Below are 115343 nucleotides of genomic sequence, written 5' to 3' on the forward strand. Positions count from 1 at the left end.
CCCGCGCCAACCTGTTGCGAACCTTCTCGGTGGCTACCGACAGTTCCTACACGGTACTGCCCGGCGGGCTCACCCGGATAGCGACCTCCACCGAGGGCCAGTTTATCAGCATGCAGGAGGGCAGCCCGTCCAAGGATACCTGGATCACCGCCTCGGAACCGGAGCGCGTGTTGCAGGCAGACCTCGATGAGGATCAACCGCGCAGCCTGCCGGAGACTCAGGCAGACAGCCTGCCCAGCCGGGTGGTGGAGAATCTCTACTGGATGGGCCGCTATGCCGAGCGCGCCGAGGCCTCCATGCGCCTGCTGCGTACCGTATTTGTCCTCCTCAATGGCGAGGAGCCCATCAGCCCGGAAGCCCAGCGCATTCTGCTGCAGACGGTTTCCCAGGCCACCTACACCCTGCCCGGTTTCACCGCCGCCACGCCGGAACAGCTGGCCAACCCGGAACCAGAGTTGCTGCAGATTGTCCGCGATGGCAAGCGCAGCGGCAGTGTCCGCTCCACCATCGAATCGATGCTGCGAGCAGCGGAGGAGTCCAAGGAATCCCTCTCAACCGACACCATCCGGGTCATCAACGACCTGCGTGACGCCCTGGATAACCTGGACGCGGACCTGGTCGGCGGGCTGGCTTCAGCACCGGAGGAAGCGCTGGACCCGCTGGTCACAGCCCTCGCGGGCCTCTCCGGTCTGACCCAGGAGTCCATGATCCGCAGCGTGGGCTGGCGGTTTATGGACATGGGCAAACGCATTGAGCGCTCGCTGCAGACCATTGCCACGGTTAAGGGCCTGCTCAGCTCTGTGGGCGGGGAAATGGACCAGAGTGTGCTGCTCACTGCCATGCTGACCTCCATGGAGGCGCTGATGACCTATCGTCGCCGTGGCCGGGAACGGCACGGCATGGAACTGGGCCTGGAGCTGGTACTGCTGGATCGCAGCAATCCCCGCTCACTGATTTTCCAGCTGGAGCGGCTCGAGGAACACCTGCAGGAGCTGCCCACATCGGATCCCGCTGCCGGCGAACTGGACGAAGAGGCACGCGCCCTGCTGGAAGCAACGTCCACACTCAAGCTGACCCGCCTGCCCCACCTGCTGCAGACCAGCGGCAGTACGCGACCGGAGGTGAATGCCCTGATGACCCAGCTGGCCGGACTGCTGCGCGAGTTCAGCCGGTTTATCAGCGACAAGCACTTCGACCACCGCTCCGGGCCGCAACAGCTGTTTACCACCATCCGGGGGGTCCGCTGATGCGCTACCGTGTCCGCCACTCCACCCACTACCGGTACTCGGCCAGGGTAACCTCCTGTTATAACCTGGCCTATGTGCTGCCACGAGATACCCGGCGCCAGAAGTGCCTGAGCAGCCGGGTGAGCGTGTCGCCACAACCGGCCATTACCCGCACGCGCAGCGACTATTTCGGCAACCAGGCCTACCACTTTGAGATCCAGCGCCCGCACAGGGAGCTGGTGATCTCGGTGGAGAGCGAAATCCGGGTTTCCCACCCGGACCAGGGCCTCAACCTCGACCTGGGCATATCCTACGAGCAGGCCGTGCAGCAGATCCGCAAGGACCGCTCCCAGCAGGCGCTGAACGCGCGGGAGTACCTGCTTGACTCCCCGATGATCGCAGCCAGCGAAGAACTGGCCCAGTATGCCCATCAGTCGTTTGCCCCGGACAAGTCGCTCAGGTCCTGTGTGGCCGACCTGACCAGCCGGATCTTCAGCGACTTTACCTACGACCCGGACTTCACCACCATCGCCACGCCGCTGGCGGAGGTGCTGGAACATCGCCGCGGCGTCTGCCAGGACTTCGCCCACCTGCAGATAGGCTGCCTGCGTGCGGTGGGCATTCCCGCCAAGTACGTGTCCGGTTATATCGAAACCCTGCCGGCGCCCGGCGAAGAAAAGCTGGTAGGCGCCGACGCCACCCACGCCTGGATCGCCTACTATTGCCCGGACGAGGGCTGGGTGGAATTCGACCCCACCAACGACACCCCGGCCCACACCCAACATATCGTTACCGCTTTTGGCCGGGATTATTTCGATGTTACCCCGGTCAAAGGGGTGATTTTCGGTGGTGGGGATCATCCGCAGTTAAGTGTTTCGGTCGATGTGGCGCGGTTAGAGGAAGCTGCGCCTTAAGCGCGTCATTTCCGCACCGACGGATGCCCAGCACCGTCATTCCAGCAGGGGCTCCATACACCGTCATTCCAGCAGGGCTCCATAACACCGTCATTCCAGCAGGGCTCCACACACCGTCATTCCAGCAGGGCTCCATACACCGTCATTCCAGCAGGGCTCCATACACCGTCATTCCAGCAGGGCTCCACACACCGTCATTCCAGCAGGGCTCCACACACCGTCATTCCAGCAGGGTTCCACACACCGTCATTCCCGCGGAAGCGGGAATCCAGCGACTGGATTGCCCGAGACCATCTCTACACGAAGTCGATCTGACGCGGGAGGAGCGCCCACAAATGAACCGCGGGTAACTGCGGCGGGTAGCTGGATTCCCGCTTCCGCGGGAATGACGCCGGAGGAGCGGGAATGACGCGGGAGGCGCGGGAATGACGCCGGAGGAGCGGGAATGACGCGGGAGGTGCGGGAATGACGGCCGGGGGTGCAGGCTGCTAAACTCCGCCCCTGCTAACTCACAGCCTGGAAGCTCCTGAACAATGGCCCAATACGTCTACACCATGAACCGGGTCGGCAAGATCGTGCCGCCAAAAAAAGAAATCCTCAAGGACATCTCCCTGTCCTTTTTCCCCGGCGCCAAGATCGGCGTGCTGGGCCTGAACGGCGCCGGCAAGTCCACCCTGCTGCGCATCATGGCGGGGGTGGATACGGATATTGTGGGCGAGGCCCGCCCCCAGCCCGGCATCAAGATCGGCTACCTGCCCCAGGAGCCCCAGCTGGACCCTGCCAAGGACGTGCGCGGCAACGTCGAAGAGGGCGTACAGGAGGCCATCGACGCACTCGCGGGACTGGAGAAAGTCTACGCTGACTACGCTGAGCCCGATGCCGATTTCGACGCCCTGGCCAAGGAGCAGGCCCGGCTGGAAGACATTATCCAGGCCACCGATGCCCACAACCTGGAACACAAGCTGGAGGTGGCCGCCGATGCCCTGCGCCTGCCCCCCTGGGATGCAGACGTGACGACCCTGTCCGGCGGTGAACGCCGCCGGGTAGCGCTGTGCCGGCTGTTGCTTTCCAACCCGGACATGATCCTGCTGGACGAACCCACCAACCACCTCGACGCGGAAAGTGTCGCCTGGCTTGAGCGCTTCCTGGAGGACTTTCCCGGCACGGTGGTGGCCATCACCCACGATCGCTACTTCCTCGACAACGCCGCCGGCTGGATCCTGGAACTGGACCGGGGCTACGGCATTCCCTACGAAGGCAACTACTCCGACTGGCTGGACGCCAAGGAAAAACGCCTGGAGCAGGAAAAACGCCAGGAAGCCTCCCACCAGAAAGCGATCAAGGCGGAGCTGGAGTGGGTGCGCTCCAACCCCAAGGGACGCCAGGCCAAGAGCAAGGCGCGCCTGGCCCGCTTCGATGAACTGCAGTCACAGGAATTCCAGAGCCGTAACGAGACCAACGAGATCTACATTCCCCCGGGACCGCGCCTGGGTGACAACGTCATCGAGGTCAGCAACCTGAAGAAAACCTTCGGCGATCGCCTGCTGTTCGACGATGTCAGTTTCGTGGTACCCCCGGGTTCGATCGTGGGCATCATCGGCGCCAACGGCATGGGTAAATCCACCCTGTTCAAGATCATGGTCGGCCAGGAACAGCCGGATGGTGGTGAGGTAAAAGTCGGTGAAACGGTGAAGCTGGGCTACGTCGACCAGTCCCGCGATGACCTGGACGGCAGCAAGACCGTGTGGGAAGAGATTTCCGACGGCCACGACATCATTCGTATCGGCAACTACGAAGTGCCTTCCCGCTCCTACTGCGGGCGCTTCAACTTCAAGGGCTCGGACCAGCAAAAATACGTCAAGGACCTGTCCGGCGGTGAGCGCAACCGCCTGCACCTGGCCAAGTTGCTCAAACAGGGCGCCAATGTGCTGTTGCTGGACGAACCCACCAACGACCTGGACGTGGAAACCCTGCGCGCCCTGGAAGAAGCCCTGCTGGCGTTTCCCGGCTCGGCCCTGGTCATCTCCCACGACCGCTGGTTCCTGGACCGTATCGCCACCCACATCCTCGCCTACGAGGACGATGGCGGCGTGGTGTTCCACGAGGGTAACTTCAGTGACTACGAGGAAGCCCGCAAGAAGCGACTGGGCGCGGCGGCGGACCAGCCCCACCGGGTAAAGTACCGCAAACTGAAATAGGCACACCCGGGGCCCCGTTGACGCGGACGTGGGGCCCCTGCTGTGGTCAGCGAGTCCTGCCGGCGACCCGGCTGGTCAGTTCTTGTTGACGAAGTTCGGGTCCAGCGTATAGGTGGTACCAGCACTGGTCACGTACAGGTTGTAAGGGTGGGTGACACCTTCGGAGGTGCCGTCGGAGTCATCGTCCTCCAGTTCCAGTTCCGTGTTGTTATTGGTCGGCTGGTTAGAGCCGATGGTGAAGGTGAGAAAACTGTCCCCGGGGACAAGATCCTGCCAGTTGCCGGCATCGTCCTGCAGGCGGATGACCGCTGTGCCGTCGGCGGGAAAGGTATACCCCTCCACCTCCAGTTCGAAGGTCACGTTGGTGTCTTCATAGACCGTCACGTTGCCCTGGCCGTCTACACTCGGCGGGGTCTTGCCACTGCCGGAGTTCGAGGCATTGGTCTGGCTGTAGCTCCCGGTGGCTTTGCCATCGACAACCGTGATTTCATCAATCTTTACGTTCAGAACTGCTTTATTGTTGTCCATTTTTCCTGCCTTCCCTGTTAGCGTCTGTTGTTGGGGCGGCGCTGGCCCTGCGCGGAAAGACTGCCATCAGCCCCGGACTCAAAGCCCGGGTGCCGGTAACCCCTGTCGCGCAGGTAGGCGGCCAGCGCGTCGGCCCGCTCCTGCTTGCCAAGACGGTGCAACACCGTAACCAGCGCCGCAATGCGCGTCGGCTCGAGTTCATCGGGTTCCCCCTCAAGCGCGGCCTGGGCGCGATGCCAGAGTCGCCTGGCCTCGTCCTCGCGCCCCTGAGTATAGACAATATCCCCCAACAGCAGGCTGGACTCAGCCAGCAGCAGCGGCGCTTCCTTCTGCCCGGCAATGCTGTCGTAGTCGCTCACCAGTTGCCCATAATAGGTATCGAGCCATTGCTCGGCCTGATCCGTTCGCTGCTGCTCAAAGGCCACCTGCGCCGCCAGGTAGCGGCACCGCCAGTCGAGTTCTACCTGCCAGAACAACACCGAGTCATCGCGTTGGCGCAGCGCCTCGGCGAGATTGACACAGGCCCGGGACTGCTCCGCTGCCGCCGCCAGTTCCCCCTGCAAAACCCTGATCTCGACGAGGTCCTGCAGTAACAGGATGTCCTGTTCCAGGGTCAGGGTGTGATCCGGCTCGAAAGTCTTCATTTCCCTCAACGCGGTGTACTCGGGCAGCAGCAGGTCCAGGGCAGCGTCGCTGTCACCCCCGATCAGCGCCAACTGGGCTGCCCCGCGCCTGGCTATGACCAGCTGGCGCCGGGCAGCCTGGTCAGCGGGATCCTGTTCCAGGACCTGCATCCAGGTGTTGACCTCTTCCCGGCTATGCACGCCGGCCTGTCGGAATTTCTTCTGGTGGCGGTATGCGCTGGAAAGCCAGGAGTGTATGTTGGCCCACTCATCCGTACGGGGATCCCCCTTTTCCCGCAGCCGTTCCAGCGCATCCACAGCACTGAGCAAATGCGTCTCCGCCTGCGACCAGTCCTGTATCTCTACCGCCAGGCCGCCCATCGCCTGATGCCCGTAAAACAGCTCCAGCAGCCACCGGGGTTCAGCGGGCTCCAGCTCGACCAGTTGTTGCGCATACTGGAGGTATCGTTCAAAGGACACCGAAGCCTGGGCGTAGTGACCCTGCTGGAACGCCACCAGCCCCATCCAGAACACACTCTGGGCGTGATCGAACACCCGCCGGGGATTATCCGGCTGCGCCACCATCAGCAGTTCGGTGGATTCGGCGGCCAGCGTAAAGCGGTCCAGCGCTGCCTCAACGTCGCCCTTGAGACCACTGATCTCGCCCAACAGGTGCAAAGCCCGCGCCCGCCGCCCCAGGGACTCCGGTTCCAGGGACTGCTGGTCCTGGCGGGCGTAATAGTCCAGTGCCCGGGAGCCGACCACGTCCAGCACGTCCAACCTGCCCACCGGCTCCAGCTTCTCGCGCAGGTCGCTGAGCATGAACTCGATCAGCCCTTCCGCCTCCTCCCGGCGCTGTTCTGCCAACCGTCGCGACTCGTCGGCCACCGCGCGGGCGGCATCCGCCGCACGCCGCTCGTTGACCGCGGTGTAGGTGAGCCAGCCCATGACGACCATGCCCACCATCGCTGCCGTGGCAACCAATGCCAGGAACCGGTGCCGACGCTGGGCTTCACGCTGCACCAGCTGGTCCAGCCCGACCCCCAACAGGGTGGCGGCCACCTTGTGCAGGGCCAGGCGCCGGTTGGCCCGTCCTCCCTGTAAATCTGCAGCCAGCGGCTCCAGCACGGCGGCGCCAATCTCACCGGTGGGCAGTACCTCCTGTCGCAGGGGCGTCGGAAAGCTGCGCTCTGGATCACCCTCCGCGACGACCGCGATGATATTGTCCGAGCCGTGAATTTTCTTGAACTCGATGATCTCCCGGTTGGTCCAGTGGGACCGGGCCGAATTCGGCGAACAGATGACGATGAGGAATTCGGACTGCTGCAGCGCTTCCACCAGACTGCGGCTGAGATTGGCGGCGGCCACCAACTCTTCCTGGTCACGGAAGATGGGGCGCAATGGAAAGGCGGTGCTGTGCGCATCGACCTGGGAGGACGGCAGCACGCCACGCGGAGGGCGGTAGGTTTCCAGCGCGCTGTGCAGCCAGCGCGCGGTCGCCTCGTCCTCATGGCTGTAACTGATAAACGCCTTGTACTTGAACCTCGACAACGCCCGTCCCCCGGGGTGCGAAACCGCTATTAGACAACTTAGCGTCCGGGGCTGTCTATATAGCCCCCGGCTATCGCCAAACCTCCGTGCCGGCGCTATAGTAATCCCACGCACGATAAAAAGGCTTGAGCATGACGGAAATTCGCAATGAGCAGCGCCGCTTTACCCGCGTCGCTCTGGACCTGCCGGTGGAAGTCCACCAGGGCGGCAGCATGTGGCCCCAGCGGCTGATTGATATTTCCCTGACAGGGGTCGCCACCGACCAGCCCGACCTGTGGGACGCGCAGTACAACGAACCCTTTACCCTGGTCATAAAACTGGAAGACGGCAGCGACCTGGAGCTGTATGCCTACCTGCAGCACGTGGAATCGGGTCGCCTGGGTTTCTCGGTGCAGCACGTGGACCGGGAGAACATCGAGCCGCTGATGACCCTGCTCGGCAAGCACATGGATATCGCGACACTGGATGAAGAACTGACGCGGCTGGAAGAGCATCCGGAATAGCGCCCTACACCGGTCACTCCGCCGGCCAGGCGCCGGGTATTTGCAGGCTACTCCACCGCCCCCAGCGCCTCACTCAATTTACTCACCGCGATCACCTTCATGCCCGGAATGTCCGACTTGGGGGCATTGCCCCTCGGCACAATGGCCCGCTTGAAGCCGTGTTTGGCAGCCTCTGACAAACGTTCCTGGCCCGAGGGCACCGGGCGGATTTCGCCGGACAGGCCCACTTCACCAAAAATCACCATATCCCGGGGTAGCTGCCGGTCGCGGAAGCTGGAGACTATGGCCAGCAGCAGGGCGAGGTCGGCGCTGGTTTCCAGCACTTTCACCCCGCCAACCACATTGGCGAACACGTCCTGGTCGCCCACCTGCAATCCGCCGTGGCGGTGCAGCACCGCCAGCAGCATGGCCAGGCGATTCTGTTCCAGGCCCACCGCCACCCGCCGCGGGTTGCCCAGTTGGCTGTCATCCACCAGCGCCTGGATTTCCACCAGCAATGGCCGGGTCCCTTCCCATACCACCATCACCGCGGAGCCGGAAGCCGGTTCGTTACTGCGGTCGAGAAATATGGCGGACGGGTTCCTGACCTCGCGCAGACCCTGCTCGGTCATGGCGAAAACGCCCAGCTCATTCACCGCACCGAAGCGGTTTTTCTGCCCCCGCAGGGTGCGAAAGCGGGAGTCGTGACCGCCTTCCAGCAGTATTGAGCAATCGATCATGTGTTCCAGCACCTTGGGGCCGGCGAGGGAACCGTCCTTGGTGACGTGGCCCACCAGGAACAGCACGGTGCCGCTCTGTTTGGCAAAGCGGGTCAGGTAGGCGGCGCACTCGCGCACCTGGGACACGCTGCCCGGGGCCGAGGCGATTTCGTCCGTGTGCACCACCTGGATAGAATCCACCACCAGTACCCTGGGCCTGAACTCCTCGGCGGCGGCCACGATGGTCTCCACGTTGGTTTCCGACATCAGTCGCAGCCTGTCAGTGGGCAATTGCAGGCGCTGCGCCCGCATGGCCACCTGCTGCAGGGATTCCTCGCCGGTGATGTACAAACCTTCCATGGACTGGGCCAGGTGGCACATGGTCTGCAGCAGCAGGGTGCTCTTGCCGGCACCGGGATTGCCCCCCACCAACACAGCGGAGCCGGGCACCAGGCCTCCGCCAAGGACCCGGTCGAACTCCTCGGCACCGGAGGAAAAGCGCGGCAGATCGTCGAGATCGATGTCCTTGAGCACCTGGGCGGTGGCCAGCGCCCCGGCAAAACCGGCCCGGCTGGCGGTAACGCCACTGCCGGCGCGACCGGAACCCTTGGCGGGTCCCAGCCTGATCTCGGTAATGCAGTTCCACTGCCCGCAATCGGCGCACTGACCCTGCCACTTGGCGTAGTCAGAGCCACATTCGTTACAGACGAAGGCTGTTTTTTGTTTGGCCAATGTTGAGTTTCCCGCTCCCTAGACCGTCATTCCCGCGCACCCCGGGGTGCCGTCTCTCGCGCTTGCAGCGCAATTCACCTTGCAGGCGGGGATGCAGGGACTTCGATAGTTGCCCTGATGCCGCTGGATTCCCGCCTGCGCGGGAATGACGACAGGTGTGTTAACCATCACCTGATAAGCAAACGCGTTTTTGCTGTAAGTCCCGAATTAACCCCGGTATCCTATCAGACCGTTTCACCAAACCGTAAGTCGCATGTCTGATTCCTCCCTGGTCCCCGAACGTCAGCTGGTATTTTCCCCCGGCCTCGCGGCGACCATCGGCCTGGAGGAGGCCATATTGCTGCAGCACCTGCAGCAGTTGTTCGAGCATCGGGAACCGCAGCTGCGTGACAACTTCGCCTGGCTCAGCATCGAGCGCGAGTACCTGCTGACCTCCCTGCCCTTCTGGAATGCGGTGGACCTGCACCGGATAACCCGCAGCCTGGTGGACAAGGGCGTGATGCTGATGGAATCGCCACCCCTGCACAGCAGCGAGAAGCTGGTGTTTGCCCTCAACGAACCGGTGCGCGCCAACCAGCCCGCCCCGGTGCAGGAATCCCCGCCGCCCCCAACCCGGCGCAGCGCCGGCCTGCTCCCGGTGCACTGGTCGCCCAGCGAGGACCTGCTGCAGTTGCTGGCCCTTAACCACAACATACCCCGGCAGTTCGCCCTGGACCAACTGGAAGATTTCATCTTTTACTGGCGCGAGCGCGGTGAAACCTCCCACGCCTGGGAGAATAAATTCCGCCAGCATGTCACCAACAACTGGCGGCGGCAGCAGCAAACCCGGACCTCCGATTTCGAGGTCAGGCAACCCACGCCACTGGATAACAACTGGCGCCCGAGCATGGATGCCATGGAAATCATGCAACGCGGCGGGGTTGCCACCGACTTTATCGAGCAGGCCATCCCCGAGTTCATACTCTACTGGCGGGAGCGCGGGGCGGCGCCGAAGGAACTCAACTCGAAGTTCATCCAGCACATTCGCATTCAATGGGCGCGCTATACCTCCAGCCTGGAGCACAGTACCGAGCCCCGGCGCATCGTCGATCACTGGCAGCCCAGCGCCGATGTTTACGACATCCTGCGCATGTCACATATCGACCTGGATTTCGCCCGGGAACTGCTGCCGGAATTCATCGTCTACTGGAAGGACTCCAACCAGGCCCACACCTCCTGGAACAGCAAGTTCCTGCAGCATGTAAAATACCACTGGGCCAAGCGCCACCAACTGCAACAAACGGATACCAGCCATGGCGGACAGCAGGGAACTCATTCAACGGGTCGCACAAGGGATCGAAGCCTCGAAGACGACCTCACCGACACCAGCTGGGCAAGCTGAACCAAAACGTCCAGCTGGCGAGGGACACGTCGAGGCCATCAACCAGGTCTTCGCCCTGTTTCGCCTCAATTATCACAACCAGTACTACGCCGCCTATCCGGACGCCAGCCAGCTCAGCCAGATCAAGAAGCTGTGGCTGGAATCCCTGGCGGACTTCCCCGTAGAGCAAATCCTCAAGGGCGCCAAACACGCCATCGAACACAGTGAGTACCTGCCCACCCTCAACCGGATGATCGAGTGCTGCCAGGCGGGGCTGGTGGAATACGGCCTGCCCGCCCCCCACGATGCCTATGTCGAGGCCTGCCAGGCGGCGTCTCCCAGGTCGGCCCAGCCCTGGAGCCACCCGGCGGTGTATCTGGCCGGGCGCGACAGCGACTGGTTCTTCCTGGCCAATAACGAGGAAAGAATGACCTGGCCGGTGTACCGCGGGCACTACCAGAAGTATTGTGCGGCGGTGTTACGGGGCGAGGAGCTGAGTGTGCCGGCACCGGAAGCGCTGGAGAAGGAGACGGCCGAGCCCTTGTCCCGGGAGGAGCAGCTGGAACAGCTGCGGAAGCTGCGGGAGAGTTCGGGGTTATAAGAGCGATTCCGGCTCCATTGACCGCCTGCAATCATTACCACCCACCGTCATTCCCATGGACCAGGGATTCCAGGCCGGTCAATGAGCGCCGAGAGGGCTCGGGTTGTATAGCCAACGGCTACATCAGCAACCGCCTGCAATCATTACCACCCACCGTCATTCCCATGGACCAGGGAATCCAGGCCGGTCAATGAGCGCCAAGAGGCCTCGGGTTGTAAAGCCAACGGCTACACAAGCGACCGTTTGCAATCATTACCACCCACCGTCATTCCCGCGAAAGCGGGAATCCAGTAGGCTGTTGTGCAAATACACTGATAGACACCGGATATGGATATCCAGCCCGCAGTCTACATCCTTGCCAGCCGCCGCAACGGCACTCTCTATACTGGCGTCACGGGTAATCTTCCACGCCGGGTCTGGCTGCATGCCAACAACGTAGTAGAAGGGTTTTCCAGCAGGCATAAAACCCACCGATTGGTCTGGTATGAATGCCACGAGACCATGGAATCCGCAATTTTGAGGGAAAAGCGGATCAAGAAATGGGAACGACGCTGGAAGTTGGCGCTTATAGAAGAAGTTAATCCCTACTGGCGGGACCTGTGGCCGGAGGTTTGTTGCTAAAGGGAGGGACAGGACGCTGGATTCCCGCTTTCGCGGGAATGACGGTGAGGCGGGAATGACGGTGAAGCGGGAAGACGGTGAGGCGGGAAGACGGTGAGGCGGGAAGACGGTGAGGCGGGAAGACGGTGAGGCGGGAAGACGGTGAAGCGGGAATGACGGTGAAGCGGGAATGACGGTGGTACGGGAATGACGGGTATTCAGTACTCATCCCCCCGATAACCCCGGGCCAGGTTCTCGAAGCGCGTATACTGACCGATAAAGGCCAGCCTGCAGGTTCCTATCGGGCCGTTACGCTGTTTGCCGATAATGATCTCGGCCACCCCCTTGTCCGGGGATTCCTCGTTGTAGACCTCATCCCGATAGATAAACATGATCACATCCGCATCCTGCTCGATGGCGCCGGACTCGCGCAGGTCGGAGTTGACCGGGCGCTTGTTGGGGCGCTGCTCCAGGGAGCGGTTGAGCTGTGACAGGGCCACCATCGGCACTTCGAATTCCTTGGCGATGGCTTTCAGGGAGCGGGAGATCTCGGAGATCTCCGCGGTGCGGCCTTCCGAGGAGCCGGCGACCTGCATCAGCTGCAGGTAGTCGATCATCACCATGCCCAGCTCGCCGTTGTTTTCCCGCACCACCTTGCGCACCCGGCTGCGCACCTCGGTGGGGGTCAGGGCCGGTGTATCGTCGATATACAGCTTCACGTCACGCAGTTTGTTGACCGCGGTGGTGAGCTTGGGCCAGTCCTCCTGCTCCAGCTTGCCGTTACGGATGCGGGTCTGGTCGATGCGGCCGATGGAGGACAGCATGCGGATAATCAGCTGGTCCGCGGGCATCTCCATGGAGAACACCAGAATGGGCTTGTCCTGGGCCAACACCGCGTTCTCGACCAGGTTCATGGCAAAACTGGTTTTACCCATGGAGGGACGACCGGCCACAATCACCAGGTCCGAGGGTTGCAGGCCGGAGGTCATGCCGTCCAGGTCCTGGAAGCCGGTGGTGAGGCCGGTGATGTCGCCCCCGGAATTGAACAGTTCGTCGATGCGATCCAGTGCTCTTTTCAACAGCGGGTTCACATCCTGGGGGCCTCCTGACTTGGGCCCCTGCTCGCCGATCTGCATGATCAGGCGTTCGGCCTCGTCGATCAGGTCCGTGGAGGTGCGCCCTTCCGGATTGAAACCGGAATCGGCAATCTCCTGTGCCGCCTCGATCAGCTTGCGCAGGCTGGCGCGCTCGCGCACCACCTGGGCGTAGGCGCGGATATTGGAGGCACTGGGGGTGTTCTGGGCAAGCTCGGCCAGGTAGGGAAGCCCGCCGGCGCCCTCCAGCGCACCCCTGGCTTCCAGCTTGTCGGCCACGGTAATGACGTCGATGGGTTCGGCCGCCTCCGCCAACTGGGCGATTTCACGGAAAATAGCCCGGTGCGAGGGTCGGTAAAAGTCGCCAGCGGCCACTTCCTCAGCCACCGAGTCCCAGCCATCGGCCGACAACAGCAGGCCACCGAGTACGGATTGCTCCGCCTCCAGGGAATGGGGATGCATCTTGATCCGCGCTATCTCGCCGTCGGGGGCGCCGGGCAGCTCGGAGATGTTGCTGGGGTAGTCGCGGTCTTCCATCGGCGGTCGGTTCTTGTCGGATTGGACAGATTAACGAATTAGCAGGCCTTCGTCATTCCCGCGGAGGCGGGAATCCAGATTCTTTTTATCGACCCGGCAGAGAGTTAGGGTCTCCGGATCACCGCATTCGCCGGGATGACGGCAAGTTTGGCCCAATCTCCAGACACAAAAAATGCACCGGTCACTCAGTGACCGATGCATTCTGAAACTCTCCACGCGCCCGCCTGTTACTGGGCGGGGGCGACGAGGTTTTTACTCGGGGACAACCGCCAGGGCGATAGTGGCGGTCACGTCGCCGTGCACCTGGATGTCGATCTCGTACTCACCCACTTCGCGCAGCGCGCCCTCGGGCAGACGAACTTCAGCCTTGTCGATCTCGACACCAACGGCGGTGACGGCATCGGCGATGTCGCGAGTACCGATAGAACCGAACAGCTTGCCCTCTTCACCGGCATTGGCGGTGATAGTGATCAGCTGCAGTGCGTTAAGCTCGGCACCACGAGCCTCAGCGGCGGCCAGCGCCTCTGCTGCGGCGGCTTCCAGCTCGGCGCGGCGAGCTTCAAACTCGGCGACAGCTGCGGCAGTGGCGGGGACGGCCTTGCCCTGGGGGATCAGGTAGTTACGGCCAAAACCGGCCTTTACATCGACCTTGTCACCCAGGTTACCCAGGTTGCCGATGTTCTCCAGCAAAATGACTTCCATCTTACTTTCCTCGTTATGGGGAGCATGCTCCCGCTACTTCAAAATTCGTTAACTGTCTTCGCCGGGGCCGATGTCGGTACCGGGCTTGCCGGTCCAGCGCTGGCGAAAATCAAACCAGCTGTCGGCGATGGCGGCGAACACGACCATCAATTTCACCGGGTCCAACAACAGCCAGGCCAGGTAGAAGCCGATCAGCCATCCTGTGCCCTGGCCCTTGTGCTGGACCCTCGCATGAACCAGTGCCAGTCCGGCAAAGTTCAGCGGCAATAAAGCAATTACTGCCCAGGTGCGGTATTCCAGACCCAGGGCAGACAGCGCAACGGCTGCCAGGGCCAGGACTGAAGCCACCGCCGGTGTGTAACGCAGGAGCCGGAACTCGCTGGCAAAACCACCCGGGTTGTACAACGCTGCCTGCCAGTAACGGCCCAGCATCAGGCACAGCACCGACATCATTCCAGTGCCTGCCCCCAACATGCCGGCGATTTGCGCCGTGGTTGGCCGGGCCAGCTGCACGGTGTCACCGCCCTGAGATAACTGCTGCTCCAAGCTGGCGAGGAAATCGCCGATCAGGGAGACCATCTGCTCCAGGTACGGGCTACCGAAGGCCAGCAGCGCCAGGCCGCTGGCGGCGCCGACGACGGTGCTGGCCAGCACTGCCAGCGGCAGGCTTACCGTGATTCGCAGCACCATCGCCAGTAGCGCCGTTCCCACCAGCAGTGAGAGCGGGCCGCTGTCACCGACGGTGTACAGCAGAACCCCGGAGGGCAGCAGGGCCCATAACAGCAACTGGGCCCCATCCCCCACGCCTTTGCGCAGGGTGACCAGCGCCAGTACCGCTGCGCTGATCCAGCAAAACAGTATGCTTCCGGCACCGGCAACAGTAAGCACCAGGGCCTGGAAGCGCCCGCGCATGGCAAATTCAGCTATCGCCTTCATCCAGGCCTCGCCGCTGTAGTACGCGGGTACAGGATTCTTACTGGTGGGAATCCGTGTAGGGCAGCAGGGCCAGGAAGCGCGCACGCTTCACGGCAGTCGCCAGCTGGCGCTGGTACTTGGCCTTGGTACCGGTGATACGGCTGGGTACGATCTTGCCGGTTTCAGAGACGTAGGCCTTCAGGGTCTCGAGATCCTTGTAATCGATCTCTTTGACGCCTTCGGCGGTGAACTTGCAGAACTTACGGCGACGGAAAAAACGGGCCATGACAATACTCCTCTCTATTACGCTTCTGAGTCGGCTTCAGAAGCCGGCTCTGCTGCTTTCTCGGCGGGCGCTTCCTCGGCGGCGGGCGCCTCGGCGGCCTTGCGCTCTTCGTAACGGCTCTTGCGCTCGCGAGACTCTTTCTCGGCCTTCATGATGAAAGATTCATCAGTGACGGGCTCGTCGCGGCGGATCACCAGGTTACGGATCACAGCATCGTTGTAACGGAAGGTCGTGGTCAGCTCTTCCATGGCGTCGTTGGACGCTTCCACGTTCATCAGCACGTAGTGTGCCTTGTGGATCTTGTTGATGGGGTATGCCAGCTGGCGACGGCCCCAGTCTTCCAGGCGGTGGACACTGCCGCCGTCCTTCTGGATGGTGTTGGAGTAGCGCTCGATCATGCCGGGCACTTGCTCAGACTGGTCCGGATGGACCATAAATACGATTTCGTAATGACGCATTGAATAGCTCCTTACGGGTTAATGCTGCCCACCGAAGCAGTGCAGCAAGGAGAATCGGCAGCGCAGGGCCACCGGGCAAATTTTGAGGCGCGGATTGTATAGAGTTTGGGCAGGGGGCGCAAGGGGGCCTATCCCCGCTGCCGCACCACCTCGAACAGGCAGATTCCGGTCGCCACCGACACATTCAGGCTGCTGACCGAGCCGGCCATGGGCAATTTTACCAGGAAATCGCAGTGTTCCCGGGTCAGGCGGCGCAGGCCCTGGCCCTCGGCGCCCATCACCAGCGCCATGGATCCGGTCAAGTCATTGTCATATATGGATTTTTCTGCTTCTCCGGCGGCGCCAAACACCCACACATTGCGCGCTTTCAGGGCGTCCAGGGTGCGGGCGATGTTGGTGACCCGGGCAAAGGGGACCACCTCGGCGGCGCCGCAGGCCACCTTGCGCGCTGCCGGGGTGAGATCCGCCGATTTATCCCTGGGCACCACCACTGCGTCCACCCCGGCGGCATCGGCACTGCGGATACAGGCACCCAGATTATGGGGGTCGGTCACCCCGTCCAGCACCAGGATCAGTAGCGGGCCCGCTTTTTCGTCCACCATGCGCAGCAGGTCGGCCTCCTGCCACAAATTGGCTTGCTGGACCTCGCCGTGCTGAGGTTCGTCCAGGGTTTCGGCCACTACCCCCTGGTGCCGTCCCTTGACCATCTCGTCAAGATCCCTGCGCGGCTCCCGGGCCACCGGCACGCCCTGGTTCCGGGCCAGCTCCAGCAGCGAGTCAATGCGCTTGTCCTCCCGGCCCTGCTGCACCCGGAGGCGCTGCACGGACCTGGGGTTCTTGCGCAGCAGGCTGTCTACCGCGTGGATTCCATAGATGTATTGCATGTTCTAAAAGCGACCTTAGCGCTGCAGAGGGCCGTCATCCCCGCGCGGGCGGGGATTCAATGCCGCCGCCGTAACCCGGTTTTACCCTTGGGCTTCTTTTTCCCATTATTGGCCGGCTTCCTGCCTTTCCTGCCCGGCTTGCCGTCTTCCTTCCGCTTGCCTGCGCCACCCCCTTTGGCCTTCTTCGGCGACTTGGCGTCCAGCAATTCCAGGTCAATCTTGCGATCATCCAGGTCGACCCGGGCTACCTGGACCCGTACCTTGCCACCCAGCTGGAAACTGCGCCCGCTGCGCTCACCGGTCAGTCGCTGCTTGGCTGCATCGAAATTATAGTAGTCGCCGGGCAATGCCGTGATATGCACCAGACCCTCGATATAGATGTCGATCAGTTCCACAAACAGGCCGAAGCTGGTCACTGCCGCGATAACGCCGTCGAATTCGTCGCCCACATGCTCCTGCAGGTACTCGCACTTGAGCCAGGCATTGACCTCGCGGGTGGCGTCGTCCGCCCGGCGTTCGGCCATGGAGCTGTGCTCCCCAAACACCACCATCGCAGCGTGGTCATAGGGAAAAATTTTCCGGGCCGGAATGGGTTCCGCTCCCTTTATTCTCAGCACATGACCGGCTTTGTCGGTGGAGCGAATGCGGTGGCGAATGCCGCGATGCACCAACAGGTCCGGATAGCGGCGGATCGGCGAGGTAAAGTGGGCGTAGGCATCGTAGTGCAGCCCGAAGTGACCGTTGTTGTCTGGCTGGTAAACCGCCTGACTCAATGAGCGCAGTAACATGGTCTGAATGACGTGGGCGTCGTCCCGGTCCTTCACCTGTTCCAGCAGCTGCTGGTAGTGCACCGGCGTGGGCTTGGCTCCGCCGCGGAGGTCCAGCCCCAGTTCGCCGAGAAACTTACGCAGGTTTTCCAGTTTCTCCTCGCTGGGGCCCTCGTGCACCCGGTACAGCATCGGCACATTGTTGTCCTCGAAGAAGCCCGCCGCCGCAACGTTGGCGCACAGCATGCACTCTTCGATCAACTTGTGGGCATCATTGCGCACGACCGGCACAATCGATTCGATCTTTTTCTGCGCATCGAAAATGATGCGGGTCTCCACCGTGTCAAAATCGATTGCCCCGCGGACATCGCGAGCGCCCCGCAGGACCTTGTAGAGGTCGTGTAAACGGAAAAGATCGGGCTCGCGACTCTTGTCCACGTCCGGGTGGTCACCGTTTTCCAGCACCTCGCCCACCTGGGTGTAGGTCAGCCGGGCGTGGGAGTGGATGACCGCTTCATAAAAGCGGTACTTGCCCAGTTTTCCGGTTTTGCCGATGTCCATTTCACAGACCATGGCCAGGCGGTCAACGGCGGGCTTGAGCGAGCAGAGGCCATTCGACAGGGCCTCTGGCAGCATGGGCACGACGCGTTCGGGAAAATACACCGATGTCGCCCGTGTACTGGCTTCCTCATCGAGGGCAGAACCGGGACGCACATAATGGGAAACGTCGGCAATGGCCACCCACAGGCGCCAGCCGCCGAAACGGCGTTTTTCACAGTAAACCGCGTCATCGAAGTCGCGGGCATCTTCACCGTCAATGGTAACGAAGGGCAGATGGCGCAGGTCAACCCGGTTGAGCTTGTCTTTCTCGTCCGGCTCCTCCTCCAGGGCGGCCGCCTCCGCCAGCACCGCCTCGGGCCACTCCCAGGGGATGTCGTGGGAGCGGATGGCGACATCGATTTCCAGCCCCGGGTCCAGATGGTCACCGAGAATCTCTGAAATCGTCGCCTTGGCACCCAGCTGGCGGGTCGGGTAATCGGTAATCCGGGCGGTCACTATCTGGCCGTTTTTGGCGCCGTTCTTGTCTTTGGGGGGAATCAGGAACTGGTGCGTCAGGCGACCGTTATCGGGAATCACGTAGCCGATACCGCTCTCTTCCTGGTAGCGTCCCACGACCGAGGTCACACCGCGTTCCAGCACCTCCACGACCTTGCCTTCCAGCCGGCCGCGGCGGTCCTCACCGGTGACCAGCACCAGCACCTCGTCGCCATCGAACACAAAGTGCATCTGGCGGGAGCTCAGGTAGATATCCTCGCCCTCTCCCAGGGGCATGGCAAAGCCATAGCCGTCCCGGTGACCCTGCACCCGGCAATGAATCAGGTTCATCTTGTCCACCAGGCCATAGGCGCCCTTGCGGTTGGACATGATCTGGCCGTCGCGCTCCATGGCACGCAGGCGTTTGCGCAGGGCATCTACCTGCTCGTGGTCGTCAAGGTCCAGTTTCTTGCACAGCTTGCTGTGATTAAGGGGCTTGTTCGCGTCCCGCAGGACCTCGAGAATAACCTCCCGGCTGGGAATGGGGTTGTCGTAGTTGGCGGCCTCACGCTTGGCGTGAGGGTCGGCAATCTTGCCTTTTTGGGCCATATAAATGGGGCCTTTATGTTTGGATAAGGGAGCCTCTGCCGCGCGCTGATTCGAGTACAGCTGGGCGCGCCAGGGCGCTGGATTCCCGCCTGCGCGGGAATGACAAAAAACATTATACGCGAGGATTGACAAAGCCGCGCACGAAATATAAAGTGCGCGCCCTCAGGTATTGCTCCGGCGATATCGTGATGCCCAGGTGGTGAAATTGGTAGACACGCTAGCTTCAGGTGCTAGTGCTCGCAAGGGCGTGGAGGTTCAAGTCCTCTCCTGGGCACCAATTTAAAGAAGGCCGAGCTTACTGCTCGGCTTTTTTGTTTCCAGGGTCGGACTCCCGGCCGGCTGATACCGCGCCGGCGCGAACCCTCACTCGAAGCAGTGCTTCGACAGCGTGAGGAACCGCCCTCTCCTGGGCACCAATTTAAAGAAGGCCGAGCTTACTGCTCGGCTTTTTTGTTTCCAGGGTCGGACTCCCGGCCGGCTGATACCGCGCCGGCGGAGGCTAGCGGCAGCCTCCAAGGCAGAAGCGCGGATCGGTCAAGTAGAAGACGCCGAACTCTACGCCGGCACCGTAAGAGCCATCAAAGGCATCCGAGTAGGTGAGAGCGGCCACCCACCTGGGACTCTCCCAGCGCACACCCAGCCGGTAAGACGGCTCGGCGAAAGCCTCGCCCGCCGTGCCGAACACCTCCCCGACGATGGCAGACTGCGGGATGATGTCATACACCGCCACCCGCGACATGTAGGTGAAACCCCAGGCGGAGTCGCTGTGCTGCTCCCGGTCGACGTTGTAGGTGAAGCCGGGCAGCACATCCAGCAATATCGAGTTGTCGGCGAAGGCGTAGGTTGCGGTGCCCAGGGCCCACCAGGACTCGAAGGCGTCATTGACCTCGCCCTCTTCCTTGTGCTCCGGGGTCAAACCGGTGCCAAACACCACACTGTAGCCGGTCTTCTCATCCTCGCTCTCGCTGATTCGGTACTTGGCAAACAGGCTGGTCGCGGTGTAATCGTCGGTATCATCACGCGGATCGTCGTAGTAGTGGGTCAACTGCAGGTTGAATTCCCACTCGGGTATCAGCGCCGCTACCGCATAGAACTGGGAGTACTCCTCCCCCACGGTGCCGACGATCGTGGCCACGCCATGGGGAGCGACCCACTGGTTATCGCCCGCAAACTGCTGGGCATTGGCAACACCCGCAAGGGAAAGCGGCAACACCGCCGCAAGCCCCAGACGCCATAACAGCAATAAACGCTTACTCATATTAAAGACACTCCAACTCCAAACAGGCCAGCAATAAAAACAACAGCCCTAGTGTACTAGAGCATGCCCAAGGAGCAATGCTGCATAAGTCACTATACCGGCCCCGACCGCTATTTCCGGCCAAATCAGACACCGCCTGGCCAAGGCTCCCGGTTGCACCGGCCCGTACGCTGACTTAATGTGGTCGATATCCCCATGTCAATCGGGTGAGCGCACTGATGGAGAACCCATGGCAGGCAGGAACAGTTACTCGCAGTGGCTATGGTGGTTACTGCCGGTCGCCGGGCTGGCCATAATACTGGCGACCTGTTCGCCAGAACAACTGGACATTACAAGCGTGGAAAGCATGAGCCTGGAACCGCCCCCCACAGCCCCGCTCGCCGCTGCCAGTCACCGCTGGCGGGAGCACAATAACGCTGATTCCGGCTTCCACAGCATCCCGGAGGGCCGGGTCGCGCTCGGCACCCGGCTGCAACTGATCGATGCGGCGCAAAGCTCCATCGACGCCCAGTACTTCCTGATGAAAGAAGATAAAGCAGGTTACCTGTTCGCCAGCAGCCTGCTGGCCGCGGCCGACCGGGGGGTGCGGGTGCGCTTTCTGCTCGACGATATTTACACCACGGTCAAGGATGCCAGCCTGGTGCTGCTGGATACGCATCCCAATATCGAGGTCAGGTTATTCAATCCGATTGAGCGCGGCGGGTTTTACTGGGCCAAGTACCTGCTCCAGTTCGAGCGCACTAACCGCCGAATGCACAACAAGACGCTGATCGTGGACCAGTATGCGGGCATCATTGGCGGGCGCAATATTGCCGATGAGTACTTCGACCTCAGGGCCGGTAGCGGCTTCATTGATTTTGACCTGTTCCTGCTCGGCGATGCCGCATCGGCAACCACAGCGGGCTTCGACCAGTTCTGGAATCACCCCCTGTCCATGCCCATCTCGGCCTACCTGCAGCGAGTGCCCGAGGCCCTGCTGCGAAAGGTGAGAGACCGGGCAAGTGCCGCCATGGCCACCGCAACCGGGGAGCACTACGACGCGATCAGGAGCGCCGGCCTGCTGGATGAGGTGCTCAATGACCAGCTGCCCCTGGTCCCCGGAGAAGCGGCAGCGGTGACCGACTCTCCGGAGAAACTCCTCGCGCCACCAGACAAGGAACAGCAGATCCTGGTCAACAGGCTCAAGGAAGTGATCGTCGGGGCCAGGGAAGAGGTCCTGATCTCAACCCCCTATCTCATCCCCGGCCCCAGCGGGGTTGAATTTTTCCGCGATCTGGTGGCGCGGGGAATGCGTGTCGTCATTCTGACCAACTCCCTGGCCTCGAACAATCACGTTGCCGCCCACGGTGCCTACCAGCGCTATCGCGAGTCGCTTCTCGATGCCGGGGTTGAACTGTTCGAGGTGCGCGCCACCGCCGCCGATGTCTATTACGAATTCGGCGCACTGCGGTCCGGTGGCGAGGGACGGGTCAATCTGCACACCAAAGCCATTGTCATCGATCGCCGCTGGGTACTGGCCGGGTCTCTCAATCTCGACCCCCGGGCGGTGAATCTGAACACCGAGTTCGGCCTGCTCATCGACTCACCGCCACTGGCCGATGAACTGGCGGCAAGGTTTGAGCAACGACTTCAGGGCACTGCCTACCAACTGCAACACCAGCATGGCCAGTTACAGTGGACGGCAGTGATCGGTGATGAAACCGTCACCCTGACCAAGGAACCCGACGCGAGTCTGTGGCGCCGGGTAGTGGCAACACTTTCAACGCTGTTGCCCGAGTCGCAACTCTGAGCGAACGACTCGGTGCCTCAAACCAGGCCGTGCGAATACGACCCCAACCCGCCAGCAGCGCAATTTACCGCCTGAGCGACCCGAGCTGGTCATTCAGTGGGTCTGCCAAAATTTGACAGATTTTCAACCGACTTCTAGCCTTAAAGAGAGAAAGAGGCGACGTCCACATCGCCATACACGCCTACATACTGTGATCTTCAACTGCTGTAAGCTGGTCCAGTCCCGAGTTGGCCTGCCAAACGGCCGAATCACTCAATTTCGTTTTTCCAAAGAGGCCCCACGAATGATCCACCGATCAACCATGAGAATTCTGACAACCGTTATTCTTGGCCTGGCCCTGTGCGCGGGCGGAGGAGCGAGTTTTGCCAGCGACAGGAATACCAGCTACGACATTGTCATCCTGAATGGCCGGGTAATGGACCCGGAAACCAAACTCGATGCTATTCGTAACGTTGGAGTCAAGAATGGCAAGATCGCCGTTATCACGGAAAAAGCGCTGTCTGGAAAGGAAACCATCGATGCGACGGGACATATCGTCGCTCCCGGTTTCATTGATATCCACTCTCATACGTCAAACATTCCATTGGGCCAGAAACTTCACTTGCGAGATGGCGTCACTACGCCTCTGGATATGGAGAGCGGCGCCTATCCGGTTGATCTCTGGTATGAATTACTCGAGGGTAAGTCACAGACCAATTATGGGGCGACCGTCTCTGCTGCAGGCATAAGAGAGCAACTATCAAACCCGGATTACAAGACATCAACAGGTTCGATCCTGCTGGACGCCTTTGACCCGCACACGGACAGCATGTTTGACATGAGTGTCAGCAGTTTCCTGCCGTCAAAAGAACAGATAGACGCCATGGAGGACATGATCGAGGAAGGCATTAGTCAGGGCGGGCTGGGGATCGGCATACCCGTCGGCTACATGACCCGAGGCACCACCAGTGAAGAGACGATCATGTGGCAGCGAGTTGTCGCCAAGCACAATCTCACGACGGTTCTCCACGGTAGATTTTCCAGTCAGCAGCCGCCCGCGACGGGAATCCTGGGCACTCAGGAGATGCTGGCCAACCTGGCTGTCTATGGTGGTGGACTCTACGTGAGCCATATTCATCAACAGGCGCTTGGCCTCACCTCTTCGGCGATCGATTTCCTGGCCGATGCAAAAGAGCGGGGCCTGAACACCGTTGCCGCTATTTACCCCTATTACCAGGGGGCCACGATCGCAGGGGCAGATTACCTGGAACCGGAAAATTACCAACGCAATATGGGACGGACTTACAAGGACATTATTGAAGTCGCCACCATGAAACCGCTGACGGAAGAACGGTACAATGAACTGATCAAGGAGCAGCCCGGTGCATCGGTTATCTTCGCCGGCGTGGACGAAGCGATAATGCTTGCTGCATTGGCAGACCCCGGGACATTGGTGGAAAGCGATGCTGCTCCGTTAAATGTCACGGAAACCGGAGATCTTGCGATAGATTGGGATATTCCTTTTGAGTCCATTCAAGGGCATCCCAGGGCTGCGGGGACGCATGCCAAAGTTCTGCGCCTCGTGCGCGAGAAAGGCCTGATGCCAATGATGTTGGCCGTCTCCAAAATGACCTACATGCCAGCGAGCTTTTTGGAAAATAGTGGCGTATCCATGATGTCTCAAAAGGGCAGGATTCAGGTGGGCTCCGACGCCGACATCACCATTTTTGATCCCGAAACCGTGACTGATAACGCCACCATGGCCAAGGGTGGGCTGGCATCGACGGGGATACCATTTGTCATCGTCAATGGCACGGTGGTTGTCAGAGATTCCAAAGTGTTAAAAGGCGTTTATCCTGGACAAGCCATCAGGTCAGACGGTAGTTCGCGCTGATTACCGCTATATCGATGGTGGTCGCTTTTTGTCAGAGGAGTTTGCGGTGACTCCTGCCCCGTAAAACCAAAAAGCCAGACAAAACCTTGTCAGGCGTTGTCCACCCGGTTCAGGCGTCGCCTCCGGACAGTACGCCTGATAGTTTGTGGGCAGGAGAAGAAGCTTCGGCTATCGCATTGGAGATACTTCATGGCACTTAAATACCAACCCCTGGTCATTGTGGCTTTATTACTTGCCACGCCCGCCTGGGCAGAGAGCCACGACCTGGTGATCGAAAACGGGCGCGTCATGGACCCGGAAACCGGGTTCGACCAGGTTGCAAACGTCGGCATCGACGACGGCGTGATCACCAGAATCACCAGCAAAAGCCTTTCGGGAGAGCGGACCATCGACGCAACGGGGTTGGTGGTGGCCCCAGGCTTTATCGATGCCCACTCTCACGCCCAGGACGCCTTCGGGTTCAGGTTGTACCTGCGCGATGGGGTAACGACTGCCATGGATCTGGAGACGGGCGCTTACCCCGTCTCTGCCTACTACGACTACTGGGACGGCAGGGCGCAACTCAATTACGGCGTTTCGGTGGGACACATGTGGGCGAGGATGGCCATCCTGGACGATGTCGACCCTAAGGGCCGTCCCTTCTACGGCGGCGTCATTAACGAGTCGCTCAAAGATGACGCTCACTGGCAGACCAAAAATTATGACCGCGCGGACACGCCGGCCATTCTGGCGGGCATGGAACGGGGCCTGAAGGCAGGTGGTCTGGGGATTGGGTTTCCCATTGGTTACTACACGGCCACCAGCAGCCCGGAAGTCATGCAGGTTGCGGCCCTTGCCAAGCGCCATGACTCCTTCATCACCAGCCATGTGCGCTACCTGTCGCAGGTACCACCCAGCGGCTACCTGGGTTTCCAGGAAATGATTACCGTAGCGCAGGTGCATGATGTCCCCTTGTTGCTGCACCACGTTCCGAGTAACTGTCTCGGACTCACCACCGAGTGCCTGGACCTCATTGACGACGCCCGCGCCAGCGGTGTCAACGTGATCGGCGAGTTTTATCCCTACACTTTCGCATCGACCTACGCCAACGCGGACTACCTGTTCCCCGGCTACCAGAAGAAACTGGGGATTACCGGCAGCGACCTGGTCGTTATACAGACCGGCGAAGTCCTCGACGATGAAAAATTCGAAAGAATGCGCACAGAGGCCCCCGAGACCTTCCTGTTGATGTACACCATTAAAGAAAAAGACATGCTTGCCGCTGCCAGGAGGCCCGGTGTGGTATTCGGGTCCGACGGCGTGGCGTGGATCATGGAGGACGGTTCCGATGCGCCAGCAGACACCCCCTATGGCAGCGGGCGCGGCCACCCGCGGGGCGCGGGCGCCCACGCCAGGTTTCTGCGCATGGCCCGCGAAGATGATGCCATCGGCTTAATGGACGCGCTGTGGAAGCTCAGTTATGGCCTGGCGGACTTCCTCGACGACACGATTCCGCAATTTAAAACCCGCGGACGGGTGCAGGAGGGGATGACCGCAGACCTGACCATCTTCGACCCGGAAACCGTGACCGACAACGCATCGTGGGAAGAAGGCAAGAATACGCTGCCTTCCACCGGAATTCCTTATGTACTGGTGAACGGCGTACCGGTAGTTGATGACTCCAGGGTCCGGGACGATCTGTTCCCGGGAGTTGCGATCCGGCGTGCCGTGAGCGACTGATGCCTGACAACCGACGATGGCGGGGCTTGTTCCCCGCTTTCATGCGCTGGCCTCAGGCCATCATCAAGGCGAGTCAGCCACCAGCATAAAGTAATCGAAAAGGGTCCGGGCCACTTCCGCTATCGCGCGGTCACGATCGCTCGGTAACGTGTGGCTGCCGCGGGTGAACACAACCACCGCAAAACGGCGTCCGTCTGGCAGCGTGATGTACCCCACATCGTTGGCCACGCCACCGAGTGTTCCCGTCTTGTGGGCAACCGGCGTCTTCCTCGGCAGCAATCCGCGCAGGCGTCCCGGCCCGGTAACCGTGCGTGACATAATGCCGAGCAAAAATGCCGTACTCTCCTCGCTAACGGTCTTGCCCTGGTAAAGCGCCGTCAACAGGCTCAGCATGGCCCTGGGGGTCGATTTGTCCAGCGGATCTGCCTCAAACGCCGGTTGTGGGTCACTCGCCATAGCCGGGTTAGCGCTCAAATTGCGTATGGCCTTGGCCAGATTCTGCCGACCCGGCTCCTGTTGGTAGAAATCGCGCGAGTAGTCGCTGGTGGTGCGATCGACGTGCATGCCACTGATGCCCAATTTCTCCAGTTGCCGGTTGACTGCCTCAGGGCCTCCCGCCAGACGAAGCGCAACATTGGTGGCGGTGTTGTCACTGTGGGTAATCATCACCTCCATCACATTGGCTACTGACAGGGCCACACCCGGATGAATAAAGTTGGACGCTATTATGTCAGACACGACCCACTCATCATCATTAAGCTCGATCATGTCCGTGAGGCTCAGTTCACCGGCATCAACTTTGGCGAGCAAGGTCACCGCAATCGCCACCTTGTAGGTGCTGGCCATCGGAAACGGTTCCTCGCCATTGAGAAACACCTGCTTCCCGGTCGTCATATCCTCGGCGGCAACGCCGATATAACCGATCAGCCCCCGGGTGAGCGCATCCAGCGCTGCGGCGACTTCGACAGGCGCATTGCCAGTAGATCCGGGCTCTGCCCGGCTGTGGACACTGGCTGCCAGCGATAGGCCAAACACCACGCCCAGAAGGGCATGTAGCATGAGTTTTTGCATCTTGATCTCCTTTTGCAAAGTCATCCAGGGTGCCTGCTTTTTCACCCAGTCCGGGCGTTATGACGGTCGCGGCTACCGGCAACTAAATAGACCCACCCTCTAAAAGGACTTACCCAGGGTGCCGGCCAGTCCGCCTACATCAGGTATTCCAGACCGAGGCCGTGCAGGGTCTTGTAGATGGTGCGTTGATTACGCGCGGGGCTCGCTTTCTGGCTGTCGCTTTCCATCAGCTCCCTGCGCATTTGCAGCCATTGGGGCGTCCCCCAGCGATAGGACGTTGCCTGCAGCTCGTTGAACACCTTCAGCAGGTCCTCACGCAGCTCCGGGCTCCGGAAAAAGAAGCCCATCTCATTGTTCCACAGGTCGGACCGATAGTCGAAGTTGCTGGTACCGATAAAGCCAATGGTTTCGCCGAGAATGAATTTCGCGTGCAGCTTGCCGTATTGCGCCGTTCCATTTCCCAGCAACACCGAGTCCAGCTTGCCCGTCTCATAAATAAAAATCTGCGGATGATCGATGGCCTGCTGCCATTCTTCGCTGCCCACAACCGCCGGGTTGAATTCGCCTTTTTCACGACTCGATTGCCAGGCTTTGGTCAGCTCGGGTGTCAACAGGAAGCGTGGCGCCATTTCCATGTCGATGATTGCCTGGGTGAAAAAATTATCACTGGTCATGACGGAGTTGGTCACGATTACAAAGGAGGCCGTGGGGTGTTGCTGCAGGTATTCGAGCATCGACTGCGCACCGTCGTAGACCGTTTCCCCGTGCTTGTTACGGTACTTGCCGCTGAACAGGTAGGGAGAGGCGACCCGAAGCGTACCCTGGTCCTCTCCCCGCCGCTTGGCTTCCCGGGTCAGCTTGGTGATGAGATACAGAATGGAGTTCGGGTTCTTGACCAGATTCTCTTCAACATTAGTGGTCACATGCTTGCTGGTCAGGTTACCCAGCTGGTGAGAGAGTCGCACTTCAGCGTCGCGAAAACCTTCGCCGAGAAATACCGGCATGTCTTCCATCCGTTGGCGGATTCCGGGAAGGTTTTTCAGGAAGTCGAGACTCTCCTGACACCGTTGCAGTCGGCGGGCTGTGCGGCTGTCCTCATCGGTACTGCGGTTACCCGGATCCAGTCGCTTGTTGCCCTCGTGAAGAAACAACAGGGTGTAATACATCTCGGTGACGCTGGCCACCGTCGGCAACCGGGGGTCCTGGTCCGGATAGGGCCGAAGCAACAGCTCAAGGTCCCTGAAAGCCGTGGGATCGGGCGAGCCGTCCGCGTTAATGCCGTAATAATCCAGGGAAATATTGCGCCCACCGGTCATGACCGCCCCTTTGGCCGGAATACGGCCGTCGACGATCAGAATCTTGTCATGAGATCGGCGATTAAACTGCATCCTGGTAATGGCGTTGAAGATCACTGCCTGCACCCGCGCGCGCCGGTCGGTGACCTGGCCCTGCGCGTTGCGCATGAAGCCCGCCTCATTCGCGCAGGTCTCCAGGGCCTTCAGGTCGGCATGGATCGGGTCGAACGAGCCGACCGAGTCCACCATGATGCGTACGTCGACCCCTCGCTTGACCGCATTGCACAGCGCGCCAAGAACCGCTTCGCCAACAGTATCCCTGGCGAAGATGTAGTACATCACGTCGATTGTCTGCACGGCGTTTTCGATCAGCCACAGCTTCGTGGCGAGCGACGTCAGGCCGTCTTCGGGTGTCGGACCGATCAGTTTCGCCCGCGCCCGGTCAATGGGCACCTCGGCCTGCTCACCCATCCTGATCGGATCGATATCCAGCTCTTGCGATGGCTTCCAGGTTCTATCGGCGTAAATCTGGTCCATGGTTGAATCGTCAATGGCGCTGGCGGGCGCACAGGGCTCCCGGGAGACCGAGGCCTGCTCGCAGTCCTGGTTTTGCGGTTTCTCGCTGCAGGAACTCAGCGCAAATGACAGCGCGATGCTCAGGAAGAGACTGCTCAAAATTTTCATCGGCCAGGCCTTCAGGGTAGTTCTTATTCATCGACATGATCCAGTCAAGCGTTGTTCGAAGCGCGCTGGGTTAGCCACTGAAATCCGGGGTAGCATCTGCCCAGGATAAACCTCGATAGTATTGCCGTCGTCTTTCACAGCAGTTAAGCGTATATCCGCTACAACTGCAAACCGCCGGGATACACCGCGGATCATTGCGGCCTGATACCGGGCTCCCATGACAAAGCAGACTCATTATCCACAGGCCACTGGGATGCTGTTGGCGTCCTGTGGACCGGAAGACGCTAAGGAACTGGCGACGGAGGGGTCACAAAAGGTCCGCAACTGCGGCTGCGTCTGTCAACCGGCTGGCGACAAAGGGGATGTGATCGCCCCATCCATCCAGGCACTCAGCCCAGGGCCCCGGCTCGCACCGGTCTTCCCCGCTGCGTTTAAGCGCAAAAATCCGCTCCCTCGGAATCCCGGCATCTGAATAGGCTGCAAAGTCAGTGGATGAATCGCCGTAAGCGGCGGCAAATTGCCACCCCTCTCGCTTGAACGCCTCCAGAATGGCCAGTTTGAAGCGCGAGGGATTGCGGTTGTCGGCAATCGACTGAGCGACGAATACCGGTCCCTCGGCAAATCCATGCTCGCTTAGCCAATGGGCAAGCCGGGAGGAAAACCAGGGAAATCGCGCACTTAAGTAGATCACACGCAGTCCATTTTCCGTCAGCATGTCGACGGCCTCAGCGGCGTGCTCCCTGGGCAACACGGCCGAGAAAACTCCCGGGGTCAGTGTGCCATCGACGTCGAACACCACCAGACGCTGTGCACTGTCGCTGGCCGCCGGGATTGTTGGCAAGGGGGCCGGGCTACAGGCCACCGTCATCACCGCCAGCACCAGAGCCAGGCAAGCCCTGGCAGATACCGGCAAATGGCTCAAAATATGCAATGCTGGCCCCTTTCAGGTCACAGTGGCTCTTACAACTGCCGTCTACGGGATTTCAGGGTGTTTCCGCCGCCAGACCGCCTGTTAATGCCCGATCGTCTCCCGCGCCCCCAGTGCATTCAGTCGCAGGCCAGCGGCCGAACTCAGCTCTTCATGTACATTCCCATCAAGGTGAGATAAGCGCCGGCGGCGAGCATATGGATGCCGAGCAATATACCCAGCAGAGACCTGGTGGCCGTCGGTGACGCCAATAGAATGCCGGCCAGCACCAACGAGATCAGCCCCGCAGCCATGAAAGGCGCGAAAAAAGGCGTTCCACGGGCGCGAACACCGAACAGTATCTCGACAATACCGCTGGCCGTCAGCAGGATGAGCATAAACGTGGTGAGCGAAATAACCCCGGACAGCGGGTTTGATAAAAATGACCACCCCAGGAGTAAGGTGAGGACGCCCAGGGTCAACGTTAGCCACCGGTGGTAGCCGCCCCCCTCCAGCAATCCCATGACCAGCTGCACCGCCCCGCCCGTCAACAGAACCAGGCCGGTGACCTTCACGATGGCACCAGAAGTCACCGCCGCGTTGAAGAGAACCACGACACCAAGAGTGATGGTCAGGACACCTGCCCAGAAGAAACGCGTCGCGTAATGGCTATTCATGAGCACCCTACCCCGCTGATATGCCGTTAACCAACTAATCGAGTTCCAGCTGGGTGGCTTTTGCTTCTGACATAAACTTGATCAGCTTTTTTTGCGCACTACTGAAGCGCTTGCTGTGCTTGGTGTAGTCCGAGTAACTGTCTACATTGACGCGCTCGTAAACCACTTCTTTATCGTCCAGGAGGAAGGTGGTGGTCAGGGTGAAGGCGTCATGCTCCTTGAGCAGAGACTTGATGGCCTTGGATTCCATCTCGGTCGGAGAAATCATCTCGCCGGTTGCAAGCTCACCGGTCACCTTTGAACCAATTTGCTGCACGTCGGTGACGTTGTACAGGGTTCCCCTGTAGACCAGGGATTTATTGGCGGTGTAGACCTTGGTACTGCCGCAACCTGCCACCAGCAGTGACATCAGTACGAAGAGCAGGATGCCCGGCACACCGAAACTGCATGCGGGTCTTGTGTTGGGTGAAAAAGCACTCATCTTGAAGGTCTCCAATCGGGAATAAATGTAACTACAGTTTACTACGTTAACAACGATCAGCCATGCCCCGGACTGCCACCACGTCCACTACCCGGACCACGTCACCAATAATAGGGCCAGTCTGGCCTGAGAGCCAGAACTCAATCCCTGGCCTGCAGCGGCATCCATGGTCCCGGGATTGGTGGCCGCGGGGGACAAGTCCACGGCCCCGGTGACTACCTGGCTTTCCAGTTCGGGGCCCGTTTTTCCGCAAAAGCGAGGGCACCTTCTTTCGCGTCCTCGGTCTGCATCAGCCAGTGGAACGCCTCGTTCTCCAGCTCGACGGCCCTGGGCAGGGGCAGATCAAGCCCCTGCATGACCACCGTCTTCATCTTCTGCACGGCGAGCGGGGCACTCCTGGCGATATCGGCGGCGATCTGCTCGCATTTCACCATCAACTGATCCGCTGGCACCAGGTGATTGACCAGGCCCAGGCGATAGGCCTCCTGGGCATCGATCCGATTACCGGTGTAAAGTAATTCAAGCGCGTTGCCCAGGGAAATCACCCGGGGCAGCCGCTGGGTACCGTGGCCGCCGGGAATCCAGCCGAGGCGGATTTCACCAAACCCGAAATGGGCACCCTCGGCAGCAACACGAATATCACAGCCCAGGGCCTGCTCCAGGCCGCCGCCGTTACAATGTCCGTGAATGGCCGCAATGACCGGCTTGGTCAGGCTCAGCATGCGGGGGTAAAGACGATCCACAAAGCCCTCGACGTCTGGCGAGTCGACCCATTTGATATCGGTCCCGACACAGAACGAGCGACCCTCGCCGCTGAGAATACCCACTCTCAGCTCGGGATCGTTTTCCAGCTCGTCCCAGGCGTCTGCAATGGCGTTATAGGTGTCACCATCGCAGGCGTTCATGACCTCCGGGCGGTTGATCCTGACGTGGACGATGCCATCGGCTTTTTCTACGATTACTTTATCCATATTTATTGCTTCCTCACTGCCTCACTGATTACCCAAGTATACTTCGCTTGCGTACTTTTCGAAGCGTCTAAAGATCGCTAATGGACGGGCACGTTGAAATCAGCCAGGCGTTTATGGCAGCGGGCGATAATCCGTTGCCACACTTCCTCCACACGCGTGGACATCCCAGCATGACTATTGAGTTGCTGACGTCGCGATTAAGTGGGGTAGATTCATCGAACTCTGCCAGGCGATTGCCTGGAGTAAACAGCCCGGGTAACCCGGGGTACTTCTTTATAGGCGACAAAACATCAATGTACTTACTGGCTTAATGCTGGATCAGTGTGGTTTGACTGCATGACAGTTTCATTGATCCCAGTCCACCTACCAGCGATGGCTCTGCCTGCAGCCCACACAGAGCGCGGGCTGTGGCCAGAGCGATCAAATAAGGCTCGATTACAAGCCTCTCATGCCGCTACTTGAGCGTGTTCTTGTAGACCTTGCCGTCCTTCATGATCAGCACGAAATTCTTGTCCGGATCGGCCACCAGGTCCAGGTTCTCCAGCGGGTTACCGTCCACGATGATCAGGTCGGCGTAGGCGCCTTTCTTGATCACCCCCAGAGGGCCTTCCTGGTAGGGATGGCGCGGTCCAGCCAGTTCCATCAGTTCGGCATTGTCCGAGGTCGCCATTTTCAGTGCTTCATAGGGGGTAAACCAGCGCCCCAACTTGCTCAGGTACTTGCCCTGTTTGGCGGCCATTCCCGGATCCATGATAGCGTCTGTTCCGAACGCGATCTTGACGCCGATTTCCTTGGCCAGCTTGTAGACTCTTTCGGTTCCCGCGGTTGCCTCCAGCCATTTCTTGGTCGATGACTCGGTGGGGAATACCATGCGGTCTTCGTCGTCGACCAGGGCCTGGGTGCTCAACCAGACATCGTTCTTCTTCATCATCTTGAGGGTGTCCCGGCCAATGAGCATGCCGTGCTCAATGCTCTTGATACCGGCCTCAACCGCCAGTTGAACCGCCTTGTCGGTAAAAACGTGCGCCGCGACGTAGCTGTTGTAGCTCTCGGCAACGTCGACAAACGCTTTCATTTCTTCCAGTGAGTACTGGCGCACATCCAGCGGATCGAAGATAGAAGCCACGCCCCCGCCGGCCGCGATTTTGATCTGGCTTGCGCCCATCCGGAAGACTTCCCGGGCGCGCTGTTGCACAGCCGGCACGCCATCGGCGATGACAAAGAAACCGGTCCTTCCCCAGTAATCGAGGGAGTTTTCCGCCGGAACCTCGTGAGGCAGACGATAATCGTAGTGGCCACCTGTCTGGCTGATAGGCGGACCCGCCACCAGCATGCGCGGGCCATCGATGACGCCGGCATCGATCAGTTTCTTGATGGAGAAACTGTTACCACCGATATCCCGTACGGTGGTAAACCCCCGCATCAACGTTTTCTCAGCCGTCGGGACCGCCCTGGCAGCGATCTCCCAAGCATCGCCGGTCAGAATCGCGGCCTGTGGCACCTCTGCCATGGTCATGTGCCAGTGCACGTCGCTGAGCCCGGGTATCAGCGTACCGCCGCCACCATCGATGACCGTGCCACCGGCCACCGCCAGTGGCTCCGTAGACACCTCGGTGATCAGGTTACCCGTGACCACCACATTGGCGTTGGATATCAGTTTCTCGTTAACACCATCGAACACGTTGACGTTGGTGATCAGGGTGACGGGTTCTGGTTCCTCTGCTGAGAACACAGACCCGCTGACCAACAGCGTCATCGCGGCTATCATTCGCGCGATCGTTTTCATTGCTTTGCTTCCCTCGTGTGATTCCATCGCCACCTCAATGACAGCGACATTTTTACCATCGGCTCAGCCGATCCCATCTTTTGCCCATCAGCGTGGCCAGCAACTGCCAGCACCCCGGGGCTACTTTTGCGCTTCCCGCACTATCTCTTTGCCTGCGGACCCGACCGAAAGCAGGATAAACCCTGAACTCAGCAGGCGTATGCCGACCAGCGTACCCACGGCCCAGATTCCGGAAAAAGGAAACTGACGCCAGATCATGATGCCCAGCACCACTGACAGGACCGCCGAAAACGCAAACCAGCCCCACCCCTTGTCCGGCCGGGCCTGGATCGCGGCCACCAGTTCGATGATGCCACTGGCGATAAAATAGGCCGCAAGGATCAGTGTCAGGTTAGCCAGTCCCACTGCCGGTTGCGCGACCATGTAGATTCCCACCACCAGGGCAAGTGCGCCAAACAGCAGCAGCAGCAGACCGCGGCCGATGGAACCGGCACGAAACACCAGGCCTAACTGCAGCAGTCCGGACACGCTGACAAGAATGCCGACCAGCAAGGTGATGGACAGGCCGGCCGCCAGTGGCGCAACCAGCGACAGAAAGCCTAAAACAACGAGCGCGATGCCCGTCCAGCGTGCAGATTTTGCACTGTCTTTCAAATACTCAACGATGCTCATATTTCTTCCTTTTTTTACCCTGCCATTAACCCTTGCCGGCACAAATGACAGGGCCCATTTGCACGACTGGAAAGCTCGAAGCCTGTCCTGCGGCGACAAACTCAATTGCTGGCTACCGCCCCGGGACGCAAGCCTGACGTCAGGCAAAGCCCCCTGAGACGGGGTGCCATCAGTTCATCGTGTTCTTGTAGACCTTGCCGTCCTTCATGATCAGCACGAAATTATTGTCCGGGTCGGCCACCAGGCCCAAATCTTCCAGTGGATTACCGTCGACGATGATCAGGTCGGCATAGGCACCTGCCTTGATAACACCCAGGGGGCCTTCCTGGTAGGGATGACGCGGTCCCGACAACTCCATCAGTTTGGCGTTCTCCGAGGTTGCCATCCTCAGCGCCTCATAGGGGGTAAACCAGTTACCGAGCTTGGCGAGCAGCTTACCCTGCTTGGCAGCAGATTCCGCACTCATGAAAAGGTCGGTACCAAAGGCCATGTTGACACCCATTTTCTTTGCCAGGGGGTAGATGGTATCGGTTCCCGCCGTGACAGCTGCAAACTTCCGGTTGGATTCGGGATTGGGGAACTCTTCTGCATCCTCATCGTTCATAACCGGCTGGATACTCAGCCAGACGTCATTCTTCTTCATCATCTGCAGGGTTTCCTTACCCATCAGATGACCGTGTTCAATGCTCTTGATCCCGGCCTCGACGGCGGTTTGTATGGCATCGTCGGTGAAGATATGCGCCGCGACGTAACTGTTGTAGCTGTTGGCCACATCGACGATGGCTCGCATTTCTTCAAGGGAGTACTGGCGTACATCAATGGAGTCGTAGGTAGAGGCCACACCCCCGCCGCCGGCAATCTTGATCTGGCTGGCGCCCAGCATGAAGGCTTCGCGGGACCGCTTGCGAACCTCGGTCTCACCATCGGCGATGGCGTTCATGCCCACCCGACCCCAGTAATCGATGATGCCGGCCCTGTCAGGCACCTGGTTGGGCAGGCGATAGTCAAAGTGGCCGCCTGTCTGGCTGATCATGGGGCCGGATGGGAGGATCCGCGGCCCAACGACCAAACCCTGGTCGATCAGCTTTTTCAGGCTGAAGGTGTTGCCGCCCATGTCACGTACCGTGGTGAACCCCCTCATCAGGGTCTTGGGGGCGCCAATGGTGGCCCGGATGCCGACCTCGTAGGCGTCTCCGGAGAACAGAGAGCTCATGGGCAGTTCCGCCAACGCCGCGTGCCAGTGGACATCGCTAAGGCCCGGCATCAGGGTTTTACCCCCGGCGTCAATCACCGTAGCGCCAGCGGGTGCCTCGATATCGGCGCCTACCTGCTTGATCAGGTTATTCTCGATAAGCACATCGCCATCGGTCAGTTTCTCGTTGACGCCGTCGAAGATTCTGGCGTCGGTAATCAGGGTGACGGTTGTTGCCTCCTGGGCGTGAGTGCCAATACTCACGGATATCAGCAGTAGTGCAGAACAAATCGTTCTGCCCAGGTCTTTCAATGGTTTCATGACTTGTTTCCTCGCTTTGCACGTTGGTGTTTGTTGCTGCTGTTATCCTTCACGTTTTAGTAAGTACGTTGCCCTCACCTGCTCCGGATCAGCTCGCTTTTTCAATCCCGCATCAAGCATCCAGCATCATGCTCCTTACCGGACGCCGATGCGGCTATTCGACGGTCAGCGTGAGCCATACCGCCAGCCATCCGCCGGCTACCAGGGCAGCGGCACAACCGGAGCGAAGTTAAAACGCAGCTGCCAGTCAGGCCCGTAGGCATCGGGCGACTCGATGTAGTCCCAGTATTCCACCCCGAACTTCCAGGGTGTTTTGCCGATAATGGCGGTTTTGTAAATGCCGAAGCCAATGGGCAGCGTCCAGCGTTGTCCGCTCTCTGCTTCATGATCGTAGGCAAAGGTCGGCCCCGAACGGATCTGCCAGCCATCCTTCAGGTTGAACGTGTAAAAATACTGCCCCGCGGTCACATTAGTATCGAAATCGTCCTCACCGGCCACATCCCACTGGTGGGTCAGCAGCAGGCCAAGAACGCCCCAAGGTTTCACCACCGCCAGCAGCGCCTCGGGACCCAGGGCCCACTGGTCTTTACCCAGGGCGTCATCGGTGGCGGTGGGCAGGGTACCGATGATGCCGCCAACAGCGACAAAGCCATTGGGAAATGTTTTACCGACCCCCGTATCGAAGGTGATATCGCCCAGGTTAAATCCGGGGTCATCGTAACCATTGGCAGTTGGGATATCCTGGTTGATGATCACCGGGATGGCGGGCCGGGCAAAGAAATTCATTCCGTTGTCCAGGGGATAGGGCAGGCTGGGCTGAAAGGTCATGCGCAGCGCGCTCTGGTCACCCGCGCGAGGCAGGTCGCCGTCAAAGGAAATATAGTCCAGGTTGAAATTCATGGTGCCCAGCGCGGTATTGGGGTTTGCCAGTTGCGCGGCGATTTCCGCTGCCGTTGGTCCGGCTGACTCCTGGGCAACCTCCTGCGCACCGACACAGGCCTGAAAGCCGAGCCATCCTGCGATAATCATCGCCGGGGAATAGGCACGGTTTTTTGTTAACACTGTCATTGATACTCTCCCTGTGGTTGCCTGCTGATAACTACACCGCGCTTTCATACCGTGCAATACCCGCTTTAAAACGTCGTTTTACATTTGATCCCGGTCAATCTCGATAGCGCCCTAGTAGTAATACACCGTACTGAACTGGAGGCGCGACGCGTCGCCATCGTCTCCGGATACAATCTCGCGGTCGCCCCACATGTACTCGACACCGACCCTGAATCGCTTGTCGAACTCATAAATCAGGTTGCTGTGCACCGATGATGCCTGGATGGTTTCATCCGGCTGGAATAACTCGGGAATATGTTCCAGCCGGGTGTAGGCATAGTGGAGGTTGGCCGAGAACTTGCCGGGCAGGTTGTAGTGCAGACCGATATTGGCATTCCAGCCGTCAGCGACATCCAGCTCGCCCTCTTCATCGATCGTCGCATTGGGCGTGCCGCCATTGGCAAAGACCAGGATATCCTGCAGTGTGCCCTTGGTATAACCGGCGTTGAAGCCGATATAGTTCTGGTTGAGGGCGTCGATATAGGCGCGCAAGCCAACCACGGCGGTCCAGCCCAGCTCGGACTCGTCATCGAAACTGTCGTTACCTTCAAAACGGATCTCGTTGACGGCACCGCCAATGCTGATGACCCCGCTGTCCCAGGGGTAGCTGACTCCCCCCGACAGCCGCGGCACGCGAGAGCGCGCCAGACCGCGACCGTCCAGGGTATCGGGGGTCAGGATGCGAGTGTCGTCATAGGACTCCAGCCCAATGGCCCAGTCAAAGCCGTTGATCCGTTGTCCGTCCCACTTGATCTGTTCCGAGCGCCCACCCAGCAGGGCGTCACCGGCGGCAAAATCCAGCATATAGGGCAGCGCGCGCAGTTCAGTAATAATGCTCCAGGTGCGCCCGGCCAGCAGCCTGCCGTACTGGAAGTAGGCGTGACGCAGGCGAAAGTTGGTGCTGCCATCATTTTCAAAAAAGTCGAACTCGAGAAAAAATTTATCGGCTTCATGGGGGGACGCCATGTTGCGAATTTCCAGGTGGGTCCGGCTCTCCTTGATCTGCAAATGACTGTAACTGCCGCTTTGCGGCGAGTCGTTGACCGGTATCTGGGAAAGCACAAACTGGGATTTGTCGCCCACGCCGTCAAAATCAAAAATCAGGTCTGTCTTCGCGTAACCGCCGATTGAAAACCGGTAGTCCGAGCCGAACAACGGTGCGGACTTTTCGAACTCCGGATCGATAAACTCCTCGCCTCGCCCCAGCGGCTCTACGGGTTTGTTGAGCAGCACGGTGCGGGCGTCCTCAGAGGGCAAACCGCGCGCCATTGTCCGGGGCGCTTCATCGGACGCCGCCCGTTCTGACCCCGCGTCACGCCGGGCGTCTTTCGCCCGCAGAAGCTCAAGCTCCTGTTCCATCTGCTGCATTTTTTCCTGCATGGCCTGCATTTCCTGCATTTTTTCCTGCATAGCCTGCAGCTCGGCCTGCAACTCCTCCAGAGTCATGCTCTGGGCGCCGGCAGGCCCGGGCAGGAAAACCAGCGGCGCGAGCCATGGCGTTGCCCGCTTCATGATGCGGGCAACCCCCGGGGTGGGTGGCCGGGCTTTATGGGTTGAACCACACTGCTCAATATTCTGAATCATGCTGTCCATCAAAATTCAAACTTGGCCATAAACTGCATACGGGCGGCGTCGCCGGCAGCGTCATTCTGCAGCCGGGTTTTACCCCACATCAGCTCGGCGCCGGTGGAAATATGTTTGGCCGGCCGCCAGACCAGGTTGAGGTGAGCGATACCCCCGCGTTTCAGCGACTCGGGATCGCGGGTGTCCGGCGTATCCAGCCAGCCATAGGCAAAGGACGCGTTGGAAGACAGGGTAGAGGTCCAGTCATAGCCGCCGCCCAACACGACGGCGAGCGCGGGAATGGTATCGAGCTTGCCATCCGGGCCCAGCACCGCATTGGCGCCGGTACCGGCGAAGGCCATGATATTCTCCCCTGCGCCGTCGGTGTAGGTGGCATTCCAGGTAACGAAAGTGCGGCTACCAATATTCTGCCGCCCCCCCACGATCAGTGCATATTGCAGCGCACTGTCCGACGGTCCCGCTGAGCCGCCATCCCAATTGAGTTCCGAGGCACTGGCGCCCAGCAACAGCAGCCCGCTGTCCCAGTGGTAGTCGGCGCGAGCGGCCAGTACCGGCATTTTCTTGGTCGCTTTACCGGGCAGGTCAAAGGCGTTCTCGATTCCCAGGAACGGCATGTCCTCCACCGCGAGGGACATCTTCCACTGGTCGTTCAACTCGGTTTGGTAGCGCACCTGCGCCGCCCGGCCGCCAAATAGGGCGTCACCGGCGGCGAAGTCAATCATGAATGGCAGTGACTCCAGGAAGGACAGCGTGGTCCAGGTTTTACCGATAATGTAGTCGCCCGCCGACACGTAGGCGTGCCGCAGCCGGAACTGCTCACCGTCGGAAAAGAAGTCGCCCTCGATAAAGCCGCGCAGCGGCACGGAACCGGGAACGACACGACGTACGTCCAGGTTAAAGCGGGTCTCCTTGGCGAAAAAGTCGGTGTAGCCGTCATCGCCGTAATCCGCCTGGCCCCGAGCAGGAATGGTGCGCATCAGGAACTGGGTCGGGTCGCGGGTACCGTCGAAGTCCGCCACGAAATCGGTCTTGATATAGCCGCCGACCTTCATCCGCAAATCCGTGCCGAACATCGGCCAGGACCCCGGAAAATCGTTGGAAAGCAGGGCATCCCGGGTCAGCAGTTGGTGGCTCTCCTTGATATCCCCGTCCGCAATCGCCTGGGTGACGACATTGCTGGCAACGACCTCGGCAGGGTCGGCAGGCGGTGCATCAGTGGCCGCTTGCGCGACCTGGGGCTGTTCGGCTTCTGGCAGCACGGGTGCGGGTTGCACCACCGCTGCGGCGCCACCCTCGAGCCGCCGCAGTCGCTCCTCGAGCGCCTGCACCTGTCGCTCAAGCAGACGAATTTTCTCGTTGGCAACCGCGTCGTCATGGGCGGCGACCTGAAATGGTAACGCCACCAATAGCGCCGCCATTGCGGCCCTGTTGAATCGCCCGTTTGTCCCCATCAATCTTTCCCTGTTGTCTTGAACCCGCCCTCCAAAGGAGTCTAGCTGAAGTTTGGCAAGGTGGCAGAAAAAATTCGGGCTACCGCCCGATTTCGGCCATACCCGCTGTCAGGCTCGATGACATCGGCTGCCGTCAAGCCGGCGAAGCATGCCGCTGGCCTGTTGGAACAGTCGATGTCACTGCGGGAAACTTGTTAGTAATCAACTCCCGTTGACCGGCAAGCCTGGTCCAGGAGGGGACCAACAGCGCGACCCGTATCGACCTGACCGGAGGCTAACGAATAAGTGTGACAAAACTGTGACAACAGCCTCCGGCAGGGAATTTTGCTGCCCTGAGCGCTACTTGCCGCCCTTTTTCGACGCGCTCGTCAGCACCTTGATCAGCGAGTTGGCGGTAGTGCAGTGCAGTACCACACTCAACAGTACGGTACAGATCACCGCCACCACCACCGTATCGCCCCCGGGCAGGTCGGTGTCGAATACGATCATCGCAAAGACAATACTGGCGAGGCCGCGGGGGCCAAACCAGCCCATGAACAGTTTTTCCGCGGGCTTGAGCCGGGTACCGACCAGGGCGATGGCAACCGGCAGCATGCGGATGACCGTGAGACTGAGCAGGGCATACAGCACCACCTGCCAGCTGATAGACCCAAGGGCAGGCCCGACGACCGCCGCTCCGAATATGGTCCAGGTCACCATGGCGAGGAAATCGCCGGTGGCATCCGCCGCCTCCAGCATCTGCTTCCTGTGGCCCTTCGCCATCATGCCGAAGAACATGCCGCCGGCGAAGGCGGCAATAAAGCCGCTGCCACCGACCCGCTGCGCGGTCGAGAAGCAAACCAGCGCCAGGGACACCATGACCAGCTGGCGGTAGGTTCCATCGATCCATCCCCTGGCACTGGCCAGGCGTAAAAACCTGGCTGCCAGGAATGCTATACCAAGCCCGCAGGCGACCCCGAGACCGATCTCCCTGAGCATCAGGGTCAGGAATCCGCCCTCTTCCTCCGCGCCCTGGGCCAGCGCCAGAAAGGCCAGCAGCACCGGCACACAGATGCCGTCATTGAGTCCGCTTTCCACGTTCAGGCCCTGCCGTATCGGGCCCGGCACCTGGGGATCGGAAACCACCGCCTTGCCCAGGGCGGCGTCGGTGGGCGCCAGCATGGTCGCCAGGATGGCAATTTCCAGCAGCGTCAGCCCATCCAGCAGGACTATCCCGACGCCGACGCCCAGCAGAATGGTCAGCGGCAGGCCAATCAACAGCAGTCGCTCCGGCAGGCCGATATTGCGCTTGAGCACGCCGACCTCGGTGCCGGCCGCGTCGGAGAACAGCACCACTGCCAGGGTCACCTCGACAATCACCCGGATACTCTCGGCCTTGAGGTCGAAGTGAATCAGGCCCAGACCACTGACACCCAACAACAGGCCGAATGCGGTATATACCAGGGCGCCATTCACCGGCTTGCGTTCAACCCAGGCGCTGGTCACGCTGTAAACGAACACGAGCAGGCACAACAGCCCGATAGTCTGATAGATCATGTCAGCTTTGCCCGTCGCGCCCCTGCCTGTCCATGCGGTTTATATTTGGGGTCAGAGTATATTTGGGGTCAGAGTAAAAACTCTTCAGCGGACCACGGCAAATCCCGTTACCCGAATGAGTTTTTACTCTGACCCCAAATATACTCTGACCCCAAATATACTCTGAACCCAAATATATCAGGACACTACCATAATCTGCCCGCCGGCCGCTTCCAGGGCCGCGCTCAGGATGTCCGGCGGGATATTTGCCAGCCGCTGGCGACCGAGGATCAGCAGGTCGTAGGGCGACCGGCGAATCAGGTTTGCCAGACTGGCGGCATCCGTGGGCGCACCGGACTGCACGTGACAGCGGGCGCGCCCCAGTAACAGCGGTGCACAGGTCTCCATGTTCGGCCTGCCCGGGTAAAGGGCGTAAACACTAGCGACCAGGCCCGCTTCCTCCAGGGCGAGGGCGGTCGTCACCAGTCGCCGATCGAGCTCGTCATTGCCCATCAGCAACCCCAGCCGTGCAATCACCCTGCTGTTGACCGCGCTGCGGGCGTCAGTAAACTGCCAGCGCCGCCGCGGCAGCATGAAAATGTCCTGCTCGCCAGCTCGCGCCAGTGCCGCGTTCCAGCGCTCGCCGCAATCCTCCTCGAAACTCAGCTCGATGCGCGCCTGTCGGGCCAGGGCCAGCAGCCGGCGACGGATGTCTGCCGCAACCTGGCCGTGGTGCCGACTCAGGTGATCCCGCTCCAGGCTGCGCTCAACGCCGGAGCCCAGCAGGATTTCGGTGGTGAACGGCAGCTCCGCCACCCGCTGCAGGCGCGGGTTTTCCAGGATCAGGCCCAGCAGCCGGCGGTCCAGTTGCTGGGCAATATGCACCAGCAACTCCAGGGTGGCGGAATTCACGCCCTGGTTGTCGATGGGTACCAGCAGGGTGGTCCGGGTCTGGTTATCGTTCATCGTCCCTGTCCGCATACTTGCCCGCCAGTTTGCGTGCGAGTTCCTGCAGGGCCTCGACACGGGCATCGACCCGGGCGTCAATGGAGGCGGTCGTGGAACCGGTCAGTATCTGCAACGCGAGGTCGATGTCATCCACCGGGTAAATATGGAAACTGCCCGCAGCCACCGCGTCGATAACGTCCTGGCGCAGCATCAGGTGTACCCTGTTGGCAGCGGGCATGACCACGCCCTGGCTGCCGGTCAGGCCACGGGCCTTGCAGATATCGAAGAAGCCCTCGATCTTGTCGTTGATACCACCGATGGCCTGCACCTGCCCATGCTGGTTCAGGGAGCCGGTGACGGCGAGATCCTGCCGCACCGGGATGTCGGCAATGGCCGATACCAGGGCAACAAACTCCGCCACCGAGGCACTGTCGCCCTCGATACCACCGTAGGACTGCTCAAAAGCCAGGGTCGCCGCCAGCGGCAGGGGGCGCTCACGGGCATAGCGGTTGGCCAGCAGGGCCGAGATGATCATCACCGCTTTGGAATGAATCTGGCCCCCGAGGTCCACCTCGCGTTCAATATCCAGCACCTTGCCATTGCCCAGCCGCGCGGTGGCGGTAATCCTCGCCGGCCGGCCGAAGGAATAGTCGCCCAGCAGGTACACGGTCAGGCCGTTGACCTGGCCCACGGCAGTGCCCTCGGTGGAGACCAGCATGATTTCCCGCAGGATGCCCTCGTGGGACTTTTCCCGGAACTGGTCCATCCGGTGCCTTGCCGCGGCCACACTGTCATCGATGATGGCGGCGGTAATAATCTCCGCTTTGTTGCGGCGCGCCTGGTAATCGGCCTCCGCCAGCAGGTTGGCCAGGTGCTGGCGGTGCAGGCTCAGCCGTTCGCCGTCTTCCAGCCGGCGGGCCGCCTGCTCGATGACCCGGGCCACGCCGCTGCGGTCCAGTGGCAGCAGCCCGTTGCGCTGCTGCAGGTTGCGGATCATGCGCGCGAACAGCGCGGTACTCTCGGAGGTGCGCGAAATATCTTCGGACATATCCGCCGCCACCTTGAACAGGCTGGCGAATTCCGAATCATAGTGCTGCAACAGATAGTAGAGATAGCGATCCCCGGTAAGCACCACCTTGACGTCCAGGGGGATGGGCTCGGGCTCCAACTGCACGGTGCTGACAAAGCTGAAGAACTGGTCCAGCGACTGGATACGCAACTCACCGGACTTCAGCGCCCGCTTCAGTGCCAGCCAGGCGTAGGGGCTGGTCAGCACCTTGTCCGCCTCCAGCACCAGGTAGCCCCCATTGGCACGGTGCAGGGCGCCCGGTTTCACCAGGGTGAAGTCGGTGACCAGGGTGCCCATTTGCGACACATGCTCGGCCCTGCCCACCAGGTTGGCAAAGGTGGGGCTGTCCTCGTAGATGACTGGGGCCGCAGTCAGCTCGCGGTTGTCCACCAGCACGTTGACGCTGTACTGGGGATATTCCCGCACCCGCTGTTTCACATTTTCCGGAATGGCCGACTCCACCCGCAGTTCGGTAAAGGACTCGGCCTCCTCGATCACGTTGGCATGCACCGCTTCCAGGTAAGCCAGCACCGCGGGAAAGTCCCGGTACTTCTCTTTCAGCTGGCCGAAGACCGGGTCGATCGCCCGCTGGCTGAATTCCTGGTTGAGGGCCTTGAACTGTTCCCGGCTTTCCATCTTCCAGCCGGGCAACTGGCGCACGACGGTCTTGAGTTCTTCCTTGAGTTCATCGATGAAGTCCAGGGTGACCTTTTTCTCCTCCTCCGGCAGAGCCTCAAAGTCCTGGGGAGAAATGATCTCGCCGTCCTTGGTGGGCGCCAGGGTATAACCGCTGGGGGTCTGTATCATGGTCACGTTGTGTTCACCGGCCTTTTCGGCCAGCGACTGGAATGCGGCTTTCTCCCGCTCCTGGTACTCCTCGCCCAGGGCCTGCACCTGGGCCTGGTATTCGTCACTCTGGAAAGTGGCGGGCATGATCGCCAGCAGGGTTTCCACCGCCGCTGCCATGTCCCTGCGCAGTTCACTGCCGCGGCCGGGCGGCAGGCTCAGGGCAATCGGCTGGTCCGGCCGCTCGAAATTATTGACATAGCACCAGTCCGCGAGCTCACCGCGACCGGCCCGTTCATCGCTTGCCAGCACGGTCTCCAGCAGCTCGCGCTTGCCAACCCCGGTGCTACCGAGGAGAAAGACGTTGAAGCCCTCGTGGCCTATCTCCAGACCGAACTCCAGCGCTTCCACGGCCCGGTCCTGGCCGAAGTGATCGGCCAGGGGCTCCAGTTCTTCCAGCGAGTCGAATGCCAGCTGCTGCGGATCACAGGGGTGGTAGAGCCCTGAAGCAGGCAAGGGTTCGACGTCGGCAGCGGGGGCCAGAGCCGGCAATTCGTCAGTCATCAACAGGGGTCCTCGGTCATCACTCGGCAATAGCTTAGTCCAAACACTGGCTGCGCACCCTTAAGCTGGATCAAGGTTTCAGTGGCTACGCGCCGCCGGATACCGAAACCCTGCAATGTTCCGACCAGGCAATAACCCGATTTTTTCAGGGGTTTTGAATAACGCCAGCCGCTTATTTAAATCACGGCACTTTCCTCTATACTACCCCTCTTACTCTTTCAGGCCTGGAGCCGGCACGAATCGATATGTTGAGACTGTTGCGTAATCATCCGACCGCCTGCGTGCTGTTGCTGGCTGTGCACTGGGCTCCGCAAAGCCAGGCAATAGAGCTGCTGACCATTCACGAGCTGGTGTCTCACTGCGTACACCTGGAAAAAGACCCGGAGGGGGTCGATGGCCAGTACTGCATCCGTTACATCCAGGGCTTTATCGACGGCGCAGTCGAGACCGACGACCGCATTCTGCAGGACATGGAACTGGGTGAGGGTAATCTGGACGCGCTGACCGAGCGGGCCCTGCGCACCCGCATGCTTGGCTGGGGTAACGACTACCAGCCCGGGAGCCTGGCCGGATTTTGCCTCGACGACCCCGTGCCGCTGCGCGAGGTTGTGGATACCGTGGTCGCCGACCTCATCACCAGGGATATCGGTGACCTCTCCGGCTCCCCGGCCCGGGTCACCGTAGAGGACTCATTGCGCGACCACTACCCCTGCGACGAGTAAGACTGTGAGCACACCGTACACCGCCAAACCGCTGCAACTTGCGGCTCTACTACTGATTCTGATGATCAGCTGGCTGCTGTGGTCCGGCCTCTTCAAGCCCCTGTTGATCGGCCTGGGGCTGTTCTCCTGCCTGCTCAGCCTGTGGCTGGCCAAGCGCATGGGGTTCTTCCGCCACGCCATGCCACTGCAGGCAATGCTGCGCCTGCCGGCACTGTGGTGGTGGGTATTAAAGGAAGTGGTCAAATCCAGCCTGGAAGTGACGCGGGTGATACTGACGCCCTCCCTGCCGATACAGCCCGGCCTGGTAGAGCTCACCAGCAGCGAAAAAACCGATACCGGCAAGGTGATCCTGGGCAACTCCATCACCCTGTCACCGGGCACGGTCACCATTGACATGGATGAAGACCAACTGCTGGTGCACTGCCTCACCCGTGACAGTGCGGCGGGCCTGCGCAGCGGCGAGGCGGAACGGCGGATCGCTCGGCTGGGGCTGGACTGACCATGTATATTGCTGTCTCCCTGGCCATCCTGGTGACCATGATTCTCGCCCTGGTGCGGGCCCTGCGCGGCCCCACCGTTTATGACCGGGTGCTGGCGGTCAACATGTTCGGCACCAAGACCGCCCTGCTGCTGGCGGTGATCGCCTTTCTCTTCGATCGCCCGGACTTTCTCGACCTGGCTCTGGCCTACGCGCTGATCAACCTGGTGGGCGTACTGGCAGTGCTGGAATTCATCCAGACCAAGCCGCGCAAGATCGGGGCCGCAGACCATGATTGACACGATACTGAACGTGCTCAGCTGGATCCTGCTCTGCTCGGGCGGCTTCTTTGTGCTGGCAGGCGGCATCGGCGCCCTGCGCCTGCCCGAGTTTTATACCCGGCTGCACGCCGCCAGCCTGACTGAAACCATGGCAACCATCCTGATCTTTTCCGGTATGGTGCTGCAGGCGGGCCTGTCGCTGGCCTCGGTCAAGCTGGTGGCCATCATGCTGTTCCTGCTGCTCACCGCGCCCACTGCCAGCTATGCGCTGGCCAACGCTGCACTGCAGTCCGGCCTGCGCCCGGAGTCCGAGGGCGAGGAACACCAGGCATGATTATCGTGTTCGCCCTGTTCCTGCTGTCCCTGCTGGTGATCACCGCGCTGGCCATTGTGCGCACCGAGAACCTGTTCGTGGCGGTGATGCTGACCTCGATTTTCAGCCTGTTGATGGCCGCCAACTTCTTTATCCTCGATGCCGCTGATGTGGCACTCACGGAAGCGGCGGTGGGCGCCGGCATTACCACGGTCATTTTTCTCTCTGCCCTGGCCCTGACCACAGAGCAGGAGAAAGCCGTGCACACTGGCCGGCGGCTGGCCGCGGTGGTGGTGGCGGTGCTGGCGACGCTGATCATCTACGCCACCTTTGACAAGCCCCGACTCGGCGACCCGGATGCGCCGGTGCACCAGCACCTGGCCCCCTGGTACCTGGAAAACACCCCGGTATTGATGGACTTCCCCAACGTGGTCACCGCGGTACTGGGCAGCTTTCGCGGCTACGACACGCTGGGTGAGGTCTTCGTGGTCTTCGCCGCCTGTATCGGCGTGCAGTTCATTCTCGGTATACGTCCGCCCGAGGGCAGCCGTTACGACCCCTGGGCCTCCGGGCTGCGCCATCACCTCATACCCCAGGTGGTGGGCCGCCTGCTCATTCCCTTTATTGTGCTGTTCGGGCTCTACGTGCAGTTTCACGGTGAATACGGCCCGGGGGGCGGGTTCCAGGCCGGGGCACTGATCGCCTCCGGCGTCATCCTCTATGCCCTGCTGGAAGGCGAGGCCGCGGCGCTGAGGGCAGTGCCAAAGCCGGTACTCATGGGGCTGGTCATCGGCGGTGCCAGCCTGTACGGCGGGGTCGGCCTGCTGTGCATTCTGCTGGGGGGCAACTTCCTCGACTACTCGGTGCTGTCGTCCAACGCGGTCAGTGGCCAACAGTTGGGAATACTGCTGATTGAAGCCGGGGTCGGCATGGCCGTCTGCGGCGCCCTGCTCAGCATTTTCCACGCATTTGCCGAGAGGCCGATGCGCTCATGAACCTGCTGGAACTGCTCGGTTACTTCAACTACTGGGTGTTCGCCGTCGTGCTCTCGGTGGGCCTGTATACGGTGATCGCCAAGATCAACCTGGTGAAGAAACTGATCGGGCTGTCCATCTTCCAGTCGGCGGTGTTCCTGATGTACATCACCATGGACAAGGTTGAAGGCGGCACCGCGCCTATCATCCAGAAGGGCATGGAGAACCAGATCTACTCCAACCCGCTGCCCCAGGTGCTGATTCTCACGGCCATTGTGGTGGGGGTCTCGACCCTGGCCCTGGGGCTGGCGATCGTGGTGCGTATCTTCGAGGCCTACGGCACCATCGAAGAAGACGAAATACTGGACGCGGATTGATTTCATGGACCTGACACCCCACCTGCCGGCCCTGCAGGTCATTGTGCCAATGCTCTCCGCGCCGCTGGTCCTGCTGCTCAAGCCCCGCGGCCTGGCCTGGGCCGGGGCCACGGCGGCCTCAGTGCTGAGTTTCGCCATAGCCCTGAACATGGCCCTGATCGTTGTCGACGGCGGTCGCCTGCATTACGACATGGGCGGCTGGGCGGCCCCCTACGGCATCGAGCTGTCTGTGGGTGCATTCAGCGCCCTGGTCCTGCTGATCGTCACCGGCGCCGCAGCCGCCGCCATGATCGCCGCCCGGCCCAGCATCGACCGCCAGATCGAGGCCGGGCGCCAGCCGTTATTCTACTCCGCCTGGCTGCTGGCGCTGGCCGGCCTGGCGGGCATCGCGGTGTCCGCCGACGCCTTCAATATCTTCGTTTTCATGGAAATTTCGTCCCTGGCCAGCTACATCCTGATCGCCGGCGGCCCCGACCGGCGCGCCCTGCCAGCGGTGTTCAAGTACCTGATCATGGGCACTATCGGCGCCACCTTCTACCTGATCGGCGTGGGCCTGGTATACATGATGACCGGCACCCTCAACCTGGCCGATATGGAAGCGCGGATCGTCAACGTCACCGACATCAACCCGATCCTGGTGGCCGCCGGTTTTATCACCATTGGCCTCGCCCTGAAAGCGGCAGTGTTCCCGCTGCATGTGTGGCTGCCCAATGCCTATACCCACGCGCCGCATATGGTGACGGTATTCCTCGCCGCCTGCGCGACCAAAGTGGCCATTTACGTCCTTATCCGCTTCGACTTCTTCGTGTTCCAGGCCAACCTGGAAAACCATAGCCTGCAATTCTCCCTGTTCCTGATGCCACTGGCGCTGATGGGTATCCTGGTGGCGTCGGCGGTGGCCATGTTCGAGGGGCATATCAAGCGGCTGCTGGCGATGTCCTCGGTCGCGCAGATCGGTTACATCATTCTCGGGGCGAGCTTTATTACCGAGGCCGGACTCACCGCCGCCGCCGCCCACATGTTCAATCACGCCCTGGCCAAAGGCGGCCTGTTCCTTGCCATTGCCGGGCTGGCCTGCCACTACCGCGACCTGCGCCTGGACCAGCTGGCGGGAGCTGCCCGCAGCATGCCGTGGACGGCCGCTGCCCTGGTCATCTGCGGCTTCAGCCTGATCGGGGTGCCGGGTACCGCCGGCTTTATCAGCAAGTGGCTGCTGATAGACGCGGCCATGGACGAGGGTGGTTTGGCCTGGCTGTTGGTAGCGATCATTATTATCAGTTCACTGATGGCCCTGGCGTACATCTGGCGCATTGTCGAGACCCTGTACTTCAGGCCCGCCGTCGAAGAGCCGGCACCGGGCGAGGCCCCCCTGCAGCTGTTGCTGGTGACCTGGCTGGTGGCGCTGGCCAATATTTTCTTTGGTTTATTTCCCCAGTTCCCGCTGGCACTGGCCAGCGCGGCGGCACAACTGCTGATGAGGCACACGCTGTGAGCGCTGATAACGCCATTGTGCTCGCCCTCTGCGTGCCACTGCTCACGGCGGTGGGCATACAGCTAGCCGGCCGGATTTCCGACAACCTGCGCGAGGCGGTAACCCTCACTGGCGCGGCGGCCCTCGCCTGGGTGGTGTGGGGCATGCTGCCCGCATTGTTCGCGGGGGCAAGGCCGGAGTTCACGGTGGGCGAGCTGCTGCCGGGAATCGGCATTGCCTTCACGGTAGAGCCCCTGGGCATGCTGTTTGCCGCCCTGGCATCGGGCCTGTGGATCATCAACTCGGTGTACAGTATCGGTTACATGCGGGGCAACAAGGAGAAGCACCAGACGCGCTTCTACACCTGCTTCGCCCTGGCCCTGTCCGCGACGATCGGTATCGCTTTTGCCGGCAACCTGCTGACCCTGTTCCTGTGCTATGAATTACTGACCCTGTCCACCTACCCGCTGGTGGCTCACAAGGGAGACGAGGCCACCATCCGCTCGGCGCGGGTCTACCTGGGCATCCTGCTGTGCACCTCCATCGGCCTGTTGCTACCGGCAATCCTGTGGACCTACCACGTGGCGGGGCACGGCGATTTCACCGCCGGCGGCATCCTTGAGGGACATATTGCCGGAGCCGACGTGGGACTGTTGCTGGCCCTGTTCGTGTTTGGCATCGGTAAGGCGGCAGTCATGCCGGTACACCGCTGGCTGCCGGCGGCCATGGTCGCCCCCACCCCGGTGAGCGCCCTGCTGCACGCGGTGGCAGTGGTGAAGGCGGGCGTGTTTTCGGTCACCAAGGTGATTGTCTACATCTTCGGTGTTGATTTCCTCTTTGCCACCCCCAGCTCCGGCTGGCTGGTGTACGCCGCCGCCTTCACCATCATTGCCGCCAGCCTGGTGGCCCTGCGCCAGCAAAACCTGAAACGCCTGCTGGCCTATTCCACCATCGCCCAGCTGTCCTACGTGGTCATGGCGGCGGCGGTACTCAAACCACTGGCCGAAATCGGCGCGGCGGTGCACATGGTGGCCCACGCCTTTGGCAAGATCACCCTGTTCTTTGCCGCCGGTGCCATCTACACCGCCGCCAAGAAAACCGAACTGGGCCAGCTGCGCGGCATCGGCCGGCGGATGCCCTGGACCATGGCCGCTTTCACCATTGGTGCGCTGAGTATGATCGGGGTGCCGCCCACCGCGGGATTTGTCTCCAAGTGGTATATCCTCGCCGGCGCGTTTGAGGCCAATAACCTGCTGGCCATCTTCACCATCATCGCCAGCACCGCGCTCAACGCCATCTACTTTTTACCGATCGTGTTCGCAGCCTGGTTCTACAATGAGCAGCCGGGCGGTACGCCGCACGGCGAAGCACCGCCGCTGGTGGTGATCGCGCTGTGCACCACAGCATTACTGACCCTGGGCTTCTTTTTCTTCAATGGCCCGGTCATCGAACTGGAGAACCAACTGGTAGAGGGCATGCTGCCATGACAGACCACAATGACGACCACTGGCTGACCCGTCCGGCGACGATTCGCAAGCTCTGGTGGGGATTTTCCGTGGTGCTGGCGCTGACAGTGCTGGCGCAACTGGTGATTTACGTGAAAGGCTATTTCACCGTGGACGGCTGGTTCGGCTTTGGCGCCATTTACGGCTTTCTCTGCTGCCTGCTGATGGTGCTGTTCGCCAGGGGCCTGGGCTATTTCGTCAAGCGCCCCAACGACTACTACGCCGAGTCCGAAAACGATGCCTGAGCTGATGTCGCCCGCGCTGATCATGGTCGTGGCCGCTTTGGCCATTGGGCCGGCCCGTGGCCATTTGCGCACCGCCGTGGTGTTGCTGGCGCCACTGCTCACCCTGTGGGCGGTGTGGCAGGTGCCCGACGGCGTGCAGGGAACGCTGCATTTTCTCTCCTATGAGATAGAACCGGTGGAAGGCAGCCCGCTGCGCCGCCTGTTTGCCACCATCTTTGCCCTGATGGCCTTCGTCGGCGGTTTGTTCGCCTTCCGCCTGGCCCGCTGGCACGAGCTGGCGGCCGCCTATTTGTATGCCGCGGGCGCCATCGGCGTCAGCTTTGCCGGCGACCTCATTTCCCTGTTCATCTACTGGGAGCTGATGGCCCTGTTCTCCACCGTGGTGGTCTGGTGCGGCGGCACTGCGGCCGCTCGCGCCGCCGGTATTCGCTACGCCATTCTCCACCTGATCGGCGGGGTGGTACTGAAGGTGGGTATCGAGGGCGTGGTCGTCAGCACCGGTTCGATCCAGATCACCCCCATGCTGGCCCACGACTTCAACAGCTGGATGATTCTCTGCGGCATCCTGATCAATGCCGCGGCGCCGCCACTGTCGGCCTGGCTGGCGGACGCCTATCCGGAATCCAGTTTTACCGGCTCCGTGTTTCTCTCCGCTTTTACCACCAAGACCGCGGTGCTGGCCCTGATCCTGTTGTTCCCCGGGGAGCCACTGCTGATCTGGGTCGGCCTGTTCATGATCATGTACGGCATCATCTACGCGCTGCTGGAGAACGACATCCGGCGGATACTCGCCTACTCGGTGGTCAACCAGGTCGGCTTCATGGTGTGCGCCGTGGGCATTGGCACCCAGCTGGCACTGAACGGTGCCGCCGCTCACGCGTTCGCCCACATCATCTACAAGGCACTGCTGTTCATGAGCGCCGGCGTGGTGATTTATCGCACCGGCCGCAACCGCTGCACCGAGCTGGGGGGGCTGTTCCGGACCATGCCGGTGACCGCCATCTGCGGCATTATCGGTGCCCTGGCGATTTCCAGCTTCCCGCTCACCTCGGGCTTCACCACCAAGAGCATGATTTCCCAGGCCGCCGCCAATCAGCAGATGGTCTGGGTTTACATGCTGCTGACCGCGGCCTCCGCCGGTGTATTCCTGCACGCTGGCATCAAGTTCCCCTGGTTCGTGTTCTTCCAGAAAGATTCCGGCCTGCGCCCCAAGGACGCGCCCTGGAATATGGCCGCAGCAATGATTATTTTTGCCGCCCTGTGCCTGTTGCTGGGCATTTTCCCCGAGTGGCTGTACCGCTTCCTGCCCTACCCGGTTGACTACGTGGCCTACACCCCCGGCAAGGTGGTGTTCTACCTGCAGCTGTTATTGTTCTCCGGGCTGGCTTTCTTCCTGCTGCTGCCACTGATGAAACGCACCGAGACCATCAGCCTGGACGTGGACTGGCTGTGGCGGCGGGGGCTACCCATGGCGGCAGGCCGGCTGGCGCGATATTTCGATGCCGCTGCCGCTCTCTGGGCCAATGCCGGCGCGGCCTGGAAGAAAAGGCTGCACAGCTTTACCGCCCGCTACCTCGGTCAGCCGCATACTGCCGACAGCGAGGAGCGTGCAGTATTCGCCCGCTCCTGGCCGATTGGCACCACGGCCCTGTGGATTGCTATCCTGCTCTCGGCCTATGTGCTCTTTTATTATATTTGAGTCTGCGCGCTCCGGACCCGGGGCACCCGCTTAAACTGCGCGGGACCCCTCAGCCGCCTTCGGCAACGGCTTCCTCCACCGCGCTGTCTTCCCAGTCACCCTGTGCTTCGGGAAAGTCCTGCAGCGGCCCGATGGCGTCGGCATCGCGCTCAAACATCGCGTCCGTCTGCATGTACAGCGTCAACAGGGAAGCAACGGCGGTCACCGAGTCGCGGTGGGTCCGCTCGTAGCCGTGGGAACTGTCCAGGGCAAAGCAGACCAGGGCGGTGCGGATATCGTTGCCCGCCTCCAGCGCCGCCGCGGCGTCACTGCGATAGTGGCGGAAAACGTCGCGGCTGTGTTCGATGCCGAAACTGTCGCACAGCGCTGACAGGCGCCGGGACAGGTAGTAGTCGAACGGGCCGCTCGAATCCTGCATGGCAATGGTCGCGCCGTATTCCGAGGTATTCTGGTCCGGGGCGATGGTGCCGTTATCAACGGCGATCAGCTCGGCGACGTCGCCGTGCAGCACATGGGAGGCTCCCGCCCCGGTCTCCTCGGTGATGGTAAACAGCAGGTGCACGTCCATGGGCAGCTCCGCGTCTTCCTCGACAATGGCCCTGGCCGCTGCCAGCAGTGCGGCAACACCGGCCTTGTCGTCGAGAAAGCGCGAAAACCAGAAGCCGTTGTCCAGCAGTTCAGTCTGCGGGTCCACCGCCACAAAGTCCCCCGGCTGGATCCCCAGCGCCGCCACATCGTCGCCACTGGCCACGACCTCGTCCAGGCGCAGTTCCAGGTTGTCCCAGTGGGCCGGCTGCTGGTCCACCTCTTCGTTGTAGACATGCCCGGAGGCCTTCAGCGGCAGCAGGGTGCCACGAAACTGCTTGCCGTGGTCGGCATACAGGGTGACCCGGGCGCCCTCCGCCGCACGGGCGGGCCAGGTTCCCACGGGAGCAACCGCGGGCCGACCGTTATCCCGCAAGTGGGTGACCATGGCACCCAGCGTATCCAGGTGCGCGACAATAGCCCGATCCGGCGACTTGCGCCTGCCCGGCAGGGTGGCGCGTATGGCGCCACGCCGGGTGAGCTCAAACTCGATGCCCAGCTGTTTTAGCTGGTCACAGCAGAAATGGACTATCTCGTTGGTCATTCCCGTGGGGCTGGGAATGGCCAGCGCCTGTTCCAGGGTCTCACGCAGGTAGTCCTGGTTGATCTTCAGCGCTCTCATGCGTGGGCGTCTCCATTAGCAACGGTGGTGGGGAACAGGAAGTCGATCAGCCGCGCCGCTGTCGGTTGCGGCTCATGGTTAGCCAGCCCGGGACGCTCATTGGCCTCGATGATGTAGTAAAACGAGGACTCCGCGGAACGCACCATCAGGTCCATACCCACCACGGGAATGTCCAGCACCCGGGCCGCCCTCAGAGCCGCGGCCTTCAGCCGGGGATGGAGCTGGTCGGTAACGTCGTGCAGGGTTCCGCCCGTGTGCAGGTTGGCGGTTTTGCGCACCGCCAGTTCCTCGCCCGCCGGAATCACCGAATCCAGGGTAAAGCCGGCGGCGGCGACGCAACGCAGGGTCTCGTCGTCGACCGGGATTCTGCTTTCCCCGTCGGTAGCGGCACTCCGGCGGCGGCTCTGTCGCTCGATCAGTTCTCCCAAGGTATGCCGGCCGGTGCCGATAATCCCGGCGGGCCGGCGGATAGCGGCGGCGACAACCTCGTCGTTGATAACCACAACGCGCAGGTCCAGGCCCTCAATGAATTCCTCGGCAATCACCTTGCCGCCCAGCGCCGTCGCCTCCCGGAAGGCCTCGCGCACCTGCTCTTCAGTTTCCAGGGCAACGGCCACACCCTCGCCCTGCTCACCCTGCGCGGGCTTGATCACAATCGAGCCATAGGTGTGCAGGAATTGAATCGCCTCGTTTTCATCTGCGGGCGCCGCCTGCGCCGGCACACAGAGCCCCGCCTTTTCCAGCAGGCGATGGGTCAGTGCCTTGTCGTCACAACGGGCCACCGCGACCGCGCTGGTGGCGTCGGTCAGGGATTCGCGGCAGTGCACGACCCGCCCGCCCAGCGACAGCCGGAAAATCCCCGACTGCTCATCTTCGATCTCAACGCTGATGCCGCGGCGATAGGCCTCGTCGGTAATGATTTTTGCGTAGGGGTTGAGCTCCACATCCGCCCTTGGGCCGGTGTACAGCGGCTCATTAATGGCATTGCGCACCTTCACGCAATACACCGGTACCTGCTCGAAGCCGAGATCGCTGTACATCTGGATGGCACTGTTGTTGTCATGCATCACCGACAGGTCCATCAGGCTGCGTCCGCGCTGCCCGAAGCGGCTCGCCAGGTCCAGCACCAGCGCGGTGCCAAGGCCGGGAATGGAGCGCTGGGCATCCGCCGCCAGGGCCCACAGGCTGGCCCCGTTGTCGGGGTCGCCAAAGGCGACGCGATGGTCAACGCCCAGTACCGTGCCGACCACCTTGCCGGTGGCTTCGTCCACGGCCACCAGGGCAATCACATCGTTGCGCTGGTTGATGTCGTCCAGAAACGACTCCTCCATGGGAACCATGCCGCGGGCCAGGTAAATACCGTTGGCCTGGCGCAATTCGTCGATGCCCGTCATCGGGCGCACGCTGATGCCCGGCGGCGTGCTCACCGACGGCAGGGCACCCTCCAGGGACAGGCGGTAGGTCAGCGAGGGATCGATAAACAGCTCCTGCGGCGCCTGCGCAATCAGTACCTGCGGGTCGCGAATATAGAGAGCCACGTCGCGGGTCCCGTCGCGCTCGGAGCGCAGTTCTTCCACCAGGTCTTCGGCAGAGTCGAAGGTCTGGCCGAACAGCAGTCGCCCCCAACCGAGATTGACAATGGCGTCGCGGGAATCACCGCTGAACACCTGGGCCGGGGGGCCCCAGCTTTTCAGTGAAACCATTTCCTCGGTGCGCATACTCTTCACCTCTCCTTCTTCTGTGTCATCATCTGATTGCATGCTGCCAGTCTATAGTCCGTTGGACTGCAGCCAGGTTTCCAGCAGCGCGACCTGCCAGAGCTTGGAGCCGTTGAGCGGCGTGATGTGGTCTTCCGGTGCGGCCAGCAGCGTCTCTACATAGTCGCGGTTGAACAGGCCCCGGTTGAGGGCCCGGGTCGAGTTCATCGTGTCCTGCACGTAATCGAACACCCGGCCGCGGATATAGGTCAGCTCCGGCACCGGAAAATAACCCTTGGGCCGGTCAATGACCTGCGCCGGAATGACCTCGCGGGCGGCCTCCTTGAGAATGTGCTTGCCACCGCTGCCCACCTTCAGCTGCGCCGGGATGGCGGCGGCGAATTCAACCACCTCGTGATCCAGGAACGGCACCCGGGCTTCCAGGCCGAAGGCCATGGTCATGTTGTCGACCCGCTTGACCGGGTCCTCCACCAGCATGGTGGTGGTATCCAGGTGCAGCGCCTTGTCGACGGGGGTACGGCCATCGCCGGAGGAAAACCGGCTGCCCACGAACATCCGCGCGAAGTCCTCGGTGACCCAGCGCGCATCTACCGCACGCTTGAAGCCGTCGAAGTCACGGTCGGCGAAGGCAGTCATATAGTCCGCGACCGCGTCCTCGCTTTCCATCATCGGCGGGTACCAGTGATAGCCGCCGAACACCTCATCGGCACCCTGCCCTGACTGCACGACTTTCAGGTGCCTGGAGACCTCCTGCGACAGCAGGAAGAAGCCCACGTTGTCGTGGCTGACCATGGGTTCTGACATGGCAGCGATGGCACCGGGGAGGCTGTCAAGCAGGGTATCGGTGGAGATCTCCAACTGGTGGTGGCGGGTGCCGAAGGTCTCTGCCACCAGGTCGGAATAGCGAAATTCGTTGCCCTCGGTATCACCGACCGACTCGAAGCCGACCGAAAAGGTGTTGAGCGCCTCCTGGCCCTGTTCTGCCAGCAGGCCGACGATAAGGCTGGAGTCGAGGCCGCCGGACAACAGCACCCCCACCGGTACGTCGGCCACCATGCGCCGCTTGACCGCTCGCCGCAGGGTTGCCAGCAACTCCGCCTTGATGTCGTCGAATGCCGCCGGCATCTCGGTGCCGCCGTAGCCCACGCGCACGTTCCAGTAATTCCAGCTTTGCTGACGCCCGTCCGGGTAGTAGCTGCGCACGGTGCCGGGAGGCAACTTCGACACACCCTGCAAAATGGTATTGGGCGCCGGCACGACCGAGTGGAAACTCATGTAACAGTTGAGGGCTATCGGGTCAATTTCGGTATCGATACCGCCGGCCTGCAGCAGGGCGGGAAGCGTCGAGGCGAAGGCCAGCCGCTCACTGGTTTCAGACACATAGAGGGGCTTGATACCGAGGCGATCCCGGGCCAGTACCAGGCGACCCGTATGGCGATCGTAGGCGGCAAAGGCAAACATGCCGTTGAAGCGCTCGACACATTCGATGCCCCAGGCGTGGAGCGCCTTCTGCACCACCTCGGTGTCACTGTGGGAAAAGAACTCATAGCCCAGGCCGATCAACTCCTCGCGCAGCTCGCGGTAATTGTAAATACAGCCGTTAAACACCAGGTCCACGCCCAGGACCGGGTCGCTCATGGGCTGCTGGGCCTGGTCGGTTAAATCGATAATCTGCAGGCGGCGATGGGCCATACCGACCGCATCACGGGTCAATACACCGCCGGAATCGGGGCCACGGGGCTCCAGTTCCCGTGCCATGCGGCCCAGGGCGGCGGCGTCAGCGACCGTGCCGTCAAATGAGCGAATACCCGCGATTCCACACATAAATGCTGTTTCCTGTCGTCACCAAGAGAAAGGGCGCCTGATAACCACATTGCTGCGGCGGCAGCGCCCATGGGAAAAATACTAACACCCCTAATGTTTAGATGTCAAAATATTACTGTTCTAATGAGTAGCCCGGCGCTATACTGCCGCGACTGTTCGAGGGAGGCGATCAATGGAGCAACTACCCCTGTGGCACGAGGTCCTGGTTGAGCTGCGCCGGATCATTCGCGCTACCGACCTGCAGTCCCGACGCGTGGTCAAGGCCTGCGGCCTGACCATCCCCCAGGTCATGGTGCTGCGCGCCATCGCCGACCTCGGCGACGTCACGGTGCGACGCCTGGCCGACCATGTCTCACTCAGCCAGGCAACGGTCACCACGATCCTCAACCGGCTGGAATCACGGGACCTGGTAATCCGGGTCCGCAGTGCCAGCGACAAGCGGGTGGTCAATGCCAGGCTCACTGACGCCGGCAGGGACATCCTGGCCAGTGCGCCCACCCTGCTGCACGAGAAGTTCATCGAGCGCTTCAACGGACTGGCAGAGGGGGACCAGTCCAGCATACTCGCGGCCATCCGCAGCGTTGCGGAAATGATGGACGCCGAGAAGATTGACGCTTCCCCGCTACTCGACGTCAACCAGCCCGGCTGAAGGGCGCAAAGCGACCCCTCTTTTTTCACCTGCCTTGCCAAACTGTCACCTTGTCGACACACTACCGTGCCATCAGGCGCTACACTGATATTCCTGAATACTAATTAATGGCAGGCCCCCGGCCGGCCGGATAATGGAGCGAGACTATGGCGTATGCGGGACTGCTGGGCAGCGTTGCCCTGTTAATCTGGCTGGCATTGCGCGGCGTCAATATCGTGTTTGCCTCGCTGCTGTGCTCGCTGCTGGTGGTCTTGACCAACGGCCTGCCGCTGGCCGAAGGCATGACCGAGTATTACGCATTCGGGCCGCTGGGCGCGTTCACCTTCACCGGCAAGTTTTTCCTGCTGTTTATCGCTGGCGCCATCTTCGGCCGGGTCATGGGCGAAAGCCATGCGGCGGCCAGTATCGCCCTGTCGCTGGTGCGCAAGCTGGGTGCCCACCGGGCCCTGTGGATCACCACGCTGGCCTGTGGACTGCTGACCTACGGCGGCGTGGTGGTGTTCGTGGTGATATTCGCCATGTACCCGCTGGGGCTGAAGCTGCTGCAGGAAGCGGATATTCCCAAGCGGCTGTTCTGCGCCGCCCTGGCTCTGGGCTCCGGCACGTTCACCCTCACCGCCCTGCCCGGGACACCGTCGATCCACAACGTGATCGCCGCCTCGGCACTGGGGACCGACCTGTTCGCCGGTTTCTGGCTGGGCCTGCTGGGCGGCGGCCTCATGTTCGCCAGCGGTATCTGGTACCTGGAGCGCCAGCGCGTGATTGCCGCCGAGCGCGGCGAGCACTTCACCGCCGGCCCCCGGGATCGCATCACTGATATCGAGGACAGTGCCTACCCCCACTGGGCTGTCGCCTGTCTGCCCCTGGCGCTGGTGCTGCTGACGATTATCCTGCCGCGGGTCATCATCCTGGCCCTGCCTGCGGGCAGTATCGACAGCGGGGATGGCATCATGGCGCTGCTGCGCTTTGCCAACAGCCAGCCTATCGTGTGGCCCAGCATCGCCCTGGTCGCCGGCTCCCTGCTGGCGGCACTGCTGTTTCCCTTTGTCCGCAGCCACGCCCTGCACGTGATGGGCGATGGCGCCGAGGATGCCATCCTGCCGGTAATCAATACCGCCGCGGTGATCGGCTTCGGCGGCGTGGTCACCCACACTGCCGGTTTTTCCCAGTTCACATCCATCATGCTCGACTCCGGCCTGCCGCCCCTGCTTTCCACGTTTACTTCCGTGAGCCTGGTCTCGGCCATTACCGGCTCCGCCTCCGGTGGCCTGCAGATTTTCATGCAGACCATGGCGCCGGCCTACATTGAGATGGGTATGGATCCGCAGGTGTTGCACCGCGTGTCTACCATGGCCAGTGGTGGCTTCGACTCGCTGCCCCACTGTGGAGCCATTGTCGCCATGCTGACCATTACCGGACTCAGCCACCGCGAAGCCTACCGGGACGTGGGCGTCATCACCGTGGTCATTCCGGTACTGTCGACGCTGGCGGTCATGCTGGTGGCGTCGCTGGTATGACAACTGTCGCCAGGGCGACAGTGTTTCCCCGCGGTCCGTGCCAGACTGGCGCCAGACAGTGACAGCTGCGGCGATCCGCACAGCAAAGAGGAGACAGCCATGAGTATTTACGACGTCGTACCCGTTACCGTGGGCGACTATCGCCGCCGCGCCCGGCGGCGCCTGCCGCGTTTCCTGTTCGACTACCTGGACGGCGCAGCCAATGACGAGGTCACCGCCGCCGCCAACGAAAGTGATTTTGGCCGCTACCACCTGCTGCAGCGAGTTTTGCGCGACGTGGAAGGGGTCAATACCGCCAGTACGCTGGCCGGACAGGCGGTCAACATGCCCCTGGCGCTGGCCCCGGTGGGAATGGCCGGCATGTATGCCCGCCGCGGCGAGGTCCAGGGCGCCCGCGCCGCGCGGCGGGCCGGCATCCCCTTCAGTCTTTCCACTCTCGGCATCTGCACCGTGGAGGAGGTCGCCGCCACCGGCCGGGCGCCCTGGTTCCAGCTCTATATGCTGCGAGATCGCGACATTGTCGAACAACTGCTCGCACGGGCGGCGGCAGCGGGTTGCGACACCCTGCTGTTCACGGTGGACCTGCCGATGGCCGGCATGCGCCTGCGCGACTATCGCAACGGCATGCTCGGCGGCGGCATTCCCGGCAAGCTCTCCTACCTCGCGCAACTGGCCGCCAGCCCGGTCTGGGCGGTGGATGTGGGTCTGCGCGGCAAGCCCCACTGTATTGGCAACCTGCGGGAGGTGGTGCCGGACCCCGACGACCTGGACGCCTACAAGGCCTTTATCGATACCCAGTTCGACCCCACCGTCACCTGGGAGGATATCGCCTGGCTGCGCGGAATATGGAAGGGCAAGCTGTTCATCAAGGGTGTGCTGGAAGTGGACGACGCCCGGGCGGCGGTGGACACCGGGGCAGACGGGGTGGTGGTATCCAACCACGGCGGTCGCCAGCTCGATGGTGTGGCGTCCAGTATCAGCAAACTGGGCGCGATCAGCGCCGCCCTGGGAGCGCAGACCGAGATTCTGCTGGACGGCGGCATCCGCAGCGGGATCGACCTGGCCAAGGCGCTGGCGCTGGGCGCCAACGGCGTGCTGATGGGCCGACCCTGGGTGTACGCTGTCGCCGCCGGCGGTGAAGACGCCGTGGCGAACCTGCTCGACCTGTTCCAGCGCGAACTGCTGGTCGCCATGGCGCTGCTGGGTATCCGCAGCATCGACGAATTCAGCCCCGAACTGATAGAGGAGTTAGTGAAATGACTGCGAACAAGCCGGTTATCGTGCTCTCGCGGCAGCTGCCGCCCATGTTCACCGAGGCGCTGGAAAACTTTGCCGAGGTGCGCAGCGGAGGGACCGATCCCTCTGCTGATATCCTCGAGGGCGCCTCCATCTACCTGGCCGCCGGCGTCGATCCGGTGCCCGCCGACCTCATCCGCCGGTTTCCGGACAGTCTGGGGCTGATCGCCAATATCGCGACCGGTACCGACAATATCGACCTGGCCGCAGCCACCGACAGGGGCATTGCGGTGACCAACACGCCGGTGGTGACGGAAGACACCGCCGACCTCACCTTCGCCCTGTTGCTGGCAACCTGCCGCCGGCTCAGCTTCTGCGAAAGCCGGCTGCGCGCCGATGAGTGGGCGCTGGGCGCCGGCCATATGGGCCTGCGGGTCCACGGCAAGACCCTGGGCATCATCGGCCTCGGCGACATCGGCCAGGCGGTGGCCCGACGGGCACAGGGCTTTAACATGAACATTCTCTATTACGGACCGCGACGCAAGGAAGAGGCGGAGGCAAGGCTTGGCGCCGAGTATTGCCCGACCCTGCAGGAACTGCTGGCGCGCGCGGACATCATCAGCCTCAACTGCCCCCTGACCGATGACAATCGACACCTGATCAACCGCGATACGCTGGCGCAGACAAAGCCCGGCGCGGTGCTGATCAATACCGGGCGGGGCCCGCTGGTGGATGAGCAGGCGCTGGTCGACGCGCTGGCCGCCGGCCACCTGGGTGGCGCCGGTCTGGACGTGTTCGAATTCGAACCGCAGGTCCACCGGGAGCTGCTAAGCTTCGACAACGTGACCCTGCTGCCGCACATCGGCAGCGCAACGGGCGAGTGCCGGGCGGATATGGCGCGCCGCGCACTGGCCAATATCCAACAGTTCCTGAGCGAGGGGGAGCCCCGCGATCGCTGCAATTAACGGCGACCCGACCGACAGAGAGACGGACCAGGCAAATGAGCAACCAGGAAGCGCTGATTGAGCAACTCAGAAACATCGTAGGCGACAAGGGCCTGTTGACCGGGGACGATGTCAGCAGCCGGCCCAACGAGAGCTGGGGCAGGGGCAGCTGTCCCGCCCGGGCCATCGTGCGCCCGGCCAGCACTGAGGAACTGTCTGCTGTCATGAAACTCTGTCACGCACAGGGCCAGACCGTGGTGCCCTGGGGCGGCCTCACCGGCCTGGTCGATGCCATTACCTGCCGTGAGGAGGATGTCGTCATCTCCCTGGAACGGATGAATACCATCGAGCATATCGACGCCGAGGCGGGCGTAATGACGGTACAGGCCGGCGTTGTTCTGCAGCCCGTGCATGAGGCCGCCAATGATGCCGGCTGGCAATTCGCCGTCGACTTCGGCGCGCGCGGTAGCGCCCAGATAGGCGGCATGATCGGCACCAACGCCGGCGGCAACAGCGTGGTGCGCTACGGCATGATGCGCGAGCAGGTGCTTGGCCTGGAAGTGGTAATGGCGGACGGCACGGTGATCTCCTCCATGAACGAAATGCTCAAGAACAACACCGGTTACGACCTCAAGCAACTATTCATCGGCAGCGAAGGCACTCTGGGCATTGTCACCCGGGCCGTGTTGCGGCTGCGGCCGCAGGCGCGCTCGGTGCAGACCGCGTTCGTTGCCCTGGACAGCTTCGCTGACGTGGCCGGGCTGTTGCGGCGCCTGGGCGTCGAACTGGAAGGCAAGCTCAGCGCCTTCGAAGTCATGTGGCGCAACTTCTATCATTTCATGACCGAGGAGTCCGGCAAGCACCAGGCTGTGCTGCCGACAAATCACCCCTACTACGTGCTGCTGGAGTCCGAGGGCGCAGACCCGGTGCGGGAGGAAGAGCAGTTCATGGCAGTACTGGGCACGCTGATGGAAGAGGGACACGTGGCCGATGCGGTCATTTGCCAATCGAGCCAGCAGGCGGCGCAGCTGTGGGCAATGCGTGACGACGTGGAAACCCTGATACACGCCACGTTTCCGCCGGCGATATTCGATATCAGCCTGCCCATTCGCGAGATGGAATCCTATGTCGATGACCTGGCCAGTACGCTGGCGGAGCGTTACCCCGGCACCCGCATGGTGACCTTCGGTCACCTGGGCGATGGCAATATCCATCTCGGCATCGGCCCGGTGGAAGACAAGCACGCCATCGAGTCCCTGGTTTACGAACGCCTGGGCCAGGTGGGCGGCTCGGTGTCAGCGGAGCACGGTATCGGCCTGGAAAAGCGCGAATTCCTGCCCCACTCCCGCTCCCCCGAAGAGCTGGCGGTGATGCGCACCCTCAAGCAATCCCTGGATCCGGGCAATCTCCTCAACCCCGGGAAAATTTTCTGACAGCGGGCCGGGATCACGCTGATCCAGGCCCGGGCTATCGACCGCGCGCCAGCGCCGCGACCTTACAGCATCACCCCCATGTCCCAGGGGCAAAACTCCTCCTCACCGTAACCCATGGCCTCACTCCGGGAGCGTTCACCGGATGCCACGGCAATAATGCGCTCAAAAATGCGCTCACCCACCGCTTCCACCGATTCGGTCCCGTCGAGAATGGTGCCGGCATTGATATCCATGTCATCGGGCATGCGCTCGTACAGGCTGGTGCTGCCCGCCAGCTTGATCGATGGCGCCGGCTTGCAGCCAAAGGCGGAACCCCGGTCGGTGGTGAACACCATCAGGTTGGCGCCGCCGGCAACCTGGGCCGTGGCCCCAACCGGGTCGAAGGCGGGAGCGTCCATGAACACCAGCCCCTTGCCCGCTTCCACCTGCTCGGCGTACTGGTAGACCTCGTTCAGGTTGGTGGTACCACCCTTGGCGATGGAGCCCAGCGACTTTTCGATAATCGTGGTCAGGCCGCCGGCCTTGTTGCCCGGTGAGGGATTGTTGTTGATGACCATGTTGTTCCTGGCGGTAAATTCCTCCCACCACTGGATACGGTCCACCAGTTTGCGGCCCACCTCCTCGCTGGCGGCGCGCGCCGTCAGCAGGTGCTCGGCACCGTAGCACTCGGTGGTTTCAGACAGTATCGCGGTGCCCCCCTGCCGGACCAGCAGGTCCACAGCGTGGCCCAGCGCCGGGTTGCAGCTGATACCGGAGATGCCTGAGGAACCGCCGCACTGCATGGCAAGCTTGAGCTCGGACAGTGGCACTGGTTCGCGCTGCACCGAATTCACCTCGGGCAGCAGCCCATCGATACGCGCAATCACTTTATCCACCAGCTTGCGGGTACCGCCCTCGGACTGAATGGAGAAGGAGTCACCCGGCGCGCCGCCGAGCACATCACCGAGGTTGGTGATTTCACAGCCGAGGCCGACCACGATGACATGGGCGATATTGGGGTGGCGGGCATAGCCCGCCAGCGCGCTCTTGAGGGCATTGATGCCGGGCAGGGGGTGATCGAGGCCGCAGCCGCTTTTGTGCGTGAGTGCCAGCACCCCGTCGACGTTGGGGAATTGATCCAGCCCGTTGCGGTAATGATCGCCGATCATCTTTGCCGCCGTCGCCGAGCAATTCACGCTCGAGATCACGGCGATATAGTTGCGGGTCGCCACCCGACCGTCCGGGCGGCGTATGCCCATGAAGGTACGCGGCCGGGAAGCCGGCACCGTCGGTTTGGCGTCCTGGCAGAATGCGTAGTCCAGCTCCACCTGGCCCATTGCCAGGTTGTGCGAGTGTACGTGTTCACCGGGCTGGATGTCTTCGGCGGCGAAGCCAATCACCTGGTTATAGCGGTGCACGGGAGCGCCCCGGGCAATGGCTCGACGGGCCACCTTGTGGCTGGCGGGTATGTCCGCGCTGGTCCTGACGCCGTCGGTCAATTCGGAACCGGCCGGAATATCTTCGCGCGCTATCAACACATCGTCGTTAGCGTGAAGTTCGATATAGGGGTTGATCAAGATGATGTCCTCTCAAGTATGGAAGCAGATGTCGTGTGACGCTGGATTTTGCAACAGTGTCGGGTTTTTGTGTCGATGGCAGTGTACACCTCAGCGAAGAAACCCGGGGCTGGCGTAGGCAGGATCCGGATAAGTATAGTAGCCGGCGCCGCTTTTTACCCCCAGTTTACCCTTGTCGATAAAGTGTGCCTTTACGTAGTCCGCGTCCTTGCGCTGCTGGGCGTCACCGCTGGCCTGCGCCAGGTTGGACAGCACCGAGTGCACGGTACCGAGCCCGATCATGTCCATGAGACCAAAGGGCCCCATTGGCATGCCGGTGGAAATCATCCAGGTCTTGTCCACGTCGCCCACGCTCGCGACCTCATTGGTGACCAGCGACTGTGCCGCCAGTGCCCAGGGAATCAGTAGGGAATTGATCACATAGCCCGGCTGTTCCTTGTTTATTCTGATCGGCACCAGGTCGATCGCCCGGGCGAAGTCAGTAGTGACGGCAATGGTTTCCTCTGAGGTCCCGGAGTGTCCCATCAGTTCGGCGATGGGTGCATCCCACAACCCGACCACGAAGTGCAGGGACATGAAACGCTCCGGCCTGACTACGCTGTCCGCCAGCTGGCTGGGAAGGAATGTTGAAGTATTGGTGGTGATAATCGACGACTGCGGCAGATACTCGCACAACTGTTGATACAATGGCTGCTTGACCGCGAGGTCCTCAAGCACGGATTCGTTGACCAGATCGGCTCCTTCACAGGCGCTGGGCAAATCCGTGGAGTAGCTGAGCCGGTCAAGGGCGGCGTCGGTTTCCTTTGCGGACACTCCCCTGACCTGCTGAAAATGCTCCGCGAAGGATTGGTGCGCTTGCCGGCAGACCTCCAGTGAGGGCGAACGGTGATTGTAGACGACGGTTTCGAATCCGTGCATCGCACACTGGAAACTGATCTGCTGGCCCATAGTGCCGGCGCCGACAATCAGCACTTTGTTGATGTTCATATCTGGCTTTACTCCGTTAGTTTACCGGGTGATCTGATACGACCGCTGCCGCTCAGTCTGCGCCCGGCAGTTCCTCGCGGAACTCCTCGTAGACTTCGTCGATGCACAGCTTCAGATCGTTGAGGTGCGGCATGGCCCGGCGCCCCGCCACCAGGCCGAAGAACAGTTCACCGTCGTAACTGTACACCGTGACGTTCAGCGCGCTCATGGGGGCAATCCCGGAGACCGGGTAGGTCTCCAGCATTCTGGCACCGCCGAAATAACGGGTTTCCCGCGGACCCGGCACATTCGAGATGATCAGGTTGAAGGGGGGCGGCAAAATACCTTCCAGGTGCAGCCCGCTGCCAAGGGCCGCCAGGCCCGCCGCGCCCAGGCTGTAGGCCTGGGAAGCAACGGCGGGAATGTCCGCATACATCTCCTTGCCGCTGCGCATGGATGCACTGATCGCTGCCAGGCGCTCGCCCGGCGTCTGCTCGGGATCGCCCAGCTTGACCTGGATACTGGTTACCAGATTCCCCTCCTCTTCACTGTCCGGCGGGCGCAGGTTCACCGGTACCAGCGCCACCAGCGGCTGGGCGGGAGTTTGTCCCTGCTCGGACAGGAAGCGCCGCAGGGCGGCGTCGCAGATCGCCAGCACCACGTCATTGAGGGTGGCCCCCGAGGATTTGCCCATGGCCTTCAGTTCCGCCAGGGGAAAATGGGTAAAGGCGAGGTTGCGCGAAGCAGTCGGCGGCGCGGTCAGGGCGGTGCTCGGACTGGACAGGGGCAGCGCAATGCGACGATCACCCTGCAGGAAGCGCCGTCGCACAAGCTTGCCGGTCAGTTGCCCGAGACCGAGCCCCAGGTCCCGGGCCGTTGCCAGCAGGTTGACCGGCGCCTGCAGCGCGTCCAACCCGGTGCGCGCAGTGCGATTGGCACGCACCCGGGGGCGCTGCCAGATCGGGCGCATGTCCTTGCCGGATGCGCTGACCGTGGTGGACTGTGACATCCACTTGGAAAAGGTCGCCCCATCGCAAATCGCATGGTGAATCTTGATGTAAAAGGCAAAGCGCCGGTTCTGCAGACCCTCGATCAGGTGGAACTCCCACAGGGGCCGGTCGCGATCCATCAGGTTGGCATGCAGGCGCGCCAGCAGGCTGCGCAGTTGCTCGTCGGTGCCGGGCCTGGGCAGGACCGTGTGGCGAATATGGAAATCGGGATCGAAGTCCTCGTCCACCACCAGTTCCGGGAGCCCGCCAAGGCGCGGACGTAATTTTTCGTTGAACGGTGACCCCGGGGGGCGCTGGCGCAACTCCTCCATCAGGCCGTGCAACCAGGCGCTGCCCTTGCCCTTGGGCAGTTCGTAAATCTGCAGGCCGGCAACGTGGGCCGGGAGCTCGGGGGACTCCAGCCCCAGGAACATCGCATCCAGCAGCGTCAGTCGGTTCATGTCCCGGCCCTCCCCCGTTTCGCCACCCGCTTGCCGGCCTTGCGCCCGCCAGCTCGGTGAGCCCCGGGGCTGCCGGCGAGCTTCGCTGCGGCTGCCTCCCTGATCTCCGCAAACGCCGCTTCCAGGCACGCCCGGTAGAAGGCCGGGTCGGGCATCATCTTGCGGTCGGACAGTGGTGCGATAACCAGGTCGCCGTCGTAGCTGGTGACCGCGTGACTGATTCCCATGTCGTCCCCGATCACCGCCAGGCCGGTAAACATGACCAGCCGCGCGCCGCAGAAATACAGCGGCTGCTGTGGCCCCGGCACATTGGTGACCACCATGTTGTGACTGGCGCGATAGGCGCGACCGGGGCCCCGCGAGGCGGCCACGGCCCTGCCTGCAAGCACCAGGGTGGGAGCGGGCACCTGCTCCTGGATTTCCATCAGCTCGCGGGCGCTGATCGCGTTCACGCTTTTCAGCTCCTCCATACTTTTCTGGACCCGCTGGAGGCGCTTGAGGGGGTCGCGCTCCAGGGTGCTGAGGCTGGTTCGACTGAGGTGAATCTTGTTGCCCGCCCCGCCACTCTCCCCCCGGGAACGTACGCTCACCGGCACCATGGCGGTCATCGGCAGATCGGGGGTTTCGTGCTTGCTGTCGAGGTAGCGCGTCATCGCGCCACCACAGACGGCCAGCACCACATCGTTGATCGTCGCCCCCGGCACCGCCTTTCTGACAGCCCTGAATTCCTCCAGGTCAAAGCGCGCCGCCTCCCACACCCGGTGGGGCGAGATGGGCTCGTTGAATCGCGTCAGCGGTGCTTTGGTCACCTCGCCTGCCGGGTACTGTTTGCGGGAAGAGCCGATCTCCAGCGCGGCACTGCCCAGCTTTGCGGTCAATGACCGGCCGGTACGCAGGCCCCGGCGCAGGTTGTTGACACCGGCGCGGCTCAACAGCTCGGCGGCACGGGGGGGCCGCTCCGGGCGCCAGCGCCGCTGTCGCCGCTCCCGCTCGGGGTAGGGCTCCGTGTCGTGGATCGCCATGGTCAGTTCGGCCGCGGCGACCCCGTCCAGCGCCACGTGGTGAACCTTGGTCATGATGGCGAAGGCCCCCGGGGGGAGAAAGTCGACATTGTCCAAGCCCTCAATCACATACATCTCCCACACCGGCCGCGACATATCCAGGGGCCGGGAATGGAGCCGCGACACCTGGATACACAACTGGCGCCAGTCCCCGGGCTTGGGCAGGGCGATGTGCCGCACGTGGAATTCCAGATCGAAATCCGGGTCGTTGATCCAGTAGGGATAGTCGAGGTTCAGCGGCACCTGGACCAGTTTCTGGCGGAAAATGGGCGATGCGCTGAGCCGCTTCTCGACCTGCTGGAGAATGGTCTTGAAACGCAGGGGGCCGCCCCGCACCGAGGACTGGTCGTAGATATTGAGCATCGAGATGTGCTGGTGCCGGCTCTCGCGGTCCGTATACAGGAAAAAGGCGTCACCGCCTGTGGTCTGTCGCATGCTGTTATTCTCCCGGCCACCGGGCCTGGTCATCGCAGGCGAGCTATAGTGCACTGACTGGCGCCGGGCATCTGTCAACTAGTTGACTATCACGGTTATTCGGTCAACTGTCGCCTCCATGACAATCTTTTGCCGCTGATCCGGTTACATTGCTCACCACAGTCCCCCTCCAGGACGGCAATTTAAGACACCGGCCGCAGCGCCCCAACAAGAGGTCAAGGCAATGAACCAGCCGCTCACAACAGAACAACAACGCATTCCCGCTGAATTCCAGGACGTATTTGACGAACAGCAGGCCTATTACCGGGCCCATCGCAACCCCGGTTACCAGGAGCGCGTGGCCGACCTCAAGGCCCTGCACCGGATGCTGGTGGAAAACCGGGAAGCCCTCATCGAGGCAGTCAACAGTGACTACGGCTGCCGGTCCCGCTTCGAAACCATTTTTTCCGAGCTGCTGATCAACCAGGACGGGATTCTCGACGCCATCAAACAGCTGAAAAAGTGGATGAAGCCGCAGAAGCGCCATCTCGATGCCACCCAGTATCCCCTGGCGAAGGCCAGGGTCATCGCCCAGCCGCTGGGCGTCGTGGGTATCGTGGTACCCTGGAACTTTCCCATCTCCATGGCTTTCTCCCCGCTGACCGGCATCTTTGCCGCCGGCAACACCGCCATGATCAAGATGTCCGAGAACTCCAACGCCCTGGCGAAGCTGTTCAGGGAACTGGCGCCGAAGTATTTCCCCCGCGGCAAGCTCGCCTTCTTCGAGGACGGCAACGGCCGCGGCCCGGCGTTCACCTCGCTGCCCTTCGACCACCTGTTCTTTACCGGCTCCCCGGCCACCGGCAGGTCGGTGATGGCTAATTGTGCCCGCCACCTGACCCCGGTCACCCTGGAACTGGGGGGTAAGTCACCCACGGTTATTGCCCCCGATTTCAACTTCACCAAGGCGGTGGAGCGGATCATGTGGGTCAAGATGTTCAACGCCGGCCAGATCTGCACCAACGTCGACTACCTGTTCCTGCCCGAGGGCAGGGAACAGGCCTTTGTCGACGAGGCCAGGCGTATCTGCAACGCGCGCTACCCGGACATCAACAACGGCGACTACACGGCTGTCATCGACCAGCGCTCATACGACCGCCTGCAGGCGACCCTGGAGGATGCCCGCGCCAAGGGTGCGCGCATCATCAACCTGTTCGAGGAACAGCAGCCCGACGCCGAGCGCCGCATCTTCCCGCCGCACATCGTGCTCGACGTCAACGACGACATGGAGATCATGCAGCGTGAGGTGTTCGGCCCGCTGTTGCCGGTCATGACCTACCGCGATCGCGAGGCAGTCGTCGATTATATTGACAGCCATCCCCACCCGCTGGCGTTCTATGTTTACAGCAACGACAAGTCACTGGTTAACTGGTACATCGACAACACCATGTCCGGCGGGGTCACTGTCAACGACGGCCTGCTGCACGCCGCCCAGCACGACCTGCCCTTCGGCGGCGTCGGCAACAGCGGCATGGGCCACTACCACGGCTATGAGGGTTTCAGCGCCTTTTCCAAGCTGCGCCCGGTATTCCAGCAGGGCCCGTTGCGCAGCGTCGATATGCTCATGCCCCCCTACGCGGGCAAGGCAAACTGGATCCTCAACTTCATGCTGAAGATGAAGAGCTAAGGGATACAGGCGACCACGATATGAACGTGTCACCCGGCAGTACCAATCAGAGGTAAGCAACATGTCAGAACAAAACAACCGCAAGCGTCCACCCTATCGCTCCAACGTGATGAAGGCGGGCCCGGTAAAAGCCGCCGCCCGCGCCATGCTGCGCGGTCTGGGCCTGGACGACGAGGACATCGCCCAGCCCTTTGTCGGCGTGGTGTCCAGCCACGGCGAGATGAGTGCCTGTAACATGCGCCTCAATGAAGTGTCGGAACAGGCCCGCTGGGGCATCTACCGGGGGGGCGGCACGCCGCGGGAGTTCAATACCATCTCGGTATCAGACGCCCTGGTCAACGGCCACACCGGCATGCACTTCTCATTGATGTCACGGGAGGTGATCGCCGACAGCATCGAGCTGGTGGTACGTGCCCACCAGTACGACGGCCTGATGTGTATCGGCGCCTGTGACAAGAATTTTCCCGGGATGATGATGGCGCTCACCCGCCTCAACGTGCCCGGTGCCTTCCTCAACGGGGGCCCCGCCCTGCCCGGTCGCTTCCGCGACCAGCCGGTGGACATCAAGACCGTGGCGGAGTACACCGGCAAGCTGATCGCCAAACAGTCCGACGAGGAGGAGCTGGAAGCGGTGTCGCGGGCGGCATGGCCCGCCTCCGGCTGCTGCGCCGGCCAGTTCACCGCCAATACCATGGGTATGGTGGCCGAGGTGCTGGGGTTCGCCCCCCTGGGTTCGAGCACCATTCCCTCGGTACATTCCCAGCGCCGCGCCATGGCGCGCAAGGCCGGCCGCCAGCTGATGGTGGCCGTGGAGGCCAACTACCCGCTGCCGCGGGACCTGGTGACCCGGGAGAGCCTGGAGAATGCCTGTGCGGCGGTATCCGCCACCGGCGGCTCCACCAACGCCGTGCTGCATATCCCGGCGATTGCCAACGAAGCCGGTATCGACTTCGACGTGGACGATGTGGCCGCCGTCTTCGCCCGCACCCCGCTGATTACCCACCTGAGCCCGTCGGGGCCCTACCTGTATTCCGACCTCCACGAAGTCGGTGGCGTCCCGGTGGTGCTGAAACAGCTGCTCCAGGGCGGCTACCTGCACGGCGACTGCCCCACCCTGGACGGCCGCAGCCTGGCAGAGGCCCTGGCAGATGCCCCGGACGCGGACGGCAAGGTGGTGATGCCGGTCACCCGGCCGCGGACCGCAGGCGGCGGCCTGGCCGTGCTCAAGGGCAACCTGGCACCGGACGGTGCGGTGATCAAGACCGCGGGGCTGGAGCGCACCACCTTCAGCGGCCCGGCCCGGGTGTTCGAATCCGAGGAGGTGTGCCTGCAAAGCGTACTGGCGGACGACATCAACGAGGGTGAAGCCATCATCATCCGCAACGAGGGTCCGGTCGGCGGGCCGGGCATGCGCGAAATGGTCACGGTGACCGCACTGTTGTACGGCATGGGCAAGGGCGAGAGCGTGGCGCTGATTACCGATGGCCGCTTTTCCGGCGCCTCCCGCGGTTTCAGCGTGGGTTATGTCACCCCGGAAGCCGCACTGGGCGGCCCGCTGGCGCTGGTCGAGGATGGCGACGTCATCCATATCGACCTGCAGGCCAATACCATGACGCTGGACGTTGACGATGAGACCCTGGCGGCACGCCAGGCGGTCTACGAACGCGGTGATCCCAGTGGCAAGGCCTACATGACACAGTCGGGCTACGCCCAGAAATATGTCGCCAGCGTGGGCCCCGCCACCCGGGGCGCGGTGACTCACGCCGGCAATGTGCACTGGCCCAACGAGGCGGAGTCGGGCAAGTCTGACTAAAATTTCCCGCTGAGGGACATGGACAATAATGAGAGACGGAGCAAGTACACCATGAATAAACGACTTCAAAGCTGGGCCACCGCGGCCCTGCTGGCCGGCACCCTTGCCGCACCGCTCACCGCGGCCGAACCGGCATCACCCCCGGCTGCCCCGGACAGCGAGTGGCGCCTGCACGGCAACGATGTGGGCGAGCAGCGCCACTCCACCCTGCGCCAGATCAACAGCGACAACGTCGACAAGCTGGGCCTGGCCTGGTCCTTCGACATGTACACCCGCCGCGGGGTCGAGGCCACCCCGCTGATGGTCGACGGCACCCTGTATGTCTCCGGCAGCTGGTCCATGGTGTATGCCCTGGACGCCAGAACCGGCGCGCTGAAATGGTTCTACAACCCGGAGGTGGACCGGGCCTTCCTCGCCAAGGGCTGTTGCGACGCGGTCAACCGCGGCGTCGCCTATGCTGACGGCAGGGTATACGTGGGCACCTATGACGGCCGCCTGGTAGCCCTCGACGCCGGCGACGGCAGCGTGCTCTGGGACGTCCAGACCACAGATCGTGAAAAGTCCTACACCATCACCGGCGCACCGCGAATCGCCGGCGATCTGGTGGTCATCGGCAATGGCGGGGCCGAACTGGGCGTACGCGGCTATGTCACTGCCTACGAACTGGAGACCGGCAAGCAGGCCTGGCGCTTCTACACCGTGCCCGGCAATCCCGCCGATGGCTTCGAGTCACCGGCGCTGGAGAAAGTCGCCGACACCTGGACCGGGGAGTGGTGGCAATGGGGCGGCGGCGGCACCGTATGGGATGCGATGGTGTACGATCCCGAGCTGGGGCTGCTATACATCGGGGTGGGTAACGGCTCGCCCTGGAACCACAAATTGCGCAGCCCCGGAGGCGGGGACAACCTGTTCCTGACCTCGATCGTGGCGGTCAAGGCGGCCACCGGCGACTACGTCTGGCACTACCAGACCACCCCCGGGGAGACCTGGGATTACACCGCCACCCAGCACATGATCCTCGCCGACCTGGAGCTGGACGGCAAGCCGCGCAAGGTCCTGATGCAGGCCCCGAAAAACGGTTTCTTTTACGTGCTTGACCGGGTCAGCGGTGAACTGCTGGCGGCGGATCCTTACGCGATTACCACCTGGGCGAGCCATGTCGACCTGGAGACCGGCCGCCCGGTAGAGACCCCGGACGCCCGCCTGTTCGATGGAGAAAACGTCAGCCTGCCGAGCAACGCAGGGGCGCATAACTGGCACCCGATGTCGTACCACCCGGGCACTGGCCTGGTTTACATCCCCGCCATGCAGATACCGATCAAGTACCTGGAACCCAGCAACGAGCGCGACCGCAAGCCCGGGCAGGGCTACTGGAACGTGGGCTTTGATCGCATTGCCAATGTGCCGCCGAATCTACCCAACCTGAATGAAGTGCTGGACGAGACCTATAAGGGCCGCCTGCTGGCCTGGGATCCCCTCAAGGGCGAGCTGCGCTGGGCCAGCGATTGGGGTCGTGTAGGTGGCGGCGGGGTGCTCAGTACAGCCGGCAACCTGGTATTCCAGGGTAGCGGCGAGGCGCAACTACTCGCTTACGACGCCACCAGCGGCGAGGTGCTCTGGTCCCACGACACCCAGACGCTGGCCATGGCGGCGCCCATCACCTACGCCATCGATGGCGAGCAGTACCTGGCCGTGGCGGTGGGATTCGGCGGGGGAGCCGCCGCCGAGGCCGGCCCTATACTGCACCACCGACAGATTCCCAACCTGTCCCGGGTACTGGTCTATAAGCTGGGTGGCAAAGCCACCCTCCCGCCAGTCCCGGAGCGGGATCGCGAGTTGCCGAAGCCGGCGCCGGTGACCGCCTCGGTGGAGACCCTCGAGCACGGCAAGGTCATCTACCAGCGCCACTGCAGTTACTGTCACGGGGATGGCATGCGCACCGGCGGCTTGACCCCGGACCTGCGCTATTCCGGCCCCGCCGTACACGAACAGTGGCAGGAAATCGTGCGCGAGGGATTACTGGCCGCCCGGGGGATGATCAGTTTCGCCCCCTATGTGGACCAGGCCAGCGCCGAGGCAATCCGCCAGTACGTGCTGCTGGAGGCGAACCGTCTGTACCAGCGACAGCAGGAGGCCCGAGACAACACGCCCTGACCCGGGTGACAAGACAACCGAGATCATTGGGAAAGAGACGATGAATTACAGAATTTTCCTCGGCACGGCAATCCTGACCATGCTGTCGAGCGCGTCACTGGCAGCGCCGGGCACTGGCGTGCGAATCGCGGCCGCAGACAAGGAGCCCGGGAACTGGCTGGCCCATGGACGCAACTATGGCGAGGAGCGTTATTCGCCCCTGGACCAGGTCAACGACGACAACGTCGACAAACTGGGCCTGGCCTGGAACTTCAAGTACCCCCTGGACCGGGTGGTGGAGGCCACGCCCATCGTGGTCGACGGTGTCCTGTATACCACCGGAGCCTACAGCATGGTGTTCGCCCTGGATGCGAAGACCGGCGAGCCACTCTGGGAGTACGACCCCAAGGTCTGGCGCGGTTACCAGGGCCGGGGTTGCTGTGACGCGGCCAACCGCGGCGTTGCGGTGTGGAACGGCAAGGTCTACCTGGGGGTTTATGACGGTCGCCTGGAAGCGCTGGACGCCAGCACCGGCGAGCTGCAGTGGTCGGTCAACACCCTGATAGACGCGGAGCGCAATTATACGATTTCCGGCGCGCCGCGGGTGGTGAACGGCAAGGTCATCATCGGCAACGGCGGCGCCGAATTCGGCGTACGCGGCTACATCACCGCCTACGACGCCGAGACCGGAAAGCAGGCCTGGCGCTTCTTTACCGTCCCCGGCGACCCGGCAAAGGGCGACGAGACCGAGACCATCACCATGATCCGCAAGACCTGGCACGGTGACCAGTACTGGAAACAGGGCGGCGGCGGTACGGTGTGGGACCACATGGCCTACGACCCCGAGCTGAACCTGCTGTACATCGGGGTGGGCAACGGCTCTTTCTGGAACTACGGGCTGCGCTCCGAAGGCAAGGGGGATAACCTGTTCGTCTCCTCCATCGTTGCCATCAACCCGGACACCGGCGACTATGTCTGGCACTACCAGACCACACCGGGCGACGCCTGGGACTATACCGCCACCCAGCACATTATCGTGGCCACGCTGCCCATAGACGGCAAGCCGCGCCGGGTGGTGATGCAGGCCCCCAAAAACGGTTTCTTCTATGTCCTCGATGCCGCCAGCGGCAAATTCATCTCCGCCGGCAAGTTCGGTGAGGTGACCTGGGCCAAGGGCATCGACCCCGAGACCGGCCGTCCCATCGTGGACCGGGAGGTCGCGGATTACTGGACCAACAACGAGCCCAAGACGGTCTTTCCCGGCTCCCAGGGCGCCCACAACTGGCCCCCCATGAGTTTCAACCGCGATACCGGCCTGGTGTATATCCCGCAGCAGGTGACCATGGAGTACTATGCGCCGCTGGAAAGCCCCGACGCGGTGCAGACCGGCGTACCCAACCTCGGCCTGGAAATCCCGGTGGTGCCGGAAACGCTGGACGCCATCGATGAACTGGCACAGGTCTACCGGGGCAACCTGGTGGCCTGGGATCCGGTGCGCCAGGAAGTGCGCTGGAAGCAACCCTACGAGCATATCCACAACAGCGGCACCCTGAGCACCGCCGGTAACCTGGTCTTCCAGGGCACCGCCGACGGGCGGGTGATGGCCTACGCCGCTGACGATGGCGAGAGACTGTGGCAGCAACCGGTGTCCAGCGGCGTGGTGGCCGGACCGATCACCTATGCGGTGGATGACGAGCAGTACGTGGCCTTCAACGTGGGCTGGGGCGGCGCTTTCCCCATTACCTTCGGCATGCTGGCCTACCGCGCCGGGGTCGTACCCGATTCCCGCCTGTATGTGTTCAAGCTGGGGGGCAAGGCCCCCCTGCCGCCGGTGCAACGGCGCGAGATCCAGCCCCCCTCACCCCCACCCGTGACCGCGGATGCAGAGACGCTCGCCGAAGGCGCGGACCTCTACAACCGTCACTGCGGTGTGTGCCATGGTCTCTCGGCCCTGAGCTCCAATATCATCCCCGACCTGCGCTACCTGGCGCCGGAGAAACACGCGGAGTTCCTGCCCATTGTCTACGGCATCCGCTCCCACAAGGGCATGCCGCCCTTTGGCAATATCCTGGAGCAGGACAAGGTAGAAGTAATTCACCAGTACATTATCAAGCGCAGCCACGACTGGCGCGAGGAACTGCAAGAGCGCAGCGTAAAGGCGGAAGGGAACAATTAGGTTCGGCGTGGGCGCCGCTGAGGGCGGCTGCCCACACCTGGATTATTACCGCTGGCTTGGGTCAATACCCACCCCGGGCGGCAGCTTCGTCGGGGTTCTCGCCACGGGCGATCGCCAGCCCGCGGCTGACGCCGGAGCGGAAGAAGCTGATATCGGTACCGGCAGAGGCGAAGTGGAAGCCATTGCGCAGTGATTCGTGCGCCATTTCGGCTGAGTAGCCGAACATCCCCACGACGCGTTCATGCTTCTGGCACGCGGCAATGATGGCAGCGATCGCTTCCTTGAAGCGTGGGTTGCCAAAATCCCCCGGGGCGATACCCAGGCCATAACACAGGTCCATGGGTCCCACGAACAAACCATCCACGCCCTCGACCGCGGCGATCTCCTCGACATTCTCCAGCCCTTCCTCGGTCTCTATCATCGGCAGGCAGGCGATCTGCGCATTGGCGTGGGCGAGGTACTCGATACCGGAAACCATCGCCGGCCGCATGGGGCCGCAGGAACGCTGCCCCTGGGGCGGGTAATAACAGGCGGCAGCGGCTTGCCGGGCTTCCTCGGCCGAATTGACCATGGGCACGATGACACCCTCGGCACCCACGTCCAGCACCTTGCCGATCTGGTCAGGCGTATTGGCGGCAACCCGGACCAGCGGCGTGACCGGCTGGCCGCAGATTGCCGGCAGCAGGCGGGTGAGGTCGCTATAGTCCATCAGGCCGTGTTGCAGGTCGAAGCACAGCCAGTCCACCCCGGTGCGGGCCAGGGTTTCGGCCAGGTGAATATCAGGCAGGTTAATCCAGATGCCAAGCGAGGGCTTGCCTTCGCGCCAGTGCTGCAGTGCGGTATTGATCATAGTAATTCTCCTGGTGAGGTATCGTCCGGAATCAGGTGAAAGTAAAGCTCACGTCGCCGAAACCGCTGTCGAAGCGGGCCACCAGTTCGTCACCGGCAGCCACCGGCACCGCCCGCAGGAATGAGCCTGACAGAATGACGTCGCCGGGTTCGAAGGCCACGCCGAAATCAGCCAGCTTGTTGGCCAGCCAGGCAACCGCGTTCAAGGGGTTTCCGAGCACCGCAACTGAATTACCCTGCTCCCTGACCTCGCCATTGATTTCCAGGCTGCCCTGGATATTGCGAATATCGATATCGCGCAGGTCCAGGGGATTGCCACCGAGAATCACGCCACCGACGGCGGCCAGGTCAGCGATGGTATCGCGCACGTCCATGCCCGGCCCGTAGGCCACCCGGAAGTCGACGATCTCGATCGCCGGCAGCACAAAGTCTGTGGCCCGGATGACATCAGCCACGTTGATACCCGGTCCCGCCAGGCGTTCTTTCATGACAAAGGCCATCTCGATCTCCACCAGCGGCTGCTGCCAGTCGCTGCGCGGGCTCTCCCCGGCCTCGGGATAAAACATGAAGTCCAGCATGGCGCTGTAGTCGGGTTCCGTGGAGTTGGCCATTTCCTGCATCGGCCTGGAGGTGAGGCCTATCTTGTAGCCGCGGACCTTGTGGCCCTTCTCGCGAAACTGCTGTACCACTTTCTCTTGAATGCGGTAGGCGTCTTCCATTTCGATCTCCGGGAAGCGGGGATTCAGCAGCGGGACCTGCGATTTTTCCCCAAAGCAGCGATAGATGTCGGCCGCGATGTCCTGGCGCACTTGTTCGGTCAGCATGATGTTACCTCTCTTGTCGATTATCAGGTGTTGAATGCAGGTCATACTGACGCCAGAGCGACAGGATGACTGTCAATATGGCGACACTTAAGGGTAAAACGAATTCTGCCTGAACTGTCCTGAAGTTGACATTCTCAGGCCCGGGGCGCTGCTAGCATTCACCCTCCAATGCTGCGAGAAGGCCGAAAATCGGCCTGGAATTATATTAATAAACTGGCCGCAAGCCGGCTGATTTGGAGGGAAAACCCGATGAAAAAGCACCACACGCTGAACACACTGACCGCCGCCATGATAGGCCTGGGCCTGGTCCAGCCAGTCATGTCACAACAGCTGGAAGAAGTCGTGGTCACCGCCACCAAGCGGGCCGAGAGCATGCAGGATGTCTCGATCTCGATGATCGCGATGAGCGGCGATTCGATAAAAGATATGGGTATCACCCGCGGCGAGGACTTTGCCGTGGATATTCCGGCCGTTGCAATTACCCAGAGCCCGATAGGCAACTTCGTCTTTATTCGCGGTGTTGGCACGCCGGGTGTTAACCAGGGTATCGAGCAGTCGGTTTCTATCTTCCACGATGGCATCTACATGGGGCGCAGCCAGCTGGCCAGGGCACCCTTTATGGATCTTGAACGGGTGGAAGTACTGCGCGGCCCCCAGAGTGTGCTGTTCGGTAAAAACACCATCGGTGGCGCCATACACGTGATCAGTGCCAAGCCGACCCAGGAAGTCGAAGGCATGATCAGCGGCCTGTATGGCTGGGAAGACGGAGAGAAGGAGATCACGGGCGTTATTTCCGGGCCAATTACCGATACCCTTTCCGGTCGTCTCGCCTATCGCGGCTACGAACTTGATGGTTACCTGGAAAATGTCCTTACTGGAGACGATGGCCCTGAGCGCGACGACGAAACCTTGCGCGTGCAACTGGCCTGGGACGCCACCGACACCTTACTCATCACCGGCAAGTGGGAGCAGAGCGATTTCGAAAACCGGCAGGTCTCCACCCAGTTAGCCAATTTTGATACTGCGCCTGCAGGTATCGGTTTCAACAACCTCAACCAGGCTCTGGTGTCCAGCATTACCGGTGGCGATGGTACCGAGAAATATGACGACGAACGCGCTGTCATCAATGATGGGGGCGCCGCCCTCGGCCAGCTGTTGCCCCAATACGCCGGCCTACCCGGTTTCCCAGACCTGCCTGAGGTGAGTGAAAACTCCATGGAGCTTGGCACACTCACGCTCGACTGGCTCATCGGTGAGCACTCCCTGACAGCCATAACCGGTTACGCGCACTACGACTATCGGGATATCTGCGATTGTGACTTCTCGGCACTGCCGTTTATCCAGGTAGACGCCCGCGAGGACTACGACCAGTTCAGCCAGGAAATTCGCCTGACATCGCCGGGCGGGGAGAAACTGGATTACATTGTTGGCCTTTACTACCACCAGAGCGACCTTGAATACAGCGCCAGCGACAGCTTTGGTTCTTCTTTGGCGGCTCCCCTGCTGGGAGCACCGGCGGCACTCACTCCCAATCTCAGCCGGGACTACAGTCTCGATCAGGAACAGGACATGTGGGCGGTCTTCGGTTCAGCCACCTACAGTTTCACCGACACAACGCGCCTGACCGTTGGCATGCGATACTTCGAGGAAAGCAAGGAAGTTGATCATCCCCTGAGCAAGCGGTTTACCGATGGCTGGGACTACAGCGCCGCCGTGGGTGCGCCGGCGGGCACCATAACCTACGGCGATACTGCGGCTGAGTACGACCGATTCCTGAGCGATTTCGCTGGAACCCCCCTGGTGACCATCCCCGAGGGCATTTATGCCGCACTCCTGGGCACCTTCGAGCACGACATTCGCAAGCGCAAGCGGGATGAAGACGATATTACCGGCTCCCTCACCCTGGAGCACGATATCGGCGGCGATTCCATGGTGTTTGCTACCGTTGCCAATGGTACCAAGGGTGGTGGATTTGATGCCCGATTCCTTAAAACTACCAACGACCCGAGGTTCGAGTACGACGAAGAAAAGGCGATCAGTTACGAGCTGGGCGTGAAAAGCTCACTGCTGGATGGACTGATGACATTAAACGCCACGGTGTTCTATACGGAGATTGAGGACTTCCAGGTCAGCGTTTTTGATGGCCAAACCGGTTTCGTAGTGCAGAACGCCGCCGAGCTGGAATCCAAGGGCGTGGAGATCGATATCAAGTGGGCGGCAACCGAGAACCTGACCCTTGGCTTCGCAGGCAGTTACCTCGATGCAGTCTACGCAGACTATGCCACTGCCCCCTGCTGGACACTCACCGGCAGTCAGCCTGAGAATCGCGGCAACTGCATCGACCGCGGTATGGAGACAGAGCGTCGGGACGCCTCCGGTGACACGATCAATTACGCGCCCGAGTTCGCCTACAATCTCAACTTCGACTACCGGCTCCCGGTCGGCGACGCCCTGGAAGCGCGCGCGGTACTGAACATCAACTACTCGGACGGTTACGCTACTGCCGGCGACCTGGACGAAATCTACACCTGGCAGGACGACTACACCAAGGTTGACCTGCGCCTCAGCCTCGGGGGTGTCAACGGCATGTGGGATGTCGCGTTGATCGGTAAGAACCTGACCGACGAGTACATCAGCGGCAACAGTGATGACCAGCCGCTGGTGCCGGGCAATGGATTTGCCTCCACCGACCGCCTGCGCTCCTACGCGGTGCAGGCCACCTACCGCTTCTGATGGCGGCCCCCTCCGGGGGTATTGGGGGGAGGCCACTGGGCCTCCCTTTTTTTCACTGCCGGAGCAACACCACTGAACGATGGTTACTCCGGACACCACAGGCCGGGTTATCCTGGCGGGGACAGTCAACGATGCGATTTCTTCGTAGTAAGGTATTAATCAGTCTATGTCTGCTGCTCTGCTGGCTGCAGTCACTGCCGGCCAGGGCTGATACCGACAAGCCCAACATCCTCATTATCTGGGGCGATGACATCGGCATGTGGAACATCAGTGCCTATCACCGGGGCATGATGGGCGGCTCCACACCCAACATCGACCGCATTGCAGAGGAGGGCATGATCTTCATGGATCACTACGCCCACCCCTCCTGCACGGCCGGCCGCGCCGCCTTTATCACCGGCCAGTACCCGATCCGGACCGGGCTCAGCACCGTGGGCCTGCCCGGGGCTGCCCAGGGACTCTCGGCGGAGGACCCGACCCTGGCGGAAATGCTCAAGCCGCTGGGCTATGCCACCGGCCAGTTTGGCAAGAACCACCTGGGTGACCGGGACGAGCACCTGCCCACCGCCCACGGCTTCGACGAGTTTTTCGGCATTCTCTACCACCTGAATGCGGGCGAATACGTCGAGCAGTATGATTTTCCCAAAGGAGAGGACGCCCGCGCCTTCGCCCAGCGCGGCGTGATCCACGCCTGGTCAGACCGCAAACCCGAGGACCTCGGCGGCTTCGGCCGCAAGCGCCAGGAGACCCTGGACGAAGAGGTGCTGGGCAAGTCCACCGCTTTCATTCGCAAGGCCGTGGCGGCAGACAAGCCCTTCTTCGTCTGGCACAACATGACGCGCATGCACTACCGCACCCATCTCTCCCCTGAGTACCAGGACAGGAGCGGCTACGGCATCTACGCCGACGGCATGATGGAGGTGGATGACGACGTCGGTGTGCTACTGGACCTGCTGCAAGAACTGGGCATCGCCGACAACACACTGGTGATGTTCTCCACCGACAATGGCGCCGCCTCCAACAGCTGGCCGGACGGCGGCAACCATCCCTTCCGCGGGGAAAAAGGCGTCGGCGGCTACGAGGGCGGTTTCCGCGTACCCATGCTGGTGAAATGGCCGGGCAAGGTGCCAGCGGCCACCGCGACCGGGGAATTCATGACCATGGAGGACTGGGTGCCGACGATTATGTCGATGCTGGGCCAGCCGGACCTGAAACAGCAATTACTCGGCGGCCAGCGGATAGGGAATCGCAACTACCGGGTGCACCTGGACGGGGTCGACCAGACCGCCGTGCTCACCGGCACCGGGCCCACCGCGCGCGAGGAGTTTTTCTACTTCACCGAGACCACCCTGCACGGCCTGCGCTGGGGCGACTACAAGTTCCTGTTCAAGTCACAGGACAAGTGGTTCAACGGCGTACAGCAGCCGCTGGTGACCCCGGTGATTACCAACCTCAAGCTGGACCCCTTTGAACGCTTCCAGCACGCGCGCGGTTTCGACGAGTGGCAGGAGAACCGCTCCTGGCTGCTGGGCGCGGTGATGCCGCGGCTCCAGTCCTTCGTCAAGTCGCTGCAGGACTATCCGCCGCGCCAGCGCAGTTTCGACCTGGACATCGATGCGATCATGGATTCGCTGTACCAGAATGCGCCCCGGTGACCGCCGGGGCCGGAAAAGAAAGTCGTCTCACAACAAATCGGTCTCGGCAGCTTCTGCTAAGCTCGACCACATCAGAATTACCCTACAGGATTTACCACCATGAACGGAGCACAAGCACTCTTCAACGCCTTGACCAACGCCGGACTCGACACCTGCTTTGCCAATCCGGGCACGTCGGAAATGCAACTGGTGTATGAGATGGGCAAATCCGATGCGGTACGTCCCGTGCTCTGCCTGCAGGAAAACGTGGTCACCGGCGCCGCCGACGGCTACGCCCGCATGGCGAACAAGCCCGCTTTTACCCTGCTGCACGTGGGATCCGGCTTCGCCAACGGCATCGCCAACCTGCACAACGCCGGTCGGGGCAATGTGCCGATCGTCAATATCGTCGGCGCCAACGCCACCTATCACCAGCCCAATTTCCCGGAACACGAGTTCATCGGCGGCAAGATTACCGAAGTGGCCGGAGCCGTGTCCCACTGGACCCGGGAAGCGAGGTCCGCGGCGGAAATGGGCATTCTCGGGGCTGAAGCCGTCAGCCAGGCGATGATCGGCAGTGGCCGGATCAGCACCCTGATCGCACCCACCGATTGCCACTGGGACCCGGCCCCCGACGCACCGCAGGCCGTGGCGCCCGCGCCAACCTCGCGCGTCGCCGGTTCAACCATCGCGTCGGCGGCCGCGCTGCTGAACAACGGGCGCAAAACCGGCATCCTGCTGGGCACCCACGCACTGCGGGAGGAGGGCCTGGAAATTGCCGGCCGAATCGCCGCCAGCACCGGCGCCCAGCTGCTGGCGGAAACCTTCCCCGCGCGCCTGGCCCGTGGCGAGGGGCGTGTCGAAGTGCAACTGGTCCCCTATTTTCTGGAGATGGCCCAGTTCTTCTTCGCCGAGTATGAGCAGATCATCGTGGTGGGTGCCCTGCCGCCGGTGTCGACCTTTGCCTACGAGGGCTCCCCCAGCCACAAGGCGCCGCCAAGCTGCGAGATATCGAGCCTGGCCACGCCGGACTTCGATGTGATGGCTGCCCTGGCCGACCTGGCCGAGGCGGTTGGCGCGTCGGACGAAACCTCCCCCCGCTGCCAGCGCGTGGAGCCGGACCAGCCGCAGGGCGTACTGACCGCCGCCGCGGTGGGGCAGAGCGTCAGCCTGCTGATGCCCGAGGACGCGGTACTGGTCGATGAAAGCGCGACTGCAGGTATGGACCTGTTCCAGCAGACGGTTGGCGCGCGCCGGCACGAGTATCTCTACGCCATTCCCGGTGCCGCCATTGGCAACGGCTTGCCGGTGGCCCTGGGGGCCGCCGTCGCCAGCCCCGAGCGCAAGGTGGTGGCGCTGCAGGCGGACGGCAGTGGCATGTATACCAACCAGGCCCTGTGGAGCATCGCCCGGGAAGAGTGCGATGTCACTATCGTCATTATCAAGAATGACGCCTACGCGGTGCTCAACGTCGAACTGGCGCGCGTGCGCGAAGGGGAGCCCACGGAAAAAATGCTGTCAATGCTCGAACTGGACCGCCCCACAATCGACTGGGTTAGCATATCCAAGGGCATGGGCATCCCGGCGGTGTCGGTGAATACCGCGGAGGAATTCCACCTCGAGTTTGAACAGGCAATGGCGCAGAAAGGACCCATGCTGATCGAGGCGAACATCGCCCAGGACCTGCAGCCCGTGGTTGACCTGATACTGCAGCAGAAAGCGGCACGCGCAGAACAGGAAAGCTGAAAAGCTTTCCCGGAGAGCCGTCAGGTCGTTTGCTGGTAGCCCGGCGTGATGGGCTCGCCAGCAAGCAGGTACTCGTACTGGTCCTTGAGTCGCTCCAGGTCCTGGATGTAGATTCGCCCATAGCGCAGCTCGATGATGCCCTCGCAAACGAGGGCCTTGAGCTCCTTGTTGATGCTTTGCCGCGATGCACCCAGCATCTGGCCCAGCTCTTCCTGGGAGATGGCGATGAACAGCTCGCGCTCGGGGTTGTTGGAGTCGCGGCTGTAGGCCATGCGCAGGACACAGCGCGCCACCCGCTGATGCAGGGTGAGTTCGCTGGCTTCCTCGTTGAGCGCATACAGGTAGCGCACGCGATGGCACATCATCAGGGCGATTTTGCGATCCACCTCGGGATAGCGGGTGGTGAGCTCATCGAATCCGGCCCGGCTCAGCACCCGAACCGCGCTGTCACAGGAGGCGATGGCATGGCTCACCCGGGGGAGGCCGTCGATCAAGCCCATTTCCCCGAAACAGTCGCCCGGCTGAAACTCGCCGCTCACCACTTCCCTGCCTTCCAGGGAGTAATTGCACAGCCTGACCCGGCCTTCCACCAACTGGTATAACTCGTTGGGTTTATCGCCCTGGCGATAGACGGCCTCGCCTTTCCCCACCCGACGCAGGACACTGAGTTCCTCGAAAGCCTGTCGCGCCTCTGGCGAAAGCTCACTGACGAATGCGTGCATGTGGGGAATTACTCGCATAAACCCGACTCCCGCGCGACTGTCGACTGGTTGGCCACTTACCGCCCTGTGCAGCACATCATACCATTACCGGCCCCGGGCGCACCCTATCGGTGCACGCGCTGGTCAGGCGCTCAACTCGATCTCCGGGTAGCGTTTCTGCATCGCCGCCCGGATACCTTCTTTCCAGCCGTACTGGCAGGGACCGGCCAGCGACTTGCGCTTCTGGTTGTCGAGGATCTTCATCTGCCACATGGCGTGTTCACCCTCGGTGATGGTCAGCGAGAGGCCGGTGATTTCCTCGATATAGGCCGCCATCTGCTCCACCGATACCGGCTCGTCACCACCGAGATTGACCACCGGCGCCGGCACTGCGGCGTGCGCCAGCAGGCCCTGGACCTGGCGGATGATGTCGTCCTGGTAGATGGGTGAGCAGTAACTCTCGCTGTCGGCCTTGCGCTGGTAGGGCCAGCCGTTCCGCATGAAGTCCACCAGCACCATGGGCACGCCGCCGTGGCCGTGCTCGCCGTAAGCCACGTCCAGGCGCGCGATAATGGTCGGCAGTCCCAGGGACAACGCCTGGAAGCGCACCACCGCCTCCGTGGCCAGCTTGCTCATGGCGTAATGGTGCGAGTAATGGGAAAAGCCACCGAGCACGGCATCCTCGGCGATCACCGCCAAGGGGTCGGGGTCATCCCGGTAAATGGAGGAAGAGGACATGTGGAAGAAGGCTTTTACATCCCGGTAGCGCTGCATCAGGAAACCGGTGCCTTCGGCATTGAGCATGCCCGCCTCGGATGTCTTGGGGTCGGTATTACAGCCGCAGTGAATCACATAATCCACCTCCGGCAGGTGATCCAGGTCGGCGTCGCCAATTGAGAACACGGCGGACTTGATGCCCTGCGCTTCCAGCTCCGCCTTCGCCTGCGGGTCACTGAAGCGGGCGCCAGCCCAGACCTCGTTGTTACTGACAAGCGCCTCGGCGATGGGTCTGGCGACCTGTCCGGTGGCCCCGGTGACAAGAATCTTCTGGTTCTGCAGCATGGATTATTCTCTGTGTTATTCACCAGCTGAAAATGTAACTGAAAGTCATGCGGCTAACTACGCCGGGGCGTGGATTACAGGATGGCATGGTAAACCCCGAGGGAACAAATGCCGGCGGCGGGCACGCTTGATTTTCGCCGCCGGTCGAAGCACTCTGTGGGTCCATGGCAAACGATTACCCGGTATGAAACTCGAGCAAACCGTCACCATCTCTCCGGACGTCATCTCCCAGGAAGTCTCCGGCGAAACCGTATTGCTGGACCTGAACAGCGAAAACTATTTCGGCCTGGACGAGATCGGTACGCGGATCTGGCAGCTGATTGAATCCTCGGGCCGGCTGCAGGATATCTACGAGACCCTGCTGGCGGAGTACGACGTGGAGCCCGACCAGCTGCTGGAGGACATGGAACAGCTGCTGACCGATATCGAAAAAGCCGGCCTGGTTTCCCTGCAGCCGGACGCCTGAGCGGCCGGGTTATTCCCCCCACCGTTGCGTGGTACCATCGGCCTGACAACAACATCGCAGCCGTGGGGAGAGACTTATGTCCGGCATCGTTTTCTGGTTGGTCCTGTTGGCGCTGGTCATCTACATCGTCAGCATCTACAACCGGCTTGTTACCCTCAAAAACCGCTTCAAGAACGCCTTTGCCCAGATCGAGGTGCAGCTCAAGCGCCGCTATGACCTGATCCCCAACCTGGTGGAAACCGCCAAGGGTTACATGCAGCACGAACGGGAAACCCTGGACGCGGTGGTGACCGCCCGCAACGACGCCGCCGCCGTACTCAAGGCGCTGGAAGGGGGCAAGCTTGGCGGCGGTGACATCTCCCGGCTGGCCAGCGCGGAGAACGCGCTGCAGGGCGCCCTGGGCAAGCTGAATGTCACCATGGAAGCCTACCCGGACCTCAAGGCCAGCGAGAACATGCAACAGTTGAGCGAGGAGCTTACCACCACCGAGAATCGCGTGGCCTTTGCCCGCCAGGGTTACAACGACGCGGTCATGCAGTACAACACCTACCGGCAGAGTTTCCCGCCGGTGTTGTTTGCCGCCAGGTTCGGCCACCCCGACGATGCCGAGCTGCTGGAGTTCGACGATTCGGTGCAGATCCAGGCGGCGCCAAAGGTGGCGTTTTAGCCAGCGTCCTTCACCAGAGCCTCCGTGATTGGCAGCAGATAAGTGGATCTGGTGATGATTTACAGATTACTTTTTACTTTCAGCCACTAACGGCTTTGTCATCCCCGGGAAAGCGGGGATCCAGTGACCCAGCCAACCGCTGGATTCCCGCCTTCGCGGGAATGACTACCTGCCAGCCAGGACCCGCTTCAAAACAGTGAACTTCTTTCAACAACAAGACATCGCCCGCCGCAACACCCGCGTGCTGGTGTTGATGTTCACCCTCGCCGTATTCGGGCTGATCCTGCTGACCAATGTGGTGGTCGCCGGCTTCGTGTTTTTCAGCGAGGACTACAACGTCTATAACGGCGGCAGCGGCAACTTCGGCAGCTACTTCAACTGGGAACGGTTCGGCCTGATCGGCATTGGCATCACCGCCACGGTCGCCCTGGTGGTGCTGGTGAAATGGATACAGCTGTCCACCGGCGGCAAGGTGGTGGCCGAGAGCATGGGTGGCGAGCGCATCCTGCCACAGACCACCGACCGCGCCGAGCGCCGCTGCCTCAACGTGGTGGAGGAAATGGCCCTGGCGGCCAACATGCCGGTGCCTGCGGTCTACGTGATGAACCATGAGCGCGGCATTAATGCGTTTGCCGCCGGCATCGTGCCCGCGGATGCGGTCATCGCGGTGACCCGGGGCTGCATAGACCACCTCAGGCGTCACGAGTTACAGGGGGTGATCGCCCACGAGTTCAGCCATATCCTCAACGGCGATATGCGCCTCAATATCCGCCTGGCGGCCATGCTCAAGGGCATTACCTTTATCGGCGACGTGGGCCATATGCTGCTGCGCAGCAATAACCGGGTGCGCACCGGGCGCAGCCGCAAGGAAGGGGCGGCCCTGCCTGTACTGGGCCTGGCCCTGTGGATCCTGGGTTGGGTGGGCGGCCTGGCGGCGGGGTTCATCAAGGCCGCCATCAGCAGGCAGAAGGAGTACCTGGCGGACGCCAACGCGGTGCAGTTCACCCGCGACGCCAGCAGCATCGCCGACGCCCTCAAGGTGATTGGCGGCTATATACCCGGCAGTCTGGTCCACGCGGCGAGGGCGGCGGAGATGTCACACATTTTCTTCGGCCAGATCGAGCACCACCTGTGGCAGGTGTTCGCCACCCACCCGCCGTTAGCGGACCGCATCAAACGCCTGGACAAGAACTGGGACGGGACTTACATCCAGCGCAAACCCATCCATTATCCCAACCCGCCGGCGGATGCGGACGGCGTTGAGGGCATGGAGCGGGCCAAAATCGTGGCCGCCGCCATGGCCTCGGTGGCGACCGCGGCAGCGATTGAGCAACCCCTCACCGATGCCCAGTTCGCCGACGAGGCGGCCGACTTTGAGCAGGACACCGCGCAGCAGGAACAGCTGCCGCTGGCCCTGGTGCGTCACAGCCACGAACCACTGGGCGCACACGCGATCACCTGCGCCCTGCTGATGAACCCCCAGGGCGATATCTACCAGCGCCAGATGGCGGTACTGCAGGAGAGCGAGACCCAGGGGCTGGCGGAACTGGCCCACACCCTGTTCCCCGCCGTGGCCGAACTCGGCGCGCCCAGGCGCTTGCCCCTGCTGGAACTGTGCCTGCCGGCACTGAAATCCATCTCCTTCAAGCAGTACCGCAGGCTGAAAACCACCCTGTTGCGGCTGATCCAGGCGGACGCCCGCACCGAGTTGCACGAGTGGTGCCTGTACCAGCTGGTGCGTCATTACCTTGACCCGGAATTCATCCAGGTCAAACCGAGCCGGTCCCGCTACAAACGCCTGGGCAAGGTGGCCCCCCAGCTGCAGGTGTCCCTGTCGGTGCTGGCCCACGAGGGCGGCGGCCACAGCGACACCGTGTTCAGGCTGGGGGCCGATGAGCTCGGCCTGGGCAACCTCACATTGCTGCCGCCAGAGCAGTGCAGCGTCGCTGCGTTCAGCAGGGCAGTGCATGACCTGGCAGATTGCTACCCCCTGCTCAAGCCCCGGGTGCTCAAGGCACTGGCGATGGCGGCGGGTGAGGACGGACAGCTGACCCCGGAGGAAAAGGAAATCATCGCCGCCATGGCGGCGGTGATGGACTGCCCTTCACCGGAACTGCTGTAGGGAATCCACCAATTTCAACCAGCCGCTGGCCAGCGTCAGCGCCTGTGCTAACCTGAAACATACGCCGCCGGATTGCGGCGCAATTACCCAGCTTCTGTAAACCACGACAAGGATGTTATGGCTATGGAACACGCAATGCCCCTCGGCACAGGGGAGGCCCCCTGCTGCCTGCGCCCGGAACGGCCGGACACCCCATACCGCTACCGCACCACCGACCGGGTGCTGCAAATCCTGCTCGACGGCGACCTGGCCCGACTGCGGGCAGAGTCGGTTGCCCACAGTATGGGCATCAGCCCCACCACCCTCAGGCGACGACTGCGCGCGGATCACACCCACTACCAGTTCCTGCTGGACCGGGCTCGCCAGTACCGCTGCGAACAGCAGTTGCGCAACGTCTGGCTTCCGGGCAAGTGCCTGGCAGACCAGCTGGGCTACCTCGAGGTCAACAGCTTCTACCGGGCCTTCCGCCGCTGGACGGGGCTGAATTACAGTGAGTACAAGGAGCGGTACTGCAGCTGAGCTCGGTCACGGTCAGGCCGCGTGCCCCAGTTAACGGACCCTCATCACTGCAACGAACAAGGTGAATTGCGCCGCAGGCGCAAGAGAGGGTGCCCTGGGGTACAAGGTGAATTGCGCCGCAGGCGCAAGAGAGGGTGCCCTGGGGTACAAGGTGAATTGCGCCGCAGGCGCAAGAGAGGGTGCCCTGGGGTACGAGGTGAATTGCGCCGCAGGCGCAAGAGAGGGTGCCCTGGGGCAAGCCGGAATCCGATGACCGCGCTCATGCATCCCGCATTCGCAGCAGACTGAGCCCGAGCCAAAGAAACCAAACAATCTGTGAGAGCCCGAAGATATCGGTAAACACTTCCACGGGGAGGATCGTTGCAAGACCAAATGCGCCGACAAGACAGCCCAGGCTGTTCAACGCCCTCGGCAATACCCTGTACCTTAGACCGAGCAGACTCACGCCAGCCACCCATAACCCACCAACAATCTCGTTACCGCCACCGAGACTGTCGCCGAGCATCGAGATAACTCGCCATAATTGGAAGGCTGCCTCCGAGCTGTCGGGCAGAAGGCCGACAACCTGCTTCAGGCCGGTGACATAGATCATTCCACTCGCCATGACGAGCCCAACCCAAACCGCGCCAAACAGCGAAGTGAGTAACGCTGCTGGCCCGTAGGGGCTTAGCAGGTCATGTAATCCGGCGACCATGACTGCCAGTAAGGCCCCGAACAAAATATAGATTGCGCCATAGGCTATAGAGATGGCCAGCTGATTCTCATCCAAAAACCGGAGTTTTTCTTCCTGAGTGCCATGTGACGGGTAATCGAAGAACGCGCCAAAATAGACGAAGGCTGCAATGTAAATAAGGGCCATCGCGAGTCCGGAACAGCCTGCGGCGGAGCGTAGACTAATCATCGGGGTTTCAGTGCCGGCCAAGCGATGTGGATTATGGTGTGTCAACGTGAACGCCTCGCGAGTTGCAATTGACGCGTTAGATTAACGCATTCCGGTTGATCCCACATACTCACCCGCGACAAACTGATTCGATTTCGCGATAGACGACTGCTGGCGAGGCCCAATCTGCGGTCTCAAAACTGTCCTACCCTTGCTGAGACCCACCCCCAATCGAGACCGGTCAACCCAGCAGCAGATCACTGACACTCGTTAGCTTCTCCGATTTGTTGACGTAGTTCAATCAACTCCTCTCTTAGCGCACGAATCTCCTCTTGCAGCAGATCGCTGGGGTCCGCGTCCCATGTTAGAGCCAGTTCATAGGCGAAACTGACCCACCGTCTCAGGGAACTCGCTATGCGTTCAATGTTCACGATGAAACCTCCTGGTTTGCAGGTATATGACCGCGATGCTAAGCAGCGACCGCCTGAGATCCGCAATTCCCAGTCTCGATCTTGGATACTATAATTTCGGCAAACCGTCGGGCGGCCGCCGAAGACGACCAGGCCAGAATACGGATAAAGCGTTCCTCGTCCGCGCTATCGCCAAGTACGTCCCTGACCATGTCATCGGTCACTCGGTAGGATGCCTTGGCGAGAACGATTGCCAGACGTGCGATAGCCCTGTCTTCGCCCGACAGTGATTCGATGTCCTCGTCGATCCAGCGACCATCCAAAGGCATTGTTTCGCCATTCCAGCGTTTCAGAGAAGCAGTGACCGCGCTTCGCACGGGTGCCGATATCTCCTTTGCCCCCTCTGTTTCAATCGCTGCAGCGTAACGCGCCACTGCATCGGCCACTCTGGGATTCGGACGGGCCCATTCCATGTCGCTGGGAAGCTCTGCCTCTGGCAATAATGGCAGCGCTCGACCAGGTTCGAGCTCGACCTGTCGCGTGACCTCCAGTTCAGATCCGAACAATCTCAACGCCAGTGCCTTAATGGAGCGCAGTCCAAATGGAGCCGAGACCGGTGAGCCTGTCATGACCACATGGCTGAACCTGTTGATATCGCTCATGCCCATCAGTGTGCCAATGACCTCGGGTAACTGCTCTTCGGAGAATGGAGTTTCTGGCAGGGGTTCGCCGCACGAGGTCGCCAGAGTGGCCACCCACTCAAGCCGGCGACGCAGCAGGTTGTCAGGCTGATCGAATTTCGAAGCGGCAAAAATTTCCATTGCCGCATCGTGTTCACCTCCGGCATGTACCAGACTTATCAACATATCCTCACAGTATGGGCAATCGTTGATCTGTGACAGTACAGCGGAAATGGCGTCCTTGGTTGTACGATCGACCTTGTCAGGAACCAGCATAGCTTCTCGCCCGACTGTCCAGATAGCCGCCATCATTCCCGGTACTCTGGATCTGCTGGTGAGCGAACCATTCTTAAAGAAGTCCTCGCGAATCATCTTGTAGACTTCCCTTGTCTGCCCCTCTGCCTCCCGGGTTTTCACCGCAGTGACATAGCGCATTGTCTGCACTGACAGAGTGTCAAACAACCAGTATCTAATTTTTGCTGGCAACATTATCAGTCCTCCTGTGTGGGTTTCGTGTTACAGCAAGCCTGATCCTAAGGACCCGTGACCCAGACAGCTAGTACAACTTTTGTACTACCATGTTCACTGCTAAGCGTATAGAGTTAAGTCATGATTGAGTACGGCCAATTCTGCCCAATTGCCAAAGCTTCTGAAGTTCTGGGTGAACGGTGGACAAACCTCGTTGTTCGTGAGCTGGGCGCTGGAAGCGAGACCTTTAACGATCTTCGAAGAGGACTTCCTTTGATGTCCCCTTCGTTGCTCTCGGCCCGCCTCAAATTCCTGGAAGCGGCTGGTGTTGTTGAACGGTCAGATTCCGGTAAAAGGATTCGTTACACACTCACGGAAGCCGGTCGCGAACTGAAACCCATACTACTGGCGCTGGGCACCTGGGGGCAGCGCTGGGCGCCCACCCGGTTTGAGCCCAAAGACCTTGATCCTTCAATGCTCATGTGGGATATCCACCGAAGCATGAAGGCGGATTATTTCGGCCAACACCACACGGTACTACTCTTTGAGTTCGAAGATTACACATCGAAACACCGGCGATGGTGGTTGATTGTTGAGCGTGGGGAAGTCGACGTCTGTATGAGAGATCCTGGTTATGACGTGGATCTGCATATTCTGACAGATGTAAAGTCGTTAACAGCCATCTGGCTGGGTCAGATCACCTTCGCACAGGCGATCCGCAGAAAGCTGTTGAAGATGGCTGGAGATTCACAGCTGAAAAAAGATATTCACCTATGGCTTGGAACGAACTACTTCTCGAGCGTGAAATCTGTTAACCCTGTTCGCATATAGTCTATTGGCTCAATCCGAGTCTCAAGGCTGGCTGCCCCCTGGCTATGACTTGGCATTACGCATGCCACACAAATTCATGAAGACAGGGTGAATCAATGCACGCTCTGATTTTGACGGCAAAGGGCCGGACAAAATGCTATTCTGAAGCGCCACGCAATGAGACGATCGACCCATGAATGTCCTTGCTCCAGTTCTTTCACCCGCGGTTCGGGCATATCGCGGATCGACCACCGATCCGTTGCGTTGGGTGACGTGGAGTCCGAGAAAGGGTGACATCCTTGTGTGCACGCCGCCCAAATGTGGAACAACCTGGACTCAGACAATGCTCGCGATGCTTGTCAACGGCAGTTCGGACCTGCCGGAAAAGGTACCGGTGCTGTCTCCTTGGGTTGACGCGGACCTTGGCGTTCCCGCCGATGAAGTTGCCGCCAGTCTGGCCGCACAAAAGGGGCGGCGGGTGGTGAAAACGCATACGCCGGCAGATGGGTTTCCGATCTGGGACGGTGTAACAGTAATCGCGGTCTATCGACACCCACTGGATGTCTTCTTTTCCCTTCGCAAACACGAGGCCAACAAAAGCGTGGCCGTACCGGATCATCCGATGAGCTTATCCGTCCCGGACTCTATCCGTCTGTTTATCAACGGATCAGCGGACCCGGACGATTTTGATAAAGACACATTGGCCTCCTTGACCCTCCACTATTGTGAAACGGTCCTTTCCGGACGCTATCCGCACCTCCACGTCCTGCACTATTCGGACATGTTGCGCGACGGCCATCGCACCGTGCAACATCTGGCCAGGGCAGCTGGCATTGAGGTCGACGCGGAACTGATTGACCAGGTCGCAGCAGCGACGGCTTTCGGGGCCATGAAGGCCAGAGCTGTCGACTATGCTCCGGTGGGCGGTACCGGCTACTGGAAATCCGACGACGGATTTTTCGATTCTGCCGGTTCTCGCAAGTGGGAAGGCCAACTCTCGCAAGCCGAGATCGAGCTTTTCAATACCCGTCTTGCTGAACTTTTGCCGGACGACAAGGCCCGAACCTGGCTGTTGGCGGGCGGCAGTTAGTGGCACTTCCGGGCCGCCTGAACAGTGTTTCCTCGGAGATTTCTACAACCGATTGAATCCACACCGAATAGCGGCCTCAGCCCCTGAGTCATCTATTCTATAACAACCATTAACAACTGGATTTGTGGCATGAAATTTTTTACCGCTTGGATGGAGGTGCTGGCAAACATAGGCGTTTTGGCCGGAATTATATTCCTGACTATTGAGGTATCTCAAAACACACTCGCGACGAAAAGCGAAGCATCTTTGGCGATTCAGACTTCAATATCGGAGTCAATTTCTGACTTATCAAGCAATCCTGAGGTATTCGATGTAATTGCCAAGGTCTATGCAGAAGAGGAGCTAACAGAAAAAGAGCGACTCCTGGCTTCTTTTCGCTTCCATTCCACTCTGACAATGATGGAGGGCGCGTTAATGCAGTATCAACTGGGAGTCATCGATATGTCTGTTATCAACTCTTTCGATGACGAGCTATACGAGCTGACCCACAGCTCAGAATTTGCTCGGTGGAACTGGAAGAACCAGGCAAACAGTTTTTCTCCGCAGATGCAGCGTCATGTTGCCGAAGTGATAGCAAGAGAAACAAAAAATCGGACGTGATTTGGCAATTCCGCGATGGATATCGTCGTGTGCGGCAAAGACTAGCTAAAGAAAGTAGCGGAATCTTGGCCGTCCATAGAGAACAATCCCTGATTGGCACGCCATAGATGGCCGTCGACTCGTGGTAGGTTGGAAAGAGAGGCCTTCGGGCCGAGACGCGGTAACACCTTATCGTGGAGTTTCTAGTTTTTTGCTGGACGATCAGGGGAAAATCAAAAATTACGTGGACACATCCAATATGCAGGAGGTCATAGCAGCTTTTAGCTCGTAAATGTCCTCTTTCGCCTTTTAAACGGTATGATCCTCACTGTATCAATAGCAGGGGGGTAGATCATGTCATTCACAGAGATAACGGCTGTACTGGGTAACTTAGGTGGTTTCATTGGGGCTATCGCGGTGGTGGTGACCCTGTTTTATCTGGCAACGGAGGTCAAGCACAGTAAGGAGGCTACCGAGGCCAATACCCGATCATTGGAGGAGGGTAGGAATCTAGCGTTAGTACAGACTTATCAAGCAAACTTGTTTAGGAAAAGCGACTATTTGATGAGGTTGTCTGAGTCACCAATGTTGCCGGCTCGCCTAAAATACTTTGAGTTAGGCTATAACGCGCTTGATTCAACTGAGCGTTTTTATATGCGGACGACGATATTGAGTCAGGTGGCGGATGTGACTGCTCGCCATTATGCAATGGAAAAGGGATTAGCGCCTGAATATTTGGAAGTGTTTCCGGCACTTCTGAGGGAGCAAAGGAAAAGCTGGGAGGAATTTGGGATATTTCCGTTGGGGGATGAATTTCGTGAGTCCTTCAAGCGCGATGTGGAAAGAGTATTCTCCGAGCAAGATGAGGAGGTTGCTGCTGCAGGGGCAGCACACTCATCAGAGGATAATGTCTGAGCAACTAAGCTCTATAGGCCTTCTTTTTACAATCGACTTCTGATGTACGGGTCGGGGTAACCACAATCGTAATAGCTTAGACTTGATCTGACAGACAGTGTCAGAATCGTACGTCCCATTTCGCCTATTAAGAGACCTCGGTCTATCCTTGTTGGGGTTCTGACAACACGGAGAAAAAGAAATGACCGAGTACGAGCTATCTGATCTCATTAACAGCATCTCAAGTAATATCGTTCAGGGACAAGCTGTTTTCCTAACAACTATCACAGCATATCTTGTAGTGGCCTATTCTGTCGGTGCGAAGCTAACGCGCTTTCAGGTGTCTTTCATAAACTTTGTGTATATCCTATTTGGGCTAGTTGGCATTCAGGGTCAACTCTATAATTTTGACCGAGCTTACTACTGGGGAGGAAAGCTCGCGGAACTGAGCGGCGAATCCCCCACGTCTGCAGAAAACGCGTCTCCATGGGTGTTTATCTCGGTTCGGCTTGTCATGGTAATCGGATCGTTGATCTTTATGTGGCAGGTCAGGCATCCCAAAACAGAGTGATGCGGCTTGGCTAGTGTCTCTGTAGAGGTGATAGCGGAAGCTTTCACTTCTCACATCCGAATTCCTAGTCAGGCTTCCCCTTTCGCCTATTAGTGGACATCGGGTTATCCTTGTTGTAGGAATCCAATACGGAAAACAAGGATGAAACTACCTACCTATCAATTCGTTGCTCAAATGGCTGCGGCTGCCGCAGTGGTCATTTCACTGGCTCTGGTTGCATACGAGCTCAAACTGAGCCGAGATACCGCAGTTGGAGAGCTTGCGGTCTCAGTACATGAGTTGGAGGCCAGTGTTTATCTCGAGGTGCTTGATGTCGCGGAGTACAACAAAGCTATTTATAAACTGGAGAACAACGAAGAAGAGTTAACGTGGAGCGAGCACAAAAATTTATTTCGAATAGTCATGACCAGCACCGGTATAGCGACTGCAAAATATGAGCTTTGGAAACTTGGTCTTCTTAGCGATGCCGAGTGGGAATGGGAAGTAAGAAAAATAAAGGACAACTGGAGCAACTTAGAAATCTGGCGTGAGCTTATGTATTCCGGTAACTATAAAAATGACGAATTCATTCAGTTATTAGACGAAATCACGACTGAGTGGGAGGCAGAACGAGCCAGCGCAATGGAATAGATGCGAAATGTCTCTGATCAAAATAGGTCAGGTTTGAGGTGCGCTGTGCCAAACTCCGAGGCGTAGGGATGCAGCATGTCGGGCTAGGGGTATAGGGTGCCATGTCGGAATGCATTTTGCGCTTTTCGCTAGTGTCGACTATACATGCTGTTGTTAAGGCGCCAAAGCGCCATAAATTTCCTCTAACGAAGAACCAAATTTGGAGTAAGGACATAGCCATGATCAAAAAACTTACATTGTCATTATCTCTAGCAATGATATCGGCAGTAAACGTGTGGGCCATTCCGTGGGGCACCCCTGATCAGAACAACGAAAGAGACAACGTCGTCACCTTCCTTTTTGCGCAACCAGTGCCAGATGAACCAGGAATTGGTTATTTTTCCTGCACTGGCACTTTAATTTCGCCGAGAGTGGTTTTGACGGCAGGCCATTGCACCGGCTTTCTTGATGAAAACGATCAACTCCAGCCTAATCTTGGAACTTGGCTGTTTACCGGCCAATCCGTCTATGAATCGTTTGACAGCTCAGGATTCGACAAGTTCGCTCAGTGGATATTCACTACGTGGGAGCACGTTACTGCAGTTCCCCATCCTGAATACAAAGAATACGCCGAGTTCCCAAGAACATATGACGTGGGCGTGCTGTTATTGGATGTGGACGCTCCTTACCCAACAAGCAGCGGATATGGAATCCTGCCTGAAAAGGGAAAATTCGATTCACTTGATAAGAGGAAAGGTAAGCAGAATAGGTCGTTTACGGTGGTTGGCTACGGTGCACAAGAACTAGTGCCAGTTCCGTTTGTTTCTGATGACTGGGCGCGCTACATAGCCGAAGTTACCGTTACAAATACCAAAAGTTCCATTACCGGAGACTACAACTTCCAGCTCACTAATAACCCTGGTAGGGGTAACGGTGTGGGTGGAACCTGTTTTGGAGATTCAGGTGGACCGAGTTTTTGGGTTGATCCGGAAACCAGGATTGAGTACATCTCCGGCATTACGTCATTTGGAATCACGCAATTCTGCACTGGCGTGGGTTACAACCTAAGAACAGACATTGACGATGTTCTTGATTTTGTGTTGCCCTACTTACCTTAGTGAACAAACGGTCTGAAGTTCAGCCCGCCATCTGAACTGGCCCCCAGTCATTCCACACCGATAGCGAACTCGCACGTCCGCTATTAGGTGTGGATTCAACCGGTTCTAGTCACCTATCTCTTGGTTAATGACATTGGGCTGATTGGGGTATCAAAACTCGCCAAGCCTTGATGGGTGAGACTGCCTGCAGAAGCCCGATCTGCGGTCTCAAAGCAGCCCCAACCTTACTGAGAATCACCGCCAATCGAGGCTGGCCATTTTCCAAACGCTTTCGCCTGCTATGCGGCATTTCGTCTATCTTTGTTGAAGATCTAATCATGGAGATAAACAAATGACCGAATATGAAATGGGCGAACTGCTGCACAACCAGTTCGATACACTGTGGGAAAGCTCTCAAATGTATTTTACCCTGGTCAGTGCCTACCTCGTAGTCGCTTACCTGGTGGGTGACAAACTGACTCGTAAACAGTATTCAATTGTCACTACACTGTACCTGTTTTGGGTATATGGCGTTATTCAAACGCAGTGTGTTTCAGGAATTGGGGCAATCAGACTTGCAGAAATCATTTCTGGCAAAGAGGGGATATTGCTCCAATACTCGCACGGATTTTTAATGGAATTTGGGATTTTCGGATTCACCGTCGTAATGGTCTGTGGTGTTTTTGCTTCGCTATACTTTATGTGGACCGTCCGGCACCCCAAACCAATATGATCGCCTTGAGGTGAACAAGGGCATTAGCACCCCGGCCTGGTGGAATCCGGGCGCGGACGTCCCTTTATCGCCCAACAGCTGACACAGGGGTTATTCCCGTAGTAAGGCAAAGGCTGTAAAGATACCGCGATAAAAAATTCAACAGAAAGCGAGTGTTTATGTCAGACCAACATCCACTGTACGAACGGGAACGGCACCGGGCGGTGAGTTCGACGCCCTGGGATGAGCAGAGCGCGCGGGAGGAGATTCGTTGCATCGTTGACGCAGTTTTTGCTGCCCGCCTGGAAACGGGTCTCTGGCCGTGTGAAATCGACTTTCCCTTGAGCCTCTATGCCGGAGTCGCCGGTATTGCCTGGGCCATCGACAGGCTGACTGATCGAGGTTATCTGGATCAAGCGCCGGTTGGCCTGTGTGCCTCTCAGCTTGCCGTTACTCCCGAGCTGATAAACTGCCCCGCATTTTTTGCGGAGTTCGATGTACCGCTATCACATTCTTTTTACCTGGGTGAAACTGGCGTCTATCTTCAGGCCTGGAAGGAAACCGGCGAACCGGGACTGTTAGATCGACTGGATCAGTTGATTGGCGCCAATATGGAGCACCCCTGGATGGAAAACCTGTGGGGAGCGCCGAGCACGATGCTGGTTGCCAGTCATCTGTACCGGGCAACCGGCGACGAGCGGTTCGCCGACCATTTGCGGCTCGGGGCCGACTATCTGTGGAACCGACTTGAGCCGCAACCCCAGACAGGCTGCCTGATGTGGGATATCGAAATTTACGGGGAACAAACCTGGTTGACCGGCGCGGGACACGGCTATGTGGGTAACGTATTTCCGGTATTGCGTTCGCGGGAAATTTTGGGCGATGACCTATACCGGTGCTGGACCGACAGTATCGCCCAAACAGTGACTCGGACCGCCCAGCGCGAGCATGGCCTCGCCAACTGGCGTCCCAGTATCGGCAAGGCGAGGAAAGGCCGGGATAGTTTCCTTGTCCAGCAGTGCCATGGGGCACCGGGGTTTGTCATTAGCCTGGCAGCGCTTTACGGCTGCGGTTATGAAGACTTCGATCAGGTCTTGCGAGAGGCAGCCGAACTCACCTGGCAGGCCGGACCGCTCAACAAATTTCCCGGCTTGTGCCACGGGACGCCGGGCAATGGCTATGCGCTTTTAAAGATGTATCACCTGACGGGAGATGAGCTCTGGTTGCAGCGTGCGCGTCAGTTTGCGGTTGCAGCCATTGAGCAGCGTCACGAACGTTCTGAGGCCGGGGTCAACGCCAGTTCAAATTTGTGGGATGGGGCACTGGGTTTGGCCCTCTACCTGGCGGACTGCCTGGAGGGTAAAGCTGATTTCCCCACTCTCGATCATTTCTGACCGGGCATCCAGAAAATGCTCAAGGTCGGGTGGGCACCTTCTCTTGCGCTTCCAGCGCAATTCACCTTGCACCCCAGGGCACCTTCTCTTGCGCTTCCAGCGCAATTCACCTTGTACCCCAGGGCACCTTCTCTTGCACTTCCAGCGCAATTCACCTTGCACCCCGGAATGACGGAGCCCTATAGCCGCTGGATTCCGGCTTTCGCCGGAATGACGGAGAGGTACCAGGTTGACGGAGAGGTATCAGGTTGACGGAGGGGTACCAGGTTGACGGAGAGGTATCAGGTTGACGGAGGGGTACCAGGTTGACGGAGGGGTACCAGGTTGACGGAGAGGTATCAGGTTGACGGAGAGGTATCAGGATGACGGAGGGGTACCAGGGTTAGGCGAAGCGGTACCAGGTTGACGGAGGGGTACCAGGGTTAGGCGGAGCGGTATCGGGAAGGCAAGCGGCTCAATTCACCAGACTCAATCCCTTGTAATTCCCTATCATTACCTTGTTCCGACCGCCCTCCTTGCCGTGGTAGAGCGCGGTGTCGGCCCGGGCGATACAGGCATCGAGGGACTCACCCTTGCGGAAGGCGGCAATGCCAAAGGTCATGGTCAGGCTCAGCCGCAGGTTATCAAATTCGAACAGGTTGGCGGCAACCGCGTCGCGCAACTTCTCGGCGAGGATCGCCGCGCCGTCGATCTCGGTTTCCGGCAACAGCATGATGAATTCCTCGCCACCCCAACGGGCGACCCGATCGACATCGCGGGTGCGTTCTTCCAGCAGGGCGGCCACCCGCTTGAGTACATGATCGCCACAGACATGGCCGTACTGGTCGTTGAACTGCTTGAAGTTGTCCACATCCGCCAGCACCAGAGAGAAGCTTTTGCCGGTGCGGAACATTCTGCGGATCTCGGTTTCGGCCTCCTCGGTAAAGCCGCGCCGATTGAGCAGCCCGGTGAGATGGTCAACCCGTGCCGCTTCCGCCAGACGACGATTGACCGCGCTGAGTTCAGCGGTACGCTCCGCCACTTCGGTTTCCAGCGTGGAGTACATGCTGGTGAAACGGTCGGCCATGGACACGGCCATCGCAATAAGAATCGCCACAAAGCCCAGGGGCGCCAACCTGCTGGTCTCGATGTGCGCCAGGTCGATCAGCAGGTCATTGACGCCGGTGGCAAGGAAGATAATCGTGCCCAGCAAAATGGTCTTCGCTTCCGGATTGCCCGCCCGGGATTCACGGAATATCACCCACGGTGCGAAGGCGATAATCGGCAGCGTCCACAGCTGCCACCAGATCAGGGTGTGGAAGTGAATGGCATGCCCCGGCACCAGCACGACCAGCACAGCCGCGGCCAGGAAGCTCCACTGGTACGCCCGCAGCCAGCGACCGATGGGCAGCTGCAACAGCGACCAGACCATCTGTATGCCCAGCGCCGGAAACAGGTAGATCGCCCCGAACTCGATTTTTTTCATGGCCAGGAAGGAGATCGGCAGCAGGTATTTCCACTGGGTCAGCATCACCCCGTAAATGGCGATATTGGTGGCCATCAAGCCGAACCAGAGGTAGGTTTCCAGGTTCCTGTTGCGCGCGAACAGGTACAGGTGATAGAGGCCGAAGGCGAAGATCAGGGCGCAGAACAGCAGGCCGGGCACTTCACTGACCATGCCCTGCAACATCAGGCGGCGGTAGTCACCCAGCATGAAAACGCCGGACACCGGGCCGGCGCCCCAGGCGTCGACCAGGGCATCGGAGCCACCCCATACCCGCAGCGCCAACACCAGGGTACCGTCCTTGTTAATGGCCGCTGGCGGAATAACGAGAACCCGCTGTCGGTCATAGTCGAACTCCCCCAGCGGCGGCAGGCTGCCGGCGCCCCCGACCAGTTGGCCGCCGGCGTACAGTTCATAGGCGCTCAGGACTTTACCCATGCGTACCGCCAGAATGGGCGCCTGGTTAACACCGGCAATGTGCGGGTCCAGTTGCAGGGTGAGTCGATACCAGGCCAGGTGCTGGTGCTCGGGATAACCGCCCCGCGGCCAGCGCTGGGGCATATCGACACTGCGCCAGTGATTGTCATCAGCGCCGGGGGCAGCCCAGTCAAGATTATCCCCCGGCTGGAATCGCCACTGCCCGCGCAGGGAGACACCGTCGCCCAGGGCATCGACAGTCACGTAGGGCAATTCACTGGTGGTGGCCTTCGCCAGGGCGGGCGCAGGGGCAACCAACAGGCACCAGGCCGCGATGACGGTCAGCGCGGTCAGCAAGCTGTGGGCTGTTGTCTGGCAATGGCGCATGCAGTTGTTATCACCCCTGGGGTCAGGGAAAAAGTATAGGGCCGCGCGGGCGGAATGCGTCCCCGACGTGCCCAAAGCTTGAATCAGGTCACATAAAATCCGGAGAAAACCGCTTACAGCCAGCCCTGGGCCCGATAATAGGCAAAGCCCACGTATTCCTTGATGGCGGCGGTGGTGCGTCCCAGGTCTTCCACCGTGGGCAGCCAGCGCGGCACGGCGGCTTCACCCACCAGTCGCTGGTAGTCGGTGGGGGCGGGAATCACCTCAAAGCCGGCGCGCTCGAACAGGGGCACAGCCCGGGGCATATGGTAGGCGGAGGTGACCAGCAGGATTTTTTCCACTCCCCGCCCTTCCAGCAGCGGCCGGGAGTAGGCGGCGTTCTGCCGGGTGTCGCGACTCTGGCGCTCCAGCAGCAGGGCCGTCGCCGGCAGCCCCATCAATTCCAGGTAGTCGCCAATCTGTTCCGCCTCGGGCCGGCTGCCGGTGGTGGCACCTCCGGAAACCAGCACCAGCGGCGCCTTGCCCGCCTGGTACAACGCCAGGCTGTGGGTAATCCGATCTGCCGCCGTGTGCAGGTCCGCCATGCTGCTCCAGTGGGCGTCACCCCGGGTGGCGCCGCCGAGCAGGACGATGGCATCTGCGCCGGGCAGCACTGACATGGCCTTCGGCCGGTAGTCATTTTCCAGGCTGGCCATCAGCCAATCGGCGACCAGTGCGGTGGAACAGGCATACAGCCAGGTGAAAGCGATGACCAGCAAGGTCACCGCCACCCGTCGCCAGCGCATCAGCAGAATCGCCAGCAGCACCAGCAACAGCGACAGGCTCAACGGGTAGGCGAGAAGGGACAACAGCTTGGTCAGAGAGAATGAGATGGCAGGCTTCCTGTATACTCGCTGCAATCACAATACCAAGCCATAAGGGAATGAATCCATGCAATATGTCGCAATTGTCACCCTGCTGTTGTTAGTCCAGTACACGGTCTACACCCTGCTGTGCGGCATTGCCCGGGGGCAGGACACGGTGGTAGCGCCCGCCACCAGCGGTGACGAAACCTTCGAGCGCGCCTTCCGCGTGCAGATGAACACCCTGGAGCAGATGGCGGTGACCATTCCCGCCATGTGGATTTGCGCCTACTACTTCAGCCCGCTCTGGGCGGCGGGCCTGGGCGCAGTGTTTATGCTGGGCAGGCTGGTTTACCGGCAGGCGTACATGCGCGAGCCGTCAAGCCGCGGCACCGGCATGATCATCGGCTTCCTGGCGAATGTGGCGCTGGTCGTGCTGGGCTTCTGGGGCGCGATCGGGCAGATTTGAGCCTTACGCCCGAATGTATTAACTGGGGGTAAATCGGCCTGTACCCGGAGGCGCTGGATCCCCGCCTGCGCGGGGATGACGGAGTCCCGTAGGCGCTGGATTCCGGCTTGCCTCAGGGCACCCTCTCTTGCTGCGCAATTCACCTTGTACCCCAGGGCACCCTCTCTTGCTTCGCAATTCACCTTGTTCGCGGGAATAGAGAAATGAGCGCAATAGCAAACCCCGTCATTCCCGCGCACGCGGGAATCCAGGGACGTTGAAGCCAAAAACAGGGAGATCACGAGACTCCCGCTTGCCCCAGGGCACCTTCTCTTGCTTAGCAATTCACCTTGTACCCCAGGGCACCCCCTCTTGCTGCGCAATTCACCTTGTTCGCGGGGATGAAGAGAAATGAACGCAATAGCGAACCCCGTCATTCCCGCGCACGCGGGAATCCAGGGACTTTGAAGCCAAAAACAGGGAGATCACGGGACTCCCGCTTGCCCAGGGCACCCCCTCTTGCTGCGCAATTCACCTTGTTCGCGGGGATGAGGAGAAATGAACGCAATAGCGAACCCCGTCATTCCCGCGCACGCGGGAATCCAGGGACTTTGAAGCCAAAAACAGGGAGATCACGGGACTCCCGCTTGCCCAGGGCACCCTCTCTTGCTGCGCAATTCACCTTTTCCGCCGGAATGACGAAGTCCTGTAGCCGCTGGATTCCGGCCTACGCCGGAATGACGGACATTTGCTGAAACCACAGGCCTTTGCGGAACGACCGACATTTGCTGCAATGACAGGCCTTTGCCGGGATGGCGGTGCTATCCGCCGTACCCCTTGGGATTCTGCTCCTGCCAGCGCCAGGTATCGGCGCACATTTGCTCCAGGCTGCGGGTTGCCTTCCAGCCCAGCAGGGACTCCGCCAGCGCCGGGTCGGCCCAGCACTCGGCGATATCGCCCGCCCTGCGCTCGACGATCCGGTAGGGAATGGTCCTGCCACTGGCCCGTTCAAAGGCGCGCACCATATCCAGTACCGAGACGCCGGTGCCGGTACCGAGGTTGACCGTCATCACCCCGGGGGTTTGCAGCACATACGCAAGCGCGGCCACGTGGCCCTCGGCCAGGTCCACCACGTGGATATAGTCGCGCACCCCGGTGCCATCCGGCGTGGGGTAATCGTTACCAAACACCGACAACTGGTCCCGGCGCCCCACGGCCACCTGGGCCACGAAGGGCATCAGGTTATTGGGCCAGCCCTGGGGGTCCTCACCGATGCGCCCGCTGCTGTGGGCACCGACCGGGTTGAAATAACGCAGCCTGCCGATGCTCCAGTCGGGATGGGCGAGGCCCCAGTCGGCGAGGATTTCCTCCACCATCAGCTTGGAGCGCCCGTAGGGGTTGGTGGCCGAGGTGGGGAAGTCTTCGGTAATCGGCACCGAGGCCGGGTCGCCATAGACGGTGGCGGAGGAGGAAAAAATGAGCCTGCTGACCCCGGCCCGCTGCATCGCCGCCAGCAGCACCAGCGTGCCGTTGACGTTGTTGTCGTAGTATTCCAGCGGCTTTTCGACCGACTCACCCACCGCCTTGAGCCCGGCAAAGTGCATGACCGCGTCGATGGCATGCTCGCTGAACAGCGCATCCAGGGCCTCGCGGTCGCGAATATCACCCTCCACCAGCGGCACCGGCCGGCCGGTGATCTCCTCCACCCGGGACACCGCCTCCCGGCTGGCGTTGCACAGGTTGTCCAGCACGACCACGGCGTAGCCCGCCTCCAGTAACGAAACGCAGGCGTGGGTGCCGATGTAGCCGGCGCCGCCGGTGACCAGGATAGTGTTGGGCATAGAAAATTCAGACAGCCGGGAAAAGCGCGATTGTAACCCGCCAGCGCCGGCGCTGACTAACTGCCGCGCGTAAAGGGCGTCGGCTCAAATCGTCCCCGGCGCTTACCGCCGGGGTGGAGAGAGGGTATAATCGCGGGCAACCGGCGACCGCCACCCACTTGAGGCGCCCGCTGCCGGTAAAATTACAGTTGATTACAGATCAGGGTCACGGCTTTGCTCTTGGTATTGCTTTGCTCTAACCTTGGCCCCTGTTGTTAGCTGACCGCGAGCACCTCACAAAACCTCCTGTTGATTCACCGATGTTGCCTCTATTTATATTTATCGCTTCCCTCATTATCAGCCGCATAGCCGTCGGCAGTGGCTTCCGGCTGGGCCTGGTTGATTATCCCGATAGCCGGAAACAGCACCGGGGCGCCGTGCCGCTCACCGGCGGCGTGGCCGTGTTCCTGACCATCCTGTTCGGCACCCTGTTCCTGGACATACCGCCCTATACGATGGAAACCCTGGCCATTGCCACGGCGGTATTCCTGGTGGGGGTGTTTGACGATATCCGCCACATTAATCCCTGGGCGCGCCTGGCCATCCAGTACGGCGCGGGCATCTGCCTGGCCACCTTCGGGGGGCTTGCCATCAGCAACGTGGGCAACCTGCTCGCCATGGGCGACATTCCGCTGCTGGCGCTCTCGGTTCCGCTCACCGCGCTGTCGGTTGCCGGGCTGTCCAACGCCTACAACATGATCGACGGTATCGACGGACTGGCGGCCTCGCTGATCGCGCTGCCGCTACTGGCGCTGTACGGCCTCGCCCTGCAGGCAGCGCATCCCATGGCAAGCACGCTGATGCTGATGTTGATCCCGCTGGCGGTTTTCCTGCTGTTCAACCTGGGGCCCAACAATCGCCTGCTGCCCAAAATGTTTCTCGGCGACGGCGGCAGCGTGACCCTGGGTTTCCTGGTGACCGCCTCCCTGGTGTATTTCTCCCAGGGAGACGATCCGCTGATACGGCCGGTGACCGCACTGTGGCTGGTCACCGTACCGCTGATGGATATGCTGGCGACCATGTTGCGGCGCCTGAAAAACGGCAAAAAGCTGATGGAAGCCGACCGCTGGCACCTGCACCACACCCTGCTGGACCTGGGCCTTGGCCCCCGTCAAACACTGGTGCTGATCGTGGCCTGGGGTGGCCTCACCGCGGCCACCGGCCTGGCCCTGGAGGCCGTGCCGGACTACCTGAGCCTGGCCTGCTACTTCCTGCTGTTTATCGCCCACTGCGTATTTGCGATCGTTGCCGACCGCAAGCTTCACGCCGGCGACAACCTGGCCAACGCCGCCTGAGTCAGGAATCCTCGTCCATAAAGGGGTTGGATTGCGGCTCTGGCGACACCGGCTGCAGCACCGGCCGGTTGCGCTCAACACCGGCATCGGCAGTCACCGTGCGCCGCCTTGCGGCCGTTGGCGCCGGCTCCTCGTAGGGGTAGAAGAAAATGCCGGCAAAAAAGGCAAAAAACACCAGGTTGGCCGGCACAAACAGGTGGAAGTCCACCATCTCGTGCCCCAGCGTCAGGAGCAGCGCAAGCCCCGCCCCCACCTGGATGTAACGAAAGTCGCCCCAGTCCCCCCGCTTCCACACCTGGAACCAGCGCCGCACATACAGCCCGAGAAAACCGACTATCAGCAGCCCGCCCATGACACCGGCAGTGAACAGCCATTCCAGGTAGCTGTTGTGGGCCTGGTTCATGGTCACGGAGGCCTGTTCCAGGGCCTGGAAGGCGGGGAAGACCTGCTCAAAGGTGCCACTGCCCGCGCCGAACGGGAAGAACTGGCCGATGCCGCTGATAACCCCTTCAAAGGTGGTCCAGCGGCCGTCGGACATCGGGTCGCGGGCGGCAAAGCGCTCCCACACCGGCCCCAGGCCGATGGCAATACCACAGGCGAGCACCACCGAAACCACGGTACCGGTCAGGCCGTAGATATTCGAGCCACCGATACGGCGGGAGAACAGGGTGCCCACCAACAGGATACCGACCACCGCCATGCCGATGCCGGCGCGCGAGCGGCTGAACACCACCGCCAGCAATAGCAGCACCGACAGGGCGCCGTAGATAAAGGCCTTGTGGCCCTGCAGGGTCGACAGGTAAACCAGCTTTTGGCGCAGGGTCTGGGCGCCGGCATCGCGGCGCTGTCGCCCCAGGGTGGCCATAAACAGGGCCAGGCTGACCATCAGGGTCATGTCGAGGAAATTGGCATAGCTGTTGCGGCCGCGCCAGGTGCCCTTGGCCAGGCCGCCGGATTCATCCATGCCGGCCATGAACGGTGAATCGGGCCCGGTACCATACTGCAGCAGGCCCAGCACCGCCTGGGCGGCGGCCATCACGAAGACCAGCACCAGCGCCGTGCGGATCTGGGCAACGCTCAGCTTGCGCACCAACAGGTACACCGCCACGGGCAATAACAGCACCAGCCAGCCGAGGGCGGTTTCCCGCGGCAGGATCGACAGGGTCGTCCAGCTGTCACTGCCCGCCAGTTGTAGGGCGGTGTAGTAATCCGCCTGCCCGGGCAGGGACAGGCGGCTCAACCCCGGGATCGGCAGCAGTTGCAGCAGCGGCACCGCCAGCAGCGCCAGCAGTAGCACCCGCTCGGCGAGCGCCAGCGACGACAGGCCCCGGGGCCGCCACAACAGCAGCACCAGAGCGGCGATTGCCAGCAGTTCCAGGGTCATAACCGCCAGCGGGACCTTGCCGGAACGGAACAGGGGTGCAAACAACAACATGGCCAGCAGGGTGTAGTAGCCCAGGCGGCTGCTCCAGTCGGTTAACGGTTGCCGCGTACTCATTTATCCAACCCTATCTGCAAGTCATCAAACCAGATGGCCCCATCAAGCTCGTGGTCCACGTCGCGGTGCCCGGCAGAGTACAGCCGCAGCGTCTGGCCGCTGCACTCGGGCGGCACCACCACCTCAAACTGGAAACTGCGCCAGTCACCGGTACCCACAAACAGCTCGCTCTCCCCCAGCGTGCCGCCGGCGCCGGTGCTGCAGTAGAGGCGCCACTGCAGGCCGCGGCGCGCGCGCAGCTGGTCCGGGCGCACCCGGCCGCTGACGGTGTAGGCGCCCGGCGCCAGGAAAACCTGCTGGTACACATGGGAAAAACGCACCCGCTTGCCGCGGAAGGACAGCCGCAGGGCCTTGTCGTTGGAGGCGCCATAGGTGTCGCCGCGGCTGATGCGAATGCCGCTGTTGCCCGGCGGCCGCGCCACCCAGCCAAAGCCGGAATCGTTGGCGAAGTCATGGTCAAAGCCGCCGTCGTAGAGGTAACCGAGGCTGCGCAGCTGGGCCTTGCCCAGGCCATTGACCCAGTGCAGGTAGGCCTCGTCGACCAGGCCTTCCCGGCGCAGGCGGTTGATATAGAGGTTGCGCTCATACTCGGTGAGCGGCAGGGCGGTGGACGCCTGGCGCAAGCTCACCAGCGAACGCAGGGCGTCGAGTTCCTGCGCATTGGTGGCCACATGGCGGAAAAAGCCCTGCCACCAGGGGAAGGGTGTCGGGTCGTCGGCAATGGCCGCCAGCACGTCCCGGGCCCGGGGGTCGGCGGCGACCTGCATCAGCAGGGGATAGTAATCGGACGCCAGCCCGGGCTTGCCGACCATCGCCCGCGCCGCGTGAACCACCGCCTGGTCCAGCTCCGTGGCCAGCAGGTAATAGCGGGCCAGGTTGCGCTGCACCTGGGGATGCACCGGCGCCAGCTCATCGGCAAGGGAGGCGAGCACCGGGGCGGAGCCGTCATGCTCCCGCTGCCGCAGCAGCGCCAGCAGGGCCAGGTTGTTGCCCCGGGAGGGCTCCGCAGTCACCGCCCGCTCGAGCAGCGCCTGGGCCTCCGGCGCCCGTTGCGGCAGGGTGTCCTCGGTGGCGTCGGCCAGCAGGATGCGCGCCTGCAGTTCCAGGGCCCGGGGCTGGCCCGGGTCCCAGCCGAGGGCGCGGGCGGCCGCAGCCGCGTCGCCGGCATCGGCATTGCGGGCATAGTGGTTGGCCACCTGCAGGGTGATCACCTGCCAGGCGAGAAACAGCGCAACAGCCAGCAATAAGCCACGGCGAAGGGCCGGCGAAGCCGTGGTGGGCGCGTTACCCGTCATCAATACGTCATCCTTGTGATTTCCACCCCGTTGCCGGCGCTGCGCCGCACCTGCAGGTTAATCGTCGTGTCGACCACCGAGCGCTCGCCGCCCTGGCGTGGCGCGGTGGTGATCTGTGCCTGCACCCTGCCCTTGCGGCGCTGGCCGCCGCGCTTCCAGCGCACCCCCTCGAACTGGAACGCTTCGATCCGGGTGTCGTTGAAAAACCCGGCGTACAGCGCCTCGATGTCTGCCCGGCCACTGGCGTCGGTGGTGACGGCGTCGGCCGAGAACAGGCGGGCAAAGTCCGCCGCATCCCCGGCCTCGTAAGCCCGGGCGAAGGCCGCGAGCAGGGACGCCAGCTCGGCATCGCTGATCTCTGCGGGCACCGTCCGGGGGGCGGGCTCCGGCGCAGGGGCAGGCGCAGCCGCCGCCTTCGGCGCTGGCCGGGGGGCGCTAGCTGCCACAGCGGTCGGGGCTGCACGCAACGGGGCGGGCTCGGGCGCCGCTTCTGCGGGGGCCGCGGCAGCCAGGGATTCCGGCGCCGGCATTGGTTCTCGTGCCGGCATTGGTTCTCGTGCCGGCATTGGTTCTCGTGCCGGCATTGGTTCTGGCGCTGGCACTGGTTCGGGTGCTGGCACTGGTTCGGGTGCTGACACTGGTTCCGGTGCCGGCACTGGTTCGGGCGTAGTCGCTGGTTCGGGCGTAGTCGCGGGTTCGGGCGCAGTCGCGGGTGCGGATGGCGCTTGGGCAACCGGCTGTCGCTCGGTCACCGTTTCCTGCCTGGCGGGCCGGGGCCGGGCCTTGGGTTTGGGGGCGCCCAGCACGGCCCGGGTGGCGCTGGCGACCCTGGCCTGCACCAGCGCCTCTATGCGTGCCTCGGACGACGGCGGCGGCCCTGCCGCCACGCTGCCACTCTCTCGCGGGGCCGCATCGGCGGCTTGCCCCGGCTCGCTGGCGGCCACATCGCGCTGCAGCTCAAGCAGGGAATCGTAGTGCGGCAGTTGGTCCGCCCCGGTGGCGGTTTGCGCCTCCGCCACCGTCAGCTGGGGCGTCTGGCTGGAGCCGTACAACAGCACAAACAGCAGCCCCAGGGAGACAAGGACCAGGCCGGCGTAGAGCCACGGGCTGCGCAGCAGCGAGGCGGGGCGCGGGCCGGGAACCGCCCCCGGCGGCGAGCCAGCCGTCCGCCGGGCCGGAGCCATGGCCGCCGATCGGCTCAGCGACCCGGGGTCGAAACCGTCGCCGGGGTCGGCCAGCTCGGCGTCGTAGGCTGCCCGCCGGGCCGGGTTGCGCAGCACATGGTAGGCCTCGTTGATTCGCGGGGCGTAGAGGTCGTCCCAGCCCTCGTCGCTGACCTCGCGGTCCGGGTGGAACAGGCGCATCAGGTAAAAATAATGCGCTTTGATCTGCCCCGGGGTTGCCTCCCGGGACACGCCCAATACCCGGTAGTGATCCCCCGGCACTTCCAGCAGCACCTGGCGGATAAAGAAGGGCACGCAGGCCCGGCAGTCCTCGGCGGAGGCATTGAGCGCCGCGGCGGTGGCGGCAATGTGGTCCTCGTTGAGGCACTGGCCGGGCGCGGCCAGCAGCTCGCCCACCCCCGGCGGCAACGGCGCCGCCCGGTCGCGCAGGCTGTCGAAGCGGCGCGGCTCGCGGTAAAAGTCCAGCGCCAGGTAGAGAAGCTCGGGAATCACCGTTGCGTTCAGGCGCTTTCGCGCAGGCGCTCGTCGCTGCCGTAGCTGTAGGCGTAACCGTAGTCTGCGCCATAGCCATAGCTGGACTTATTGAGGTCGAGCTTGGTCAGCACCGTGCCCAGCACATTGGCCCGCGAGTGCTGCAGGCGCTTGAGCCCCGCCTCCACGCCGCCATTGCGGGCCTGGCCGGCGGCCACCACCAGCAGTGACGCCTGGGCCACGTCCGCCAGCAGCAGGGCGTCGGCCAGGCCCAGCAGGGGCGGACCGTCGATAATGACGTAGTCAAAGCGCTTGGCCGCCAGGCTTGCCAGGTCGAGCATGCGCGCGCCGTGTAACAGCTCCGCGGGATTCGGCGGCACCGGGCCGGAGGTCATCAAAAACAGGTTGTCCACCCCGGTGCGCTGGGTCACCCGGGCGGGCTCGGCGTCGCCGGTCAGGTAGTTGGTGAGGCCGTTGTCGTTGGGCCGGGCAAAGACCTTGTGCAGGGAGGGATTGCGCAGGTCGGCGTCGATCAGCAGCACCTTGCTGCCGGTCTGGGCGAAGGTAATGGCGGTGTTTGCGGCACTGGTGGTTTTGCCCTCGCCGGCGGTCACACTGGTGAAATGCAGGGTTTTTGGCGCGCCCTCGGCGGTGGAGAACATCAGCGCGGTACGCATGGAGCGGTGCGCCTCCGCCAGGGCCGAGGTCGGTTCCATGTAGGCGTGAATGGCCAGCTGCTCGCCCTCGGGGGCGCCCTTGCCGGCAAGCCTGGGAATCACCCCCAGCACCGGTTTCCTGACCAGTTTTTCCAGCTCGGCGGCGGACTTGACCGTGTCGTCGAGCATCTCGAACAGGAAGGCCAGGGCGGCGCCGGCAAAGCCCCCCAGCACCAGCGCCAGCATCAGGTTGAGCAGCGGCTTGGGCTTGTGCTTGCCGCGGGGAATCTCCGCCTTGTCCACCACCGAGATGTTGTTGTTGCTGACGCCGGCGGCCACGCCCACTTCCTTCATGCGCTGCAGCAGGCCGTCGTACAACTCGCGGTTGGTGTCCACCTCGCGCTTGAGGGTCTGGAAATCGGTGCTGCGGGCGTTGAGGCTGAGAATCTCCTCCCGGGTGGCGGCAATGCTCTCGGCGAGCTTGGCTTCTTCCCGCAACTTGGCCTGGTACTTGATTTTGATGCCGTCGCGGATGTGGTTGATCTCCGTATCGAGCTCGGCATCGATCTGGTCGATCTGTTCCTGCAGCTGGAGCATTTTCGGGTAGTCGGGCTTGAACACCTTGAGCAGCTCCCGGTACTCGGACTGCAGTTCGGTGCGCCGGTCCTTGAGCCCCTGGATCACCTGGCTGTCCAGCGCCTGGGCGAGACTGGCCGAGCTGGCGGTGAGCGCCTCCTGGTACTGGGACTCGGCTTCAATGCGCTGGGACTCCGCCACCACCTGCGCCCGGTTCATTTCCTTGAGCTTTTCCATGAGGATGTCCTGCTTGTCCTCCTGGTTGATGATGCCCCGGGCCTGGGTGTACTCCACCAGCGCGCGCTCGGAATCCTCCAGGTCGGCCCGCACCTGCTTGATGCGATCCTCGAGGAAGCTCTTGGCGTAGGTGGAGGCCTCGAACCGGCGCTCCAGGTTCATGTCCACGTAGGCCCGGGCAATGGTGTTGACGATCAGCGCGGCCTGCTCGCGGTTGGGGCTGTCGTAGTGCAGGCGCACCAGCCGGCTGTTGCTTACCGGCTGCACGGTGAGGTTTTCGAGGAACAGGGCCTCCAGGTCCGGCGGCAGCTGCTCCTGCGCTTCCTCCTCGCCGACAATGAATTCCCTGACGGCGGTGACCATCTGCCGGAGGGCTCCGGGTTCCTCCTGGCCGGCCGGCGCGTCCTGCAGGCCCAGCTGGTCGATGACCCGCCGCGCCAGGGTGCGGCTCTGCAGCAGCTCGTACTGGGTCTGGTAGAAGTCCCGGGCGGAGGCCGATTCCTCGGCGGTCACTTCCTGGAATTCCAGCACCTTGCCGGTGTCGCGCTCGATCTGCAGCACGGTGGTGGCCCGGTAAATGGGCGTCATCATGGCGGTGGCAATGGCGGTGACCAGCAGGATAAGGCCCATGGTGACCAGGATCGTCCAGCGTCGCCGCCACAGCATATGCCACAGCTCGCGCAGGTCGATAAAGTCGTCGTCGGGCTCGGGCTGGGCGGCGATGTTGGCAAAGGCCTGCTCGTAGCGGGCTAGTTGCTTCTGCATGTCGGCCAGCGCCAGCTGGTGGTCCGGGGCAACGGGTTCGTGTTTATCCATAAACTACTTGTATCGTTTCAACAGGAAAAAAAGGAGGTGCTAGCTAATAGGGGCGGAAGCCAATGAAGCCGCGCAGGGTATCGGTGACGCCCTTGATGACCGACTTGCTGCCGGACTCGGGTACCACGATGCGGTCGTTGCCGATGACTTCCGGGTCACGCTTTTCGCCGGTGGTGATTTGCTCGAGGTTCACCAGGTAGCCCACCACCTCGCCGCTGGCGTTGGTGCGGAACACCACGATTTCCTCTTCATCGGCGAGGCGCTCCAGGCCACCGGCAAAGGCCAGCGCCTGCAACAGGGTGGTCTGGCCCTTGAGGGGATACACCCCCGGCACTTCCACCGCGCCGATGACCGTCACCTGGCGGCTGGCGTAATCGGTAATGTCGATATTGACCTGGGGGTCCTGCAGGTATTGCTGGCTGTAGAGTTCCGCCAGCAGGTCTTCGGCCTGCTCCCGGGTAAGACCGGCCACCTTCACCGGCCCCAGCAGGGGCATGCGGATATAGCCCCGGGAGTTGACCTTCTCCACCCCCGACAGTTCCTCCACCTGGAACACGGAGATTTCCAGTTCGTCCGCCGGGCCAATCCGGTAATCGCTCTCGGGCAGGACGATGGCGCCGCTGCCCGACTGGGGCGTGGCGGGCAGGCTGGTCATGTCCCTGACCGTGTCATCGCCAACGATCTTGACGGACCCGGACTCGGCAACGGCACTGGAAGGGGAAGTACTGCAGGCGGGGAGAAGGCAAAGGGCCAACAAAAACAGCAAAAACTTGGGGCTTTCCATCGGTTCTCAAACACACTTCAAGGCACACGTTCCTGTGGACCTTTTCTCAACCCGGGGAGGATACCGAATTCAGCGGGTTTAAGGAACTGCAACGATAGCGCGGCACTCAGGAGAACAGCCGGCTGAACCAGCCGCGACGCGCGCTGGCGGACGAACCGGCCGGCTGCCAGCCGGGCTGGTGGGCCGGCACCGGCGCCACGGCCGCGGGGTTGAGGTTGGCGATAACCGCCGCCGGGCGCTCCTGCACCAGGCGCCGGGCCTCGTCCTCGCCGACAATGGCCGCGGCCGCGGCGCGCGCCTCGGCCAGTTCGGGGGTGCGATTGCTGAGGTTGTGGCCATCGGAGGCCAGCAGGTGGGTCACGCCATCGCGCAGGAATCGCTCGGCGACCTGCTGCACCCGGCGGCCGAAACGCCCCAGCAGGCTGCCCCCGGTGAGCTGGATCCAGGCGCCCTGCTCCGCCGCCGCCAGGAAGCGGGGATAATCCGACTCGATGTAACTGAGCCGCTCGGGATGGGTGATCACCGGCACATACCCCGACAGCAGGGTGTTGTGGATCAGGTCGCCCAGGCGCGGCAGGGACACGTGGTGGGGCGGCTCAAAGAGGAAATACCGGCTGCCGTGGAGGGTGGGCAACACCTTGTTTTGCAGCCCGCTGACCAGTTCCGGCACCACCTGGATATCGGCGCCGTAGGTCAGTTCCAGCGGGATATCGGCCGCCGCCAGCTCCCGCCGAAAGGCCTCCACCGCCTGGCGTATGCCGGTGTGGGTATTCTCAAACAGGCCCGGATAAATGTGCGGGGTGCAGGCGGTGAGGGTGATGCCATCGGCCACCGCCAGCTCCGCCATTTTCAGCGCGGTGGGCAGATCCCGGGCGCCGTCGTCGATTCCGGGGAGCATGTGGCAGTGGAGGTCTATCATGGGTACATCCTATGCTGGCGGGCCATCTTACCAGCTAATTCGAGGCGGGCGAGGACGCAGGAACCGCCCCCTGCCTTGAGCGCCGGGTGTGACCGGCACGGCCAATCCGGTGATTCTGCACTTTTCCCGGATTGGCACTTGATCAATAACCTAGTCCTGAGTATTGTTACAAACATTGCAAGCGCCCGGAAGAGGCGTGATCGTCATTTGCTAAACATGGACCGTCACCGTATGAAACACCACAGCAT

The 115343-nt window shown here is 61.4% G+C and carries 96 protein-coding genes and 1 tRNA gene (2 of these 97 only partly in view); 49 read left to right on the forward strand and 48 right to left on the reverse strand.

Annotated elements, in window-relative coordinates:
* From E2F43_RS14535 to ettA, 3 genes are all read left to right on the forward strand, one after another.
* Nucleotides 1–1247, forward strand: the end of a protein-coding gene (locus E2F43_RS14535; RefSeq protein WP_133213890.1) for a circularly permuted type 2 ATP-grasp protein. 1324 nt of this gene lie to the left of the window's left edge; the window shows 1247 of its 2571 coding nt (coding positions 1325–2571); the start codon falls outside the window, past its left edge; its stop codon occupies nt 1245–1247.
* On the forward strand, nt 1247–2140 hold the full coding sequence (locus tag E2F43_RS14540; RefSeq protein ID WP_133213892.1) for a transglutaminase family protein: 894 nt from the start codon (nt 1247–1249) through the stop codon (nt 2138–2140). The genes E2F43_RS14535 and E2F43_RS14540 overlap by 1 nt, the downstream gene beginning before the upstream one ends.
* Nucleotides 2141–2673: 533 nt before the next feature.
* Complete coding sequence (gene ettA, locus E2F43_RS14545; RefSeq protein WP_133213894.1) at nt 2674–4338, forward strand: energy-dependent translational throttle protein EttA; 1665 nt, start codon at nt 2674–2676, stop codon at nt 4336–4338.
* A gap of 75 nt (nt 4339–4413) precedes the next feature.
* Here ettA and E2F43_RS14550 read toward each other — a convergent pair whose 3' ends face one another.
* Together E2F43_RS14550 and E2F43_RS14555 are read right to left on the reverse strand one after the other, a co-directional pair.
* Nucleotides 4414–4866 carry a hypothetical protein gene (locus E2F43_RS14550; protein ID WP_133213896.1) on the reverse strand — a complete coding sequence of 151 codons (453 nt, stop codon included), beginning with the start codon at nt 4864–4866 and terminating at the stop codon, nt 4414–4416.
* A gap of 17 nt (nt 4867–4883) precedes the next feature.
* Complete coding sequence (locus E2F43_RS14555; RefSeq protein ID WP_133213898.1) at nt 4884–7040, reverse strand: toll/interleukin-1 receptor domain-containing protein; 2157 nt, start codon at nt 7038–7040, stop codon at nt 4884–4886.
* A 131-nt stretch (nt 7041–7171) separates the two neighbouring features.
* On the opposite strand from E2F43_RS14555, the gene E2F43_RS14560 reads away from it, so the two are divergent.
* A complete protein-coding gene (locus E2F43_RS14560; protein WP_133213900.1) occupies nt 7172–7543 on the forward strand; it encodes a PilZ domain-containing protein in 372 nt (123 codons plus the stop codon).
* Nucleotides 7544–7590: 47 nt separating this feature from the next.
* Here the strand turns inward: E2F43_RS14560 and radA are convergent, their stop codons facing one another.
* Nucleotides 7591–8973, reverse strand: a complete 1383-nt coding sequence (gene radA / locus E2F43_RS14565) for a DNA repair protein RadA (protein WP_133213902.1) — start codon at nt 8971–8973, stop codon at nt 7591–7593.
* Between the two features lie 253 nt (nt 8974–9226).
* Here radA and E2F43_RS14570 point away from each other — a divergent pair, with 253 nt between their 5' ends.
* From E2F43_RS14570 to E2F43_RS14580, 3 genes are all read left to right on the forward strand, one after another.
* Nucleotides 9227–10354: a DnaT-like ssDNA-binding domain-containing protein gene (locus E2F43_RS14570; protein WP_133213904.1), complete on the forward strand. Its 1128-nt coding sequence runs from the start codon at nt 9227–9229 to the stop codon at nt 10352–10354.
* Nucleotides 10266–10934: a replication protein P gene (locus E2F43_RS14575; protein ID WP_165954330.1), complete on the forward strand. Its 669-nt coding sequence runs from the start codon at nt 10266–10268 to the stop codon at nt 10932–10934. Before E2F43_RS14570 ends, E2F43_RS14575 begins: the two co-directional genes overlap by 89 nt.
* 327 nt (nt 10935–11261) lie before the next feature.
* Nucleotides 11262–11555: a GIY-YIG nuclease family protein gene (locus E2F43_RS14580; protein WP_133213906.1), complete on the forward strand. Its 294-nt coding sequence runs from the start codon at nt 11262–11264 to the stop codon at nt 11553–11555.
* Nucleotides 11556–11752: 197 nt separating this feature from the next.
* Here the strand turns inward: E2F43_RS14580 and dnaB are convergent, their stop codons facing one another.
* The 7 genes from dnaB to rnr form a co-directional block, all read right to left on the reverse strand.
* Nucleotides 11753–13165: a replicative DNA helicase gene (dnaB, locus tag E2F43_RS14585; protein WP_133213908.1), complete on the reverse strand. Its 1413-nt coding sequence runs from the start codon at nt 13163–13165 to the stop codon at nt 11753–11755.
* Nucleotides 13166–13417: 252 nt separating this feature from the next.
* A complete protein-coding gene (gene rplI / locus E2F43_RS14590) occupies nt 13418–13867 on the reverse strand; it encodes a 50S ribosomal protein L9 (RefSeq protein WP_133213910.1) in 450 nt (149 codons plus the stop codon).
* A 48-nt stretch (nt 13868–13915) separates the two neighbouring features.
* Nucleotides 13916–14803 carry a hypothetical protein gene (locus E2F43_RS14595; protein WP_133213912.1) on the reverse strand — a complete coding sequence of 296 codons (888 nt, stop codon included), beginning with the start codon at nt 14801–14803 and terminating at the stop codon, nt 13916–13918.
* Nucleotides 14804–14840: 37 nt separating this feature from the next.
* Nucleotides 14841–15068, reverse strand: coding sequence for a 30S ribosomal protein S18 (rpsR, locus tag E2F43_RS14600; protein WP_007228418.1), 228 nt, complete (start codon nt 15066–15068; stop codon nt 14841–14843).
* Between the two features lie 17 nt (nt 15069–15085).
* Nucleotides 15086–15526 (reverse strand): 30S ribosomal protein S6, encoded by a 441-nt coding sequence (rpsF, locus tag E2F43_RS14605; RefSeq protein ID WP_133213914.1) that lies wholly within the window; start codon nt 15524–15526, stop codon nt 15086–15088.
* Between the two features lie 128 nt (nt 15527–15654).
* Nucleotides 15655–16410, reverse strand: a complete 756-nt coding sequence (gene rlmB / locus E2F43_RS14610; RefSeq protein WP_133213916.1) for a 23S rRNA (guanosine(2251)-2'-O)-methyltransferase RlmB — start codon at nt 16408–16410, stop codon at nt 15655–15657.
* A 56-nt stretch (nt 16411–16466) separates the two neighbouring features.
* The gene (gene rnr, locus E2F43_RS14615) at nt 16467–18821 is read right to left on the reverse strand and encodes a ribonuclease R (RefSeq protein WP_133213918.1); all 2355 of its coding nucleotides are present in this window, start codon (nt 18819–18821) and stop codon (nt 16467–16469) included.
* Between the two features lie 190 nt (nt 18822–19011).
* Between rnr and E2F43_RS14620 the strand changes: the two genes are divergently transcribed.
* A tRNA-Leu gene (locus E2F43_RS14620) sits at nt 19012–19098 on the forward strand.
* A gap of 222 nt (nt 19099–19320) precedes the next feature.
* On the opposite strand, the gene E2F43_RS14625 is transcribed toward E2F43_RS14620, so the two are convergent.
* A complete protein-coding gene (locus E2F43_RS14625) occupies nt 19321–20079 on the reverse strand; it encodes a hypothetical protein (protein WP_133213920.1) in 759 nt (252 codons plus the stop codon).
* 229 nt (nt 20080–20308) lie between these two features.
* Between E2F43_RS14625 and E2F43_RS14630 the strand changes: the two genes are divergently transcribed.
* The 3 genes from E2F43_RS14630 (at nt 20309) to E2F43_RS14640 (ending at nt 25460) form a co-directional block, all read left to right on the forward strand.
* Nucleotides 20309–21868 (forward strand): phospholipase D family protein, encoded by a 1560-nt coding sequence (locus E2F43_RS14630; RefSeq protein WP_165954331.1) that lies wholly within the window; start codon nt 20309–20311, stop codon nt 21866–21868.
* A gap of 301 nt (nt 21869–22169) precedes the next feature.
* Nucleotides 22170–23741 carry an amidohydrolase family protein gene (locus tag E2F43_RS14635; RefSeq protein WP_165954332.1) on the forward strand — a complete coding sequence of 524 codons (1572 nt, stop codon included), beginning with the start codon at nt 22170–22172 and terminating at the stop codon, nt 23739–23741.
* A gap of 189 nt (nt 23742–23930) precedes the next feature.
* Nucleotides 23931–25460: an amidohydrolase family protein gene (locus E2F43_RS14640; RefSeq protein WP_133213926.1), complete on the forward strand. Its 1530-nt coding sequence runs from the start codon at nt 23931–23933 to the stop codon at nt 25458–25460.
* Nucleotides 25461–25523: 63 nt separating this feature from the next.
* Here E2F43_RS14640 and bla read toward each other — a convergent pair whose 3' ends face one another.
* The 15 genes from bla to E2F43_RS14715 form a co-directional block, all read right to left on the reverse strand.
* Nucleotides 25524–26531, reverse strand: a complete 1008-nt coding sequence (gene bla / locus E2F43_RS14645) for a class A beta-lactamase (protein ID WP_238946936.1) — start codon at nt 26529–26531, stop codon at nt 25524–25526.
* Between the two features lie 134 nt (nt 26532–26665).
* The gene (locus E2F43_RS19470; protein ID WP_133213928.1) at nt 26666–28510 is read right to left on the reverse strand and encodes a phospholipase D-like domain-containing protein; all 1845 of its coding nucleotides are present in this window, start codon (nt 28508–28510) and stop codon (nt 26666–26668) included.
* 307 nt (nt 28511–28817) lie between these two features.
* Nucleotides 28818–29441 carry an LNS2 domain-containing protein gene (locus tag E2F43_RS14655; protein ID WP_133213930.1) on the reverse strand — a complete coding sequence of 208 codons (624 nt, stop codon included), beginning with the start codon at nt 29439–29441 and terminating at the stop codon, nt 28818–28820.
* 140 nt (nt 29442–29581) lie between these two features.
* Nucleotides 29582–30094 (reverse strand): HdeD family acid-resistance protein, encoded by a 513-nt coding sequence (locus E2F43_RS14660; protein WP_133213932.1) that lies wholly within the window; start codon nt 30092–30094, stop codon nt 29582–29584.
* A 34-nt stretch (nt 30095–30128) separates the two neighbouring features.
* Entirely contained in the window at nt 30129–30575 is a 447-nt protein-coding gene (locus E2F43_RS14665; RefSeq protein WP_133213934.1) for a eukaryotic translation initiation factor 4E family protein, read from the reverse strand.
* A gap of 215 nt (nt 30576–30790) precedes the next feature.
* Complete coding sequence (locus tag E2F43_RS14670; RefSeq protein WP_133213936.1) at nt 30791–31546, reverse strand: enoyl-CoA hydratase/isomerase family protein; 756 nt, start codon at nt 31544–31546, stop codon at nt 30791–30793.
* Between the two features lie 454 nt (nt 31547–32000).
* Nucleotides 32001–33332, reverse strand: a complete 1332-nt coding sequence (locus E2F43_RS14675; RefSeq protein WP_238946937.1) for a metal-dependent hydrolase family protein — start codon at nt 33330–33332, stop codon at nt 32001–32003.
* Between the two features lie 120 nt (nt 33333–33452).
* Complete coding sequence (locus E2F43_RS14680; RefSeq protein ID WP_133213940.1) at nt 33453–34004, reverse strand: HdeD family acid-resistance protein; 552 nt, start codon at nt 34002–34004, stop codon at nt 33453–33455.
* A 169-nt stretch (nt 34005–34173) separates the two neighbouring features.
* The gene (locus E2F43_RS14685; protein ID WP_133213942.1) at nt 34174–35517 is read right to left on the reverse strand and encodes a metal-dependent hydrolase family protein; all 1344 of its coding nucleotides are present in this window, start codon (nt 35515–35517) and stop codon (nt 34174–34176) included.
* 198 nt (nt 35518–35715) lie between these two features.
* On the reverse strand, nt 35716–36585 hold the full coding sequence (locus E2F43_RS14690; protein WP_133213944.1) for a hypothetical protein: 870 nt from the start codon (nt 36583–36585) through the stop codon (nt 35716–35718).
* 111 nt (nt 36586–36696) lie between these two features.
* On the reverse strand, nt 36697–38208 hold the full coding sequence (locus tag E2F43_RS14695) for a hypothetical protein (protein WP_133213946.1): 1512 nt from the start codon (nt 38206–38208) through the stop codon (nt 36697–36699).
* Between the two features lie 8 nt (nt 38209–38216).
* Entirely contained in the window at nt 38217–39611 is a 1395-nt protein-coding gene (locus E2F43_RS14700) for a DcaP family trimeric outer membrane transporter (RefSeq protein WP_133213948.1), read from the reverse strand.
* Nucleotides 39612–39998: 387 nt separating this feature from the next.
* The gene (locus E2F43_RS14705) at nt 39999–41195 is read right to left on the reverse strand and encodes a cation:proton antiporter (protein ID WP_133213950.1); all 1197 of its coding nucleotides are present in this window, start codon (nt 41193–41195) and stop codon (nt 39999–40001) included.
* 177 nt (nt 41196–41372) lie between these two features.
* Nucleotides 41373–42140: a hypothetical protein gene (locus tag E2F43_RS14710; protein ID WP_133213952.1), complete on the reverse strand. Its 768-nt coding sequence runs from the start codon at nt 42138–42140 to the stop codon at nt 41373–41375.
* A complete protein-coding gene (locus E2F43_RS14715) occupies nt 42130–44541 on the reverse strand; it encodes a Lon protease family protein (protein WP_133213954.1) in 2412 nt (803 codons plus the stop codon). Before E2F43_RS14715 ends, E2F43_RS14710 begins: the two co-directional genes overlap by 11 nt.
* Before the next feature lie 245 nt (nt 44542–44786).
* On the opposite strand from E2F43_RS14715, the gene E2F43_RS14720 reads away from it, so the two are divergent.
* The 10 genes from E2F43_RS14720 to E2F43_RS14765 are packed head-to-tail and all read left to right on the forward strand — an operon-like array spanning nt 44787 to nt 52606.
* Nucleotides 44787–45263, forward strand: coding sequence for a Rap1a/Tai family immunity protein (locus tag E2F43_RS14720; protein WP_133213956.1), 477 nt, complete (start codon nt 44787–44789; stop codon nt 45261–45263).
* A 4-nt stretch (nt 45264–45267) separates the two neighbouring features.
* The gene (locus E2F43_RS14725) at nt 45268–45762 is read left to right on the forward strand and encodes a Na+/H+ antiporter subunit E (RefSeq protein WP_238946938.1); all 495 of its coding nucleotides are present in this window, start codon (nt 45268–45270) and stop codon (nt 45760–45762) included.
* Nucleotides 45763–45764: 2 nt separating this feature from the next.
* Nucleotides 45765–46040 carry an MrpF/PhaF family protein gene (locus E2F43_RS14730; RefSeq protein ID WP_238946939.1) on the forward strand — a complete coding sequence of 92 codons (276 nt, stop codon included), beginning with the start codon at nt 45765–45767 and terminating at the stop codon, nt 46038–46040.
* A complete protein-coding gene (gene mnhG, locus E2F43_RS14735) occupies nt 46033–46356 on the forward strand; it encodes a monovalent cation/H(+) antiporter subunit G (RefSeq protein WP_133213958.1) in 324 nt (107 codons plus the stop codon). Before E2F43_RS14730 ends, mnhG begins: the two co-directional genes overlap by 8 nt.
* Nucleotides 46353–47330 (forward strand): DUF4040 domain-containing protein, encoded by a 978-nt coding sequence (locus tag E2F43_RS14740; protein ID WP_133213960.1) that lies wholly within the window; start codon nt 46353–46355, stop codon nt 47328–47330. Before mnhG ends, E2F43_RS14740 begins: the two co-directional genes overlap by 4 nt.
* A complete protein-coding gene (locus E2F43_RS14745) occupies nt 47327–47686 on the forward strand; it encodes a cation:proton antiporter subunit C (RefSeq protein ID WP_133213962.1) in 360 nt (119 codons plus the stop codon). The genes E2F43_RS14740 and E2F43_RS14745 overlap by 4 nt, the downstream gene beginning before the upstream one ends.
* Before the next feature lie 4 nt (nt 47687–47690).
* On the forward strand, nt 47691–49178 hold the full coding sequence (locus E2F43_RS14750; RefSeq protein WP_133213964.1) for a monovalent cation/H+ antiporter subunit D family protein: 1488 nt from the start codon (nt 47691–47693) through the stop codon (nt 49176–49178).
* Nucleotides 49175–50644 (forward strand): monovalent cation/H+ antiporter subunit D family protein, encoded by a 1470-nt coding sequence (locus E2F43_RS14755; protein ID WP_133213966.1) that lies wholly within the window; start codon nt 49175–49177, stop codon nt 50642–50644. Before E2F43_RS14750 ends, E2F43_RS14755 begins: the two co-directional genes overlap by 4 nt.
* Nucleotides 50641–50907, forward strand: a complete 267-nt coding sequence (locus E2F43_RS14760) for a hypothetical protein (RefSeq protein ID WP_133213968.1) — start codon at nt 50641–50643, stop codon at nt 50905–50907. The genes E2F43_RS14755 and E2F43_RS14760 overlap by 4 nt, the downstream gene beginning before the upstream one ends.
* On the forward strand, nt 50900–52606 hold the full coding sequence (locus tag E2F43_RS14765) for a Na(+)/H(+) antiporter subunit D (protein ID WP_133213970.1): 1707 nt from the start codon (nt 50900–50902) through the stop codon (nt 52604–52606). The genes E2F43_RS14760 and E2F43_RS14765 overlap by 8 nt, the downstream gene beginning before the upstream one ends.
* 49 nt (nt 52607–52655) lie before the next feature.
* Here the strand turns inward: E2F43_RS14765 and E2F43_RS14770 are convergent, their stop codons facing one another.
* The 3 genes from E2F43_RS14770 to E2F43_RS14780 are packed head-to-tail and all read right to left on the reverse strand — an operon-like array spanning nt 52656 to nt 57355.
* Nucleotides 52656–53813 carry an osmoprotectant NAGGN system M42 family peptidase gene (locus E2F43_RS14770; RefSeq protein WP_133213972.1) on the reverse strand — a complete coding sequence of 386 codons (1158 nt, stop codon included), beginning with the start codon at nt 53811–53813 and terminating at the stop codon, nt 52656–52658.
* Nucleotides 53810–55531 (reverse strand): N-acetylglutaminylglutamine synthetase, encoded by a 1722-nt coding sequence (ngg, locus tag E2F43_RS14775; RefSeq protein ID WP_238946940.1) that lies wholly within the window; start codon nt 55529–55531, stop codon nt 53810–53812. The genes E2F43_RS14770 and ngg overlap by 4 nt, the downstream gene beginning before the upstream one ends.
* A 51-nt stretch (nt 55532–55582) precedes the next feature.
* The gene (locus tag E2F43_RS14780; protein ID WP_133213976.1) at nt 55583–57355 is read right to left on the reverse strand and encodes an N-acetylglutaminylglutamine amidotransferase; all 1773 of its coding nucleotides are present in this window, start codon (nt 57353–57355) and stop codon (nt 55583–55585) included.
* Nucleotides 57356–57527: 172 nt separating this feature from the next.
* Between E2F43_RS14780 and E2F43_RS14785 the strand changes: the two genes are divergently transcribed.
* The 5 genes from E2F43_RS14785 to E2F43_RS14805 all read left to right on the forward strand — a co-directional run bounded on the left by E2F43_RS14785 (nt 57528) and on the right by E2F43_RS14805 (nt 63134).
* Nucleotides 57528–58004, forward strand: a complete 477-nt coding sequence (locus tag E2F43_RS14785) for a MarR family winged helix-turn-helix transcriptional regulator (protein ID WP_133213978.1) — start codon at nt 57528–57530, stop codon at nt 58002–58004.
* 146 nt (nt 58005–58150) lie between these two features.
* On the forward strand, nt 58151–59521 hold the full coding sequence (locus E2F43_RS14790) for a GntP family permease (RefSeq protein WP_133213980.1): 1371 nt from the start codon (nt 58151–58153) through the stop codon (nt 59519–59521).
* A 99-nt stretch (nt 59522–59620) separates the two neighbouring features.
* Entirely contained in the window at nt 59621–60781 is a 1161-nt protein-coding gene (locus E2F43_RS14795; protein WP_133213982.1) for an L-lactate dehydrogenase, read from the forward strand.
* Entirely contained in the window at nt 60778–61722 is a 945-nt protein-coding gene (locus E2F43_RS14800; RefSeq protein ID WP_133213984.1) for a 2-hydroxyacid dehydrogenase, read from the forward strand. The genes E2F43_RS14795 and E2F43_RS14800 overlap by 4 nt, the downstream gene beginning before the upstream one ends.
* A 35-nt stretch (nt 61723–61757) precedes the next feature.
* Complete coding sequence (locus E2F43_RS14805) at nt 61758–63134, forward strand: FAD-binding oxidoreductase (protein WP_133213986.1); 1377 nt, start codon at nt 61758–61760, stop codon at nt 63132–63134.
* 62 nt (nt 63135–63196) lie between these two features.
* Here the strand turns inward: E2F43_RS14805 and E2F43_RS14810 are convergent, their stop codons facing one another.
* The 4 genes from E2F43_RS14810 to E2F43_RS14825 form a co-directional block, all read right to left on the reverse strand.
* Nucleotides 63197–64690 (reverse strand): UxaA family hydrolase, encoded by a 1494-nt coding sequence (locus E2F43_RS14810; RefSeq protein ID WP_338054595.1) that lies wholly within the window; start codon nt 64688–64690, stop codon nt 63197–63199.
* A 90-nt stretch (nt 64691–64780) separates the two neighbouring features.
* Entirely contained in the window at nt 64781–65677 is an 897-nt protein-coding gene (locus E2F43_RS14815; protein ID WP_133213988.1) for a 3-hydroxyacyl-CoA dehydrogenase, read from the reverse strand.
* A 52-nt stretch (nt 65678–65729) separates the two neighbouring features.
* Complete coding sequence (locus E2F43_RS14820) at nt 65730–67106, reverse strand: wax ester/triacylglycerol synthase family O-acyltransferase (RefSeq protein WP_133213990.1); 1377 nt, start codon at nt 67104–67106, stop codon at nt 65730–65732.
* On the reverse strand, nt 67103–68602 hold the full coding sequence (locus E2F43_RS14825; protein WP_165954333.1) for a WS/DGAT/MGAT family O-acyltransferase: 1500 nt from the start codon (nt 68600–68602) through the stop codon (nt 67103–67105). Before E2F43_RS14825 ends, E2F43_RS14820 begins: the two co-directional genes overlap by 4 nt.
* A 223-nt stretch (nt 68603–68825) precedes the next feature.
* Here E2F43_RS14825 and E2F43_RS14830 point away from each other — a divergent pair, with 223 nt between their 5' ends.
* From E2F43_RS14830 to E2F43_RS14845, 4 genes are all read left to right on the forward strand, one after another.
* On the forward strand, nt 68826–70268 hold the full coding sequence (locus E2F43_RS14830; protein WP_133213994.1) for a coniferyl aldehyde dehydrogenase: 1443 nt from the start codon (nt 68826–68828) through the stop codon (nt 70266–70268).
* A 61-nt stretch (nt 70269–70329) separates the two neighbouring features.
* Entirely contained in the window at nt 70330–72081 is a 1752-nt protein-coding gene (locus tag E2F43_RS14835; protein ID WP_133213996.1) for a dihydroxy-acid dehydratase, read from the forward strand.
* A 51-nt stretch (nt 72082–72132) separates the two neighbouring features.
* Nucleotides 72133–74235: a PQQ-dependent dehydrogenase, methanol/ethanol family gene (locus E2F43_RS14840; RefSeq protein WP_133213998.1), complete on the forward strand. Its 2103-nt coding sequence runs from the start codon at nt 72133–72135 to the stop codon at nt 74233–74235.
* A 40-nt stretch (nt 74236–74275) separates the two neighbouring features.
* Nucleotides 74276–76390 (forward strand): PQQ-dependent dehydrogenase, methanol/ethanol family, encoded by a 2115-nt coding sequence (locus E2F43_RS14845; protein ID WP_133214000.1) that lies wholly within the window; start codon nt 74276–74278, stop codon nt 76388–76390.
* A gap of 61 nt (nt 76391–76451) precedes the next feature.
* Here the strand turns inward: E2F43_RS14845 and E2F43_RS14850 are convergent, their stop codons facing one another.
* Together E2F43_RS14850 and E2F43_RS14855 are read right to left on the reverse strand one after the other, a co-directional pair.
* Nucleotides 76452–77240 carry an HpcH/HpaI aldolase family protein gene (locus tag E2F43_RS14850; RefSeq protein WP_133214002.1) on the reverse strand — a complete coding sequence of 263 codons (789 nt, stop codon included), beginning with the start codon at nt 77238–77240 and terminating at the stop codon, nt 76452–76454.
* Nucleotides 77241–77271: 31 nt separating this feature from the next.
* On the reverse strand, nt 77272–78063 hold the full coding sequence (locus tag E2F43_RS14855) for a 2-keto-4-pentenoate hydratase (protein WP_133214004.1): 792 nt from the start codon (nt 78061–78063) through the stop codon (nt 77272–77274).
* Nucleotides 78064–78312: 249 nt separating this feature from the next.
* On the opposite strand from E2F43_RS14855, the gene E2F43_RS14860 reads away from it, so the two are divergent.
* The 3 genes from E2F43_RS14860 to E2F43_RS14870 all read left to right on the forward strand — a co-directional run bounded on the left by E2F43_RS14860 (nt 78313) and on the right by E2F43_RS14870 (nt 84176).
* Nucleotides 78313–80796 carry a TonB-dependent receptor gene (locus E2F43_RS14860; protein ID WP_238946941.1) on the forward strand — a complete coding sequence of 828 codons (2484 nt, stop codon included), beginning with the start codon at nt 78313–78315 and terminating at the stop codon, nt 80794–80796.
* A gap of 131 nt (nt 80797–80927) precedes the next feature.
* A complete protein-coding gene (locus E2F43_RS14865) occupies nt 80928–82451 on the forward strand; it encodes an arylsulfatase (protein WP_133214006.1) in 1524 nt (507 codons plus the stop codon).
* 99 nt (nt 82452–82550) lie between these two features.
* Complete coding sequence (locus tag E2F43_RS14870; RefSeq protein ID WP_133214008.1) at nt 82551–84176, forward strand: acetolactate synthase large subunit; 1626 nt, start codon at nt 82551–82553, stop codon at nt 84174–84176.
* A 20-nt stretch (nt 84177–84196) separates the two neighbouring features.
* Here E2F43_RS14870 and E2F43_RS14875 read toward each other — a convergent pair whose 3' ends face one another.
* Both E2F43_RS14875 and E2F43_RS14880 read right to left on the reverse strand, forming a co-directional pair.
* Complete coding sequence (locus E2F43_RS14875; RefSeq protein ID WP_133214010.1) at nt 84197–84916, reverse strand: Crp/Fnr family transcriptional regulator; 720 nt, start codon at nt 84914–84916, stop codon at nt 84197–84199.
* Nucleotides 84917–85021: 105 nt separating this feature from the next.
* Nucleotides 85022–85939: an NAD-dependent epimerase/dehydratase family protein gene (locus E2F43_RS14880; RefSeq protein ID WP_133214012.1), complete on the reverse strand. Its 918-nt coding sequence runs from the start codon at nt 85937–85939 to the stop codon at nt 85022–85024.
* 184 nt (nt 85940–86123) lie between these two features.
* Between E2F43_RS14880 and E2F43_RS14885 the strand changes: the two genes are divergently transcribed.
* The 4 genes from E2F43_RS14885 (at nt 86124) to E2F43_RS14900 (ending at nt 89713) form a co-directional block, all read left to right on the forward strand.
* On the forward strand, nt 86124–86405 hold the full coding sequence (locus tag E2F43_RS14885; RefSeq protein ID WP_133214014.1) for a PqqD family protein: 282 nt from the start codon (nt 86124–86126) through the stop codon (nt 86403–86405).
* 76 nt (nt 86406–86481) lie between these two features.
* Entirely contained in the window at nt 86482–87072 is a 591-nt protein-coding gene (locus tag E2F43_RS14890) for a LemA family protein (protein ID WP_133214016.1), read from the forward strand.
* Between the two features lie 196 nt (nt 87073–87268).
* Nucleotides 87269–89194 (forward strand): M48 family metallopeptidase, encoded by a 1926-nt coding sequence (locus E2F43_RS14895; RefSeq protein ID WP_133214018.1) that lies wholly within the window; start codon nt 87269–87271, stop codon nt 89192–89194.
* 135 nt (nt 89195–89329) lie between these two features.
* Nucleotides 89330–89713: a helix-turn-helix domain-containing protein gene (locus tag E2F43_RS14900; RefSeq protein WP_133214020.1), complete on the forward strand. Its 384-nt coding sequence runs from the start codon at nt 89330–89332 to the stop codon at nt 89711–89713.
* Nucleotides 89714–89972: 259 nt separating this feature from the next.
* On the opposite strand, the gene E2F43_RS14905 is transcribed toward E2F43_RS14900, so the two are convergent.
* Both E2F43_RS14905 and E2F43_RS14910 read right to left on the reverse strand, forming a co-directional pair.
* Entirely contained in the window at nt 89973–90572 is a 600-nt protein-coding gene (locus E2F43_RS14905) for a hypothetical protein (protein ID WP_238946942.1), read from the reverse strand.
* A gap of 490 nt (nt 90573–91062) precedes the next feature.
* Complete coding sequence (locus E2F43_RS14910) at nt 91063–92172, reverse strand: carboxymuconolactone decarboxylase family protein (RefSeq protein WP_133214024.1); 1110 nt, start codon at nt 92170–92172, stop codon at nt 91063–91065.
* A 120-nt stretch (nt 92173–92292) separates the two neighbouring features.
* Here E2F43_RS14910 and E2F43_RS14915 point away from each other — a divergent pair, with 120 nt between their 5' ends.
* The 9 genes from E2F43_RS14915 (at nt 92293) to E2F43_RS14955 (ending at nt 99907) form a co-directional block, all read left to right on the forward strand.
* Entirely contained in the window at nt 92293–92982 is a 690-nt protein-coding gene (locus E2F43_RS14915) for a winged helix-turn-helix transcriptional regulator (protein ID WP_133214026.1), read from the forward strand.
* Between the two features lie 172 nt (nt 92983–93154).
* Nucleotides 93155–94051, forward strand: coding sequence for a sulfotransferase domain-containing protein (locus E2F43_RS14920; RefSeq protein ID WP_133214028.1), 897 nt, complete (start codon nt 93155–93157; stop codon nt 94049–94051).
* Nucleotides 94052–94180: 129 nt separating this feature from the next.
* Nucleotides 94181–94651 (forward strand): hypothetical protein, encoded by a 471-nt coding sequence (locus E2F43_RS14925; RefSeq protein WP_133214030.1) that lies wholly within the window; start codon nt 94181–94183, stop codon nt 94649–94651.
* 333 nt (nt 94652–94984) lie between these two features.
* A complete protein-coding gene (locus E2F43_RS14930; RefSeq protein WP_133214032.1) occupies nt 94985–95545 on the forward strand; it encodes a hypothetical protein in 561 nt (186 codons plus the stop codon).
* A 181-nt stretch (nt 95546–95726) separates the two neighbouring features.
* Nucleotides 95727–96095, forward strand: coding sequence for a hypothetical protein (locus E2F43_RS14935; protein ID WP_133214034.1), 369 nt, complete (start codon nt 95727–95729; stop codon nt 96093–96095).
* A 141-nt stretch (nt 96096–96236) separates the two neighbouring features.
* Nucleotides 96237–96725, forward strand: coding sequence for a hypothetical protein (locus E2F43_RS14940; protein WP_133214036.1), 489 nt, complete (start codon nt 96237–96239; stop codon nt 96723–96725).
* A gap of 218 nt (nt 96726–96943) precedes the next feature.
* Complete coding sequence (locus E2F43_RS14945; protein WP_165954334.1) at nt 96944–97822, forward strand: trypsin-like serine protease; 879 nt, start codon at nt 96944–96946, stop codon at nt 97820–97822.
* Between the two features lie 331 nt (nt 97823–98153).
* Entirely contained in the window at nt 98154–98534 is a 381-nt protein-coding gene (locus E2F43_RS14950; RefSeq protein ID WP_133214040.1) for a hypothetical protein, read from the forward strand.
* A 158-nt stretch (nt 98535–98692) separates the two neighbouring features.
* On the forward strand, nt 98693–99907 hold the full coding sequence (locus E2F43_RS14955; RefSeq protein WP_133214042.1) for a lanthionine synthetase C family protein: 1215 nt from the start codon (nt 98693–98695) through the stop codon (nt 99905–99907).
* A 454-nt stretch (nt 99908–100361) separates the two neighbouring features.
* Here E2F43_RS14955 and E2F43_RS14960 read toward each other — a convergent pair whose 3' ends face one another.
* Both E2F43_RS14960 and E2F43_RS14965 read right to left on the reverse strand, forming a co-directional pair.
* Nucleotides 100362–102194, reverse strand: a complete 1833-nt coding sequence (locus E2F43_RS14960) for a sensor domain-containing diguanylate cyclase (protein WP_133214044.1) — start codon at nt 102192–102194, stop codon at nt 100362–100364.
* Nucleotides 102195–102307: 113 nt separating this feature from the next.
* Entirely contained in the window at nt 102308–103093 is a 786-nt protein-coding gene (locus E2F43_RS14965) for a YdcF family protein (RefSeq protein WP_133214046.1), read from the reverse strand.
* A gap of 31 nt (nt 103094–103124) precedes the next feature.
* On the opposite strand from E2F43_RS14965, the gene E2F43_RS14970 reads away from it, so the two are divergent.
* Nucleotides 103125–103505 (forward strand): MAPEG family protein, encoded by a 381-nt coding sequence (locus E2F43_RS14970; protein ID WP_133214048.1) that lies wholly within the window; start codon nt 103125–103127, stop codon nt 103503–103505.
* A gap of 800 nt (nt 103506–104305) precedes the next feature.
* Here the strand turns inward: E2F43_RS14970 and galE are convergent.
* Nucleotides 104306–105325: a UDP-glucose 4-epimerase GalE gene (galE, locus tag E2F43_RS14980; protein ID WP_133214052.1), complete on the reverse strand. Its 1020-nt coding sequence runs from the start codon at nt 105323–105325 to the stop codon at nt 104306–104308.
* A 299-nt stretch (nt 105326–105624) separates the two neighbouring features.
* On the opposite strand from galE, the gene E2F43_RS14985 reads away from it, so the two are divergent.
* Nucleotides 105625–106659, forward strand: coding sequence for an MraY family glycosyltransferase (locus tag E2F43_RS14985; RefSeq protein WP_133214054.1), 1035 nt, complete (start codon nt 105625–105627; stop codon nt 106657–106659).
* 1 nt (nt 106660) lies between these two features.
* On the opposite strand, the gene E2F43_RS14990 is transcribed toward E2F43_RS14985, so the two are convergent.
* From E2F43_RS14990 to E2F43_RS15020, 6 genes are all read right to left on the reverse strand, one after another.
* Entirely contained in the window at nt 106661–108157 is a 1497-nt protein-coding gene (locus tag E2F43_RS14990; protein WP_238946944.1) for an O-antigen ligase family protein, read from the reverse strand.
* Nucleotides 108154–109452 carry a hypothetical protein gene (locus tag E2F43_RS15000; RefSeq protein ID WP_133214058.1) on the reverse strand — a complete coding sequence of 433 codons (1299 nt, stop codon included), beginning with the start codon at nt 109450–109452 and terminating at the stop codon, nt 108154–108156. The genes E2F43_RS14990 and E2F43_RS15000 overlap by 4 nt, the downstream gene beginning before the upstream one ends.
* Nucleotides 109452–111128 (reverse strand): DnaJ domain-containing protein, encoded by a 1677-nt coding sequence (locus E2F43_RS15005; RefSeq protein WP_133214060.1) that lies wholly within the window; start codon nt 111126–111128, stop codon nt 109452–109454. The genes E2F43_RS15000 and E2F43_RS15005 overlap by 1 nt, the downstream gene beginning before the upstream one ends.
* 8 nt (nt 111129–111136) lie before the next feature.
* Complete coding sequence (locus E2F43_RS15010) at nt 111137–113392, reverse strand: GumC family protein (protein ID WP_133214062.1); 2256 nt, start codon at nt 113390–113392, stop codon at nt 111137–111139.
* A 43-nt stretch (nt 113393–113435) separates the two neighbouring features.
* Complete coding sequence (locus E2F43_RS15015) at nt 113436–114176, reverse strand: polysaccharide biosynthesis/export family protein (RefSeq protein ID WP_133214064.1); 741 nt, start codon at nt 114174–114176, stop codon at nt 113436–113438.
* A 106-nt stretch (nt 114177–114282) separates the two neighbouring features.
* Complete coding sequence (locus E2F43_RS15020) at nt 114283–115095, reverse strand: tyrosine-protein phosphatase (protein WP_133214066.1); 813 nt, start codon at nt 115093–115095, stop codon at nt 114283–114285.
* A 231-nt stretch (nt 115096–115326) separates the two neighbouring features.
* Between E2F43_RS15020 and E2F43_RS15025 the strand changes: the two genes are divergently transcribed.
* Nucleotides 115327–115343: the 5' end (the start) of a hypothetical protein gene (locus tag E2F43_RS15025; protein WP_133214068.1), read on the forward strand. 445 nt of this gene lie beyond the right edge of the window; the window shows 17 of its 462 coding nt (coding positions 1–17); it begins with the start codon at nt 115327–115329; its stop codon lies beyond the right edge, outside the window.

This window comes from Seongchinamella unica, assembly GCF_004354085.1.
In the GTDB taxonomy this organism is placed as follows: domain Bacteria; phylum Pseudomonadota; class Gammaproteobacteria; order Pseudomonadales; family Halieaceae; genus Halioglobus; species Halioglobus unicus.

Coding starts and splice junctions, on each gene's coding strand:
- rpsR (WP_007228418.1), bottom strand. CDS start 15,068: ATGGCCCGTTTTTTCCGTCGCCGTAAGTTCTGCAAGTTCACCGCCGAA.
- E2F43_RS14930 (WP_133214032.1), top strand. CDS start 94,985: ATGTCATTCACAGAGATAACGGCTGTACTGGGTAACTTAGGTGGTTTC.
- E2F43_RS14770 (WP_133213972.1), bottom strand. CDS start 53,813: ATGAGAGCGCTGAAGATCAACCAGGACTACCTGCGTGAGACCCTGGAA.
- E2F43_RS14640 (WP_133213926.1), top strand. CDS start 23,931: ATGGCACTTAAATACCAACCCCTGGTCATTGTGGCTTTATTACTTGCC.
- E2F43_RS14680 (WP_133213940.1), bottom strand. CDS start 34,004: ATGAGCATCGTTGAGTATTTGAAAGACAGTGCAAAATCTGCACGCTGG.
- E2F43_RS14870 (WP_133214008.1), top strand. CDS start 82,551: ATGAACGGAGCACAAGCACTCTTCAACGCCTTGACCAACGCCGGACTC.
- E2F43_RS14925 (WP_133214030.1), top strand. CDS start 94,181: ATGAAATTTTTTACCGCTTGGATGGAGGTGCTGGCAAACATAGGCGTT.
- E2F43_RS14905 (WP_238946942.1), bottom strand. CDS start 90,572: ATGGCCCTTATTTACATTGCAGCCTTCGTCTATTTTGGCGCGTTCTTC.
- E2F43_RS14950 (WP_133214040.1), top strand. CDS start 98,154: ATGACCGAATATGAAATGGGCGAACTGCTGCACAACCAGTTCGATACA.
- E2F43_RS14815 (WP_133213988.1), bottom strand. CDS start 65,677: ATGAACATCAACAAAGTGCTGATTGTCGGCGCCGGCACTATGGGCCAG.
- E2F43_RS14885 (WP_133214014.1), top strand. CDS start 86,124: ATGAAACTCGAGCAAACCGTCACCATCTCTCCGGACGTCATCTCCCAG.
- E2F43_RS14840 (WP_133213998.1), top strand. CDS start 72,133: ATGAATAAACGACTTCAAAGCTGGGCCACCGCGGCCCTGCTGGCCGGC.
- E2F43_RS14675 (WP_238946937.1), bottom strand. CDS start 33,332: ATGAAAACGATCGCGCGAATGATAGCCGCGATGACGCTGTTGGTCAGC.
- E2F43_RS14970 (WP_133214048.1), top strand. CDS start 103,125: ATGCAATATGTCGCAATTGTCACCCTGCTGTTGTTAGTCCAGTACACG.
- E2F43_RS15020 (WP_133214066.1), bottom strand. CDS start 115,095: ATGATAGACCTCCACTGCCACATGCTCCCCGGAATCGACGACGGCGCC.
- E2F43_RS14715 (WP_133213954.1), bottom strand. CDS start 44,541: ATGACTGACGAATTGCCGGCTCTGGCCCCCGCTGCCGACGTCGAACCC.
- E2F43_RS14875 (WP_133214010.1), bottom strand. CDS start 84,916: ATGCGAGTAATTCCCCACATGCACGCATTCGTCAGTGAGCTTTCGCCA.
- E2F43_RS14580 (WP_133213906.1), top strand. CDS start 11,262: ATGGATATCCAGCCCGCAGTCTACATCCTTGCCAGCCGCCGCAACGGC.
- E2F43_RS14670 (WP_133213936.1), bottom strand. CDS start 31,546: ATGGATAAAGTAATCGTAGAAAAAGCCGATGGCATCGTCCACGTCAGG.
- E2F43_RS14955 (WP_133214042.1), top strand. CDS start 98,693: ATGTCAGACCAACATCCACTGTACGAACGGGAACGGCACCGGGCGGTG.
- dnaB (WP_133213908.1), bottom strand. CDS start 13,165: ATGGAAGACCGCGACTACCCCAGCAACATCTCCGAGCTGCCCGGCGCC.
- E2F43_RS14940 (WP_133214036.1), top strand. CDS start 96,237: ATGAAACTACCTACCTATCAATTCGTTGCTCAAATGGCTGCGGCTGCC.
- E2F43_RS14825 (WP_165954333.1), bottom strand. CDS start 68,602: ATGCGACAGACCACAGGCGGTGACGCCTTTTTCCTGTATACGGACCGC.
- rlmB (WP_133213916.1), bottom strand. CDS start 16,410: ATGCAATACATCTATGGAATCCACGCGGTAGACAGCCTGCTGCGCAAG.
- E2F43_RS14660 (WP_133213932.1), bottom strand. CDS start 30,094: ATGAATAGCCATTACGCGACGCGTTTCTTCTGGGCAGGTGTCCTGACC.
- E2F43_RS14550 (WP_133213896.1), bottom strand. CDS start 4,866: ATGGACAACAATAAAGCAGTTCTGAACGTAAAGATTGATGAAATCACG.
- ettA (WP_133213894.1), top strand. CDS start 2,674: ATGGCCCAATACGTCTACACCATGAACCGGGTCGGCAAGATCGTGCCG.
- E2F43_RS14695 (WP_133213946.1), bottom strand. CDS start 38,208: ATGATTCAGAATATTGAGCAGTGTGGTTCAACCCATAAAGCCCGGCCA.
- E2F43_RS14625 (WP_133213920.1), bottom strand. CDS start 20,079: ATGAGTAAGCGTTTATTGCTGTTATGGCGTCTGGGGCTTGCGGCGGTG.
- E2F43_RS14910 (WP_133214024.1), bottom strand. CDS start 92,172: ATGTTGCCAGCAAAAATTAGATACTGGTTGTTTGACACTCTGTCAGTG.
- E2F43_RS14855 (WP_133214004.1), bottom strand. CDS start 78,063: ATGCTGACCGAACAAGTGCGCCAGGACATCGCGGCCGACATCTATCGC.
- E2F43_RS14835 (WP_133213996.1), top strand. CDS start 70,330: ATGTCAGAACAAAACAACCGCAAGCGTCCACCCTATCGCTCCAACGTG.
- E2F43_RS14710 (WP_133213952.1), bottom strand. CDS start 42,140: ATGAACGATAACCAGACCCGGACCACCCTGCTGGTACCCATCGACAAC.
- E2F43_RS14540 (WP_133213892.1), top strand. CDS start 1,247: ATGCGCTACCGTGTCCGCCACTCCACCCACTACCGGTACTCGGCCAGG.
- E2F43_RS14860 (WP_238946941.1), top strand. CDS start 78,313: ATGAAAAAGCACCACACGCTGAACACACTGACCGCCGCCATGATAGGC.
- E2F43_RS14665 (WP_133213934.1), bottom strand. CDS start 30,575: ATGAGTGCTTTTTCACCCAACACAAGACCCGCATGCAGTTTCGGTGTG.
- E2F43_RS14760 (WP_133213968.1), top strand. CDS start 50,641: ATGACAGACCACAATGACGACCACTGGCTGACCCGTCCGGCGACGATT.
- E2F43_RS14820 (WP_133213990.1), bottom strand. CDS start 67,106: ATGAACCGACTGACGCTGCTGGATGCGATGTTCCTGGGGCTGGAGTCC.
- E2F43_RS14805 (WP_133213986.1), top strand. CDS start 61,758: ATGAGCAACCAGGAAGCGCTGATTGAGCAACTCAGAAACATCGTAGGC.
- rnr (WP_133213918.1), bottom strand. CDS start 18,821: ATGGCCCAAAAAGGCAAGATTGCCGACCCTCACGCCAAGCGTGAGGCC.
- galE (WP_133214052.1), bottom strand. CDS start 105,325: ATGCCCAACACTATCCTGGTCACCGGCGGCGCCGGCTACATCGGCACC.
- E2F43_RS14880 (WP_133214012.1), bottom strand. CDS start 85,939: ATGCTGCAGAACCAGAAGATTCTTGTCACCGGGGCCACCGGACAGGTC.
- E2F43_RS14575 (WP_165954330.1), top strand. CDS start 10,266: ATGGCGGACAGCAGGGAACTCATTCAACGGGTCGCACAAGGGATCGAA.
- E2F43_RS14800 (WP_133213984.1), top strand. CDS start 60,778: ATGACTGCGAACAAGCCGGTTATCGTGCTCTCGCGGCAGCTGCCGCCC.
- rpsF (WP_133213914.1), bottom strand. CDS start 15,526: ATGCGTCATTACGAAATCGTATTTATGGTCCATCCGGACCAGTCTGAG.
- E2F43_RS14920 (WP_133214028.1), top strand. CDS start 93,155: ATGAATGTCCTTGCTCCAGTTCTTTCACCCGCGGTTCGGGCATATCGC.
- E2F43_RS14595 (WP_133213912.1), bottom strand. CDS start 14,803: ATGAAGGCGATAGCTGAATTTGCCATGCGCGGGCGCTTCCAGGCCCTG.
- E2F43_RS14990 (WP_238946944.1), bottom strand. CDS start 108,157: ATGAGTACGCGGCAACCGTTAACCGACTGGAGCAGCCGCCTGGGCTAC.
- E2F43_RS14780 (WP_133213976.1), bottom strand. CDS start 57,355: ATGTGTGGAATCGCGGGTATTCGCTCATTTGACGGCACGGTCGCTGAC.
- E2F43_RS14720 (WP_133213956.1), top strand. CDS start 44,787: ATGTTGAGACTGTTGCGTAATCATCCGACCGCCTGCGTGCTGTTGCTG.
- E2F43_RS14690 (WP_133213944.1), bottom strand. CDS start 36,585: ATGACAGTGTTAACAAAAAACCGTGCCTATTCCCCGGCGATGATTATC.
- bla (WP_238946936.1), bottom strand. CDS start 26,531: ATGCAAAAACTCATGCTACATGCCCTTCTGGGCGTGGTGTTTGGCCTA.
- E2F43_RS14850 (WP_133214002.1), bottom strand. CDS start 77,240: ATGATCAATACCGCACTGCAGCACTGGCGCGAAGGCAAGCCCTCGCTT.
- E2F43_RS14890 (WP_133214016.1), top strand. CDS start 86,482: ATGTCCGGCATCGTTTTCTGGTTGGTCCTGTTGGCGCTGGTCATCTAC.
- E2F43_RS14960 (WP_133214044.1), bottom strand. CDS start 102,194: ATGCGCCATTGCCAGACAACAGCCCACAGCTTGCTGACCGCGCTGACC.
- E2F43_RS14790 (WP_133213980.1), top strand. CDS start 58,151: ATGGCGTATGCGGGACTGCTGGGCAGCGTTGCCCTGTTAATCTGGCTG.
- E2F43_RS14685 (WP_133213942.1), bottom strand. CDS start 35,517: ATGAAACCATTGAAAGACCTGGGCAGAACGATTTGTTCTGCACTACTG.
- E2F43_RS14935 (WP_133214034.1), top strand. CDS start 95,727: ATGACCGAGTACGAGCTATCTGATCTCATTAACAGCATCTCAAGTAAT.
- E2F43_RS14900 (WP_133214020.1), top strand. CDS start 89,330: ATGCCCCTCGGCACAGGGGAGGCCCCCTGCTGCCTGCGCCCGGAACGG.
- E2F43_RS15000 (WP_133214058.1), bottom strand. CDS start 109,452: ATGACGGGTAACGCGCCCACCACGGCTTCGCCGGCCCTTCGCCGTGGC.
- E2F43_RS14560 (WP_133213900.1), top strand. CDS start 7,172: ATGACGGAAATTCGCAATGAGCAGCGCCGCTTTACCCGCGTCGCTCTG.
- E2F43_RS14915 (WP_133214026.1), top strand. CDS start 92,293: ATGATTGAGTACGGCCAATTCTGCCCAATTGCCAAAGCTTCTGAAGTT.
- E2F43_RS14865 (WP_133214006.1), top strand. CDS start 80,928: ATGCGATTTCTTCGTAGTAAGGTATTAATCAGTCTATGTCTGCTGCTC.
- E2F43_RS15015 (WP_133214064.1), bottom strand. CDS start 114,176: ATGGAAAGCCCCAAGTTTTTGCTGTTTTTGTTGGCCCTTTGCCTTCTC.
- E2F43_RS14985 (WP_133214054.1), top strand. CDS start 105,625: ATGTTGCCTCTATTTATATTTATCGCTTCCCTCATTATCAGCCGCATA.
- mnhG (WP_133213958.1), top strand. CDS start 46,033: ATGATTGACACGATACTGAACGTGCTCAGCTGGATCCTGCTCTGCTCG.
- E2F43_RS14705 (WP_133213950.1), bottom strand. CDS start 41,195: ATGATCTATCAGACTATCGGGCTGTTGTGCCTGCTCGTGTTCGTTTAC.
- E2F43_RS14635 (WP_165954332.1), top strand. CDS start 22,170: ATGAGAATTCTGACAACCGTTATTCTTGGCCTGGCCCTGTGCGCGGGC.
- E2F43_RS14795 (WP_133213982.1), top strand. CDS start 59,621: ATGAGTATTTACGACGTCGTACCCGTTACCGTGGGCGACTATCGCCGC.
- E2F43_RS14570 (WP_133213904.1), top strand. CDS start 9,227: ATGTCTGATTCCTCCCTGGTCCCCGAACGTCAGCTGGTATTTTCCCCC.
- E2F43_RS14765 (WP_133213970.1), top strand. CDS start 50,900: ATGCCTGAGCTGATGTCGCCCGCGCTGATCATGGTCGTGGCCGCTTTG.
- rplI (WP_133213910.1), bottom strand. CDS start 13,867: ATGGAAGTCATTTTGCTGGAGAACATCGGCAACCTGGGTAACCTGGGT.
- E2F43_RS14845 (WP_133214000.1), top strand. CDS start 74,276: ATGAATTACAGAATTTTCCTCGGCACGGCAATCCTGACCATGCTGTCG.
- E2F43_RS19470 (WP_133213928.1), bottom strand. CDS start 28,510: ATGAAAATTTTGAGCAGTCTCTTCCTGAGCATCGCGCTGTCATTTGCG.
- E2F43_RS14745 (WP_133213962.1), top strand. CDS start 47,327: ATGAACCTGCTGGAACTGCTCGGTTACTTCAACTACTGGGTGTTCGCC.
- E2F43_RS14945 (WP_165954334.1), top strand. CDS start 96,944: ATGATCAAAAAACTTACATTGTCATTATCTCTAGCAATGATATCGGCA.
- E2F43_RS14750 (WP_133213964.1), top strand. CDS start 47,691: ATGGACCTGACACCCCACCTGCCGGCCCTGCAGGTCATTGTGCCAATG.
- E2F43_RS14740 (WP_133213960.1), top strand. CDS start 46,353: ATGATTATCGTGTTCGCCCTGTTCCTGCTGTCCCTGCTGGTGATCACC.
- E2F43_RS14730 (WP_238946939.1), top strand. CDS start 45,765: ATGTATATTGCTGTCTCCCTGGCCATCCTGGTGACCATGATTCTCGCC.
- E2F43_RS14830 (WP_133213994.1), top strand. CDS start 68,826: ATGAACCAGCCGCTCACAACAGAACAACAACGCATTCCCGCTGAATTC.
- E2F43_RS14630 (WP_165954331.1), top strand. CDS start 20,309: ATGGCAGGCAGGAACAGTTACTCGCAGTGGCTATGGTGGTTACTGCCG.
- E2F43_RS14785 (WP_133213978.1), top strand. CDS start 57,528: ATGGAGCAACTACCCCTGTGGCACGAGGTCCTGGTTGAGCTGCGCCGG.
- E2F43_RS15010 (WP_133214062.1), bottom strand. CDS start 113,392: ATGGATAAACACGAACCCGTTGCCCCGGACCACCAGCTGGCGCTGGCC.
- ngg (WP_238946940.1), bottom strand. CDS start 55,531: ATGCGCACCGAGGAAATGGTTTCACTGAAAAGCTGGGGCCCCCCGGCC.